The organism is Campylobacter gracilis (assembly GCF_018374135.1).
GTDB classification, from domain to species: domain Bacteria; phylum Campylobacterota; class Campylobacteria; order Campylobacterales; family Campylobacteraceae; genus Campylobacter_B; species Campylobacter_B gracilis_A.
This window is the reverse complement of sequence record NZ_JAHAFS010000013.1, coordinates 1-84,947: the sequence shown is the minus strand read 5'-3', so window position 1 is coordinate 84,947 and position 84,947 is coordinate 1. Positions and strand designations below refer to the sequence as shown.

The following is an 84,947-nucleotide window of genomic DNA, read 5'->3' as shown; positions in this document are numbered from 1 at the left end:
TGAAGCCCAAGATCATGCTTTTTGACGAGGTTACCGCGGCGCTTGATCCCGAAATCGTGCGCGAGGTGCTCGACGTAATGCTAAATCTCGCCAAAGAGGGACAGACGATGCTAATCGTAACGCATGAGATGGGCTTTGCGCGCGCCGTAGCCGATCGCATAGTTTTTATGGACGAGGGAAACATCGTCGAAATTAACGAACCGGGGGCGTTCTTTACCGCTCCAAATAGCGAGCGCGCGAAGAAATTTCTAAATATGTTCGAATTTAAAAAATAAATTTTAATAAAGGAGAGGCTATGAAAAAGGTATTGGCTCTATTTCTCGCGCTGGGCGCGCTGTTTTTTGCAGGTTGCAACGACGAGGGCAAAGGCTCCTCAAATTCCGCGCAAGGTTCCGCCGCGCCGCAAAGTTATATCGACGGGATTAAAAAGCGCGGCGTAGTAAGGATCGCAGTTTTCGGCGATAAGCCGCCGTTTGGTTACATAGATGAAACGGGCAAAAACGCGGGATATGACGTATATTTTGCAAAACGTATCGCAAAGGAGCTTTTGGGCGATGAGAGCAAGGTTCAGTTCGTGCTCGTAGAGGCCGCCAATCGCGCGGAATTTTTGGCGTCGGATAAGGTCGATATCACGCTTGCAAATTTTACCGTCACGCCGGAGCGCAAAGAGGTCGTGGATTTCGCACTGCCGTATATGAAGGTAGCCCTCGGCGTCGCGAGCAAGGGCGGCGATATCACCGACGTTTCGCAGCTTAAAGACAAAACGCTTTTAATCAACAAAGGCACGACCGCGGATCTGTATTTTACGAAAAACCATCCCGAGATCAAGCTTTTAAAATTTGACCAAAATACCGAGACTTTCGGTGCGATGCTGGACGGCAGGGGCGATGCGATCGCGCATGATAATACGCTTTTGTTCGCATGGACGAAGTCAAACCCGGGCTTTAAGGTGGGTATCCGCTCGCTGGGCGATCAGGACGTCATCGCGCCTGCGGTCAAAAAGGGTAACGACGAGCTTCGCAAATGGCTTGACGATCTAATCGTAAAGCTCGCGGGCGAAAACTTTTTCCATGCCGACTACGACGCGACGCTAGCGCCGGTATACGGCGACGACATCAAGGCTGACGACGTCGTAATCGAGGGCGGGAAGCTATAAATTTAGATTCGCCGTCTAGTTTAGCGGGGCGATCTTACTAAGCCCCGCAAGCTCGCAGCGACGCTGGCGCCGTAGCTTTGCCGAAACGGCGTCCATAAACGCCCATAGGCGGCGAGTGCTTTATAAGCTAGCTAAATTTATCGATCTAGCAGCAAAGTTTTGCTTCCGCACGACAAAATTTAGCCGAGCCAAAATGCAAGCTTAGCGCGGGTCGTCGCGGCAAAATTTAAGTCGCGCACGGCGGCGTAAAATTTCAAGCGATAGTAGAATTCTAATGCAAACTGCTCGTGCGGTAAAAATTTTGCCGTGCGAGCAATGATAAATAGCAAGCGCTCGCTCGTTAAACGGATCGGGAATTTATAAAATTTATCGGTTCATGCAGCTTGCAAAGTCTTATACGAACGCCTCCCGCGTGCGTTTAATCTTTCGATTGACTCGTGCGAAGGAGCGATCGCACATCCGCCCAAACGCACGATCCGCGGAATGCATTCATTTCCACGCCCAGCTACACAGCCCATCTGTGCCGCTAAGCATACGATCCCGCGCGCTTTGTCTGCATATCTGTGTGTCGCCAGAGCTGTATGCAGCCCGCCGTCTTAGCCATACTCCACAGCGCCGCCGCTTGCCTCATTCGCTCCAAATTTTACGGTTCAAATTTAGCTCGCTCACGATACCCACAAGCGCGCCGATCTCATCTACGTAAAGCGCTATCGTAGCGTCCTGCTTTAGCGAGCAGTCGATTCTAGGCTCGAAATTATCGCGCCAGGTCTCGATCGCCACGTAAATTTTATCCTCCCTTAGCACCGCGTTTATCTGAGAGCCCAGTCTTAGATAAACCTCCGTCAGTCGCTGCATCAAAAGCGGCGTCAGAGCGTATCTAGCGCCCACTTGATCGGTCGTATAGACGTCGAAAAACTCCTCAAATTTCACGTCGTCCATATTCGCTCGCTGCCCGTATCTGCGCAGATTTCGTGAGTTTTTGTGACACACCCGCACCTCGCAGTTAAGCCTTTTGTGAAAATCCGCGACGAAAAGCACTCCGTGGAATTTTACGTCGGTGCGAGTGCCGTTTTTGGTGCGCACCTTTTCAGCGGCATAAAAGTCGCTAAATCTAACGCGCACGCCCTGCACCTCCCCGCTCATCATATCCTCGCTCGATTGCTCGTTTATGTAGCAGTCGTAAATTTCAAAAAACTCATCTGCTGTGAGCCCGCCGCTTTCATCGTAGCTAAGCCCAAAGCTTTTTGCGATGCTCGCGATGACCCTATTTTTAAAATTTGATCTGAAATTTCGTCTTTTGCTCGCCGTCAAAAGAGCGCTCACGACGCCGTAAACAGCCACGCCGAAAAATGCTCCGACCGCCACTTCGTCCCAAAAGAGCGTCACCAGCGCGCCCACACTGGTTCCTACGGCAGCAGCGACGAGACCGGCCTTTTTCACCGCTTTTTGCAGCGCCGCGCGCTCATCCTCTAGGCCCTGTAGATCGGCTAGAAAGTTAAATTTTGATCCGGCTGCTCCGTCTTTTTCGCTCCCGCCCTCTTCTTCGGCGGCTTTAGGCTCAAACCTTCCGTAAGTAGCGCTCATACGGCTATCGCCGTCTTTAAAGCCGCTACCCTCGCCCGCTTCAGCTTTTAATACCTGCCCCTCTTTCGCATCGAAGCTAAAAATTTGCCCTTTTTGCGCCGCGCCCTGCCCTAATGCGTCCGTATCTTGCGCCGTATCAAAGCCGCTAAATTTATCAAAATTTGCGCGCTGCGCGCCCTCATTTTTGCCAAAGCTTAAGCCGCAAAATAGACGGTAAAGCAGTCCATTTAAGACTGGAAAGACGATGAAAAGCGCGACTATGAGCCAGTTTGTATCAAACGGGACGGGCTCCGCCCTCGTATTTAAAAGCACGTAAAGTCCGACTAGCAGCAGGGTTATTAAAAATGAGATAAGCTTGCTAATGCGCGCGAGCTTTTCGCGCCGTTTTTCAAGTAGGTAAAGCTCCTCCAGATCGCCGTTTCTATCCATAATCCGCCTTTTGTAACGCATTTAAGCGCCGGTTTATTTGTCGCGCGCTAAATTAAACATTCGCGTGCCGCCGCCTGATAGCCGCTAAATTTAGCGTAAAGCTTGCGCCCTGCCGCAAAATTTTAAAATTTGCTCCGCCGCTTTAAATTTGGCCGTTATAAAATTTTAAATTTAGTCCTTGCCGCGCCGCAGTTCGTTTAATGCGGGCAAATCTTTAGCGCCTCTTTCAGCCGTCCTAGCCCGTCTTTTAGCAGCGCCCTAGAGGTCGCGATATTTAGGCGCAAAAATCTCTCGCCGCCCTTGCCGTATTGCGCGCCGCAGGAGAGATACAGCCCTGTTTTTTCGCGGATGAAGCGCGCAAGCTCCGCGCTATCCTGCGTGTAAGCGCCCGCATCAAGCCACATAAGATAGGTCGCGTCTTGCGGCACGACGCGCACCTGCGGAAGCTCGCGGGCGATAAATTCCGCCGCGAATTTACGATTTTCGCTGAGGTATTCTCGCAGAGCATCCAGCCACGCGGCACCCTTCGTAAATGCGACGATCGCGCCCTGGACGCCGAAAAAATTCGGCTCGGCGATGTCGTCGGAATTTAGCGCTTTTGAAATTTTATGACGCAAGCGCTTATCCGCGGCAAAAACCGCCGCGCTTTGCAGCCCTGCGATATTAAACGCCTTCGTGGGCGCGATTATGCTGGCTGAGATCCTCTCGCAGCTCTTACTTGCCGCAGCAAATGGCGTGTAACGCACGCCCGGCTCGGTCAGATCACAATGCACCTCATCGCTAAGCACGATCACGCCGTGCTTCTCGCACAGCTCGCCGATACGGGCGAGATCGTCCCTGCTAAAGGTGCGACCGACCGGATTGTGCGGGTTGCAAAGGATAAAAAGCGTCGTCTGCGGATCGGCGAGCTTAGCCTCTAGATCCTCCAAATCGATGCTATAATCGCCGCTAGCGTAGGTAAGCTCATTTTCCACAGGCACGCGGGCGGCGTTTTTGATGCAGTAGTAAAAGCAGTTATAAACGGGGCTCATCAGCAGCACGTTTTCGGCGGGCGAGGTGAGCTTGCGGATGATCGAATCGATCGCAGGCAGCGTACCGCCGGCATAGATCAGCCACTCCTTTTGGATTTCATAATCGTGGCGCGCGAGCCACCAGCCTTGATACGCGCTGCGCCACTCATCATCGATAATCGAATAGCCCAAAACCCGCTCATTTAGCCGCTTTTGCAGAGCCTCGATGATCTCGGGCGCTACGGCAAAGTCCATATCCGCGACCCACATCGGAAGCTCATTCTCACCTACGTCCCATTTAAGCGACTTCGTGCCACGGCGGTTCGGTAGAGTGTCGAAATCATATTTCTCCTTGCCGCTTATAAAATCAAAAAGTCCCATCTTACGCCCTTAATTCAGTAATGATTTCAGTTTTAGACGCATCCGTTGCGCCGTCTAGGATCAGCTCGCTGATACTTGCCGCGCGGATCAGCCCGCTGCTTGGATTTTTGACGCTATCGATCGCGCCTTTTACCTCGGCACGGACGTCGCTGTATTCAAACGCTAGCGTCGTATTTATCAGCTCGCAGTCTTGCAAGCGCAAATTTTGCATATAGCAAAAGCCCTGTAGGCTCTCGATCTTACAGTTTCGCAGCGTTACATTTTTGGAATTCCAGCCGAAGTATTCGCCCGCGATGAAGCAGTTCTCGACCACGATATTTTCGCAGTTCCAAAACGCGTCCTTGGATAGGAGTTTGGAGTTTTTGATCGTTACGTTTCTGCAGCCGTCGAAGCAGTAATCCCCGAAGAGCGATAGATTTTCGATGCTTAAGTTTTCGCAATCAAGCCCGAAATACGCGCCCTTTGCGGTGACGTTTTTTAGCGTGACGTCGCTGCAGTGCCACAAGGTCTCTTGCGCATCATGAAATTCTACGTTTTGCAGTGCGGCATCTTTTACGCGGCGAAGTCCTTTAGGCGCGCCGTAGAGGCAGTCTTTTAGCACCACGCCGCGGCTATACCAGATCCCTGCGCGCGCGACCTCGTCGAATAAACAATCCTGCGCGCGGATATTTTCGGCATACCAAAACGGATATTTCCACTCAAATTTACAGTTTTGCGCGACGATATTTGCGCTGTGTTTTAGCGGCGACTCGCCCTCGCCAAAGACGGAATTTTCGATCCGCAGATCTTTTGCACCGAACAGCGCGCGCTCGCCGCTAAAGTACTTTTGTCTTAATATTTGCATGGCTTTCCTTAGATTTTAAAATTTGCTTCAGATTATACAAGGAATTTCAAAATTCCGCATAGATTAGGCGTATGAAACGCAAGCGAATTTTAAAAATTTTAAAATTTAAAGGCGGCGAGGGGCTAAATTTGATGTGCTGCGGTAGCGGTTACGAAACACATGCGGCGAATGCGCGGCAAATAGCCGCGCGTTTATAAAGGCGTTTTTGTAAACGCCCTAATGAAGCGCGCCTAGATCACTACGGCTATTCGTGTATTCGTTTAGGCACCCGTATCTGCCCACGATAGGCACCACTTGAAAGCCGAATAAAAATTTATCGCGAGCGGCGCCTTATAAAATTTGTAAAATTTTCTACAATCAACGTGCAAGTTCCCCTAAAGCGTCGTGTCTGAAAAAGCGCAAATTTTACCCCGCGCACAAACGGGGTGCGTCTAATGCTCGTGGTGATGCAAGTGCGCGTCTTCGCCGCGGTCTCGATCCGTAGCACGCTTTCGCAGATCAAAATACACGGAAAGCCCGCTGGGCTCGCCATCCTCGTAAATTTCAAGCTTGTAGCGCATTACGGCGTGCGTGCACACCGCAACGTCAAGCGTCGCTTCATAGCCGTCTGCGCTGCGCTTTAGCGGAAATTCCGCATTGCCCATATTCATACTCACGCCCGAAATTTTAACGCTCGGATTTTTCAGCTCACGCGAAATTCCGCTTATTTTTAGCTCGTTTGCTCCCGCTTCGATCGGATGACGCGCCACGCTAAAGAGCGCCTTCTGCCCGCCCGCGTTAGTCTCGCAGTCCTGTGCGGCTAGATTGCAACCCAGACGCGTCCTTATATCCTTAAATAATGCATCGCTTTCATCAGCGCCAAATCCCAAAGCAGCGGCGAAAATCAAGCTAAAACGTAGAGTCTTTATCATTATGATCCTTTGTAAATGAAATTTGTGCGCAATTTTAGCAGAAAATTCCGCGCCTATTAAAAATATTTATTAAAATTTTAGCTAAAATAACAATATCTTCTACGAAAGGATGAAAAATGGCTGAGTTTTTAATCAAAGACGCCAAGGACGGCTGCAAATTCGATCTACTTTATGACGGACACGTGCTATGTACCTCCGAGGTTTATACGAGCAAGGCCGCTTGCAAAAACGGCATCGAAAGCGTCGTAAAAAACGCCGCGCTAAATAAGATCGAGGATCAAATCGCAGGCGGAGAAAAGCTAAATAATCCGAAATTTGAGCTTTACACCGATAAAGCAGGCAAGATTCGCTTCCGCCTAACGGCCAGCAACGGACAGATCATCGCGGTTAGCAAAGATTTTGAAGCCAAAGCGGACGCTCTAAAAGTAATAGAGCTTATCGTAAAACAGGCTCCGAAAGCCAAGATCAAGGAGGCGTAAATGGACATAAACGGACTTGTAAATATGGTCTCTGCGCTCAAAAGCGACGATAAAAATTTAAGAGAATTTCAAAGCGGTCCGGTCGCTTTTATCGAAAAATTTCTAGGCGTGGACCTGCCTGACGACCAGATAAATGCGATAATTGCGGGCATCAGCTCAAATTTTTTAAGCAAAAACGAAAGCGGAGGATCTAGCTCGCTAGGCTCGATGCTGGGCGGACTTTTGGGCGGCGGCGAGGACGTGCAATCAAACGCCGTCGATAGCAAAGGGGTGGATTTCAGCGCGCTGATCGGCAAAATCGCAAGCGCCAAGCTTGACCTCAACGGCGATGGCAAAATCGATATCAACGACGCAAGTAGCTTTTTGGGCGATCTTTTAGGAGGCGGCGCAAACGGCGAAGATAAGGGGCTAAGCTTAGGCAACCTGCTAAAAACATTTAAAATTTAAACGAGGCTAAATTTAAAATGCAGGCAGGATTTTGCGCGGCGATGTTTAAATTTGCACGCGCTATTTTAATCCGCGCCTGCGTCGCTATGACGCTCGCGTGAAGGGTTTAAATTTACGCTACGTTGCGCGCGAGGCATTAAATTTAAGCCGCTTCTTTGCGGTGTTTTGTTTATGGCAGCTTGGCAGAGCGCCCTGCTCCGTTCTTTTGATCGTCCATATTGAGCTAAAATAACCGCGAACTGCTTTAAATTTTATCTTTGCTCTTTAACATCCGCTTTAAATTTAGTCGCTTTTTGGCTCCGTTTTATTTCTCTACCCATTCAAATTCCCACGTAGCGCGCCAAAGCGTATCGTCAAATTTCATCAAAATTTTAAAAACGGCTATAAATTAAGCGCGAAAGAGTTCGCCTAAAAAGGATATATTTTATTTATATTTACTGTTTAGGTAGTATAATCGTTCTCGTCCGACAAGATAAAACCTCCTTTTTGTATGAAGCCCGAGTTTAAAAGCTCGGGCTTTTTTTATGCCCGAAATTCTGCTATAATCCCGCCAAAAACTGCAAGGAAATTTATGCTCACACATATCGACGAAAATAATATGCCGCGCATGGTAGATGTCGGCGCCAAGGATGAGAGCGAGCGCGTAGCCACCGCTAGCGGCATCATACGAATGAGTGCGGAGGCGTTTGCCGCCGTTAAGCAAAACACGGCCAAAAAAGGTCCCGTACTTCAAACCGCCGTCGTTGCCGCGATAATGGGCGCTAAAAAGACGAGCGAGCTAATACCAATGACTCATCCGCTTACGATTACTTCGATTAAAACCGATATTGAGGAGCTTGCGAGCGAGTGCGCGTTTAAGCTTTTTGTAACTGTAAAAATCACGGGCAAAACGGGCGTCGAGATGGAGGCGCTAACGGGCGTGAGTGTGGGGCTACTGACGATTTATGATATGCTAAAAGCGATAGATAAATCGATGCAGATCACAGGCATCGTGCTGCAGCGCAAAGAGGGGGGCAAGAGTGGCGTGTATACTAGGAGCTGAAAAGCCAAAAATCGACTATCCGCTCTTTTGGGAATACAAAGTAGTCCTAGACGCGGCTACCCAAAAGCGTGAGCAGATCGATGAAATTTTAAAGGGCGAAGATTACAAAATAGACTTTTCGCGCTTTTCAAACGGCGGCAAATATATGAGCTTCAACGTAAGCGTTTTCGTCAAGGACGACTTACATCGAAACGAAATTTTCGAGCGCTTAAAAGCCCACTTTAAATATGTATTGTGACAGGAGATGAAATGAAAGAAGCAATAATCAAAAAATTCGGCGCCGATCTCGCGCAAATTAGCGACGAGGAGCTAGCGGTCTGCGTGCGAAATTTAGCTTTTGAACAAAGCCTTCAGGCTCTACGCGGACTTGGCGAAGATGTTAAAAGCGCTAAAAGCGCCAAGCTCATCTTAAGCTTTGCCGCCGAGCTTAACGAAATAGGGGCTCTAAAGGACGCCTCCTCCGAAGCGCTAATCGAAGGGGTGAAAAAGGCGTTGTGCGACGAGGACGAGCAGGGGCTTTACAAGCTCATCTACGACTACGACGATCTGCGCAAAAAGATCGCTTGTAAACAAAAGGCGATTAAAAGCCTTGTTTTGCGCAGCTATGATGATCTGGATACCGCGCTGCAAAACGCAAGCGAAGCAGAGCTAAAAGAGCGCATAGGCTCGGCACTACAGCGAGCTATCGCGAGCAAACTTCCGCTTGCGGACGTACTGAAAGAAGCGAGCGAACTGGCCTTCATAAGCGTGCTAGAAAGCGGCACCGACATCGAGGACACCGCGCACGAGACGGCGAAAAACATCGCATTTTCGGCTATCGGCGACGGAGAATTTACGAAATTCCGCACTAAAGAAATTTCAAAAATCATCATAAATCGCGCGATTTTCGTCGCAAACGAGAGCAAAAATACCGCCTCTGCGCTGATTAGAGGCGCGATTTTAGGCTGCTACGACGGCATAAACAAAGCCGCCGAAAGATACCGCGACGAGCTAAGTTTCTCGCCGGCAAGCGACGCACAGAGCCTAGAGAACGAAAGGCTTCAAATTTCGCAGATGAGCGAGCTATTTAGCGCCGTGCTAAGCGACGCGGTCGCAAGCTCGGAGGAGCCTGCTAAAAGCGAGATCGCCAAGATCGCCGATGAAGAATTCGACGGCTACCTGGCTAAATTTAGAAAAATTTCAAGCGATCTTGCCGAGCAGCTAAGCGCCAAAATTGGCGAAATCGAGCTTGGCGAGCGCGCGAAAAAGGCAAGCGCCAAGGCGCGCGAAATCACTCAAGAACTAAGCCAAAAAAGCGCCAAAATCATCGAAAACCTCGATCTGGACGAGAAACTGGACGCAATCAAAAAAGAGCTTAGCGAGTTTGAAAAGAAGATGAGCCAAAAATTTGCCGAGCTAAAAAGCTCCGAGGTCGCCAAAAACGTAAGCGAAAGAGCGCGCGAGATGAGCGCTAAGGCTTACGAGGCTGCAAAAGAAACGATCGCCAAACTAAAGTCCAAAAAGGACTAAATGGGCGCCGCGGGCGCGAAATCCCTAGCGGTAAACACTCAGCGCTCACTGCTTTGCGCTGCAAAATTTACTAGCATGCCTTAAAGCTCGCGTGCCCTAAAAGAAAGGAGCTTTCGTTAGAGTTTGCGAGGCCTGCGCAGAATTCTTTATGCGCTTTAAAGGCGATATAAAATTCCATGCTGATAAAGAATTTTATGAATTTTGCGTAGCTGAGTTTAGATACGCGCTGCAAAATTCCGTGCCGCCAAAAATCCTACGGCGATGTGAGACCCCGGTCCAACCGAATCTTGCCGCAGTGATAAAATTCTAAGTGTAAAATTTTAAGCTGCCAGAGCATATATAAAATTCGAAAAAACGGCGCGGATTTTTAAGCTTGAAATTTCATCGCGTAGATTTGCGTAGCAGAATTTTAAAATTCTAAACGCGTAAAATTTTAAAATTCCATCCAAAATGATACGGTGCGACTTGTAGTTTGAAATTTTATCCCGACGCGCGCAAATGAAATTTCGCGAGATAAATTCTACGAGAAGACGTCTGTGGCGTTTGACATTTCTGTGATCATTTCAATTCCCACAACAAAATTTCATTGTAGCGCAAGATGCAATGTGAAGGGCTACTGCTAAGCTAACAATTAGAATTTTGCATTGCAAAGATTAACGCGACTCATCTCAAATCATAGCGACATCCGAGTCCATTTTATCGCGCGATTTGATTGTGCGAATTTCAAATTGCTCCTATCCGCCCAAACTGAGCGCTTAGTGCAAATAAAATTCCGCCGGATTTATCGCAATAACCTACGCAGCATAAATTTAAAACCGCGCCCCTGCTCTATTTAGGCGCAGAGGCGCCGTGTTTATACAGCGCCGCGCTTAGATAAAATCACTACTTTCACACAGCAATGCCTCGTTTACGCCGCGATAAAATTCTGCAAAATCACCGCTAAATTTTATCGCTAAATTACAAAGCCCAATCCTATTTTAAAGGCGACGGGCGTCCTTAAATTTTACGGCAAATTCCAAATAGATCGCGCCTACAAAATCCAGCAATCCAAAATAAAATTCTAAAAATTTAATCAAATTTCGCTAAAATCGCCGCAAAATTTTAAGGAGAAAAGATGAAAAAAATAGCTCTTTTAATATCCTTTGCTACGATGATGATTTTTACCGGCTGTGCGAGCACCACGCAAGGCGGCGCCGTCGGCATCGACCGCTCGCAATTCATCACCGTAAGCGAGGCTGAAATGGATCAAAGTGCCGCGCTTGCCTACAGGCAGATTACCGCCCAGGCAAACGCCAAACACGTCCTAAATACCGATAAAAAGCTAACTGATCGCGTTAGAGGCATCTCGAGGCGCCTAATCGCTCAAGTCGGCGCATTTCGCAAAGACGCACTGAAATGGAACTGGCAGGTAAACGTCATCAACGACCCTACGATCAATGCTTGGTGTATGCCTGGCGGCCGCATCGTCGTATATACGGGCATCATCGAAAAGCTTAAGCTTACCGATGCCGAGCTGGCTGCTATTTTGGGGCACGAGATGTCGCACGCACTGCGCGAACACAGCCGCGAGCGAGCTTCGACCGAACAGATGAAAGATGTCGGTATCGCCGTAGCAAGCTCCGCAGCGGGGCTTGGAGATCTGGGCTCAGCAGCTTTGAACATGGCGGCGCAGTACACATTCACGCTGCCGTTTTCGCGCACGCATGAGACAGAGGCCGATCTGATGGGCGTCGAGCTGATGGCGCGCGCAGGATACGATCCAAGGGCGGCGATAAATGTCTGGGAGAAGATGAATAAGCTAAACGAGAGCCATCCACTTAAATTTATGTCCACGCACCCTTCAAACGACGATCGCATCGCCGATCTAAAAGAGGTGATGCCGAAAGTCTTGCCGCTTTACGAGGCTGCCACAAGAAATAGATAGTCTTGCGATTTAAAATTTCGCAAGAGTTTGCGCGCTGAGGTTTTTAAGTAGCAGGTTTTATCGTCGCATTTAAATTTCTTAATGGGCTTGCGTGCGGCGCTAGGATTATCCGCCACTGCGCCAAAGCTCTATCGCGATAAAATCTCGCTGAGACAAAGGTCTGCCGCAGCGCGAAATTTTAAATTACCGCGGAATTCTACGAGGCGGGCGCGAGGCATTTTCCATATCTTTTGGATTTTAAAGCGTTTTTAGATATAATCATAAATATTTATTTTTAAATTTCAAAGGATAAGAAATTTGGACACGGACAGTTCGATTTTAATGTTAGTTTTAGCTTTTGTATTCATCTTTATGAATGCTTTTTTTGTTCTTTCGGAATTCTCAATCGTCAAAGTCAGAAAGTCTCGCCTCGAAGAGCTTATCAAGGATAAAATTCCAAACGCAAAGCTCGCTTTTAAAATTTCAAACTCCCTTGACACCTACCTCAGCGCCACTCAGCTAGGCATTACGATAAGCTCGCTCGCCCTCGGCTGGATCGGTGAGCCAGCAGTATCGAGACTGATCGAGCTGCCGCTAAGATCCATCGGCATAGGCAGCGGGGCAGCGGCACATACGATCGCCTTCGTCATATCTTTTACGCTCGTTACGCTATTTCACGTCGTGCTCGGCGAGCTGGTGCCAAAATCCATCGCTATTGCTAAAACCGAGAAGATCGTGCTTTTTATCTCCAGACCGCTTCATATTTTTTGGATTATGTTTTTTCCGATCATCAAGGCGTTTGACTTCATCGCCGCCGTCTCGCTTAAAATCATAGGTGTAAAGCCCGCCAAAGAGAGCGAGCTTGCGCTTTCGGACGAGGAGATCAAAATCATCGCAAGCGAGAGCCTAAAAGGCGGCATGCTCGATAGCCTAGAGACCGAGATCATCAAAAACGCCGTCGATTTCAGCGACACGGTCGCTAAAGAGATAATGACGCCGAGGCGCGATCTCATATGCCTAAATAAGCAAAAAAGCTACGACGAAAACTATGCAACCGTACTGCAGTCGAAATTTACGCGCTTTCCGTATATCGACGGCAGCAAAGATAACGTCCTAGGCCTCATCCACATCCGCGACATCATCCAACAAAAGGGAGATAAAAGCTTCGATAAGATCGTGCGCAAACTCATCATCGTGCCTGAAAACAGCCCAATCTCTAAAATTTTACCGATGATGAATAAGCAGCGCATTTTTGCCGCGCTCGTCATCGACGAATACGGCGGCACTGCGGGATTTTTGACGATGGAAGACATCATAGAAGAAATTTTTGGCGACATCAACGACGAGCACGACGCGAATGCGCAAAATTTCAAACGTATCGACGAGAATACCTTTGAGTTTAGAGGGCGTTTCGAGATCGAAGGCGTCGAGGAGGTGATGGGCATCGACTTTGATGAGGAGACCGAACAGCTAACGATCGGCGGCTACGTCTTTAATCTATTCGGCAGCCTACCTGAAATCGGCGATAAAATAAGCGATGAAAACTGCGACTATGAAGTGCTGCGAATGGATGGCACAAGAGTTTCGCTCGTAAAAGCGATCAAAAAAGCAGTCGCGCAGCCGCAAGAAAATGAAGAAGCGGAGAAAAATAACTAAGCCAAAGTGTGAGTTAATAAAATTCGCTCTGTGATGCTGCGTGCCGGAAATTTCAAGCGCGCTGCCGCTTGCGACGCTCTCAATCCCCATATATGGCAAAAATTTATTCGCCGCTCCCGCATAGATACCGTAATAGCGAGCGCAGGAATTCCCACCGCCCTTCAGAGCGTCATAAAAGTGCTATTTATAAGCGCGCTGCAAACGAAAGGCGAAATTCTACCGCGAAAATTCTGCCAGAGCGGCGCCAGATAAAATTTCTTGATAAGCCTGTTTTCAAATTTTGCGAGATCGTAGATTTTAAAAATTTCAAAATTTCGCGGAATTTTAAAATTTCAATTGATCTAAATTTCTCGGCTAACTTAAATATCAAGCCCTGCTACAAGCCTGGGCTAAGCGGATTTTAAAGCCAAAGTCTAAGCGTAAAATTCTAAAATTATTAAAGATAAAATTTTGCCGCGTAGTATCGCAGAATTAACTCTATCGATTTTAATCGTAAAATTCCGCCAATCTTGCTTTAAAACTTCGCAATTTTAAATTCTAAAAATTCCTAAGTAATCAAATCGGCATGCCTTAAAATTCCGCATAAATAAATCTTAAATTCCTTTTTGCTACCATAACGAAAATTTTTCGCACGGATGGCTTTATGACAAAACACAAATTCTCATCGCGTTGGGCTTTTATCATCGCTTGCGTGGGCTCTGCTGTAGGTATGGCAAATGTCTGGGGCTTCCCTTATAAACTCGGCACGAACGGCGGTGGCGCATTTTTGCTAATTTACGTTTTTTTCGTAGCGCTGTTTTCATACGTGGGTCTAAGCGCCGAATACGCGATCGGTCGCCGCGCCAAAACAGGCACGCTGGGCTCATACGAATACGCGTGGAAAAGCCGCGGACTGGGCGCTATCGGTAAGGTTATCGGCTGGTTGCCACTTGCCGGTTCGATGTGTATCGCAGTGGGCTATGCCGTCATCATCGCCTACGTTCTAAAAGCGCTAATCCAAGCCATAGACGGCTCGCTAATGAGCGAAAATACCGATACGTGGTTCAACTCTTTTGCCCTGACGCCCTACTCCGTGGTGCCTTATCACTGCATAATCGTCGCAGGCACGTTGCTGACGCTGTTTTTCGGCGCCAAAAGCATCGAAAAAACGAATAAAATTATGATGCCGCTATTTTTCCTGCTATTTGCAATTTTGGCGGTTAGGGTTGCGACACTGCAAGGCGCTGCGGGCGGATATGCCTTTCTTTTTGGCGCCGATTTTACTAAGCTAGCAGATCCGATGGTTTGGATTTCTGCGATGGGACAGGCATTTTTCTCGCTATCGATTACGGGCTCAGGTATGATCGTCTATGGCGCGTATCTATCCAAGGATGAAGACGTCGTATCTGCGGCGAAAAATACTGCGCTATTTGACACGCTAGCCGCTATGGTAGCTGCGCTAGTGATGATCCCTGCAGTATTTGCTTATGGAATGGATCCTGCGGCGGGGCCTAAGCTACTTTTCGTAACTCTGCCTAAAATTTTGCAAGATATGGCAGGTGGTAGAATTTTTGCGGTAATTTTATTTACCGCCGTGATTTTTGGTGGAATTTCATCGCTTCAAAATATGTTCGAAGTAGTCGCCGAATCGCTAATGCATAAGTTTCCAAGGCTAAGCCGCGCCTTCACGCTTGCGTTATTGTGCGCGATCTGCCTGGGTGCGGGCCTTGGTATGGAAGCGATAAGCTCATGGGGGCCGTGGATGGATTTCGTATCAATTTATATCATTCCGATCGGAGCGGTAATCGGCGCGATATCGTGGTTTTGGATAATTAAGCGGAATGAAATTTTAGATGAGATCAATCTAGGCGCAGAGAGGGCTCGCGGCAAGCTCTGGTATGACATCGGACGCTTTGTCTATGTCCCGCTGGCGCTACTTTTATGCATAATCGCGCTTAGTATGCATATTTCGTTTTGAATTAAAATCTTGCTAGATTTAGAATTAATAGTGTTCTCTCATAATGGAATTTTAGCAAAGCACATTTATAAATCATTGCATTATCCATATAAATAATGTATAATGCAATCAAAAAGGAGACAATATGACGCGATCTATAAACGTAAATTTTAGAATGGATGCCGAACTTAAAAAAGGGTTGGAGGAAGTATGCTCTGAAATGGGGCTAAATTTAACTACTGCTTTTACAATATTTGCTAAAAAAGTATTGCAAGAACGCAAAATTCCTTTCGAGCTGACGGCAGATCCCTTTTACGGCCACGAAAATTTATCTCATCTTAAGCGCTCTTTTGACGAATTAAAGGAAAATAGCGGGATTGAGCACGATTTGTTAGAAGCGGATCAATGAAAAAAATCTGGTCGCAAGAAGCTTGGAAGGATTATCTGTATTGGCAGGAAAATGATAAAAATATCCTAAAGCGCATAAATAAGTTTCCTAGATATAGAGCGTAACGGCTACGATTGTATAGGCAAACCCGAAGCGCTAAAGGGCAATTTATCGGGGCTTTATAGTGTTAGAATAGATGGAAAAAATCGGCTCGTATTTAGAATATCTAATGGCGCCATAGAAATAGCTCAGTGTAAAACTCACTATGGAGATAAGTAAAATACACACAAAAGCATCAATATCAAAGCGGTAGTATTTGTCCCAAAATAAAAACTTTCACACCAAAAAAAGGCGTAGAATTTTAAAATTTTATCTTATTTTATGGCTTAAAATTTTGAAATTCAGTGCAGATTTAAAGCAGTAAATTTCAAAATTTTACCTTGGCTGCTAAAAAGAAATTTCGTCGTTAAATTTAACAATAGAAATTACTTTTTAATAAATGCCGTATCTGCAAAAAAGTATTATGAGCTGCTGCAATATTTCAAGGCGCTAAACGTAAAAATAGAAGATCGGACCGACTTTATACCGCAGGCTCAAAATAGCGGCTATTTCACCGATAAAAACGAAATTTGGAGCCACGATTTTAGTGATACACAAATTCCGAAGAAAAATTTTAAATGGAAGCTTAGGCGGTTTTTTAGTTTGGATTGAAATTATAGCCCAAACGGCAAGTTCTTAAATTTAGCGAGAATTTAACAAGCAAATAGAGAGTAGGGCGGCGAGGCAAATATTGCTTGCTGTTATCTCCAGCCTGCCACAGCTCAAAGTTATGATAAATCAAATCAACTCAGTCAACACTGCAAGCGCAAGGCTATAAAATTTAAATCAGCTCCGCGACCTATCGTTGCAGTCGCGAGGCTGTAGCAAGCAAATTGGTCCCGATACACAGCCGCGACTATATAAAGCCGCGGCAAGTCGAAATCGATATGCCTCGCCGTAGCAAAACCACGGCGAGTTTGGCTAAAGCCTGTAGAGGATCGGCGTATCTAGTCCAAGCCAGCAATGAGCCAGTCTTAAAACCCAGACCGCCCCTAATCCCTACTTCGCCCCTTTAGGCGGCATAAACGCGGTTAGTTTGATATCCTCGCCCGCCTTGTGTTTATAAAGCTCAATATCTACCAGCGCCGTGTGGGAGATATTGCCGTTGGCAAGCTCGCTCGTAGGAAGATCGATCGTAAGTACGTTCGGATTTCCGTTTTTGCAAAGCCCCTCGGCGTTAGGATCGTACCACGCGCCTTCGAATATCTGCACCACGCCGCGCATTATGTCGTCGCTTACGTTGGCTCCCGCCAAAATTTCGCCGCGAGCGTTATACACGCGCACCAGATCGCCCTGCTTGATACCGAGCTCCTTAGCGTCCTCGGTATTTATTAGCACCGGCTCGCGATCCGCAATGGCATATCTTTTGCGATTTGAGGTATTGCTCTGCTGCGAATGTAAGCGGTCATACGGATGCAGGCTAAGCAGATGAAATTTCGCAGGTTTATCCTTCATCCCGAGCCACTCGACGGGCTCGAACCACATCGGATGCGCGCCGCAGTCTTTGTAGTTCATAGCGGCGATCGTATCGGAGTAAATTTCAATCAGCCCGCTAGGCGTTCCCAAAGCCTCCAAAACGGGATCATTTCTAAAATCTTCAAACGTCACGTACGCAGCACTCTCTGGCGTTTCGTAAAATTCCGTCGGCTCGTTTTTCTCCCACCACTGCTCAAAGCTCGGCATCTGTATGCCCAAAGCGGTGTTTGCATTCACGGCGCTAGCTGCCCCTTCGTAAAATTCTTTGATCCAATCCATCTCCGTTTTGCCGCCGTCCGTATAAGCCTCGGCAAGCCCGTCTGCGTAGGCTTTACAAAGGTCGGTAAAAATTTGATAATCGTCCTTCGCGCCGTATTGCTTGGCGACGACCTGCTTCATAGGAATTATATGCATATTGGAGTAGTCCCCGCTCATCGTGATGTCGTTACGCTCATACTCCGTCGTGGTCGGAAACACGATGTCCGCCATCTTCGCAGTCGGCGTCCAGTAAATTTCATTCACTACGATGGTGCGCGGTTTGCGCCAAGCCTTAATATTGGTGTTGGTGTCTTGATGATGCACGATCGGATTTCCGCCGACCCAGTAGATGAAGTCAATCTTCGGATAGGTAATCTTTGCGCCGTTCGCGTCGATCGTCTTGCCCGGATTTAGTAGCACGTCCGCGATACGAGCTAGAGGGAAGGCGACCTTCGCCGTATTTACCAGCCACGCTTGAGTAGCTTCGTCGCCTTGCCTCTGATCCTGCGCAAGCCCTAAAAATTTGCCGTCCTTAACGATGCCGACGCTTGCCGCGTTCATTCCGCCGATCACGCCGCCCGCGCAGGTAGGCGCGCCGCCGTTAGCGTAATGGTAGCTAAAGCCGAAGCCTCCTCCTGCAAGTCCGATCTGTCCTAGCATCGCGCACAAAGTTACGATCATCCAGTGCGCCTGCTCGCCGTGATGAGCGCGCTGGATACCCCAGCCCGCCATTATCATCGTGCGATTTTCGTAAAATTTTACCGCAAGCTCTTTTATCACGTCCGCGCTAATGCCGCAAATTTCGCTTGCCCACTCGGGCGTCTTAGCCACGCCGTCGCTCTGTCCCGTGAGGTACGGCACGAATTTTTCAAAGCCCACGGTGTAGTTTTGCAAAAATTCCTTATCGTACTTGCCCTGCGAGTAGAGGTGCTGCGCCATACCTAGCATCATCGCTACGTCGGTGTTCGGGCGAGGGGTGATCCATCGCGCCTTACCCTCGAAATACTTGCCGCTTACGGTTTTGATCGGATCGATGATGATGATCTCTTTGTCGCTGTTTTTTAGCTGCTCGAAATACTTAAATCCCTGCTCGTCCGAGCTCGTCCACGCCACGCGAAGCGTAGAGATCGGATTTAGCCCCCAAAAGACCACGACTTTGGAATTTTCAAGTACCACGGGCCACGAAGTTTGCTGCTCATAGACCTGATTTGAGCCCGTTACGTGCGGCATTATGACCTGCGCCGCACCCGTGGAGTAATCGCCCGTGACGCCCGTAAAGCCGCCGGTTAAGTTCATAAATCTATGAAGCAGCGTCCTTGAGACATGCACGTTGCCCGTGCTCTGCCAGCCGTAGCTGCCCGCGAATACCGAGTCTGCGCCCTTTTGCTCGCGCGTCTTTTTAAGCTCGCGCGCGACGAGCTTGATCGCGTCTTCATATTTTACCTCGACCCATTCGTCAAGTCCGCGAAGCTCGGGTTTTGGATTATCGGGATCGGCGAGGTAGGATTTTCGCACCATCGGCGCCTTAACGCGCGTATTATAAACGAGATCCGCCATCGTATTTTGAAGAGTATTGGGAATTTTAGAGGTGATCTTCCACGGAGCGGATTTTACGATCTTGCCGTTTTTGACGCTCGCTTTTAAAATTCCCCACCGCGCCGCGGTTAAAATTTCGCCGTTTTTCTTAAGCGCGGTGAGTTTATCCGCCGCTAGCATCGAGCTTGGGATGAGCGGAAGCGCCGAGACCGCCGCGCCGAGCTTTAAAAAATTTCGTCTTTTCATTTCATATCCTTTAAATTTACGTCCTTGGAGTGCTTTTGCAGATACTGTACCACCGTCCAGCTCTCGTCTTTGCTAATAGGCGTGCGCGAAAGCATCGATTTGATGTAGCCCGGCCATCTGTTTGCTTCGTAGCTAGCCGGCTGGTGCAGAGCGTGACAGACGCTACACGAGGCTTCAAATTTCTCCTTAGCGCCCGCGAAAATTTTATCCACGTCGCCGCTTAGCGCGCCCTCGTCGGTGTAGGCGGTTATTTTAACCTTATTAAAGCCGTCCTCTTCGCCCAAGCTCTCGCTTTGAAATTTAGCCTGCTTCGAAAACGCCACCGCGATTATGCGCGCTTTAGGCGTGAAATAAATAACATTGGGCGCCTTTGGATTTTGATAGCCTGTGAGCGAAAATTTCACTACTCCGTCCTTCACCTCCAAGACCTCTATGGCATTTGTGGGCAGCAGCCTGCCGTCCTTATGCGACAAATCGCCGCTTACGCTTACCTGCTTTAGCACCGTGCCGTAAAGCGTCTCGCCCGCCTTAACCTCGGCGCCAGCGTAGCTTGCGATCGCAGCCGCGAGAGCCGCCGCAGCCGCAATAGAATTTAAAAACTTCATGCTTATCCTTTCTTAAAATTTTAAAAACTTCTCGTAAATCTGCCGTATAAAAAGCCCGCAAACATCACGGCTAAAATCGCCGCGAATGCCGCAAACGCTATCTGCGCGCACTGTGCCGCGTCTGCAAATTTAATGCTCGGCACCAGATAAAATCCCTCGCCGTAAAATCCGCTAAAAAAACTCTGTACTTCGCTAAGCGCGGTGCCTGCGGAAAAGGACGGGGTGCCCGTGCAGCTTGCGGGGCGAAATAGCTCCGGCAGCAGGCTATCAAGCGGCGCCGCAAAAGGAAATGCGGGCGCTGCGAGACAATTTGCGGTATCCGCGGCGGGATGCGACGCGGAGCTTTGTAAATAACCGTATATCGCGCCCGCAAATCCGAGCGCGTAGGCAACGAGCCTTGTTATGAAGCCAAACGGCAGCAGCAAGCCGATAAGCGCGCCCGCGCCCGCTACGGCAAAGCCCAGACGCACGAGGGCGCTCGTCTGCGTAGGCGACATAAAAAGGCAGCGCTGAAAGAAAAAATGCGATACAGCAAGATACCCTGTGCTTATCACAAAGAGCCAAAACCATGGCGTAGCGGTATTTTGCCACGCATAAATCTTCAAAATCAATCTATTCAAGATCTCCTCCGTCTTATAAAATTCTTAAGAATACTTTTTAATCTTAAGATTTAAATTTATGAGAGAATTATAGCAGTAAAAGATAAAAATTCAGGTCTGCATTGTCCTAAATATCGGAGTTTTGTAGGCTTTAAGCTTAACGTATAAAATTTCAATTTTAAAATTTGTCGCTCTTTGCGTGGCGGCGGAAAGTTTTTGAGATATGAAATTAAAATGATAGATTTTATAAAATTTTATCTTTATTCGAGTCTGCTTTGAGGAAAAATAAAATTTTGATCCGAAGTAGGGCGGTTTTATCTAGGTCGCACGCCGCTTTTTAAAAAACGAACGGGGCGCGAAGCGGGACGTCACAAGCGGAGCAAGACGAGATGCGGCAGAAGATAGGCGCGGTAGAACGGAACCCGGCGTGATAAGATAGAATAAAGCTAGCGGCGCGGCGCAGCAAATTTAAAATTTAAAATTTGAGGCCGTTAAAAACGCCGCTGCACAAATCCTCCGACTAAATTTTATCCGTTTAATTCGCCCTGCCGCAAGCCCGTTTAAATTCAAACTCTTTGCGCCCAAGATACTGCGCGCGCTTGGGATGAAATGAAGAAAAGGACGATCCTGCGTCAAATTCGAAAAACAATTCCCGCGCGCTAAAGTCGGTTTGGTAAATTAAACCGACAAGATCGATTTTAAATGAAGGCGGCGAGAAAAGGAGGCGATTCTACGCCGCAGATCAAAACCATAAATGCGCACAGGCGGGAGATAAATAAGGCGGCGGCGCGGATCGATTTTGCGCGCAAACCCGCAAGAGTGCGCGCAGTGTTATTTCGCAGTAGAATTTTACGGATTTGATCTCGCGCGCAAAAGGCGAGATCAAGCCTAAATACCCGACAAGAGCAAATTTTACGCAAACCGCGCAAGACGAGTTTTGTGTGAGCGCTAAATCGCGGCTTTTAGCGCTTCAAATTTCGCATCTTGCTCGGCTAGAAGCTGTCCTTTCTCATCGCGCGAGACGTAAATTTTAAAGATATTCTCGCCCGCTTTGTCGTAAAAGCCCACGAATTTCGAGAGCATCCCCATGAAAGTCTGCGTCACGAGGATGATCTTATCGATCTCATCCGTCTTTAGATGACCCCCCAAAATGCCCAGCCCATACGCCTCATCGCCGTTTGCGCCCATGCCGAAATTATAATATCCGCGCGCGCTCTTGCCGCTTGGGATCTTGGTTTTAAACTCGATGATGAAGCTCGGCGTATTTTTTACGAAAAGCACCTCGCCCCAGCCCTCAAGCTCCTTGATGACTTCGCAGAATTTATCGCCGTTCGCGCTCTTTCCGAAGCGCTCGGGCAGGTTTAGCAGCACGTCGATCTCCTTCGCGCCTAGCTCCTTGCAGATCTGCGCGATCGAAATTTTAGGATTTTGCGCGAACAGCGCCTCGATTCTCTCTTTCATTTTCATCCTTTCTAAAATAAAATTTTGAAAGCCATTATAATATAAAAATTCTAAGTTACAGATAACGGCAATCAATTAAAGAGGATTTGAAAAGCTTATTTGAAGAAAAATTTACCGCTACAAAGTGCTTATGCGTAGAATTTTGCGTGGTGATACAAAGAATTTTATCTGCACGGAATTTTAGAATTCTAAAATTCCGCAAAGCTTTAGAGCTTTGTCATAGCGGATCGTATCCGAAGCGATTGGACCCGCTATCGCCGCGCTGCACGAAAAATACAAGCAGCACTATCCAACCCACAAATGATACCAAAAGCCCGATATCGCCGAAAAAAGCACCCACGATCGGCGTTAAAATAAGCAGAAAAAACCAGCCGCTTCTATCCGTGTCATGTAGTCGCCTGACTGATACGGCGATGGCTGGCACTAGCATAGCCAGCTGAAAAAGCGCATCTATAATGCCGATTTCTTGATGGACGATTTTGCCGGCTATTATTTGATTGTACCCTATCGTAGTGCCTAAGACGCCATCTATCAAGCTCAAAACAATCCCGCCAAGCACGGTAAATAGAAAAAACCACCAGTACTCCGACCTCGATGCTCGCCCGCTAAATGCGGCGTATTTTTGCTTTATGCAAGTTTGCACAGACTCCATAAAAGTCATTTTAAACTCCTTTTTTAAATAATGTAGGATTATACTAATCGCCCCTTAAATTTAAGTACCTAAAACTCCCGTCTGTTCATCTGCCTTACGTGATACGCCAGATGCGCTAGATCGTAGCCACCTTTTGAAGCAGCAACCTCCCTAGTGCCATAAACCGCTGAAACATTTAGAACTGCTGCGACAACCTGACCTATGGTGGATACTAGAACTAAAAGCTGCGAGCCAAGTATCGCAAGAACTAGAGTTATCATCTCCGTAGCTGCGATAACATAAAACGCTCTCAAATAGTCTTTCTCGCCACTACAATCATAAAGCTCCTTGCTAATTAATAACCGATAAATCAAATATACCAACATGCACACGCAAGAAATACACAGTGCAAAGACAGAAGGCTTAAAAAGCCCAAAGCCTATAAATACGATGATTAACGCACTTATAGTCGAAAAAACTCCAGCAATCGCAGCATTTGATAGCAAATCCGTGCTGCGTATTGCGCGCGCTAAAAAATATAGCCCTACAGCTAAACATATTACCAAAATAATCCCGATACCTTGTAGTGCACCAGCCTTGTCCGCATTTTTAATATATCCACTCACTGCACTTAGTACCTCAAGTCCAAATGCTACATAAAGAGCGGTTTCGGCATTAGATAGACTCTCGCCACATTCCATAACATCGTCCGCATAAAGATAGGTAATATCTCCCACACCCACGGATACATTTAGCTTTCGCACCATATCAGGCAACCTAAAAAAGTCGCTAATAAGCCAGATTAAAAACAAAACATTAGGCACCGAGAAAATAACCATAAAATGAAAAAAGCCCTGCTCTATATCCTTTAGGTCTGATGCTTGCACGCCCAAATCCGGACGAGACGAGTTTATAAGTGCTAACAGCTCGTTACCTTCTATACTCGTCCACATGACGGTAACCACTACTAAAAAAAGCCAGATGAGAAATGGTAAGCCGCCTAAAAGCTGAAAAATCGCGGAAATTATACGCCCAAGATAAAATCTATGCGCGCCGAAAGGCCCGAGGAACATATAAAATACGTAGGCTTTATTTAGATCGTAAGCCTTAGCTGAGCTTTGCGTAGAGCTAATTCTATCGGAATTTGAGGAAGCTGAATTTTGCCAAGTGGAATTCTGCGAGTTCGCAGCATTTTCAGTAGAATTCGAGCTTTTAGCCTTAGAATCTTGTTCGCCAGAGCCTGTCGCAATGGAATCTCGCAAAATAGAATTTTCTTCATCCGAGTCTTGAGCTTCAAAAGCTAAATTTTGCTCCGCAGAATTTTGTGGTGTGAAATTCTGTTTTGTAAAAGTAGAATTTTGCTCTATAGAATTCTGAGTCGCAGAATTTTGCTCGCTAGTATCATCCGCCGCAAGTTCTTCTTGCGCTAAATCCAAATTCTCAGGTTGCTCCTGTGGCTTCTCATCCAGGGGCTTTTTCTCTTCGTCACTTTTACGTCTTATACTGGCTAGCGATGCAGGATTGCTGCTGCCGCCCCAAATATCTTCGCCCATCTGCTCTCCTTGATTTTTAAAGCAATTTTACCTGAAATTTAAGGAATTTTTGTATATTCGCCGCTACAAATTCAAAACAAAGGACAAAAATGCCAAAAGTAACATTCCAAGGAAAGCCTGTAGAGCTAAGCGGGCAAGAGATAAATCTAGGCGATCGCGCGCCACAAGTGCGCTTAGTAGCTCAAGATTTAAGCGAAATCGAGATCGCTAGCGGCAAGCACGTGCAAATCATCGCCGCCGTGCCGTCGCTAGATACGCCCGTCTGCGCGACGGAGGCACGCAAGTTCAACGAGCGCGCCGCATCGCTTCCTAACACCGAAGTAATCGTCGTTTCAATGGATTTACCGTTTGCGATGGGGAGGTTTTGCACGACTGAAGGGATAAAAAATCTACGCGTTGCAAGCGATTTCCGCGATAAGGAATTTTGCCGCCGCTACGGCACCCTCATCGCCAGCGGCGCATTAGCAGGTCTCAGCGCCAGAGCAATCTTCGTCATAGATACCGCAGGCGTTGTGGTTTATAAAGAGCTCGTAAGCGACATAGCCTCTGAGCCCGACTACGACGCAGCGCTAGATTTTGCGGAGCTCGTCGCTCGTAACAGCTGCTCTAACTGAGCAAGATAATAGATCCAAGGTGTGGATAATTTTCGTCTAGCTTTAGTTCACTACTTTAAGCAAATTCGCCCTACTGCAAGTAAAAAACGAAGTAGGGCGCTTAAAATTCTACTTCAATTTTACATTTTGATTTTACGCTTTAATTTGCACTTCGGCGTACGCAAAGCTTGTTAGCGCACCGCGATAGCAAGCGAACGAGCATGAAATTTATTAGGATCGCCTGCTGCTAAGTTTTAAATTTAGCCATAGCGGGAGTTAAAATTTTAAATTTGCCTGCTTAGCCACTCCGCACGATAAATTCGTCATACGAAAGAGGTAAATTTGCGCTCAAATTTGACAGATTACAAAATTTTAACGCAAAAAGATGGGCGGAAGTATTTTAAGATGAATTTGAATGTTGCGACGAAAATTTCGCCCCAAGACTAGGCAATTAGTCTGTCGCGGGGCGAAATTTTCTAGCTCATTCAAAGACGCTTAAAAGACGACGCGCTAAATTTTATAGCGACTGCAAAATTTTAGGTTTACCAAACGCCGTAATCGGCTTAATCTCCCCCTTAAATTTCTCGATTTGAGCAAGCACGGTGTGAGCTGAGTTGCTTTGCGCGAGACTTGACGTGCCCTTGTCAAACGTAAGCACGTTTACGCAGCCGTGTTGGCAGAGACTTTTTTCGCCCCAAACCTCGGGATCGTACCACGCGCCTTCGCAGATCGCTGCGACGCGCTCGGGCACGATGTCGGTGACGAGCACGCCCGCTAAAATTTCGCCGCGGTCGTTGAAAACGCGTACGATGTCGCCGTTCGCAAGCCCGCGCGCCTCGGCGTCTTTTGGATTGATGAGCACGGGCTCTCTGCCGCTAACCTCGGCAAAATTTCTAATGATCGAGTTATTTAGCTGGCTGTGCAAGCGGTAGCGAGAGTGCGGGCTTACGATGTGAATCGGGTACTTCACCGTCTTTTTCGCATCCCCTAGCCACTCTTTCGGTTCAATCCAAGTAGGCATCGGCGGGCAGTCGGCATAGCCCATCTTAGCGATTACGGGCGAGTAAAGCTCAATCTTTCCTGACGGCGTGCCTAGGCGGTTTTTGGCGGGATTTTCGCGGAATGCCGCAAGGCGCGTATATAGCGCGCTACTCTCGTCGTCCTTTTCAAAGCGCACGAAGCCTTTATCGTAAAATTCCTCAAAGCTAGGCATCGTTATATTTAGACCTTTAGCTTGCTCTACGGCATCGGCGTAGAATTCCTTCATCCATCCTAGCTCATCCTTGCCCTCGCTAAAGACCTCGCCGTATCCCCAGCGCTTGCAGATCTGCTCGCAGATCCAAAAGTCGCTCTTGCTCTCGCCCATCGGCTCGATTGCGGGCCTGTAAGCGACTATATATTCGCCCGTAGCGCCGGTTTGGTTGATGTCGTTGCGCTCGACCTCGACGGCGACGGGAAGCACGATATCGCTAAGCTTCGCCGTGCTCGTCCAGTAAGGCTCGGCGGTGATAACGGTATCAAATTTACGCCACTGCTTGACGATATTATTCACGTCTTGATGGCGCGTAAACATCGATCCGCACGCCATATAAGCGACCCTCATATGCGGTAGCTTGATTTTAGTGCCGTCGTAGTCGATCTGCTTGCCCGGATGCTCCAGCGCCTCGATGCTGCGAGAGGATGGGATGGTAATGTTTTTCGCACTTTTCCAAGGCGCAGAGCCCGTGTTTTCGTATTTTTCATCTATACGAGTGCTAAGTCCCTTTAAAATCGGAGCCACTTTATTCGTAGCGCCCGCAGAGCCGTAGCCTAGGCTAAATTCAAAGCCGAGACCCTCCTTGCCGATATGCCCTAGCATCGCATTAAGCGCCACGAGCGCCCAGAAAGGCTGCTCGCCGTGATCGGCGCGTTGCAAACCGCGACCGATTAAAATCGTGCTCGGCTCCTTTGCAAGCGCCGTAGCAAATTTCGCAATAGCCTCCTCGCTAAGCCCGCAAATTTTGCTCGCCCAAGCTGCGTCCTTTACGATTTTATCGCTCTCGCCTAGAAAATACGCTTTAAATTTATTAAATCCGACGGTATATTTTTTGATAAATTCCTCGTCGTAGAGGTTGTTCGTAAACAGATAATGGCACATACCGATGATGAGTGCGGTGTCGGTGTTAGGGCGCACAATGATATCTTCGCTGCCAAAGTAGCGCGCGGTGTCGTTTCTCATCACGTTTACGCTGTAGATTTTGATGCCTGATTTCTTAAGCTCTTGCATGCCGATATAGCCGTCGTGCGTAGGCGGAATGGATGAAATTTGATTGGTTACCACAGGATCGGTGCCCCAAAATACGACGTTTTTGGCGTTTTTGACGATCGCTTTCCACGTAGTAGGCGCGTCATAAACGGCGCTTGAGCCAAGCACGTGAGGCATAATGACGAGCCCCGCGCCGGTGGAGTAATCGCCGCTTTCCTCTACGTAGCCGCCTAAAATTTTAAGCATTCGGTGCGCTACAGTGCGTCCCCAGCCGATCTTGCCGCTACCGCCCCACCAGTAGCACTCGCCGTAGATCGCCTCGGCGCCGTATTTGTCGAAATTCTCTTTCAAAGCCTTCGCCGCTAGATCAAGCGCGACGTCCCAGCTAACGCGCACGAACTCCTCTTTGCCGCGTAGTTCGCTCTTTGCCGCGCCTTTTGCCTTTAGATAGCTTTTGCGCACCATCGGATAGAGCACGCGGTTTTCGTTTTGGATATTATCGGGCAAGCTGTAATTCATAGTGTTTGGAAATTTATCGCCCTCGAATTCGCTTACCGAAACGATCTGCGACGAGTTTAAATTTAGCCAAAAAGTACCGAATCTGTTCGCGCCGAATACCTTTTTGTTATCAAAAATCGTCTGTGTTACCCCCTCAATCCTGCTAGCGCTTGCTGCGCTTGCGCCTAAAATCCCTGCCTTTAAAAAGTCTCGCCTTTTCATCTGATCTCCTTTATCATTCAGGTTTTTTCGCGTTGTGTTGTAGGTATTTTATGATCAAATTTAGCTCGTCGCCCTCGAGCGCTACGTAGTTTGCATTGATCATCTCTTGTAAATTTGCAGGCCACTGATTTGCCGTGAAACTCTTTGGCTCATGCAGGCGGTGGCAGGCCGAGCAGATCTGCTCGTAGTTTGTCTTTGCCTCCGCATAAAGAGCCTTAGCGTCCTTAGCTACGGCATCCGAACTGATCTCGTAAATCCCCTCCGCCTCATACCAGATCTCGCCGTAATCGTCCTCGAGCTTTTTGCCCTTTTTAAAATTTGCTTCGGCTTCATTCGTAAAAATCGCGTAAATTTCGGCCTCTTTCATATTTTTTTGGATCTGAAGCTGATAGTTTTCGCTCACGACGCCTTTAATTTTAATCTTGGTAATGCCGCCTTCGCTGGATATCACCTCGATCGGTGTTAAAATTTCAGCCTCGCCGATTGCTTTGCCGTCTTGCGAGATCGTAGCGGTTTTAGAGATTACCTCGCCGCCGAAAAGCGAACACGCACAGATAAATGAGATAAAAATTTTCCTCATAAAGTATCCTTTCTAGGTTGTCTTTAACGCGAATTATAAATCAAAGATAAATTTAAATTTGTCGCGATTGCGACGAATTTATCCTTTTTATGTAAAATTTACGTGAAATTTTATGCAAAGAGCTGCTATGATAGATAGATTAAATAACGATTACAGCGAGAAATTCGACTTTTTAAGTAAAGAGCGGATTGCTAAATTTAGGCGCGAAAGCTACGCTCGCGGCGATGTGATCTACGCTCAGAAGTTTAAATTTATCATTCTGCTGCACGGCAGGGCGAAGCTAAACTGCTACGAAAACGGCAAGGAATTTATCTTTAGCTTCGTAAGAAGCGGCGCCTACGTCTGCTTGGATAAAAACACGAGCCTTGAAATTTTAAGCGACTGCGAGACGCTGCAGATCAATATCTCGGAGCTTTTCGGGTTGCTTGGAGACGAGTTTACAAGCTCGATCATAAACGCGCTTATTAAAAATATCTACTCGCAGCGGATTTTAATTAAAGAGATCGTCTTTGCGAAAATCCAGACGCGGATTTTAAATTTCTTAAATCGCATCGCAAACGCAGATAAGATCGTGGAGCTCCCCTTTAATATAATGACGCTGGCAAGCCTGCTCGGAGCACCCAGACAAAACGTCTCCCAGGCGATTACGAAGCTCGTAAATGACAAAAAAATAGTGAAATTAAAGGGCAATAGAATTAAAATTTTGTAGTTTGAATTCGCGTGGCAGATGTAAATTTAATGCAAGACTATTTGAAAAGCTCGCGTCTTACAAGCTATTTGATTGTGTCTGAACACAATATATAGTGCGCTTTTGCGGCACACTAAAGCTGAAAGCAACCTTGAAATTTTAGTAGCGAGCGGCTAAATTTTAAAATTTACCTCCGCCGCCGCGCTATTTGGCAAATACATTAAAATTTATCTCGAATGAACTTAATAGCGAGCTGTTTGATAAGCGGAGGAGGGTAGGTTAGGCGGAACAAATTTTGCTTTTTCGCTCGCGTTAAATGACAAAGTAGGGCGGCTGCGACTGGCGCAATTATAATAGCGATTTTATCCGCTTGCCATGCCGTAGCTGTTCAAATTTTAAAATTTACTTCTCTTTGCGGCTTAAAATTTTAGAAATTTTTGCAGCGTCGTAAGTTTTTACCTGCGCTTTTAGAAATTCGCAAAGCTCCTTCTGTTCGCACAAGCCGCGAGAGAGCAAAAACTCCGCCGTCATCTCGTCATCCAGCACCACAGCTACTTTGATAAGCGTTTCGATCTCCTTTTTATCGATGCTCGCAAAGCCTTGGAATTTTAAAATTTCCTCCAAATAGCGTAATCTCTCGTCGCGGAATTCTTTAAATTTGGCTCCCGCGGCAAACTCCCTCGCAGCAAGCGGCAGCACCTCCTTATATCCGAAAATAGAAACGTTGTTGTCGCTTAGAAATATTAATTCGCTGCCCGCAACCGAGCCGACCACGTCTTTCGTATCTCGCGCGCCGTTTGCGATCAAAAACTTAAATGCCTCGAAATTATCGTTTGCCGCGGCATCTCGCAGCAGCCCGCTAGCCTTGACATCCGCGCCGTTTCGCACCAAAAGCTCTAAAAGCCGCATCGCATCGGCTTTATCAAAATAGTAAAGCTTTGCTATCTCGCTGCTAAATTTCGAGCCGAAAAAAATCGCGAGCTTTAGCGGCGAGAAATAACCGCCATCTCCGCCGTAATTGAGATTTGGTTTAAATTTAAGGATTTTTTCTATCCGCTCAAAGTCGAATTTTGAATTTCGCAACACCTTCGGATTAAAAATGAAAGCGGTGAAAATTCTATCTTTAAACTCCCCGAAATCCTCGTCGATCCTGCCCCTGTTTTGCGCCGCGAAGGCTAAAAGCGCATCCAAGCCTGCATCTATCTGCGCATCGCTAGCATTTTCATCGTAAAAAATTTCAAAATTTGGCTGTGATAAATTTGACTCTGCTTGCTGTGAAGCAGAAACTCTCGCGTCATCCTTAGCGGCGCCGAAAGCGCAGCCCGCAAACAAAAGCCACAAAAAGATAAAATTTTTCATATCGCCCTCGCTTAAATTTTGCGCGATTATATCAAATCTAAGGCTAAATTTAACGCTGCTTTGAAATTTCATAAAAAGCAAACAGAAAATAAATTTAGCCTAAAAAAGCGCCTTTTGATTTTAATTTCGCTAGAATTAGCCGTAAATAACCTAAACAAAGGAGCAGCAAATGAAACTACTTTTTACTTTGATCTTGCTTTGTGCGGGGCTTTTTGCAAACACGCTGCAAGAGATCAGAAATAGCGGCATCATCAGAGTAGGCGTCAGAGACGGCAGACCGCCTTTTAGCGAGATTAGCGGCGGTAAATTTGAAGGCTTTGAGATCGAGCTTGCCAATGCAATCGCAAAGGCGATTTTCGGTGCTAAACAAGGCGAAGTGCAGTTTGTCTCTCTAAGCGCCGCCGATCGCGTCTCATATCTAGTCAATAATAAAGTCGATATGGTCGCAGCTACCTTCGTTATCGATTCGGCGCGTAAAAATCACGTAGACTTCTCGATGCCGTATTTTTCGACCAATCTCGGCGTACTAACTCGCAAAGCAGACGCCATCAAAGATATATCACGCTTGCGTGATATGAGGCTCATAACCGAAGAGGGCACGACCGTAGATAATTACCTCAAAAAAGAGAAATTTAGCAACGTAAGCTACTGCAAAAGTACAAGCGAATGCTACGCGATGATCCGAGACGGCAAAGCTGACGGATACGTCAATCTAAATATCACGGTGCTAGCCTACGCCGTCGTGGACGATACGCTCGAAGTGCCGTTTCAAAACTTCGGCAAGCCCGATTTCATCGGTATTGGCGTGCAAAAAGGAAATAAGGAGTTACTTGATTTCATCAACGCAGAGCTTGTCAAACTAAGCAAAAAGGGCTTTTTCAAAAAGGCTTATCAGGATACCTTTGAGCCTTTTTACCGCGGCACAGCGGATAAAAAATACTTCCTGCTAGATGGAATTTATGACTTGCTATAAAAGCGTAGAGCTAGGAATTAAAATATAAAATTTATCGCAGGCATCTTGCATAACGAATAAATCTTGGGATTTAAAATTTAGCGAATTTGCGAAATTTTAAATCCCCACTTCGCCCCTAAATTTCAAACTTGCATACGCGCGGTGATTGAATTTTAAAGCGCTTGAATTTATTTTCTCTAAAATATATAGTGCTATAATTATTTCAAAACTAAAAAGTAGGGGGCTTTTTATGAGATTACTTTTTATTTTAGCCTTATTTTGCGCTAGCATTTTTGCAAATACACTAGATGAAATCAGGCAGGCAGGGGTTATCAGAGTAGGCGTGCGCGAAGGTCGTCCGCCGTTAAGCGAGTCTAATAACGGCAAGTTTGAGGGCTTTGAAATCGAGCTTGCTAGCTCAATCGCCAAAGACATTTTCGGCGATAAAAAGGGCGAAGTGCAGTTCGTAGCCGTAACCGCAGGCGAGAGAATCCCATTTTTGAAAAATAATAAGGTCGATATGGTTATCGGCACCTTTATGATTACGCAAGAGCGTAAGAAGCAGGTGGATTTCTCGCTGCCGTATCTATCGGTAAATTTTGGCATCGTAACGCGTAAAGAGGATCAAGTGAAGGACTTTGCGCAGGTTCGCGATATGAGAATTTCGATTGAAAAGAACCCAAACGGCTCGATGACCGAGCGCTATTTGCGCAAAGAAAAATTTAGCAATTTAGTTTACTGCAAAAATACCTCCGAGTGCTATGCGATGATGAAGGACGGCAGAGCCGACGGCTACGCCAATGACAACATCATCGTCCTAGCCTATGCCGTCGTGGACGATACGCTCGAAGTGCCGTTTAAAAACCTAGGCGCGGCGGAATTCTTAGGCGTAGGCGTGCAAAAAGGCAATCAAAGCCTGCTTGATTTCATCAATGCCGATCTGATCAAGCTAAGCAAAGAGGGCTTTTTCAAAAAGGCTTATGAGGACACTTTCGAGCCGTTTTACCGCGGCACTGCGGATAAAAAATACTTCCTTTTAGACGGAATTTACAACATGCTTTAGACCTTAAAATTCTAAGGCGCGGAATTTTGAAATTTCAAAATTCCGCTTCGCACGCGGCGAGTAGATATTCTGAAACCTGCAAATTTTGAAATTTTGGTAACCAATAAATTCCGTAAATTCTAAAATTCCAAATTTTATCTCGCGCTCGATTTCAAAATATCTATTCCATTCGGAGCAAAATTCCACGCTACGATAAAATTTTAAAATTTTATGCACGACGGAATTTCAGAATTTTATCTGCACCAAAAATTTTAAAATCCCATTCTGCAACAAAATTTCGTAGTTCAGGGCTTTTGCGCTGCGATAAAATATGAAAATTTATCGTACGGTGTAGAATCCCACAGATAAGTGCGATAAATTTAAAAGGATAAAATTTTGCGTAAGGTGAAATCTGACTCACGGCAAAAGCGCAGTCGCCGCAGATGCTATCATTTAAGCTTTGTGGCCGCAGAAATTTACTCAAACGCCTTGTAGTGCGCCTCATCGGCGAACTCGAGCATCTCGCGATCGCCCCTGCTGTCGCCGTAAGCGATAACGCGATCGAAAGCCTGCACGTCGTATGCTGCGCGCACGCGAGCGACCTTTTGCGCGCCGTAGCAGTTCTGCCCCTCGATCTCGCCCGTGATGATGCCGCCTTTGCGCCGTATTTTAGTGCCTAAAAGCTCCAAGCCCTGCGCGTCGCACCACGGACGCAGCCAATCTTCGAGCGAGGCGGTGACGATGACGATCTTATCGCCTGCGGCTTTGTAGCTTGCGATCTTGTCCATAGCGCTTTGTTTTAGGATATCTTCGATGTGGGTGGTGGAGTATTTTTTGCAAATTTTATCGAATTTATCGGCGCTCATGCCCGCAAAAAAGTAGCCCAAGAGCTTTCTGCGCGTAAAATTATTGCTCGCAAGACCCAGCTTGTACGCCGCTAAAATGGGAGATAGCACCAAAATCCCGCGAAAAAATTTCTTAAATCCGACTACGTAGGCGACGAACTCAAGTAGCGAATCATCGCGCGTGATCGTGCCGTCAAAGTCGAATAAAACAAGATTCATTGCCTCTCCTAGCAAAATTTTAGCAGCGCAAATTTTAAAATTTGACTATAAAAAAGGCGTGAAATTTAAAAGCTAAATTTCACGCCAAATTTTAAAATTTCATCCAAAAATTCTATTTTTTCGCCATTCGTCTGCGCGTCGTAGGGTCCAGGTATCGCTTGCGCACGCGGATATTTACGGGCGTGACCTCCACAAGCTCGTCCTCCTCGATCCACTCCAGCGCGCGCTCTAAATTTAATGCGCGCGGCGGCACGAGTTTGATCGCATCATCGCTACCGCTGGCGCGGACGTTGGTTAAATTTTTACCCTTGATCGGATTGACGTCCAGATCGTTCGGACGGCTATGCTCGCCGATAATCATGCCCAGATAGACCTTCGCCTGCGGAGCAATAAAAAGCACGCCGCGATCTTGCAGGTTCCACAGGCTGTATCCTAGCGCCACTCCGTTTTCCATGCTCACGAGCGCGCCGTTTTGTCGTTTCTCGACCGCACCGATGAAGGGGCGAAATTCCAAAAAGCTATGATTCATCACCCCTTCGCCGCGAGTATCGGTCAAAAACTGCGAGCGAAAGCCAATAAGACCGCGCGCGGGGATCTCAAACTCCATGCGCGTCTGCCCGTCGCCGGTCGGATTCATCACCTTCATCTCGGCCTTTTTGCGACCGAGCTTTTCGATGACGGTACCGGTGCAATCATCGGGCGCGTCGATGACTAGATGCTCGAAAGGCTCGCATTTGATGCCGTCGATCTCTTTGATGATGACTTCCGGGCGCCCGAGGCAAAACTCAAAGCCCTCGCGGCGCATATTTTCAGCCAAAATCGTGATCTGCAGCTCGCCGCGGCCGCTTACTTTAAATTTTCCCTCACCCGCGTTTTCATAGCGCATCGCGATGTTGGTTTTCATCTCCGCTTCCAGGCGCTCATCGATCTTGTTTGAGGTTACGAATTTGCCCTCCGTGCCGGCTAGCGGTCCGTCATTTACACTAAAAATTACGCTAAGGGTCGGCTCTTCGATATGCAGCGCATCAAGCGGGATCGGATTATTGGGATCTACGATGCTATCGCCTACGTCAAGCGCGTCAAAGCCAGCAATCGCCACGATGTCGCCCGTGCCCGCCGCGTCAATATCGGTGCGCTCAAGCCCGTTAAAACCGATCAGTTTTGAAATTCTACCATTTATATGCGTACCGTCGGCTTTAGCTAGCATAACGCTTTGGTTTTTGTTTATCGTGCCATTAAAAATTCTAGCGATGCCGATCTTACCAACGTAGTTATCATAATCGAGCGTGAAAACCTGCAGTTGCAAAGGATTATCGTCGCTGCCGCTAGGGGTCGGAACGTGAGAGATAATCGTCTCAAAAAGCGGCTTCATGTCGGTGCTTTCGTCGCTCAGATCGTATTTTGCATAGCCGTTTTTAGCCGCGGCATAGATAACTGGAAACTCAAGCTGCTCGTCGTTTGCGTCAAGCGCTACGAAAAGATCGAAAATTTCATTTACCACGCGATCCGGATCGGCTGCAGGCTTGTCGATTTTATTTACGACTACGATAGGTCTGAGTCCTAAAGATAGCGCCTTTTTCACGACAAATTTAGTCTGCGGCATAACGCCTTCTTGCGCATCGACGAGCAAAAGCACGCCGTCGACCATCTTTAGTACGCGCTCGACCTCACCACCGAAATCAGCGTGACCCGGAGTGTCAATGATGTTGATTTTAACGCCGCCGTAGTGGATGGCGGTATTTTTGGATAATATCGTAATGCCGCGCTCGCGCTCGATGTCGTTGCTGTCCATCACGCGCTCGCCGACTTCTTGGTGATTACCAAAGGTGCCGGACTGTTTTAAAAGCTCGTCTACGATAGTGGTCTTTCCGTGATCGACGTGTGCGATAACCGCGATATTTCTGATATTTTCCAAATTTTTCTCCGTTTATAATTTCAAAAACTGATGATTATACTAAAAAAATTCTTAAGATAAAAATTTACGAATACTCTTTGACTTCGCAGACAAAAAACTCATAAACCCGCTGTTGGATCAGTGCATCGTCATCATCATCTCCGATTAAACGGCGTAGATGCGAAAAATCAATCTTTTTGATATATTTTTTGTTATTTTTTATATCTCTGTCGATCTCTTTTAAAAGCGAATCTAAATTTAAACTTTTATAGGTCTTTGCCTTTAAGATATATTCTTTTACGATGGAGACCAGCACGCCGATGCGCTGTTCGTCGCCCGGATAAATTTCGCCCGCTATATCTTTGATCGCGTCGTAATCCTCGTCGGTCTGCTTTTTTTTAGCAAGCAGCATTGCGGCAAAAATTTTGGCTCTAAACTCAATAGAGCGATGGTGAGGAATAAAAACCTCGCGAAATACGGATAAAAGATGATTTTTGAAATTCATTTATAACCTTACTTTAAGAAACATTTCCATATAATCCCGATTGCCCTTTCTTAGACCTGTGCAATGCTTTTTTTAGGCACCGCTTCAGGGTAGGAATACAGCAGAGCACTTAGATCTCGCATGTGCCGCAGCCATCTGGGAAGGGGTTTTATAAATCGATCCTATTAAGCCCGAAATGCTCTTTGAAATCCTCGCAAACACTCTGAAAATCGACGCCTTCAATTTTTGGCTTTGATTTGAAAAATTCCAGCATCGAATTATACCCGCTAAGCAGCTCCTTGCTTTTAACGCCGTAGCTGATCGAAATTCCAGCCTCGAAAAACGCCGCTAGTTTATCACAATACTTAAGCGCTTTGCCGTCGATTGCGCGAAATTTATCTTCGTTAAACATCTTTAGGCTGCCCTCTGCAAATTTAGGCTCCTTGCCTAGCTCGAAAGTGCGGTTTTCAAACTCGTCTTTTATAAATTTACCGCCCTCTTTGCGGATACCCAAAATATAACTGAAATCATCTCGCATATGTTCCGGCACGAAAGGTAAAATTTTATCGTCTATTAGCCGCATCTCATATTCGCCTATGATGTCGCTAAGGCCTTTAACGCCGTATTTTACGGGACTAATAATGTCGCGAGTTAGACTTTCTGGTAGATCGTGAAATAACGCGCAGAAAAAATTATATGCCGTGCGCGAGCGGCACGCACCCACTTCAAGCGAGAAAAAGTAGCTTAAAATCGCGACTACCAGCATATGTCCTAACACTGATGTTTCAGGGATGCGCGGCGTCTGCGCCCAGCGCTTTTGAAAACGAAGTCTGCCGCTAAGATCGACTATGCGGGCAAGCTTTTTGTTCATCACGATCTTTCGCACGCCGATAAGCTCGTAATAATCCTCGAGCTCCTCCTCGACCTTGGCTTTTAGCTCCTCGATGTCGTTTAGAAACTGGCTCGTTTGATAGACGATGTTAAATTCCCAGCGCGTAGAAAGGTAGCTCGCCGCCTTTAAGATTACGGCTTCTTTCTTATGATCTTTGGAATTTAGATATTTTTTAAATCGCTCTAAAAACTCGCCGTTTTGAATAGGCAAAAGATCGCTTTCTAGGACGCTTAAAACCCATTCGTTGATCTTTTTTTTCTTGGTTTTTTGTATCTGATGAAAGACGTCCGGACGGATGTCGGTCACGACGATGCGCGCTAAAAACTCAAATATCCCCGCTTCTATCACGTAGTTGATATCCACATCGCGCTCAAAGCTAGCGATGAAATAAGCGATTATAAATTTATGCGCCTGCTTGTCGAGCTCGACTAAACTCACCATCTTTGGGTAATCGTTCCAACGGCTAATGCTTGCGGATTTAAAAATTTGTTCGACTAAATTTGAGCTTATCATCAGTAAATTTGATCCGAGTTTATTTCAATTACCGTGTGGACGTTGCCGCGCGGATTAAAATCGCCCGTGATTTTCATAAATTTAGGCTTTAGCTTGCTTTGCAGCGCGCCGTAAATTTCATTTATACTATCCTCGTGGCTGATGTAGCGATCCATAAAGGAATTTATGTAAATTTTAATCGCTTTAAGCTCGACTACGAGCTTATCCGGGATATATTCCAAATAGATCGTCGCAAAGTCCGGATAGCCCGAGCGCGGGCAGCGGCAGCAAAACTCGGGCAGGGTTATTTTTATCAAATAATCACGCTCCTGTTTATTTGGCCAAACTTCTAAATTTTCGATGTCAAATTTTTCAATTTCCTCTTCACCGTATCTCACTATGATCTCCTTAAATTCGATATATCGTTCGGCTTTTCGACGCAAAATCCCTGAATATAATCGATACCCATTTTATAAAGCTGCATTTGAAATTCCTCTTTATCAACGAAACGCATTACGGTTTTGATACCTGATTTAGCGCAGGCTTCGTTGATGCCGATAAATATATTTTTAATCTTTTCGTCGTTCAAATTTTTGTTAAATTCTATGTCATAAACGATAAAATCCACTTCTAAAAATTTTAAATACTCAAAGCTCGCGTTTGAGCCGCCGAACTGCGACAGCGCGAAGCTAAATCCAAGTTCACGGAATTTAATCAAAATTTCATCAAAACGCTTGATCTCCGAATAGATAAGCTTTTCGTTAAACTCAAACACGATCTTTTTTGGATCGATCAGATTATTATCAATGAGCTTTAAAATTTCATTGCGAAACTCGTTATTTCGCAGGGTCTGAGGCATGATCTCGATAAAAATTTTAGCGTCAATATCTTTAAAATAGATGATCCTAGAAATCTGCCTCATCATCGAAATATCGTATTTAATATCGTAATGATTTAGAAGCAAAATATCTAAAATTCTACTTTTTGTGATCTTTTCGCCGCTTCTTAGATCGAGTTTCGGGATTAAATTTATATGCGATTTTACGCCGTTTTTATCTGCAACACGCTGATATTTAAAGCTGAAATTTTCGCTATCGATTGCTTCCATTACGTCGGCGGAAAATACGTCAATTAATACCTTTTCTACGTCGATCGCTTTCTCGCCGTGCTCTTCGTCGTCCAGGTGATTTATCTTATAAAATAGCGCATTTACGATATTATTTAGATTGCGATCATAGGAGCTTGGAAGCATCGTAAATTCGCTTTTTATCTCTACATTTTTAATCGTTTGACTTGAAATTTTATGTTCAAACATCCGCAAAATATGGCTTAAATTCGTAGCTTTTGATTCTACGCCGAATACAAAGTAACCGTTTATAAAGCGCCCGATCGGAAGGTCCTTAAAACCCTGCTCCGCCATAAAATTTGAAAGTTCTTTACAATACTCGTATAAAATTTCATCGCCGTTTTTATAGCCGTATCGATCGTTTATGTCGATGATATTTTTAATTCGCAAAAGAACGATATTTATTTGACGATTTTTAGCTAGATCGTTGCTTAAAATTTTTTCGATCTCCTCTCGCACAAATACGTGAGTAACGGGATCTATCAGCGTTTTTTGAAAGCCAAAATAAATTTGATAGATGACATAATAAACATAGCAGATCAAAAGTATCAAAAACAAAATTATATCATCAAATTTAAACTCACCATTTCGGAATAAAATAATTCCAAAAACAATCAAAACACAGGTGAACGGCACCGAAATTTTAAGCGCCGTTATGAAGCGGTTTTCGCGCTCTTTGGTCTCACTAAATAGAACAGACATTATATATCCAAGTGTTTAACGTCTTTAGCATGATCTTGGATGTAGTTTCGACGCGGCTCGACCTCGTCGCCCATGAAAAGATTAAAGGTATCGCTAGCGCTCTGCGCATTGGCGATATTTATTTTTAAAAGCCTTCGATTTTCAGGGCTCATAGTTGTTTCCCAAAGCTGCTCCGGATTCATCTCTCCAAGACCTTTATAGCGCTGAATATAAGCGCCTTTTTTCGAGCTTTTTTCGATTTCATCTAAAATTTCAATAAAATCTTTACCAAAGCTTACATCCCGTTCTTTGATCTTCGAATAAACTCTGATCGCCTCTTCAAAGATATAATTGCCAAATAAATTCTCATCTATCACGAGCTGTTCTAAGCCGCTCGGAGTTTGGACATAAATTCTAATGCCTTCATCATTTACGTAGGAATTTAAGATATTAAATCCTTCGCTTTCTAGGCGCGGTTTTAAAATTTTAAATAGCTCCTCATAGCCGAGGCTTCGCGCTTCGTCGTTTTCTATCAAAAATCTGATCGCGCTAAGCACGCTGAAGCGCTTTTTAAGCTCATTCAGAAGCGAGCGGTAGTTTGAGACGATTTTTAGATAATCGATCAGATCCTCGTTGCCGATGCCTTCAAACTCGCCCATATCGATGCCCGTTTCGATCAAAAACTCGCTCAGCGCCTTTTCGTCTTTCAGATAAATCTCTTTTTTGCCCTTTTTATATCTAAAAAGCGGCGGCTGTGCCAGATAAACATAGCCGTTTTCCACGATAGGGCGCAAAAATCTAAAGAAAAATGTTAGAAGCAGCGTCTGGATGTGACTACCGTCGACGTCCGCATCGGTCATAATGATGATTTTGTGATATCGGAGCTTCTCTTCGTTAAATTCCTCGCCGATGCCGCAGCCAAAGGCCGTAATCATATTTTTAATCTCTTCGGATTGTAAAATTCTATCCAGGCGCGCCTTTTCTACGTTTAAAATTTTACCTCTAAGCGGCAGTATCGCTTGAAACACGCGGTCTCTTCCCTGCTTCGCCGAACCGCCCGCACTATCGCCCTCGACTAGATAAATTTCGCTAATGCTTGCATCTTTGCTCTGGCAATCGGCTAACTTTCCCGGAAGGGTGCCGACGGAATTTATATTGTCTTTTTTGCGCGTTAGATCGCGCGCTTTTTTTGCCGCTTCGCGACCGCGCGCAGCTAAAAGGGCCTTATTCATAATGGCGCGCGCTTCAATCGGATTTTCTTCAAAATACTTGCTAAGCACCTCAAACGCCATCTTTTGCACGATCGGCTTAACATAGCTAGAGCCCAGCTTACCTTTAGTTTGTCCCTCAAACTGCGGTTCGGGAACCTTGACGCTAATTACCGCGATAAGCCCCTCGCGAACGTCGTCGCCGGTAATCTTTGTATCCTTTTCGCGCGCAGCCGCATTTGCCGCGACGTAATTTGTTATCGCGCGAGTAAGACCCGCTCTAAATCCCGCCTCATGCGTACCGCCGTCCGGAGTTTTGATATTATTTACGAAGCTTAGTAAATTTTCGTTATACGTTTCGTTATACATAAGCGCAAAATCCACCATAACATCATCCGCGCTGTCACTAAACGATACGGCTTTGGATATGGCAGGCGCTTTATTCATATCGTTTACAAAGCTCTCCAAGCCGCCTTCGAAGTGAAAGTGCTCGTCCCTGCCAGTGCGGTTATCTTTAAAATTTATCGTAATTTTTGGATTTAGATACGCTAGCTCGCGAAATCTTTTTGATAAAATTTCATCATCAAATTCTAAAATTTCAAAAATTTCGCCGTCGGGCCAAAACTCGATCGTAGTGCCCGTGCGGTTGGTAGTTTTTATCTTTTCAAGCTCTGTAGTAGGAATTCCTTTGGCAAATTCTTGTCTATAAATATTTCCGTCACGTTTGATCGTAGCGACTAGCTTTTTTGAGAGCGCATTTACGACGCTAACGCCTACGCCGTGTAGACCGCCGGAGACTTTATAAGTGTCTTTGTCAAATTTACCGCCTGCGTGAAGCACGGTTAAAACTACCGTCGCGGCAGGAATTTTTTCAGTCGGATGTATATCCACTGGGATTCCACGACCGTTATCACTAACGATACAACTTCCCTCGTTTGTAATTTCGATATCGATCGTGTCGCAGTAACCTGCCATCGCCTCGTCGATCGAGTTATCCACTACCTCGTAGATCATATGGTGAAGTCCGCCGATATTGGTGTCTCCGATATACATACCGGGGCGCTTCCTAACGGCTTCAAGACCTTTTAAAACTTTAATATTACTAGCGCCGTAATTTTGCTTCATAATTTTCCTTTAAATATTATTTATCGGCATGACGACCGTTTTTAAACCATCCGCGCTAAGCACGAATGCCGTATCGGAGCTGTTAAAATCAAGCTCAAAAATTTCGCTCTCGATATTACTTAAAAAATCTAGCAAAAAGCGATTTTTAACACCAAAAACTATCTCGCCGTTTATCTCGATCGCCGCTTCAATTTCGGTCTTTGCCTCGGAATTATCCTCGTTTATGCTTTCAAAAACCATTCCGTCCTTTTTAATGGTAACTTTCATCTCCTCGCACATAGCGTTTATCGCTCGTACGCCACTTACCATCTTATCGCGCGGAATTAAAATTTTATATGCCGTATCGTTTGGGATAACGCGCTCGTAGTTTGGAAATTTGCCGTTAATAAGCTTTGTAAAAAACTCAAAATTTTCGCTCACTGCTAGTAGCACGTTTTCGTCGTAGTAAATTTTAATTTTATCCGAAAATAATTTTTGAATTTCGCCTATCGCCTTTTTAGGAATTAAAATTTTAGTATCTAGCTCGCTCGCTTTTGATTGAGTGATCAGCTTATAAACGCTAAGTCGCTTTGTATCGGTTCCGACTAAATTTAAAAAGCCCTCTTTTACGTCGATTAAGGCTCCATTTAGCTCATATTTTGGATTGTTCGTATCGATCGACGGATAGATTTTTTTAAGACTTCTGCCTAAAATTCCAGCATTTACGTCAAAACTGTTTTTACCATCTATTGTAGGGAAGCTTGGAAAATCCCTCGTCTCAAACATCGGAAGCTTGTACTTGGATTTTTTTTGCTTTACGAATAGCACTCCGTTGACAGTTTCTAAAGTAACGTTATCGTCGCTTAGACCTTTAATTACGCTAAGGAGCTTGCCTCCATTTGCTGTAGCTTCTCCCTCTGTTTCTATTGAGACGTTTTGAAGATTATAGCTTAGACCGATTTCGTGATCGGTAGCTTTTATACTAAAAATTCCATTTTTTGCACTCATTAAAAGATGCGAAGTTATCGAGCTTAGATCTTTTTTATCAAGATAGGAGCTCGTATTTGAAACTATCTCTTCTAGAAGTTTTTTAGTGATTAACACTTTCATATTTTTATCCTTTTAAATTTTTATCGTTGTAGTAGTTGGTAAGTGGTTTTTGTGAAAAACTTATTCTAAAACTTGTCTTTAGGTAGTTTATCCAGTGAGTAAGTAGCTTTGTTTTATTCACTTTCATTCACCTTTTTTGCTTTATTTTTATAAAGTTTAAATTTCATTCTTGTCCTTTTTGGTTATTTTGTTTTTTAGCTCTTCGATTTTTATCTTTAACATCTCGTCGGTTTGTATGAGCTCGTTGATTTTTTTGATATTTTTGCTGATGGCGCTGTGATCTTTTAGATTAAAAAATGCGGCGATTTTAGGCATTGAGTTTTGAGTTAACTGTTTGGTTAGATATATGCAAATTTGACGCGCTTCGACGACGTTTTTAGCTCGCGTTTTGCTCTTTAGTTCACTAGGTTTTACGTTCAGTTCTTTTGAGATCACCTCGATGACGTGTTCGAGATTCACGCTTGAATATTTTTGGTGAATTTGATCTTGTAGTGTACTTTTGGTAAATTCCAGCGTAATCTTTGTGCGAAGTATTGAGGAATAGGCATTTAGTTTATTAATCGCGCCTTCGATCTCGCGGATATTGTCGCCCATATTTGCAGCGATATATTCTACGACGTCGTGTGGAATTCTAACGCGATTTTCTTCGCTTTTTTTATTGATAATAGCGATTTTAGTTTCTAGATCCGGCGGGGTTATGTTTGCTATTATGCCGCTTTCAAATCGCGTTGTGAGGCGACTTTCAAAGCCTTTTAGGAATTTTGGTGGTAGGTCGTTGGTTAGCACGATTTGGCAGTTTTTGTCTTTTAACTCGTTAAACGTATAAAAAAGCTCTTCCTGAGCCTTATCGCGCCCGATTAAAAACTGAATGTCGTCGATGAGCAAAACGTCGCAGTTGCGGTATTTTTGTTTAAATTTATCGATCGAGTTGTTTTTAAGGTTAAAGACGAAATCATTAGCAAACTGCTCGCTGGTGACACAAATGACGGTCTTTCCCTTTTTGATGCAGTAATTTCCGATCGATTGAAGCAGGTGAGTTTTTCCAAGCCCACTAGGTCCGTAGATAAAGAGCGGATTAAAGCGAATTCCAGGCTCTTTCGCGACGGATACCGAACACTCGAAGGCAAATTTATTTGAGTCACCGATGATAAAATTTTCAAAATTATAATTTTCGCTTAGAATCGTGCTCTTTGGCTTTTCCGAGATGATTTTTACCTTTTCCTTCGGTGAAATTTTAGCCTTTGAGGTAATTTTGACGATCACGTCGTTTAGTCCAAATTGTTTTTTGATAAGTTCTTTTATTTTAGTGCCGTATTTTGTCTGAGCGTATTTAGCGATAAACTCGTTAGTTGCGTTGTAGATGAAAAATTGGGGTGTAGAGCTTTTATCGTTAAATTTCAAATTTTTAATGTATCTAGAGTATTCGATAGGTAAAATTTCCTTCTCTAGGTTTGATAAAATTTCTTGTGCTTGTGACGTCGCCATTAAATTCCCTTATAAATTAAGCCGCTATTTTAGCTAAATTTCACTAAATTTGCGGTAAATTTCAGTTTATTCACCGGTGATTAAGCCGTGAATAAGCGTGAAAGGTGGCTATGAAAATTTTAGGAATTGATCCAGGAACTAGAAATTTAGGCTATGCGATTCTGGAAAAAGATGTGAATAAGATAAAACTCATCGAGGCTGGACTAGTAAAAATGAAGGCTGAAAACGTGCAATTTCAAATGACGCAGATGAGCGAGGCGATCGATCAAATTTTTAGCGCTCATAAAATTGATGAGGTCGCGGTAGAATCGATGTTTTATGCCTACAACCCGCAGTCTGTTTTAAAGCTCGCTCAGTTTCGCGGTGCGCTGGCTCTTAAAATTTTACAAATTTTTGGAAATTTTGCCGAATATACGCCACTTCAGGTAAAAAAATCGGTCACGGGCAAAGCAAAGGCGGCGAAGGAGCAGGTTGCGTTCATGGTGAAGCGGATCTTGGGGATTAATAAGGAGATTAAGCCGCTTGACATCACCGATGCCATAGCTATCGCGCTTACGCATGCAAATGTTATGCGCTTAGCGCCTAAATAGGAGGTTTTATGAAAATCGCTATTTTGCAAATGGATGTGAAAGTAGCTCAAAATTTTGCAGATTGCGAGCAAAATTTTATTCGCGCGCGCGAGCTGATAAACCGCGCGTTAAAACGCGGTGCGGACGTAGCGGTGCTGCCCGAGGCATTTAATACGAGTTTTAATACGGCTAAATTTAAAGAGCTCGCCGATACGAACGCTGCTCATACGAAAAAATTTTTAAGCGAAATTTCGCAAAAAAACGGCGCCGTTTTGATTGGCGGAGCGATAAATTCTAGGCAAGATAAAATTTACAATTCCGCTTTCGTCTATCAAAACGGAGCCAAAATTTTACGCTACGACAAGATCCATGCCTTTTCGCTCGCTCGCGAAAACGAGATCGTAAGCGGCGGCGATAAGCTAGGCATTTGCGAGATAAAATTTCAAAATCGCGCGGTCAAAATCGGCGTCGTGATCTGCTATGATCTGCGCTTTTGTGAAATTTTTCGTGCCTTAGCGCTTTGCGGCGCGCAGATAGTTTTTGTGATCGCGCAGTTTGCGCAAAGCCGCATAGAGCATTTTATCACGCTCGCTAAGGCCCGCTCGATCGAAAATCAAATTTTTATCTGCGCAGTAAACGGCTGCGGCGATACGGGGCAGGGCGAGAGTTTCGGCGGAAATTCCATGCTGATCGGTCCGGGCGGTGAGATCGTCGCGCGCCTAGGCAAAAAAGAGGCCGTGAAGATTGCTCGAGCGGATTTAGACGAAATTTTAAAATTTCGCGCTAAAATGGATCTTTTAAAAGATATGAAACCTGAAATTTATAAGGAGTTTTGATGAAAACTTTGGTATTTGTGATCGATATGGTAAACGGCTTCGTAAAATTCGGCGCGATGGCCGATCCCAGCATAGCAAAGATCGCTCCTGCGGTGCTTAAACAGATTGAGGCGGCGAAAAATGTGCATTTCATCTGTGACGCTCACGCCGAGCGGGATTTGGAGATGAAGCGCTACCCGATCCACTGTCTAGTTGGCTCGCCCGAAGCGGAGGTGATCGAGGAGCTCGCGCCCTACGTAAGCGAGCAAAACGTCACTTTTAAGCGCAGCACGAACGGCTTTCATAATTTGGATAAGAAAATTCTGGACGGCTTCGATCGCTTTGTGATTACGGGCTGTTGCACCGACATCTGCGTGATGCAGTTCACGCTTAGCCTGCGCACCTATCTCAACGAAACTGGCGAGGATAAGGACGTCATCGTTCCGCGCGATGCGGTAGCTACCTACGATGCGCCGAACCATGAGCGCGGATACTACGACGAATGCGCGCTAAGCTTAATGCAAAATGCGGGGATTTTGGTGATTTAAGCTGCGCTTGGATCAAACAGAATTTTAAGCTAAAATTTTAAGCTAAATTTTGTAGCGTATAAATTTTTAAAATTTAGAGTCGCTCTTAAATTTTTAAAATTTTTGAGCGGTAGAATTTTAAGATTTTAATCTTTTTACGGATTTTAGCTTTGTTTTACCGCGACTGCTTTTGCGACGAAAAATCCCACTACCCCGGAAATTATCGAGCCTAAAAATACCGCGAGCTTGTCCGTGTAATGATACATATCGCTGCCGCCGTATGCGAGGCCATCGACGAAAAGCGCCATCGTAAAGCCAATACCACAGATGATTGCTACTGCGTAAAGCTGTGGCCAGCCTGCATTTTCGGGCATGTAGGCGATTTTGGCTTTGATTAAGATCCAGCTGAAGGCAAAAATTCCGATCTGTTTACCAAAAAATAGTCCGAGCATAATGCCCATAGGCACCGGACCGAAAAGGAAGCTAGGACTGATGCCCGCTAGCGAAACGCCTGCGTTTGTAAAGGCAAAGATCGGCAAGATGAAGAAATTTACTGGGTAGGCTAGTCCGTGCTCCATATCCTTTAGCATAGAGCCCGAGCGGGTCTTAAGCGGGATGCAAAAGCCCGCCAGTACTCCTGCGATGGTCGCGTGGATGCCGGAGTTTAGTACCATTACCCACAGCACAACGGCTACGATGATAAACGGAAGCTTTTTATCAACGCCAAGTCTGCTCATCGCTAGCATTATTGCGACACAGGCAGCCGCGCCGCCTAGATAGATTGCGTTTATGGTAGAGGAATAAAACAAAGCGATGATTAAAATTGCACACAGATCGTCCATTATCGCAAGTGTCAAAACGAAAATTTTAAGGCTAGCCGGGATTTTTTTGCCTAAAAGCGCCATAACGCCCACGGCAAAAGCGATATCGGTCGCCGTAGGGATTGCCCAGCCCTTCATCGCGACGGCATCGCCCCAGTTGATGATCGAAAATATGATTGCGGGCATCATTACTCCGCCCAAAGCCGCGAAGCTAGGAAGTAAAATTTGAGAGAAATGGCGCAACTGCCCTTCGATCTTTTCGCGCTTGAGCTCAAGTCCGATGGCAAAGAAGAATATCGCCATAAGCACGTCGTTTACTAAAAAATGCATCGATTCGTCGAGCTTCGCAGAACCCACGCCTATTGTAAAACTTAGATGCAAAAACGCTTCATAATACTTTGATAAAAATTCTACGTTTTGAGCTACGATCGCAAAAACCGCGGATAGAAGTAATATAACGCCGGCACTACTTTCACTTGATAAAATTTTCTTAATGATATGTTGCACATGCTTCCTTTAAAATTTTGCTCTAATTTTATGCAAATTTTAATTAAATTTTTATCAAAACGGGCTAGTTGCTCGGTAAATTCGGCATTATTAGCATTGCATAAAGTATTATAAACATTATGATCGTAGGGCCTTCGTTGATCGCACGGAAGTATTTTCCGCTCCTGTGACACTCGTTTTTTTCAAATTTATACATATAATAATACAGCCACAAATGATAACAGATTAACAAAACTCCGGCTAGTAATTTTATATGAAAATACCCCATTTTCATAAGCCCCGGATTTAAAATGATAAGCATCACGCCGCTAAAAACCGTCACTGCCATTGCTATCCAGCCAATCGCGTGATACAGCATCCGCTCCATCTTTTTAACGACCTTTACGAAATCCGGCTTGTCTAAATTTTCAGCATGATAAACATACAGGCGCGGCATGTAAAACAGCATCGCCATCCATGAAATAAAGCCCGCAAAATGGACAAATTTAAACCAATAGTAACTCATTTTTTCTCCTTAATCTCTTATTAAAATTTCTTTTCGCGCCTCGAATTCTTCTTTAGAAATCGCGCCTTTTTGATACAGCTCAAAGAGCGCATCGACTTTTTTTAGACGTCCTTCGTAGTCGTCTTCCTCAGTCTCGCTTGCAAAAGCATTTAAATCTTCTACCCAAATTCCTACGAAAAATATATCTAGCAAAATCCAAATTCCCCAAATCGCCCAAAACAAAAAGCCCACTAAAAACCACAGCGTAAAACTTCCCAGCCAAAATAGCGCGATTTGAGCAAATCCGCTGATAAATTTGCCGCAATAAATTCTATGCAGTCCGCCACCGATTGGCATAGCTGCGATCCACGAAAACGCGCCTAAAAACCAAAGCGCGTAAGCGATGTAATTATTTCTCTTCATTTTTCTCCTTTTTTGCGGTGCGTAAGCCCTGAAAAATAAAAATCACCACGGCTAGATCGATCATCACGTCGGCAAAATTAAACACCGCAAACTCAAACCACTTATGCCATGCGACATAATCGACCACGCCGCCGCGAATGAAGCGATCGAGCAGGTTCGAGCAGCCTCCCGCGAGCATCAGCGCAAACGGCATCCAGTGCTCACAAAAGAGCTTTTTATGGCAAAATACATACGCTGCAAGCGCTGAGATCAGCGCGATCTGGATAAATTTTAAATTTTCGCCCAAAAACGCAAACATCGAAAACGCAACGCCGCGATTAAGTGTAAGCTCTAGCGAAAAAAACTCCCCCTGCCACGAAAAGCCGTTTAAAAACGCGAGCTTGATCGTTTGATCGATCGCAAAGATCACCGCGAAAAGCAGGATAAATTTAATACAGGTCTTAGCCATCTTGCAATCCAAATTTAAATATATAAAGCCTGCGTTTTTTGCCTGTGCTTTTCATGTGGAGCTGGTAGCTTGTCGCGCCGTAAAATTTTATAAAATCGCTACTCATTTAGGGCTTTAGTAAAAAATTTTTCGACCTCGTCCATTCGCTTTTGTAGCAATTTTTCGTTTTTGCCCTCGATTAAGAGGCGGATAACGTTTTCGGTGCCGGAGTAGCGAAAGAGCGAGCGGATCTTGTCCGTTTTAAGGCTTGCTTCAAGCTCCTTTAGCCCTTTTAATTTTTCAAGCGGCTTTTTATCCGAAATTTTTAAATTCTTTAAAATTTGTGGATAGGGCTTAATCATCCCCGAAAATTCGCTTGCCTTCTTTTTCATATCCAACATGCAAGCGGCAAATTGCAGCGCGCTTGCGATGCCGTCGCCCGTTTTGGCGTAATCGCCGAAAATCACGTGCCCGCTCTGCTCGCCGCCAAAATTTGCGCCTAGTTCGTGCATCGTCTCAAGTACAAATTTATCGCCTACATTGCAGCGATGAAGCGCGATGTCGTGTTTAGCTAAAAAATCCTCCAGCGCAGAATTACTCATTACTGTGGCTACCATTTTATTGCCTGCTAAGTGATTTTTTCCTTTCAAATAGACTGCTAAAATTCCAAGTAGCGCGTCGCCGTGGATGATCTCTCCGTTTTCGTCCACGACCACGAGTCTGTCGGCGTCGCCGTCAAAGGCAAAGCCCACGTCGGCGCGTAATCTTTTGACCTCCGAGGCTAAATTTTGCGGGCTTAGCGCACCGCAAGCGTCGTTTATATTTTTGCCGTTGGGTTCGTCGCCGATGACGATCGTTTCGGCCCCCAGCTCGTTAAATACCGTAGGCGCGACCCTGTAGCTTGCTCCGTTTGCGCAATCAAGCACGACGCGAAGCCCGTGCAGCGTCTTTTGCTTCGGGAAGGAATTTTTAATATGCACGATATATCTGCCGATGACGTCGTCCACGCGCTTTGCGGCGCCGATTTGCATCATTTTGGTGCGCGCCTCGGCAATGAGTTCGTCGCTGAAATAAATTTTTTCGATCTGCGCTTCCTCTTTTTCGTCGAGTTTGAAGCCCTCGCTGTTGAAAAATTTAATGCCGTTGTCGTAGTATGGATTGTGGCTTGCGCTTATCATGATGCCCGCGTCGCAGCGCATATCTTCCGTAAGAAAAGCAATCGCAGGAGTAGGCATCGGTCCGATCTGGCGGACGTTGTAGCCCACCGAGGTAAGGCCTGCAACGATCGCTGTTTCTATCATATAGCCGCTTCTGCGGGTATCTTTGCCGACTAAAATCATATTCGTAACGGAATTTTTCCTAAAATAAATTCCCGCTGCCATCGCTACGCGCATTGCAAGCTCGGCGGTCAAAAATTCTCCCGCTTTGCCTCGTACGCCGTCCGTTCCGAAAAGTTTCATTATCAAATCCTTGTATAAAAATCGGGAAATTCTACCAGAAAAAGTTTAATCTTAATAAATTTAAACTATATTTAAATTTTACTTAAATTAAGCGTCGATTAAATATTTTTTACGTATAATCGCAGGTTCAAATTCAACCGAAAGGGACGTTATGGCAAATCACAAATCCGCCGAAAAACGCGCGAGACAAACCATAAAAAGAACGGAGCGAAATAGATTTTATCGCACCAGAGTAAAAAATATCACAAAAGCCGTAAGAGAGGCGGTCGAGAGCAAGGATCTAGACGCAGCCGCCGAGGCTTTAAAAACGGCTAATGAAAGCTTTCACAGCTTCGTAAGCAGGGGCTTTTTGAAAAAACAGACCGCGAGCAGAAAAGTAAGCCGCCTAGCCAAACTTGTAAATTCTTTAAAAACCGCCGCGTAAGCGCCCCTTACGCATAAAATTTAAATGCTAGCCGATAAACTAAAGCCTTTTTTGGATCGCTACGACGAGCTTTCGCGCATGCTTAGCGATCCCGCAGTTACTGCAGATATCGCTAATATGACGGCGCTATCTAAGGAGCAGCGCAATATCGAGCCGATCAAAGAGGCGGCTAGCGAGTATCTTAAAATTTTAAATCAGATCGAAGAAAACAAAGCCCTGCTAAGCGATGCCGATCTGGGCGAGCTAGCCAAAGAGGAGCTTAAAAACTTAGAGACGCAAAAGCCGCAGCTTGAAGAAAAGATCAAAATTTTACTGCTTCCGAAAGACCCCAACGACGATAAAAATATCTTCCTTGAGATTCGCGCCGGTACAGGCGGCGACGAAGCGGCGCTGTTTGCGGGCGATCTGCTCGGCGCATATCTGCGCTACGCCGATCTTCGCGGTTATAAATGCGAGATCGTAAGCACCAGCGAAGGTAGCGTCGGCGGTTATAAAGAAGCTATCTTGCTCGTAAAAGGCGCGGGAGCGTATTCGCGGCTGAAATTTGAAGGCGGCACCCACCGCGTGCAGCGCGTCCCTGAAACGGAGAGCCAGGGCAGGGTGCATACCTCCGCAATCACCGTTGCCGTCATGCCGGAGATCGAGGATAGCGAGATACAGATCAATCCGAACGACCTTCGCATCGACGTTATGCGCAGCTCCGGCCACGGCGGGCAGTCCGTAAATACTACCGATAGCGCCGTTCGCATCACTCATATCCCGACCGGTTTAGTCGTTACCAACCAAGATGGCAAGGATCAGCACAAAAACAAAGAGGCGGCGATGAAGGTGCTAAAGGCGCGCCTTTACGATATGCAGGAGCAGGAGCGCTTAGAGAAAGAGCGCAAAGATCGCAAGGATCAGGTGGGCACCGGCGACCGCTCGGGGCGGATCCGCACCTACAACTATCCGCAAAACCGCATCAGCGACCACCGCATAAATTTAACGCTCTACCGCCTGGACGCGATCATGGCGGGCGGCTTGTTCGACGAGATCATCGATCCGCTCATCGCGCACTCTCAAGCCGAAGCGATCGCAAACGCGGGCTATTAAGCCTTTTAAAATTTAATCCTCATATTTTCAAAATTTTGCTGCGATTATGCTGCAAAATTTTACTTAAATTTAGCCGCGAGCCTTCAGAGCAATGTATTTAATGGCTTTCGCCTCGGCAAATTCACTTAAATTTCGTCGCGGTCGCCGCTAAATTTAGCCTTTTTAAATTTAAATATCGCCGCGCCGCCTAGCGTTTTAAATTTCGCCGTTTTTTAAAATGCGCGCCTTAAACGCCGCTTTAAAATTTACGCAGACACGAGCAGCTAGAAATCTTTGCGATAAATTTTTAAAGGCAAATCCCACTCTTTGCCATCTTTTAATTCGTTTCTTATTTTTAATATATTAAAATCCCGCTCCGTTTCATTTGCAAATTTGAAACGTATTTCTAAAAAGGAAAATCAATGAGCGAAAGAAATTTACAAATTTTAGGTTGGGCGGGCACATGCCTGTCGGTCATCATGTACGTATCTTACGTGCCAAACATAATGGCGAATTTAGACGGCAACAAAGTCCCGTTTCTCCAGCCGCTTGCAGCCGCGATAAACTGCACGATATGGGTTAGTTACGGTCTGCTAAAGCCTAAAAAGAGGACTATCCGCTCGCCGCGGCGAATTTCCCGGGGATCATCTTTGGGCTATTAACCGCAATAACGGCGCTTTAACCGCGCCTTTAGCGGCTTAATAAATTTCAAAATCGTCCGCGCCGTACCTTGCCTACCGCATCCGCAACGCTTTTTGGCCGCCTACTACGTACTGTAACTGCTAGCTCGCTGTCACGCCGAGCCTGAGCTAGCTTACCACAAGCGCGCCCACGCCTCACAAACTCATTACGACGCGGCTTTAGAATTTTACAAAATCACCCGCGCTGCATTCAAATCTGCCGAATTTAAATAACTTTTATACAAAATTTGATAAGCTTATTTTGATTAAAATTTTATCTTATAAAAGGACGAAAAATGAAAAAGGTCATCACTTGCGTCGATCAAAATGCGCTTGCCCCGGCAGTTAGAGATTATGGAATTTATGTCGCTAAAACCTTGGGTGCCGAGCTCGTGTTTATTCACGTGGTTGAAATTCCGGAGCTTGGCGAGAATTTTTATGGGCTAGCCGCAGGCGGGATCGTCCTAGGAGAGAATGATATCCTTGCAAATAGCTACGGAAGTCCCACATTAGGCGGCGTGGATGCGGAAAAGGACCACGAAGAAGCCGAAGCGATGCTGGATGAATATATCTGCGCTGCGACTGCTGCGGGCGTGAAGGCGAGTAAGATCATTAAAGATGGCGATTTTATCGACGTTATCGCCGAGTATAAGGACGAAGCTGAAATTTTTGTACTCGGTATCAAGGGCTCAAATAACGAGGACGTAGGCTTTAACGCAAGCGTGCTAATAAAGGAGCTTCACGTGCCGTCGCTGCTCGTAAATAAAGAATTTTCGCCGATTAACTCCGTGCTCATCGCGTTTGACGGCACCGATGCGGCGAAGCGCACGCTTGAGTTTATAAAGAACTCAAAGCTTCTTGCGAGCGCACATAAGCATGTCTTGCACATCAATCTCGATGCCACAGAGGGCGAGCGGATGCTGGATCTGGCGCGCGAAATTTTAGGCACTCAAAACGCCACTTTCAAATACATCCAAGCGGAAGTTCCCGCCGATGAGATCATCAAATATCGCCGCGCCAATAATCTCGATCTGATCGCTACCGGTGCCTTTACGAAAGGGTTTTTCAAAAAGCTCTTTTTAGGCAGCGTCTCCGAGGATATCTTACACAATGCGCTTGTACCGGTGCTAGTGCTATCGTAATCGCAAGACCAAACGCCGATAAACGCTAAATTCCGTCGCTTACGTTATTTTAAAGTGGCGGAATTTTAAAATTTTAAATTTTTAAATCCTTTGTTTTTCAAATTCATATACTTTTTAAAATTTATATAAATTTTGCTTAAAAATTCGTCAATATATCTTATTAAATTCCGTTAAATTAGTAATTGCATATAAAATTTTATGATTTAGTTTATTAAAAATTTTATTATTATTTAAGAAGAATTGTAAGATAATCTCGCCAGTAAATTGATATAGATTATAAAATCTAAAAAGGATTTTTATGAAAAAGGGTAAAATTTTGCTCTCTTTTGCGCTACTTTGCTCGCCGTTTTGGCTTACTGCGACGCAAAATAGCGACGCTTCTCAAAACTCGTCTGCCGCAAGCTCTGCCTCTAAAATTTCGTCATCGCAAAGCTCTGCGCAAAAACCTGGAAACCGCCCTACCGCTGCAAATTCCGCGCCGCAGGGCAACGCCGTCGTAAGCCCCGCTACTAAAGGCGTTGCACAAAATTCCATGCCGCAAAGCGGTAGCGCGGCAAATTCTACGCTGCAGGGTTTGGACGACGATAATCTCGGCACCATAAACGTCACGGGCAAGGCCGATCTGTCCACTACCGAGGGTACGGGCTCTTATACGACGGGCAATATGAGCACCGCGACGGGGCTAAATTTAAGCATAAGAGAAACGCCGCAGTCTATAAGCGTCATCTCCAATCAGCTTTTAAAAGATCTGAACTTACACAACGCCGAAGAGGCTCTTTCAAAATACGCCACCGGCATTTCGCTAAATAACGACGCAGGCGGCAATCGCATCGTCTCGCGTGGCTTTTATGTCGATAATATCCAAGAAGACGGCATCGCAAGCTCGGTTTCCAGCTCCGTGTTCGGGCCGCTGGGCTCATCGAAGGAATTTACCGATTTGGAATTCTACGATCGCGTTGAGGTTCTGCGCGGCGTAGCGGGCCTTACGCAAAGCAATGGCGAGCCCGGCGGCACGATAAATTTAATCCGAAAGCACCCGAGCGATCAGTTCGGCTTTAACGCAAGTCTAAGCAGCGGTAGCTGGGATAATTATCGCGGTATGATCGACGTAACGGACGCGGTAAATCAAAGCGGTACGGCACGCGCGCGGTTGATCGGAATTTTAAGTAAAACGGGCTCGTTTAAGGACTATCCGCGCAACGGCTATCGCGAAGGCGTCGGCGTTTCGACGGAATTTGACGTGGCCGATAAGACGCTTCTTAGCGCGGGATTTTTGTGGCAAAAAACCGTCGGCGTCTATGATATTTACGGCGTGCCCGTCTTGGATAATCAAAAAAATTTATTAAATTTACCGCGCAGAAGCTATTTCGGCTCAAACTGGGATGAGAGCGAATATAAAAAATTTAACGTCTACAGCGAGCTCTCGCACGAATTTAGCGATGATATAAAAGCCTATGCGAGGCTCAATTATACCGATAGCGACAGCATGTTAAAATTCGGAGCGCTCGGCGGGGCAAATCCTTACAACGGCACCACGTCGCATACGGTGCGATATAGGATTTACGATAACGACTCCAAAGAGATCGGGTTTCAAACGGGGCTAGACGGTAAATTCGAAGCATTCGGGCAGAAGCACGACTTTTTCTTAAACGGCTCGCTTAGCAACGAAAAGCTTAATTGGCGCGAGACTAGGACGAGAGATTCGTCTCTGGCGTCGCTGGGGATGAATATTTATAACTGGGACCGCTCAAGGATTGCCCAGCCCGATTGGAGCAGTGCCGCTAGCTTTAAAGACCGAAGCTCCACTACCATAAAGCAGCGCGCGATCTCGCTCGGGACTAGATTAAACTTAACCGACGATTTTCACTTTTTGCTTGGCGGGCGCTTTTCGAAGGTAACCTACAGCAGGTATTATTATAATATTTTGCGCGGCACGGCTTCGCATAGCGCGAGCCCGAGCAAATCGGATTTCACGCCGTATGCGGGAGTGGTCTGGGACTTTGCGGATAATTTTTCGTGGTACGCAAGCTATGCCGAAATTTTTAAGCCGCAAGCCGCGCGCGACAAGGACGGTAAAATTTTAGATCCCGTCGTCGGCTATAATTTAGAAACCGGCGTGAAGGGAGAATTTTTTGACGGTGCACTTAATACGAATGTTGCGCTGTTTCAGATCATTCAGAAAAATAGGGCGATGAGTGATCCTCTTAATACGAACTACTCCATCGCCGAGGGCAAGGTGCGAAGCCGCGGCGTGGATGCCGAGCTACAAGGCTCGCTTACTGAGAATTGGAAATTATTCGCAGGATATACTTTCAACCGCAGCGTCTATTTAAAGACGGAAAGAACCTCCGCAGCGGTCGATTATAGCAAGGGCGCAAACGCCAAGCGCTACATTCCGAAGCATCTGTTTAAGCTCTATACGAACTATGAAATTCCGCTCGGCGAAAATCGTAAGATCACCCTGGGTACGGGCGTGCGCTATCAGAGCAAAACCGCTTCGATATATCGCGAAAACGTTGCGTATTACGCCGCGCCGCAGAAGGCTTACGCGCTGTGGGACGCGAACGTCGGCTATCATTTCGACAAGCACTTTAGCGTAAATTTTGCGGTCAAAAACATCACGGATAAGAAGTATTTTCAAAATACGCAAAATCGCGTCGCGGGCCATAACAACTACTACGGCGAGCCGCGGAATTTTATGTTGACGCTTAATTATACGTATTGAGCGCGGATGAAATTTGCGCTTATGCGAACTCGGATAAACTTCTCGCACGCGGCCTTGGATAAATTCCGCGCTTCATAAGGGCGCGGATGAGGCGGGCGCAGAGGCGAGAGACTAGGCTTTGCCGCAAGTAGCACGTAGCGAGGCGGGTAAAATTTGAACGAAGCTGCGGGATTAAAATTTAGCTCGCGATTTGGTTGATTAACGATTGATTAGCGCGAGCGATTGCAAGCGATGCGGGCGAGGGCGATAAATTTAATCTCGCGAAATTCCAAGCAAATTAAACGCGCAGGCTTGCGAGCATAAATCCGCTCGCGAGCCTGCGGGATCAAATTTAATCCCGCGATCTCGCTGTAACCGGCGCTAAATTTTAAAATTTAAAGAGAAAATTTGAAAACGCTAAAGCAATTTTTTGAAATTCTACGTCCGCACTGGTTCGGCAAGGGCGCGGCGAAGCTGTGGGCGCTGCTGCTGCTCGCGCTTGGTTTTAGCCTCGCTATCATCAAAATCAGTGTGCTGATGAACGCGTGGGACAAGCGCTTTTACGACGCGCTAAGCGAGCTTAAAGGCGAGCTCATTCCCGCGCTCGTGGGCGAGTTTTTACTCTACACGGCGCTCATCGTGCTTTTCATCGTCTGCGGCAGCTGGCTTCGCAAACTGCTCGTAATCGTCTGGCGCGAGCGGCTGAGCGCGATGATGGAGCGCAAATGGCTACATAACGCAAACTTCTACCGCACGAGCCTTGATGGAAATTTTAGCGCCAGGGGCGGATCAAATTTAGAAAAACCCGGCGACGCGAATTTAGATGAAAATTTAAACGAGCGCGCGGAGTATTCCGCAGTGGAGGCGGACAGCACCGCTTTACATAGAGACGCAAAGGGGTTTGAAATTTTACCGAGCACGGCGGAGCAAAATGCAGCAGAGCAAAGCGGCGCAGGCGAGAATAAAATTTCATCCAAAACTTGCGCAGATCGTGAAATTTCAAAAACGATCGCAAAGCTAGACAACCCCGATCAGCGTATCGCCGAGGACAGCCTGCTGCTCGTGCAAAAAAGCGTCGATCTCGTAAAATCGCTCGTCTATAATCTCGCCAAGCTCATCGCCTTCGTTACGATCTTGTGGCAGGTCTCGAAGGTGCTGAAATTTGAAATTTTCGGCATGCGCTTTGAGATCGAAGGCTTTTTGCTATACGTAGCGCTCCTTTATACGCTGCTTTGCTCGCTGATCACGCATCTCATCGGGCGCAGGCTTAGGAGGCTAAATTTTGCCAAGCAGCGCGCCGAAGCCGACTACCGCTCGGATCTACTGCTCGTGCGCGAAAACGCAGAAGCCGTAGCCTTTATGCGCGGAGAGGGTGCCGAGCGCGGCCGCTTCCGCGCGAGCTTCGGCGAGATCATGAGAAACTGGCGCAGCATCATGAATACGGAATTTCGCCTCGAATGCTTTTCGGCAAGCTACCTAAAAATCACGAATTTAATCCCGATCTTTGCCTGCTTGCCGCTGTATTTGTCGCGCGCGATGAGCTTTGGCGACATGATGCAGGCGCGTTCGGCGTTTTACAGCGTGCAAGACGGATTTGCGTGGTTTATGGACTATTACAAACAGATCATGGAGTGGGCGGCGAGCGTGCAGAGGATTTATGAGTTCATCTCGCGCATGGACGGCGAGAGCGCAAATCTGCGTGCTTGCGTCAAACAAAGCGACGAAAATTCCGCTCGTTGCGAGGGCTTGTCGGTCTTCACGCCTGCGGGCGAGCCGCTGATCGAGGATCTACGCTTCGAGCTTGCGCCCGCGCAGTTTATAATGCTGCGAGGCAAGAGCGGCGCGGGCAAAAGCACGGCTCTGCGCTACGTCGCGGGTCTTTGGAGATACGGCCGCGGCGAGATCAGTTTGCCGCGCACGGGAGTGATGTTTATCCCGCAAAAGCCCTATCTAGCGCCGCTTAGCCTAAAGGAGCTTATCGCTTATCCGCAGCCGCCGCGCAAAGACGATGCGGAATTTTTAGAAATTTTACGCAGCGTAGGACTTAAGAAATTTGCCCGCATGCTAAACTCGCGCGCCGATTACGTTAAAATTTTAAGCGGCGGAGAGGCGCAGCGGCTTAGTTTCGCACGCATTCATTACCACAAGCCGAGCTTTGTTTTCGCAGACGAGATCACGTCCGCGCTCGACCCTGCCTCGGCGCGCGAGCTGCTACTGGGTCTGCGTGCGGATCTGTCTAGCCTCGGCATGCTAGCGATCGTGCATCAAACGGGGCTTGAGGACATATTCGAGCGGACGATAGAGCTTTAAATTTTATCGTTTAAATTTCTCGTCGGGGATTTCGCCTTTAAATTCATATCTTTTTAAATCCAGATTTATTAAAATTACTCATTTATATTAAGCGGCGATAAAATTTAGCCGAAGCGCTCGGTGTTCGCATACATGGGCATCGGCATCCGCGTGGCTAGGTGCTCGCACGCAGTCGGTGGCATAGCACCGCCGTAGGTAAGTATTTGCGGCGCAACGAGTAGCTCGGAAGTTGGTCAGCAGTGCGCGATCGCGATTTTGCGCGAAATTAAGTCGATAAAATTTAAACGCAAGATAGTCTGCTCAATGCGGGGCGTCTCGATAAAATTTTAACCTACGTGGCGAGCGGTTTGGAAGTCGGTAAACGGCGCGCTAATGAGTGGGCTGTGTAAGCGGTGCGATAGCATGATGGTGTAGCGCGCGGTACCGCAACAACGCCACGGAGATACGATAGCGGCGATCGGCGAGGCGCACCGGTGCAGAGCTTAGCGCTTGCAGGCACTCCGCGTGAAGTCGCTAAATTTTAAAAACAAAGCAAGGAGATTTGATGCTTAAGGCGGGGATTGTTTATAAATTTGCGCTCATCGTGTTGCTAGGCTGCGCGCTTTGCATTCTGGGCTTTTCGGGCGCTTGCTTTGTGCGCGGCGAGTACGGCGAGACGTGGATGAGCCTGCATAAGATCGCGGGATTCGGCCTGCTTTGCGTCGCGATCTTGCATCTAATCACGAGGCGAAAGAAGCTCACAAAGCTATGGGGCGAGTTTTTGGACGTGGTTTTGAGCCGCAAAAATCCCGGCTTTTGTAATATGGATCGCATCATAGGCGCGATCGAGTCCTATAATATTAGAGAGATCGCTAGTAAAATGGGCTTTAGTGCGGACGAGCTCGCTACGATTTTGAAATCAAACGGCATCAAGCTCATAAGCGTAGATCAGAACCTACGTGAGCTTACGAAGCTTAACGACGAAAAAATTTTCTTCATCTTGGTGCTTTTAATCGAGGCAAAATTCGGCAAAGCGGGCAGCTGCAAGGTCTAAATTTTAAAATTCCGATCCGAATTCGCTCCATAAACTCGCCGCTTTAAGAAATAAAAACCGCCAAATAATATAAATTTAAAACCGAAATTTTACCGCGCTACGTAAAACGCTCAAAATTAAAATTTCATCCAAATTCCGCTTAAATTTTAAAAAATCTATCTTTAATCTTTGAAATTTATTATTATTTAATCAAGAGAAATTATAATATAGCATTTGCAAATCATTCGCAAAATTCTAATTTTGAATAGGGGAGAGTGATGTTTAAGAAATTTTATCTTTCAAATGCCGCGGTCGCGCTAAGTTTGTGCGCCGCCTTGCAACTAAACGGGGCCGAAAATAACGCTACATCCGCAAATATCGCGCCTAGCGCGCAAGCGGTAAATTCCGCAGCTTCTAAAAACGCTTCCGGCGCGAACGCCACGAAGCTCGGTACCATAGTAGTTACCGCGACGGGCTTTGAGGATATGCTTAAAAACGAGGTTCGCAACGTCTCGGTCATCACCGCGGAGGATATGGAAAACCGCGGTTACCGTGATCTGCGCGAAATTTTAGAAAAGGCGCCTGGGGTTAGCTTTAACGGCAGGTCGGTTGATTTGCGTGGGCAAGGCGCGAAGGCCAATACCTCCGTCAAGGTCCTTCTTAACGGAGTCGCTCTCAATATGATCGACACCACGCCTACGACCATCCCGATTGATCTCGTTCCGATTGAAGATATCGAGCGCGTGGAGATCATCCCCGGCGGCGGTAGCGTGCTTTACGGCAGCGGCACCAGCGGCGGCGTGATAAATATCATCACAAAAAAAGGCGCAAAATATCCATACGCCAATGTCTCTACCAAGATCGCGTCGTATAATTATAAAGATCTAAATTTCGGCGCAGGCGGGAATGTGAGCGAAAATCTATTTCTAAAGACCGCAATAAAGGGCTTTGATCAGCATGGATACCGCAAGGGCGAAAGAGAGCGAGGCTACTATACATCGTTCGGACTAAATTATAAAATTTCAGATGATCAAAGCCTCTCTTTTAATCCGAGCTTTTATCGCGCTAGGACGCATGATGTACCGGGTTTAGGGCTTGTTGAGCTCAAGAAGGATCGCCGCCAACAGGGAGGTGAGAGGACCTTTACCAAAAGTACGCGACTAAATTTTGACCTGGATTATGCGGTGAAATTCGGCGATAGATTTGAAGCAAATTTACAGCCTTATTACCAAGATATTAGAATTTTGCAGAAGGGCTTTGTGATGAAAGATCGCAAAGAGGGGGCAAATTTAAAGGGCAAGTTTACCTATGATAACGACGAGCTCATAGCGGGATATGATTATCTTAAAAATAAGGGTTTCCGCAGGATCGACTTTACCACTTCGATGAATCCTATGATGAGCCTTTCGCAGCTTACGATCTTTGATATGCAAAAACAGACGCACTCGGTTTATGCCTTAGAAAAGCACGACTTCACGGAGCTGTTTTCACTTAGTGCGGGCGGGCGTTTTGAGCGCGCCGAATACAAAGTAGATCGCGAAGTCTCTACGACGATGCGTAGGATGGGGCGCATATTTCATACTCAAGAAAGCACGCACGTAACGGATCATAAAAACAACTACGCTTTTGAGATCACGCCGAATTTTAATTATTCCAAAGACGGCAATCTGTATTTTAAATTTGAGCGCGGCTATATCTCGCCGGGCCCTAATCAACTCATCGATAAGCTCGGCCGCAACGGCCCCTATGTGCTTAATAACCTCAAATCCGAAACCTTTAAAACCTACGAGATCGGCCTTAAAGACCTGATCTACGGGCAATACGTAAGCGCTACGATCTTTTGGACCGATACGAAAAACGAGATCGTAAACGAAACCTTGGGCAGCTCGATCACCGACGGTTGGCATTTTATAAATATCGACGAGACGCGCCGCAAGGGCGTGGAGCTGTATGCGGAGCAAAGTCTGCTTTCAAATTTAAAGCTCAGCGAGACCTTTTCATACGTGGACGCCAAGATCCAATCCGGCGCGAATAAAGGCAAGCAGGTTCCGCTAGTGGAGCGCTCGAAGTTCGTTTTGGGTGTCGATTATGAGCCGATTAGAAATTTAACGCTTATGAGCGATTTTAAATATTTCTCATCATCACACGACGCCAACCACGATAGGATCGATTCGCGCACGATCGTGGATCTAGGCGCTGCGTACCGCTTCGCAAGCGGGTTTTTGATAAGCGCCGGAGTCAAAAACGTCTTTGACGAGGAATATAATTACAACCAAAATTTACGCGCAGACGTCTATACACCAGCTCCCGGGCGCAACTACTACGCTGAGTTTAAATACACCTATTAGCGTGCGTTTAAATTTAGGCGGGGTTTTGAGCTGCGGACTTTAAAATTTACGGGCGAAATTTAAAATTTTGCCGCAGCCAGCTTTTCTGCCGCGAGATTAAATTTAATAAAAGGAGCGAAGATGAAACCGGACTATAAAAACTGGGTGCCTAAGGGCATGATCGCGTCATTTGCCGCGGGTGCGGGCGTAGCGTTAGTTTTATTTTTGATTTTCGGCGTTTGCGGTTTGGGTGTTAGTGGTGCGCTAAGAGGCGTGCTAGCTGGGCTTTCCGGCGCAGCGGCGCTGGTTTTGATCGGCTTTACGATCTACTGCGTCGTGTGGTACCGCGCGTTTGATTACGGCGGCAAGCGTCAGCTCTCTCGTGCGATCGTAGAGGGCACGGCAAAATACGTAGATCTGCCTGAGGGCGGGCGCGGGCTAGACGTAGGCTGCGGCAGCGGCGCGCTAACGATCGCCGTTGCTAAGCGCAACCCGCACGCATCGGTGCTAGGCGTCGATCGCTGGGGCTTTGAGTACGCGTCTTTTAACAAGCAGCTGTGCGAATCCAACGCGCGCGCCGAAGGGGTGCAAAACACTAGCTTCGAGCAGGCCGACGCCACGCAGCTGCCCTTTGAGGACGGCAGCTTTGATGCGGTTACAAGCAATTACGTCTATCACAACATCATGCGCAAGGACCGCCAGGCGCTGCTTTTAGAGACGCTCCGCGTGCTTAAAAAGGGCGGCAGCTTCGCGATCCACGATCTTTTCTCGCGCGGAAACTACGGCGACATGGATGCTTTCATCGCGCGACTCAAGGAGCAGGGCTATGAGCAGCTCGAGCTCATAGACACGACGCAGGGGCTTTTTATGGGTCCGCGCGAAGCCAAATGGCTGATGCTGGGCAGTTCAAAGCTTCTGGCGGGTAGAAAATAAAAAGCCTCTCCGATTTAAAACCGCTGGCTGACGCGAATAAAATTTTAAAATTATTAAAAATCTTGAAATTCTAAGATTATGAAATTTTAGAATTTTGCAAAATTCTAAAAAAGCACAATGCGGCGGAATTTTAGAATTCTGCCTAATTTTAAATTTTGAAATTCCGCCTGACGACTACTGCATTAGTATCGCGACAAATACCTTGATCTGCGCTTTAGATATATTTGCCGTATTGAAGCGGCGCATTTTCGTTCCCGCCGCGCACCCAATCGGATTTAAATCCCACCGCTTAGAAAATCCGCGAAATTTTTTATAATTCTATAAATCTAAAATTTTATAAATTTTAAAATTACGTATCGTTATGCCACTATCGCGGCAGAGTACTTTAACCGCGCCTACCTCACCTGCCCGCTGAATATCTGCACGGCTAAATATCGATAACGCCGAGGTGCGAGAGTAAAATTTTAACCCCAATCAGAATTAAAATTACGCCGCCTAAGACGAGCGCCTTGGCTTGCAGAAATCTGCCCGTTAGCTTGCCTGCGTAGCACGCCGCGACGCATAGCGCGAAGCAGACGAGCCCGATTACGCAACAGGCGTAGAGGATGTTTATCTCGCCAAAGGCAAAGGTCACGCCCACGGCCATCGCATCGATGCTGGTGGCGATCGCACCCAGCACCAGCTCCTTCGTGCTTAGGCGAAGATCTGGCTCATCCTGCTCGCGGCGGGATTCAATGATCATCTTAACGCCTAAAAACGATAAAATTCCAAACGCGACGAAGTGATCGATCTGCGCGATAAATTTTACGAAATTTATCCCCAAAGCGTAGCCTGCAAGTGGCATTATGAACTGAGCCGCCGCATAGAAAAACGCGACGCGCGCGATCTGTGCAAATTTGAAATTCGGATATTTCGCACCGTTTGAGATACTAAGCGCGACGCTGTCCATAGCAAGCGCAAAAGCGATGAGTAAAAGCTCCATATCTAGCCCTTTTGGTATTATAAAAGCGTTGATTATACATTAAAATTTTCGAAATAAAATAATCAATCTTTAATTAGGGAAAAACTTTGCTTAAAAAATTAATCTTTTGTTTATTGCCGATATTTGCGACTGCTAGCTGGGAGGAGGTCGCCGTAAAGGGACTTGACGTGATGCTTAGTGCGGGCGCGGGCGATAGCGAAAATTTTAAAAACTCACTAAGCACTTTGATAGAGCGTGCCGCAAATGAATACGAACGCACTGGCGTGCAGGATTACGAGCTCGATCTGCCTAGCTACATTACCGAGCGCGCGGGCAAAAAGAGCATCGCCGTGCAGAATATGCAAAGGCTGGCGAGCAAGAAGCTAAGTCTTGCCGTAGAGCCGATCAAAAAGCTCGTACTCGCTAAAATAAAAGATATGTCCGAAGCCGATACTAAGGCGGTAATGAGCGGCGAGGTGTTATTCAGCCACTATCTGCGCACCAACGCCTTTGATGAAATTTACGAAATCATTCGCCCTTTGGCACGCGAACTAGGAGCCGACGCGAGCTTTGCTAAAAGCTTTAAAAGTGCCGTCGGACGCGAGCCTGGAGACGATTTTAGTAGTGAATTCAGTAGCGCCTTTATCAACGAAAGCTTTGATTTTTTAAGCAAAAACGAAAGGGAGTTTCGCAAAAACTCGGGCGCGATTTTAAACGCCATAAAGACGATCAGATAGGCGCGATCGCACTAAAATCTCGGCGAAATTTTACTTTAAATTTATGAAAAATTCTATCTTGGAACTCGCGGAAAATTTTAATTCAAAATCCGCTTTAAATTTTATCTCAAATCAGGCATGCGAGCGCGCAAAAAACACAGCGTCCGGCGGTGCGATAAATTTTGCTCCCGCTCCCTGCCTCAAAAGAAATTTCAAATTTCAAGATACGACCGCCGAGTTAAATTTCATCCGCGAAAGAAATTTAAAATTTTATCCCGCTTCGGCCGGTTTTGCCGCACGCAATCGTACCTCGGCCGGTTTTGCCGTGCACAGTCTAGTCGCGTTCTATTCCGCCCCGCGCGTCAAAAATCTTGAAAGAAAATCCGCTTTAAATTCCGCGGCTCTTGCGCTAAATTTAAAGTCCGCGCAGATTCCAAGCTGCGTCGAAAATAAAGCTTTAAATTCCGCAAAAGTCTCCGCAATAAATCCTTGCGAAAATTCCGCAAGAAATTTCAGACGAAATTTTATATTAAATTTTGCGGAAAATTTCATTCGCAACGGCGCAAATAGCGCGAGTTCGCTAAGCCGTGTGAGCGCCGTAAACGATCCAAATTTAAGTCCCGCAAAAAGCCTCGCTGCCGCCCATACGCGACGCTCAAAGAAAAATTTTACCGAGACCCTTGTAAACGATCCGGCCTCCGCTAGTGCGCCGCAGAGCTTTGGATTGAAAAATTTTAAGGCGCAGAATTTTGCGAAGAAATCTAATTCGGCAGAGAATTCTAGCTCCGCTCGAAGCTTAAATTCCGCGCAGAATTTCGATTTCGCGCAAAGCTCTAATTCTACGCAGAGCCCTGCTGCCGCGCAAAATTCTGCCTCTACGCAAAACTGCACGCAAAGCTCGAATTCCGTGCAGAGTTTCGGGCAAAATTCTAGTTCCGCGCAAAGCCGCGCGCAAAATCCCGCTCCGCCTAGCAGACTGTGGGATCTGGGGCTGCTTTTTGTAGCGATCGTTTGGGGATGCACTTTCGTGCCGGTTCAGCGCGCGCTGCATAGCGGCGACGTTTTTAGCTTTTTATTTTGGCGCTTTTTGGCGGCGAGCATTTTTACCTACCTCGCCTGCCTGCGCTTCGGCGTCAAATTTGACCGCGGCACGATAGGGCAGGGCGTGTTTTGCGGGCTGATGCTGTTTTGCGATTTTTCGTGCCAGACTATAGCGCTTGATTATGCGCTATCATCGACGGTGGCGTTTATTTTGGGGCTCAACGTCGTCATCGTGCCCTTTTTAATGCTTGCGTTTTTCGGCAAAAAGGTTGGTGCGAGTGCCTTTGGCGGCGCGGTCGTGGCGCTTTTGGGGCTGTATTTTTTAAGTGGAGCAAGCGGCGCGGTGGGATTTGGCATAGGCGAGCGACTGACGCTGATTTCGGCGTTTGCATACGCGCTTCATATCGTATTTACCGGCGTCTGCGCGCGCAAAAGCAATCTCTACGGCTTTGTGATCGTGCAGTTTATCTGCGTCTGCGTCTGTGCGCTAATCGCGGCAGTTTTCGTCCCGCACGCGGAATTTGAAGGCGAGATAAAGGTACTTGGGAATTTGATCTTTTCGCCGAACTTCGATTTTGTTTTCGCGCTGGTTTTAACCTCGATCTTTGCCACTGTCGCGGCGTTTGTGATCCAAACAATGGCGCAAAATCGCGGCGTAAGCGAGATAAAAACGGTGCTTATTTTCGCGCTGGAGCCCGTAAGCGCGGGTATTATGGGGTATGCTTTTGGCGAGAAGCTAAGCGCGCTTCAAATTTTAGGCGCGGCGCTGATACTCGCAGGCATCCTGCTTAGCGAGCTGGGCGGGCTTTTAGGCGCGAAGTTTGCTAAAGATCGAGCTTGCGAAAAAGCAGACCGAGGCGACTAGGATTATCGAAGCGCCGCTGGTTAGATTGAGCTTGAAGCTCAAAACAAGCCCCGCCGCGCAGAAAAGCGCCGATAGCGCGCAGCTTATCGCCATCATCGAGCCTAGGCTTTTTGAAATTTTTTCGGCGATGAAGGGCGGAATCGTCATCAGCGAGATTACTAAGATTAGTCCTACGATCTGAATCGACGCGACTACCGCGAGGCTCGCCATCACTACGAGGACGTAGTAAAAGACGCTCGTATTCACTCCGCGCAACAGGGCAAATTCCTTATCGAAGCTGATCGCTAAAAACTGCCTGTAAAAGCACGCCGTAAGCGCCGCAAATGCCGCGCCGCAAATGCCGATGAAGATTAAATTTTCGTGATTTATCGCTAAGATCGAGCCGAATAAAAAGCTCATCAAATCGGATTTGTACCCAGGTGTGAGATCGGCGAAGATTATCCCCAGCGCCATTCCAAACGCCCATATCGCGCCGATTACGGCGTCAAAGCGCTCGGTGTTTCGCAGCGTGACGTAGGCGATGAGTAGCCCCAAAAACAGCGCAAATACGCTAGCTCCCAGCACGGGCGAGATTCCTAAAAATAGCGCGATGCCGATGCCGCCGTATGCGCCGTGTGCGATGCCGCCTGCTATGAAGCTCATGCGATTTATCACGACTAGCGAGCCCACGACGCCGCAGACTATACTGACTAAAAGTCCGCCGAGTAGGGCGTTTTGCATGAAATCATAAGATAAAATTTCAGCCATTTTCGCCCTCCTTGCAGCAGCATTCGTTAAGCGCGAGATCGACGGCGCAAAAGTGCCCGTGCTCGCGTCGCAGGTGATCTAAAAATTCCGCTCTGCCTCCCGGATTGATCTCGTGGGTATGCGCCGAGCCGTTTGCGACGTAAAGAGCGCGGTTTGCATAGTTTAGCGCAAGCTGCACGTCGTGGCTGATTAGAATTATGCCGCAACCGCTCTCGTTTAGGGATTTTAAAAGTTCGTAGATTTGAACCTGCCCCATCGTGTCGATGCTCGCTAGCGGCTCATCGAGAAGTAAAATTTTAGCCTTCGCGCACAGCGCCCGCGCGATGTAAACGCGCTGTCTTTGTCCGCCGCTAAGCTCGCTGATACGGCAGTCTGCAAGGTCTTGCATCCCTACGCGCCCCAGGGCTTGCATGGCTTGCTCGCGCTCGGATTTGCTATAAAAGCCAAAAATTTTCTTATCTATCAGCCCCATTAAAACGACTTCGAGCACGCTGATGGGAAAGCTTTTGTTTATCGCGATGAACTGCGGCACGTAGCCCATTTGCGCTCTGGCAAGCGCTGGCGATCTGCCTAAAATTTCGATCATGCCCGAGCTTGGTCGTAGCAGCCCCAAAAGAAGCTTCAAAAGGGTGCTTTTGCCGCCGCCATTGGGCCCAAAAATCGCCAAAAAATCGCGCAGCTCATAGTTTAAGTTTATATCTTTTAAAATTTCGCGTTTTTCGTAAGCAAAGTTTAAATTTCTTATCGTCACGTCCGCCATGAACGCCCTTTCGCCTAGATTTTGAAAGCATTTATTATAGCCCAAATTCGGAAAAATTGCCAAATTTTGCTATTATTACAAAAAATTTAAAGGCTAGCGGTGGAGAAAATCGGCGAAAAATCAGATGAAAATAGCTGGGATAAAAAGTCCGAAAGTTACGCTAAATTTAGCGGCGAGCCGGGCGATTTCGGCAAGCGGGTGTTTGAGATACTGCGCGGTTGGGGCGTGAGCTTTGCGGGCAAAAGCGTGCTCGACGTGGGCGCCGGCACGGGGGTTTATTCGCTGTATCTCGCGTCGCTGGGCGCAAAGGTCACGGCGATCGATAGCTCGGAGGGGATGCTGCGCGAGCTAAGGCGCAGCGCGCAGGAGTTTGGCATCCCTTTGCAAAACGTATTAAATTTAAGCTTTGCGGAGTTTTACGAGCGGCTGAGCCGCAATGGTTTTGCAGACGCGGCGGGCGAAAATTTTAAAATTTATCCGCACCCGCAGAGCGAAATTTCAAACGCGCAAGCTCAAGAAGCGCAGGCTTTAAATTTAAAAGACGCTGCGAGCAAAAGCCGCGAGAGCGAAAATTTTAAAATTCCCGCAGCTTTTGACATCGCGTTTCTTACGATGAGTCCCGCGCTAAAAAGCACGGAGGATTTTGAGGCATTTTTGGCTTTGGGCGAGCGCAAAATTTATCTAAACTGGGCGAGCGAGCGCAATTCGTCGATGCTGGCGCCGCTGTTTGAGCGCTTTGGCACAGGAGCTAAAAGACTTGCTACCGCCGCCGAAAAGTTTGAGGCGCTGCTCGGAGCGCGCGACATCAAGTTTAAAAGCGAAATTTTAACCGAGAGGCGCGAGCAAAAACGCAGCCTGCAAGAAGCTGTGCAAAACGCTACGTGGCACCTACATATGGACGGCGCGAAGGCTAGCGAACGCGAGATCGAGGAGATTTTGAAAAAGCGGGCTAAAGGCGGGATGATAAGCGATGAGATCGAAGCGAGCTTTAAGCTGTTTTATATTTAGCCTGGCGCCGCTTTTGGGGCTTTGCGGCAATCTTTTTACGCCGCTTGAGATGCCTAAATATGATCCACAAAAGGCGCGGCTGGGTGCAAAAATTTTTACCGATGTAAGATTTAGCAGCAAAGGCCGCTCCTGCGAGAGCTGCCACAACTTCTATCTAAACGACTCAGGCGCTTCGGTGCGCGACGGGCGCGTGCCTACACTAATAAATTCTTATTACTTTGATCGTTACTTGGGCGATTATAATTTCGCGGGCTTTGAAGCGCGGATCGCGGCGTCTGTTTTTGGCAAGAACGAGCTTGATGCGAGCGAAGATAGAATTTTAGAGCTTATCAGGAAGAATTTAGCCTACAAGCAGGCTTTTGAAAGTGCTTACGGCGAGGCGAATACGGCGAACTTCATTGATGCGCTAAAGGAATTTTTAAAGTCCAAAACGGCGATAAATTCCAAATTTGACCGATTTTTGCGCGGCGAGGTTAAGCTAAATGATGCCGAATATAACGGATATGTGCTTTTTGTGCGGCTGTGTTCGGCATGTCATAACGGTGTTAGCCTTGGCACCGGCAGCTTTACTAAAATTCGTCCAAGCGCGGAAGAGGAGGATGCGCCTAGGCATAGGCTCACTTCCGACGGATTTGAGTTGCGCCGCGTGCCTAGCTTGCGCAATATCACGCAAACCGCGCCTTACGTAAACGGGCAGATGGATTTGCGCCTTGCGGTGCGGCAGATCGCAAAGGATCTGCTAAAATACGATCTTAGCGATGGGGAGCTTGATGCTTTGATGAGCTTTTTAGCTACACTTAAGGGCGAGACGACGGAGGCGCAGGATGAAAGATAAGATAATGTGGGCTTTGATGGTGGGGATTATGATATTAGGCATAATCATCGCCGGGAATTATTTCTCGTCGCTAAGAGATGTAGCGAGATTTAGCACGATTTCGCGCGAGCTAGCTTTGATCGATAACGCCGATAACCGCTTAAATATATTATTTGATGCAAAGATCGCAAGAAGGGACTTTTCGATTGCAAATGCCGATATGCGCGGCATCTATCAGGTGCTACAAGCTCTGCAAAAAGATAAAATCATTGATAAAATCGGACTTAGCGGCGATGTGCGCGCGATCGGAAGCGCTTTTAGCGATAAAATTTCACTTTTGGACGAGCTTGGGGCTTTAAATTCGCAGAATTTAATCCTTTTTCAAAGTCTTCAGCAAAAATTTTTATCCAGTGGTGCAAATGCGCAAAGAGCAAATCTCTACTCTCAAATTTTAGGGCTTAACTATAAAAATCGCTCCGAGATCTCTGCTTTAAAAAGCGCGCTAGAAAGCGCAGATGCGTCAAGCCCCGACGAAGCTGCGTTTATAGGAATCGCGCGGCAAATTTTAAGGAATTTCGAGCGTCAAAATATCATCGTAAGTGATAATCTCTCGTTACTAAACGAGCGCTTCGCAAGCCTGCGCGAGCGATTTTCTTACGCTAGCGAGGAATTCTACAGCTCGTTTATGCAAATGACGATGCTTTACACGGCGGTGTTTTTATCGTTTTTACTGCTTACTTACATCATAAATTCCGATGCTTTGCGTAGCAAACGCGCCCTCGCGCCCTATCGCGCGCTATGCAAGGAGGCAGGCGAAGCGATAGTTTTAGCAGATCAGAGCTTTAAAATTTTATACGCTAATAAAAGCGCGCTTAGCTTAAGCGGCTACGAACAAAGCGAGCTGGAAGGGAGTGATCTTGGAGTTTTGATGCCCAAAGATAAAGGGATCGAACTTCCTGCGATGGTAAATAAAAGCGCCAAAGATACGCGCCTGCTTCGTAAAAACGGCGAGCTAGTCGATGTGAGCCTAAGGCTATCAAATATCGCTGCTACGTCTAAGCCGCCACTATATGCGCTTTACGCTCATGACATCGGCGAGCGCGAGATTATGAAACTAGCTCTTGCGAGCGCAAAAGAGAGCTTAAACAATCAAGTCTATATCGATCATCTTACGGGCCAGGGCAACGAAGCGGCGCTATATGAGCTAATAAACGCCGAAAAAACGGGCGTAGCGATTTACATCACTATCGTAAATTTTGCAAATTTACGGCTTTTTTACAAGGCGGAGACGACGAATGAAATTCTGCGCTCATTTGCGCGCACGCTTGCGATGTGTATAGAATCGCACGAGATCAAAGCTAGTATCTTTCGCATCCAATCGGATGAGTTTTGCCTATTTTACGAGGGGCTAAATGTCACGCGCGACGTGGAGATTATAAATAAATATTTCACCGACAAAGTTTTTAATCTTCATACCACCGAGGGCTTTGCCTCCGCGCCTTTAAATATCACGATGGGCGTGAGCGAACGCGCAGACGTAGCGGGTGGCGCAAATAGGGTCTTTCAAGCGGTTATGGCGATGTATGAGGCGCAGAGCAAAAACGAGCATGTGGGCTTTTACTCGCGCCCAAATACGATTGAGGAAAAATATCTGCAAAATCAGATTATGATCAACACCATTCAAAACGCGATCAAGAAAAATCAAGTCTTTGTGCTTGTTCAGCCCATATTTGATATCACCCACCGCGATCCTAGTGGTAACACATACGGCACCGAGGGTGGTGATTATGTCCCATTAGTATATGAAATTCTAATCCGCCTAATCGACCGCTCAGGCAAGACGCGCTGCCCGGGTGAGTTTATCGACATCGCAAAGCAGACCTCGCTTTACATCCCACTAACTCAGGTCGTAATAAACGAAGCTTTTCGCTTGCTAGACCGCTTCGCAGGGACTTGCTTTAGCATAAATCTTTCATATTTTGACATCGCAAACGAAGGCATCAAGGAGCTCTTAGAGCGCAAGCTCGCATCCAGTCCAAACGCTTCAAATCTATTCATCGAAATTTTAGAAAGCGAGGAATTCGACGATTACGAGAGCCTACGCAGCTTCATCGCCGTAGCCAAAAACTACGGCTGCAAGGTCGCGATAGACGATTTTGGCAGCGGATACTCCAACTACTATAGAATTTTAACGCTTGACGTGGATTACATAAAGATCGACGGAGCGCTCATCAAAAACATCGCAAACGATAAAAACTCGCGCGCTATCGTCGAAACTATCGCTAACTTCGCGCGCAAGCAGGGCTACGAGCTCATCGCCGAATACGTAGAAAACCACGAAATTTCAATCATCTTAGAAGAGATGGGGATTAAATATATGCAAGGCTACTTCTACAGCAAACCAATGGAGCCCTCGAGGATAAAATTCTAATCTCATCTCGCCGCGGTCTATAGCCCGCCTTTTTAAATTTACGAGCCAAAGATCGCCTCCGTAAGGCGAGAAATTCTGATTTAGCAAGCCGCCGCTTTAATTTATACAGAATTCATCTTGGCAGATACTGCGCGGTTTTATCGCAAACTTATGGCGCGCCTTATAGCTAAATTGCCAAAAAAGCTTACGCGTGGCAAATGAAGTGAGAGCTAAATTTAAAATTTAATAGCGGATTTATGGATGAAATTTTACGAAGTTTAAAATTTTAAAATTCCAAGCCGTAAAATTTTAAAATTTGAAATGCGTTAGCTGCAAATTTAGGGCTAAATTTTAAAATTTAGTAGCGATAAAATTTTAAATTCCGCGCCTTAAATCCGCCTGCAAATTTTAAAATTTTATGGCGTAAATTTCGATCCATTCGTTTTATAACATTTCGCGCGAGCTTTGCAAAATAAAAATTTTAACGAGCTTTACTCTAAGTAGCGATAGAGCTTTCAAATGCAGGCGGAATTTTTAAGTGCAAACTTCCCACTTCAGCGAGAATGAGCTTAAATTCTAGGCTTTAGCGCATTAGCTCAAGCAAATTCGCTCTAAGCCTTCATACTCCCCGTATCCTTAAATCTTTGATGCCACGACAGCGCCTCGCTTAGGATGTGTGGAGTATGCCCCGCACAGGGCTGCGCACATGCCCGCTCGAAATAATCTCTCAGCGCGTCTTGGTAAGTGGGATGCGCGATGCTTATCATCGCGAGAGCACGCTCACGAGGGCATTTGCCGCGCAGATCGGCGATGCCGTATTCGGTGATGATGACTTGAGTGTCGTGCTCGGTATGATCAACGTGACTCACGAACGGCACGATAGCGCTGATCGCGCCGCCTTTAGCTAGCGACGGGCTAAGAAATAGCGACAAATATCCGTTGCGAGCGAAGTCACCGCTACCGCCGATGCCATTTTTCATCTGCGAGCCCATGACGTTAGTGGAGTTTACATTGCCGTAGATGTCTGCCTCTAGCATGCCATTCATCGATACGACGCCAAGCCTTCTGATGAGTGCTGGCGAGTTGGAGACATCTTGTGAACGTAGTATGATGTGCTTGCGGTAGAAATCGATATTTTTTTGAAATTCCTCGACACCTGCAGGGCTAAGCGATAGCGCTGTGGCACTTGCAGTGCCTACGACGCCTCTTTTGATGAGATCTAGCATGCCGTCTTGGATCACCTCGGAGTAGCACTGCAGCCCTTGATAGCCGGCGCCTTGTAGCGAGCTAAGCACGGCGTTAGCGACGTTGCCGATGCCCGATTGTAGCGGCAGTAGCTTCTTTGCGGGAAGTCTGCCACAAGCTTCCTCGTTTTTTAAGAATTTTACGACGTTGCGCCCGATCGCACTTGAAATTTCATCCACGGCGGTAAAATTATTGACGCGATCATGCGTCCTAGCCTCTATTACAGCGACTACTTTGGCAGGATCTACATGCATGTAAGGGCTGCCTACACGATCGCCTACGTGCTTGATCGGCAGATCCTCGGCATGCGGCGGTAGGCGCAGATCCGTAACGTCGTGAATGCCCTCCAGCTCAAGCGGCTGATAGTAATTCACTTCTAAAATCACGCGATCGGCGATATCGAGCCAGGCCTGGTTGTTGCCTAGCGATGTGGACGGCACGAGCTCACCGCTTTCTTTAATTGCCACTACTTCGATCACAGCAAAGTTTAGATGCGGAAAAAAGCCCGCCTTAAGCTGCGCGGCAAGGCTTGATAGATGCACGTCCGCGTATCGCACGGCGCCGCTATTTATCGCACGGCGCATATCAGCATCCGTAAAAAACGGCGCGCGAAAGCTCACGGCACCTGCTTTTGCCAAAACTCCGTCTAAAAGCGGATCGGTCGATGCGCCTGTAAAAATTTCAATTTGATAGGGCTCGCCTTTTTCGTGCAGCGCCGTCGCTCGTTGTGCCAGAGCTTGTGGTAGCGCTAGTGCGCAGCCCGCCCCAACAAAGCCGCTAAAGCCCACCGATGCGCCATTTGGGATCAGTTCGCAGGCTTTCTCGGCGCTCATAATTTTTGATTTTAGATATTTGTTTTGCACGCGTGAGTTCATTTTCCGTCCTAGCCGTGATTTGGGCGAAATTATAATATTTTTGCGCTAAATTTCAAAATCTAAAATTTCGTTCGCGAGCTAGGCTATAGAGCAAAATATGAGGCGCGGTAGGTTGAGATATACGCCACAAACGCTTTCGATCAGGCTTTTTTTGCTTCGGCGGTTTGCAATACCCGCTTGCGCGAGCGCTCGGTAAATAGGGCTTTAGCGTGATTGGAGCTTAGTTGATAGTCTCGCTGCGATACTGCAAATACTTATCGCACACCCAATCTTGCGAAATTTAGACGCAAAATTTCATCGCATAATTTGTGAACTGCGATATTTAAATTTAAGCTTCTTTTTGCAATTTAATCGCTCACCGCACTTAAATTTAAATTTCCGCTTCGCAATTTTAAAATGGGTGTTTTGAAATTTATCGCTCGTGGCGTTTAAATTCCGCGTCTAGCGAGCCTTGAACTCATATTTGAAATTCCATCGCTTGCGGTGCACGCATTTGCCCACCGCACCTATATTTTAATCCGCATTAATTGAAATTCTTACCGCTTAAACTTCTCGCTGTCCGAAATTCTCGCCGCTGCACACAAGACGGCAGTTTAAAATTCAAATTTCGCGCTTTTTTGGGAGCGGCTCGACGTAGATACGCAAAATTTTGATAAATTTTACGCTTGCGAAATTCTAAAAAATTATATCATCATCACGGCTAGATTGTAGATTTTGTTTAAATTCTAGTTCTTAAAATTGTAGCTCCAGCCGTTACGCGAAATTTTTGATTTTAAAGTTTTAGCGCGCAAATTTCGATTTTTGCCGAGCTAAAACTAACGCCGCTTACGACGCAAATTTAAACGCGTTTTAGAATTTAAAATTTAGTCCGCCTTGTTACCATTTTCGGTCGAGCTTTACTAAAATTTCGGCAAATTTTATTTTGCTAAAATTCCAAAAATTCTATCGCTGCAAAATAGGGTGAAATTTCATCTCTGCGGCTTGCCGTCGCCGAATTTTGCGACTATCTCCTCGCTGCAGCTCTCCTTAGGCGCCCAGCCTTCGCGCTTCATTCGCGCCAGATTGTCGCACGCCTCCTGCGATCCTCCCTCGCAAAGCTCGTCGTATATCACGAGGCTGCGGCACTGCCCGCTCGCGAAACTCTCCAGCGCCGCGGCGTTGCCTAAGCAAGCTCGCTCGCGCAGATCGCTCATCGCGCGTTTGCCTGTGCCGCCCATTTTATCTCCCTGCTTCCGCTCAGCGAGGGTGGCGAGCTCGCAGGCGTCTGCGAAAAAGCCCTGCGCTTTGAGGCGGTTTCGCACGACGCCGCGACCGCCCAGCTCGTATCTCATCGCCGCTTCGTAGCATGCGGCGGCGTCCTTTTTGCTGCATTTTGCTAAAAGCGCGCTGGTTTTTGCGCTGCTAAATTTAAACTCTTTGGCTTTGTCGTCCGCGTTTGCCAAACTAAGCGCCAGCGCCGCCGCCAGCACAAGCTTTAAAGCTTTCATCTCTGCTCCTTTTATTTCGTTTATCTGCCGCTCGCCCCTATTTACTGCTTCATCGCGCCGCACTCGCTAAAATTTAAAAGGCTCGCGCGCACTATTTACGATTGAAGCCAGAAATTTTATCGCCTCTGCTATGCTAATTTTTCGGCAGTAGATCGAGCACCGCGCAGGCGCGCTTGTTGTGCATTTTGCACGCTCTGTCTAGCGCCTGCCCCGAGAGCTCAAAGCTTTGAGAGGTACCGATTCCTTGTAGATATTTGACCGACAGCTCGTAGCATGCCTCGCTGCTGCCGGCATCGCACTGCTCGCGAAAAAGCTCAAACGACGCCACGGCGTCCTTCTCTACGCCCAAGCCGCGCCCTAGCGCATCTGCGTAGAAAAAGCACGACAGCTGATCTTTGCGCTCGCAGCCGCTTTTAAGACCGCGCGCGACGCGCTCGCAGGAGCCTTCGTCGCTTTTTACGATGCAGCTTTGCAGATCCGCCCGCGAAATTCCGTCCGTTTGGATGACCGCATCGGCGCTGCTTTGCGAGCCGGCGCTTGCTTCGCCGCTCTTTATAAAGCACGCGCTTGCGGTCTCGCCGATACTCGTTGTTTTGCCCGTTTTGCCCGTCGCAGAAATTTTATCTGTCCGCCCGCTCTCGTCGCAGTTTGCCGCAAGGGTGCAGAATAGCGCCAAAAATAGAAATTTTTTCATACCCGCCTCCGTTAAATCTAGCGCCATTTTAATTAAAAATGCTGAATTTAAGGAAAACTACTTATTTTTTATTCGGTCAAATTCTGACCACGACCGCGAGTATAATTCGGCTAAATTTTTGCCAAGGAGTAAAAAATGGCTTCAAGTTCAATCGACAGCAGGGTCTTTGGGGTGCTTTTTGCAAGCGAGGAGATGAAGAAAATTTTCAGTGATGAAAATCGCGTACAAAAGTGGCTTGATACCGAGGCTGCGCTTGCTAGAGCACAAGCAAAGCTCGGTATAATTGAACCGCGTAGAGCGGAGCAGATCACGAAATTTGCTCGCGCAGAGCTCTTGGATCTAGATGCGATCGGCGAGAATTACAAAAGCTCGATCACCATCGTGCCGCTTTTGAAGGAGTTTAAAAAGGTCTTTGACGACGATAGCGGCGAGTTTGTGCATTGGGGCGCTACGAGCCAGGACATAATGGACAACGGCATGATTTTGCAGATCCGCGAGGCGCACGCGCTGCTTACAAGGCTACTAGATAAAACATATCGCGAGTGCCTAAAAATTGCAGAAAAATATAAAAATACCGTAATGGCGGGCCGCACGCACGTGATCCACGCGCTGCCGATCACGTTTGGTTTCAAAGTCGCGATGTGGGCGCAGGAGATCAAGCGCAGCTTGCAGCGCTTGGAGGAGATTAAGCCGCGATTATTCGTAGGGCAACTTAGTGGCGCCGTGGGTACGCTAGCAAGCCAGGAAGGCAAGGGTTTTGAGATGCAAAAGCTGATGTTTGAAGATCTTGGCTTAAACGTACCCGTCATATCCTGGCATCCAAGCCGCGATCATATCGCGGAATTCGTAGCTTTGCAGGCGCTCATCGCAGGCACGATCGGACGTATCGCGCATGAAATTTTAAGTCTTCAGCGAACCGAAATTTGCGAGGTCGAAGAGCCGTTTTTTATGGGTAAAGTGGGTAGCTCTACGATGCCTCATAAGCGTAACCCACAGGTTTGCGAGAGCGTCATTGCACTTACTAAGATCGTGCGTGCTCAAGCGCCTCTTGCGGTCGAGGCGATGGAGTGCGAAAATGAGCGAGATTGGGGTTGTGAAGCCGTCGAATGGGACTGCATACCGCATGCTAGCGTATGCCTGGCCGCGGCGCTTGAGAAGCAAAACGATATTTTGGAAAATTTGATCGTCTATCCGCAGCATATGCGCCGCAACCTAGACGCGCTAAAGGGTGCTATGTTAAGCGAAGCCGTGATGCTGCACCTTGGCGAAAAGCTCGGCAGGATGAGCGCTCACGAGATCGTCTATGAGGTCTGCATGAAGGCTTTCACCGACGGTAAGCCGGTTATCGACGATCTGCTCGAGCGCGAAGAGGTTGCCAAATACTTTAGTCGCGCCGATTTGGAAAAGATCATGAATCCGGAACTTTATACGGGCGAGAGTGCGGCGTTTGTGGATAGGGTTTTAGCAGACAGCAAGAGGTAGGCGGGGCTTTTGCTCTGCTTCACATTGCAAAGGGCGGGTCGTCGCGACGCGTAAAAGCGCGCCCGCTCTGCTCGTTCATTTTGCGTAGCGGAAACGGCTCGCGATCGCGGCGTAAAATCGGCTTTAAATTCGCACGACCTTACGCGGCACGGCTACTGCGGTTGCAGGTAAAATTCATAAAATTTTACCGAAGCTCGCGCAGCGCGTGAAATTTAAAGCGACTTTGAATCGCGGTGGAATTTTACGCCGCACGCCGCGAAATAGAGAATTTAAAATTCTCCAAATTTGCTGCGCGCCGCAGGTAGCAAGCTGCACGGCGGAGAATTTAAAATTTCGTCTAGTTTGCCGTTAGCTTGAAGCGATTAAATTTAAAGCCTCGCCGCCGTTTAGGCTAAATTTACGGCGGGACAAATGAGGCAAAATAAAATCAGGGGGTCATTATGAATCCGAAATTTATAAAATTCTTAGCGCTTATAGCAGTCGGCGCGGCGATCTGGTTTTGCCCGCACCCGCAAGCAGTAAGCGCGCAGGCCTGGCATCTATTTGCTATCGTGGTGGCGACGATTTTAGGGCTCATACTTCAGCCTATTCCGATCGGCGCGATTGCCTTCATCGGCGTTACGGTTGCGGTTTTGACAAAAGTTTTAAAACCTGCCGATGCCCTGGGCGGCTTCGGCAATACGACGATCTGGCTTATCTTTTGCGCTTTTATTCTAGCGAGAGGTTTTATAAAGACGGGGCTTGGACGCAGGATCGCATATAAAATCATCTCTCTAATCGGCGACAGCACCCTTAAGATCGGCTATTCTATCGTGATTAGCGAGTTTATCATTTCGCCCGCGATGCCTTCTGCGGGAGCGAGAGCGGGCGGCGTACTCTTTCCGATCGTAAAAGGGCTAAGCAGCGCGCTGGGTTCTGAACCGGGCGATTCCAGGCGCAGAGCGGGTGCGTATTTGATGCAGACGCTTTGGCAAAGCAATGGCATCACGAACGCAATGTTTCTAACCTCGATGGCGGGTAATCCTTTCATCGCAAAGCTCGCCGCCGATACGCTAGGTATTCAAATTTCATGGTCTTTGTGGGCGATGGGCGCTATCGTGCCGGGGCTTGTATCGCTTGCTTTGATGCCGAGCTTGCTTTATAAAATTTATGCGCCCGAGCTTAAAAAATATCCGCAGGCAAAGCAGATCGCAAGTCAAGAGTTAGCCGCTATGGGCGCGATGAGCTACGGCGAAAAAGTGGTCGTAGGCGTGTTTGTTTGCGCGCTCGCACTTTGAGCTACGGGCGGGCTAACGGGCATCGGCGCTACGACGGTGGGAATGCTTGCCGTTTGCGCGCTGGTGCTAAGCGATGTGTTGTCGTGGCAGGATGTGCTCGGTGAAAAAGGCGGCTGGGATACGCTCATCTGGATGGGCTCGCTTATCACGCTTGCGGGCGGTCTTAGTAAGCTAGGTCTGGTTAAGTGGTTTGCAGACTTCGTAGCTGCGGGCGTCAGCGGAATCCCATGGATCGCCGCACTTGGAATTTTGCTTTTGGTATATGTCTATTCGCACTATCTTTTTGCTAGTCTCACGGCACACATCGCCGCGATGTATGCGACCTTTGCTGCGGTTGCGGTAGCTGCGGGAGCGCCTGCGTATCTGGTCGCTTTAGTGTTTGCGTATGCGTCGAATTTAATGATGCCGGTTACTCACTACGGCGGCGCACCTGCTCCGATAATTTTTGGCGCAGGATACGTCACGCAAAACGAATGGTGGCGGCTGGGATTTATAATGACTACGCTAAATTTAGTGATATGGACTTTTATCGGCGGGGCTTGGTGGAAAGTGCTTGGGCTATGGTAGAATTTCATTGGCGCGATAGTCTTTAAATTTGCCGTGCTAAATTTAACCTGAGCACAGGAGCGTAGATGGGTAATAAAAAAATATTCGAGTTTTTAAATTTGCTTAGCGTACTCGTGCATACCGGCGAGATAAACCTTAAATCTTACGCCGCGACCACGGGCCTTAGCGAGCGTACGCTGAGACGGTATTTTGCCGATCTACGCGAGTTTTTCGGTGCCGAAAATTTCATTCTTACCGAACGCGGCAACGTAGGCATCACCGATAAAAATTTACTCAGCTCACTAACGCTTCCAAGTGAAAAGGAAAAGCTTGAGTTTCAAAAGCTCGCCGATCTGCTTCATGTTATCAATCCAGGCTTTACCGAGGTTTTGCCGCCTGCGTATAAACGCGTGGACGAAAAGCTCGCCAAGGAGCTTGCGGATATATTTTTGATCAAGGGTAGTCCGCACGAAAGGCCACCTAAGATCGGGGTTTTGATCAAGCTCCGCAAGGCGATCGGCTTTAAAAAATATTGCGATATCACGTATGAAGATGAGACGATAAAAAGCGCCAAAGCGTTAAAAATAATCTATTCTAAAGGAAACTGGCAGCTTGCGATCATCGATGCGCAAAATCCCGTAAATAATGGCTTTCGCATCATTCGGATTAAATTTATAAAAGAGGTCGTGCTGCACGCAAATACCTTCAATCTCAGCGAGCATACGCGGAAATTCCTGCTGAATATGGAGAGCTTTTACGACGGATACGACGTCGAGACTTATATGTGCGAAGTCGCTTTATCGCCCAAAATTTTAAAATTTTTCGAAGCAAAGAAGTTTTTTCGCTCGCAAAAGATCGAAGGTAAATTTAAAAACGGCTGGAGCCGCGTAAGCTACGAGATCAGCAGTGACGATATGATTTTGATGCTCGCGCAAAGATTTTTTCCGCATTTCGTGATCCTCTCTCCGCACACCGCCCGCAAAAAATTCGACGCTCAAATCCGCGAGTATCTGCAAAATGAGAAGTTAGAATTTGAGTAAATTTAAAACGTTCGGGCCGTTAGCACGGATCATTAAGTACGCCTAATAGCGGCACCGCAAGTTGCTCGCGCTTTAAAATTTATAGATTTCTTAGCGCCGCAAGTATGTTTTGCGCGTCTTGCTCGGGCTCCGCGATTCGGCTAAAGCGCTTTATCTCCTTGCCGTCTCTAAAAATCAGGGTTTGGCGGTGGTAAAATTTCTTCCCGTCGCCGGTGGTGAAGGTTTCGAGCCACAGCGGCGCTTCAAGCTCGAATTTTTCGTCGTTTATGAACTCAAACGTAGCGCCCGTAGCGCGCTTAAACTCGCTCGTGCCCGCCTCGCCCATGCTGCCTACGGCGATAAGCTCGAAGCCGAGGGCTTTTATCTGCGCAAACGCGCTCTCGTAGGCCTTGCACTGAAGCGTGCAGCCAGTAAGCCCCGCCGCGCCGCGCAACTCTGCGGGCAAAAATTTGCCGCTGTCGCCCATTTTCGGATAGGTAAAAACCACGCAATTTTTCGGTAAATTTATCATCTCTCGCCTTTTGATCGAAATAGGTCGCAAAAATAGCATAAAAAATCTTAAACCCGCTTAACGGATGAAATTTTAATAAAATTTAGCGTAAAATAAGGGGCAAAATTTCGGCAAAATCAAATTTGGAGTTAAATTTGGATATTGACAGAGCGATAGAGGAGCTGGCAAAAAAGCAACAGCAGTGTAAGATAAAATTTCTAAAACCGCTGATTTTATTGCTATGCATCGCGGTTTTTTCCGTCGGCTGGTTTATCCACGGCTTGATCCAAAACGAATACTCTTCCGCCGTGCTGATGTCCGCGATGATCCCGATAATTGCAGTAAGCTGCGTATGGGGGATTTATGATGATTCCATCGCCAAGTGGGAGTACAACGCCTTTTACAAAGACGCCTTCGTCCGCGCTATTATTTCAGATATCGATCCCGCCTTTAGATATGAGCCGCAAAGCGGCATAGACGAAGAAGAAATCCGCAAAACGGGCATCTATCCGAATAATGAATTCGTAGCCGAGGATCAGATAGACGGCGTTTATAAAGGGGTGAAATTTAGCCTAAGCGAGGCGATAAAAATCTATGAAACGCGAGAATCTATGAGGCTTGTAGAGTTATCCCAAAGATCCAAGAGCGATCTTTCCGCGGCTTTTTTGCTGTCGGCGATCGCGCTTTGGAACGCTTGGAGGCTCGGCGAATACGTGCAGGCCTTTAGCGGCTCGGTTTTGGTGTGCGAGTTTTATAAGAAATTTAAAGGACGGACTATCATCGCGGACCGCTCGCCAGGCACAAAATTTTTAGGCGATCAGGAGCTGATGGACGATGTGATTTTCGGCGAGGAATTTCGCGTGTTCGCAAGCGATAAGATCGAGGCGCGGTATCTTTTGACGCCTAGCTTTATGGAGCGTCTCGGGGCTTTGAAGCTTAAGCTTGCGCCCAAGATCGCTCTTAGCGCGGCGTTTATGGACGGAAAATTTTATCTATTTTTAAACGGCGCGAAAAACCGCTTCGAAGCCGCGCTGTTTTCGCCGCGCACTACGTCAAGAGACGCCGAGCGGATAAAGGCCGAGGTTTTGCAGCTTCTTGGTATCATTGACGAGCTGCGTTTGAATGAGGAGCTTTTTGGCGGCGCAACCGAGAATGGCAAGCCCGCGAATAGCCCGCCACCCGGCGGCGAGGAGCTACAGAGATTGCGCGATAAAGGCTTGAGCTCGCGCGATCGCTGATTTGAATTTTAAAATGCCATCTCGCGTCTTAAAATTTAACGCTTTTCGTAAAATTTTAATCTCATCGTTCGCGTCTTTAAATTTAGCAGCTTTTAGAATTTAGCGTCTCTTGAAATTTAACGCGGTGCAACCGATTAAATTTTACCGCTTGCGGCGGTAGCTTGAAATTTTAAAATTTAGCCTGCGCGCCGCAAAGCTCGCTATGAAATTTCACTCGTTGTTTCCCGCGATCGTTTCGATCAGTTTGCGTTTGTTGCGGCGGTTGTAAAGCACCGACGAAAGGAGCGATAGCGCGATAAATAAGATCCCCACGGTGCCGGTTATGATCTCGCTTACTTCAAATTTCAACTTGGCAAACATTATAAACGCCAAACATGCGATAGCGTAGTGCGCGCCGTGCTCCAGATACGCGAAGTGCGACAGCGTGCCGCGAGCGATGAGATACAGCGTGATGGAGCGCACGAACATCGCGCCGGCACCTAGCCCCAGCATAATGATGAAGATATTGTCGCTTAGCGCAAACGCGCCGATCACGCCGTCGAAGCTAAAGCTCGCGTCCAGGGTTTCTAAATACAAAAAGCCCGCGAGGCCGTTTTTTACGCCGTCCGTGCCGAAAAGGCGGTCAAAGCAGGAGATGAGCAGATAGAGCAGGATCGCGCCGAAATACGCCGCGCCGAGCGTAGCCGAGCCCGTTTTAGCAAGCAGCGCGAGCCCCGCGGCTAGAGCGATCAGCGTGGGCGCATTTGGAATGCGCTTTAAAAATCGCACGAGCCCGTTATTTTCGATTATGCCTAGCCAGTGTAGCTCGCGCTGCGCATCGAAGAAAAAATCGCAAAAGACCATCAACAAAAACGCGCCGCCGAAAACGTAAATTTGCGCTTCGTTCTCGCTTAAAATTTCATGGTAGCGCTGCGGCTGCTTAAGCGCTAGCACGAGGGTTTCCCAAAGACCCAGATGCGCGCTAGCGGCGACGATTAGTACGGGGAATAAAAACCTCATGCCAAAAACCGCGATCGGAATGCCCCAGAGTATAAATCTGCTCTGCCACACCGGCGCCATATCTTTTAGTACCTTGGCATTAACTACGGCGTTGTCGAAGCTGAGGCTGATTTCGAGTGCGCATAAAAGCGCGCAGATGTATGCAGCACCCGCACCGCCGATATAAAACGCGATAGCAAGCGCAATTAGGCTTACTACAAAAGAGGAGTAAAAATATTTCATCATCGTCCTAGCCGATTTTTTGCGCGATTTTAGCAAAATTTAGCCCTAAATTCTATATAATTGCAAAAATTCCAAAAAAGGCAAAAGATGCTTACCAATCCCGTATTTATCAGTATCTGTGTGATGTGCGCGTTATGCTTGCTGAGGTGCAATGTAATGCTCGCGATCCTAATCGGCACCATATGCGCCGTGCTCTCAAGCAATATCCCGCTGGGCGATGCCATAAATTTATTCATAAACGGCAACCCCGAAAACGCCGGCAGCCTCGGCATGGGCGGAAATTTAGAAACCGCACTTTCATATCTGCTGCTAGGCGTCATCGCAAGTGCGATCTCAAAGACCAACTTAACGGCGATCTTGGTGCGCGCGGTAGCAAATTTAATCAGCGACAAAAAATACGTCTTTATCTTTTCGATCGCCTTTTTTGCGTGCTTCTCACAAAATTTAATCCCCGTGCATATCGCTTTTATCCCGATTTTGATCCCGCCGCTAGTCAAGATCATGAACTCGCTAAAGATCGACCGCCGCGCCGTAGCGTGCGCGCTGACGTTCGGCTTGCAGACGCCGTATATGGCGCTGCCGCTGGGATTTGGACTTATTTTTATGGGGCTAATCGAAAAAAATATGAACGCAAACGGCATCGCGGTAAGCCTTGGCGACATATCGAGCGTGATGTGGCTAAGCGCCGTGCCGATGCTCGTGGGGCTAGTGCTAGCCGTGATCTACTACCGCAAGCCGAGGGAGTATGCCGAAACCAAACAGAGCCTGGATGCGCATTTTAGCGAACTTAAGATGGGTATGCGCGAATGGGGCGCTCTAGCGGGCATCGCGGTGTGCTTCGCGGTGCAAATTTGGATCAAATCCCTTCCGTTTGCCGCGCTTAGCGGAATTTTAGTGATGCTTGCTAGCAAGGGCATCGAGTGGAAGAAGCTCGATAACGTATTTGACGAGGGCGTGCATATGATGGGCTACATCGCGTTTTTGATGCTGATCGCCGCAGGATACGGCACGATCTTAAAAGAAACCGGCGGCGTGAACGAGCTGGTGCACGTAGCGAGCACTTTAAGCGGCGGCAAGCTAGGCGGTGCGCTGCTGATGATCGGCATCGGACTGCTGGTGACGATGGGTATCGGCTCGAGCTTCGGCACGATCCCTATCATCGCTACGATATACTGCCCGCTAGCCGCGCAGCTGGGCTTTAGTACGGCGGCGACGATCTTTATCATCGGCGTGGCTGCGGGTATCGGCGATGCGGGCTCGCCTGCGAGCGATAGCACGCTCGGGCCTACCGTGGGGCTGAATATCGACGGCGAGCATAGCCATATGTGGGATACCTGCGTGCCGACCTTTATTTTCTTTAATATCCCGCTAATCATATTCGGCATAATCTTTTCGATGATGTTATAGATTGCGGAATTTGCGCGGGTTTTCGCGGGCAGAATTTTAGAATTTTAGAATTTTAGAATTTTAGAATTTTAGAATTTTAGAATTTTAGAATTTTAGAATTTTAGAATTTTAGAATTTTAGAATTTTAGA

The 84,947-nt window shown here is 46.9% G+C and carries 71 protein-coding genes, 1 other RNA gene and 3 pseudogenes; 39 read left to right on the top strand and 36 right to left on the bottom strand.

Annotated elements, in window-relative coordinates; translation table 11 throughout:
- Both KH703_RS07390 and KH703_RS07385 read left to right on the top strand, forming a co-directional pair.
- Window positions 1-275: pseudogene (locus tag KH703_RS07390) on the top strand (amino acid ABC transporter ATP-binding protein); the annotation flags it as partial.
- 20 nt (window positions 276-295) lie between these two features.
- On the top strand, window positions 296-1,156 hold the full coding sequence (locus KH703_RS07385) for a cysteine ABC transporter substrate-binding protein (RefSeq protein ID WP_304295262.1): 861 nt from the start codon (window positions 296-298) through the stop codon (window positions 1,154-1,156).
- Window positions 1,157-1,783: 627 nt separating this feature from the next.
- On the opposite strand, the gene KH703_RS07380 is transcribed toward KH703_RS07385, so the two are convergent.
- From KH703_RS07380 to KH703_RS07365, 4 genes are all read right to left on the bottom strand, one after another.
- Window positions 1,784-3,169: a DUF3137 domain-containing protein gene (locus KH703_RS07380; protein ID WP_304295261.1), complete on the bottom strand. Its 1,386-nt coding sequence runs from the start codon at window positions 3,167-3,169 to the stop codon at window positions 1,784-1,786.
- Between the two features lie 197 nt (window positions 3,170-3,366).
- Window positions 3,367-4,560, bottom strand: coding sequence for a MalY/PatB family protein (locus KH703_RS07375; protein WP_304295260.1), 1,194 nt, complete (start codon window positions 4,558-4,560; stop codon window positions 3,367-3,369).
- Window position 4,561: 1 nt separating this feature from the next.
- A complete protein-coding gene (locus tag KH703_RS07370) occupies window positions 4,562-5,404 on the bottom strand; it encodes a DUF3737 family protein (protein ID WP_304295259.1) in 843 nt (280 codons plus the stop codon).
- 431 nt (window positions 5,405-5,835) lie between these two features.
- Window positions 5,836-6,315 carry a hypothetical protein gene (locus KH703_RS07365; RefSeq protein WP_304295258.1) on the bottom strand — a complete coding sequence of 160 codons (480 nt, stop codon included), beginning with the start codon at window positions 6,313-6,315 and terminating at the stop codon, window positions 5,836-5,838.
- Between the two features lie 116 nt (window positions 6,316-6,431).
- On the opposite strand from KH703_RS07365, the gene KH703_RS07360 reads away from it, so the two are divergent.
- The 10 genes and pseudogenes from KH703_RS07360 (at window position 6,432) to KH703_RS07315 (ending at window position 15,954) form a co-directional block, all read left to right on the top strand.
- On the top strand, window positions 6,432-6,794 hold the full coding sequence (locus KH703_RS07360; protein WP_304295257.1) for a YegP family protein: 363 nt from the start codon (window positions 6,432-6,434) through the stop codon (window positions 6,792-6,794).
- A complete protein-coding gene (locus KH703_RS07355) occupies window positions 6,795-7,241 on the top strand; it encodes a hypothetical protein (RefSeq protein WP_304295256.1) in 447 nt (148 codons plus the stop codon).
- Window positions 7,242-7,812: 571 nt separating this feature from the next.
- Window positions 7,813-8,283 carry a cyclic pyranopterin monophosphate synthase MoaC gene (gene moaC, locus KH703_RS07350; protein ID WP_297882536.1) on the top strand — a complete coding sequence of 157 codons (471 nt, stop codon included), beginning with the start codon at window positions 7,813-7,815 and terminating at the stop codon, window positions 8,281-8,283.
- Complete coding sequence (locus tag KH703_RS07345; RefSeq protein WP_177386659.1) at window positions 8,261-8,521, top strand: DUF493 domain-containing protein; 261 nt, start codon at window positions 8,261-8,263, stop codon at window positions 8,519-8,521. The genes moaC and KH703_RS07345 overlap by 23 nt, the downstream gene beginning before the upstream one ends.
- An 11-nt stretch (window positions 8,522-8,532) precedes the next feature.
- Complete coding sequence (locus KH703_RS07340) at window positions 8,533-9,792, top strand: hypothetical protein (RefSeq protein ID WP_304295255.1); 1,260 nt, start codon at window positions 8,533-8,535, stop codon at window positions 9,790-9,792.
- A gap of 1,114 nt (window positions 9,793-10,906) precedes the next feature.
- Window positions 10,907-11,716 (top strand): M48 family metallopeptidase, encoded by an 810-nt coding sequence (locus KH703_RS07335; protein WP_304295254.1) that lies wholly within the window; start codon window positions 10,907-10,909, stop codon window positions 11,714-11,716.
- A 321-nt stretch (window positions 11,717-12,037) separates the two neighbouring features.
- On the top strand, window positions 12,038-13,351 hold the full coding sequence (locus tag KH703_RS07330; RefSeq protein ID WP_304295253.1) for a hemolysin family protein: 1,314 nt from the start codon (window positions 12,038-12,040) through the stop codon (window positions 13,349-13,351).
- A 643-nt stretch (window positions 13,352-13,994) separates the two neighbouring features.
- A complete protein-coding gene (locus KH703_RS07325; protein WP_304295252.1) occupies window positions 13,995-15,308 on the top strand; it encodes a sodium-dependent transporter in 1,314 nt (437 codons plus the stop codon).
- A 124-nt stretch (window positions 15,309-15,432) separates the two neighbouring features.
- Window positions 15,433-15,696, top strand: coding sequence for a type II toxin-antitoxin system RelB/DinJ family antitoxin (locus KH703_RS07320; protein ID WP_304295251.1), 264 nt, complete (start codon window positions 15,433-15,435; stop codon window positions 15,694-15,696).
- Window positions 15,693-15,954, top strand: a pseudogene (locus tag KH703_RS07315) (Txe/YoeB family addiction module toxin). The gene KH703_RS07320 and the pseudogene KH703_RS07315 overlap by 4 nt, the downstream one beginning before the upstream one ends.
- A gap of 819 nt (window positions 15,955-16,773) precedes the next feature.
- Here the strand turns inward: KH703_RS07315 and KH703_RS07310 are convergent.
- The 6 genes from KH703_RS07310 to KH703_RS07285 form a co-directional block, all read right to left on the bottom strand.
- The gene (locus tag KH703_RS07310) at window positions 16,774-19,290 is read right to left on the bottom strand and encodes a molybdopterin guanine dinucleotide-containing S/N-oxide reductase (RefSeq protein ID WP_304295250.1); all 2,517 of its coding nucleotides are present in this window, start codon (window positions 19,288-19,290) and stop codon (window positions 16,774-16,776) included.
- Window positions 19,287-19,895, bottom strand: a complete 609-nt coding sequence (locus KH703_RS07305; RefSeq protein ID WP_304295249.1) for a cytochrome C — start codon at window positions 19,893-19,895, stop codon at window positions 19,287-19,289. The genes KH703_RS07310 and KH703_RS07305 overlap by 4 nt, the downstream gene beginning before the upstream one ends.
- Before the next feature lie 20 nt (window positions 19,896-19,915).
- The gene (locus KH703_RS07300; RefSeq protein ID WP_304295248.1) at window positions 19,916-20,515 is read right to left on the bottom strand and encodes a disulfide bond formation protein B; all 600 of its coding nucleotides are present in this window, start codon (window positions 20,513-20,515) and stop codon (window positions 19,916-19,918) included.
- 927 nt (window positions 20,516-21,442) lie between these two features.
- Complete coding sequence (hutX, locus tag KH703_RS07295; protein WP_304295247.1) at window positions 21,443-21,955, bottom strand: heme utilization cystosolic carrier protein HutX; 513 nt, start codon at window positions 21,953-21,955, stop codon at window positions 21,443-21,445.
- A gap of 217 nt (window positions 21,956-22,172) precedes the next feature.
- Entirely contained in the window at window positions 22,173-22,616 is a 444-nt protein-coding gene (locus KH703_RS07290; RefSeq protein ID WP_304295246.1) for a DUF805 domain-containing protein, read from the bottom strand.
- A gap of 59 nt (window positions 22,617-22,675) precedes the next feature.
- Window positions 22,676-24,139, bottom strand: coding sequence for an NINE protein (locus KH703_RS07285; RefSeq protein WP_304295245.1), 1,464 nt, complete (start codon window positions 24,137-24,139; stop codon window positions 22,676-22,678).
- A gap of 89 nt (window positions 24,140-24,228) precedes the next feature.
- Here KH703_RS07285 and tpx point away from each other — a divergent pair, with 89 nt between their 5' ends.
- Window positions 24,229-24,753: a thiol peroxidase gene (gene tpx / locus KH703_RS07280; protein WP_304295244.1), complete on the top strand. Its 525-nt coding sequence runs from the start codon at window positions 24,229-24,231 to the stop codon at window positions 24,751-24,753.
- Window positions 24,754-25,249: 496 nt separating this feature from the next.
- Here the strand turns inward: tpx and KH703_RS07275 are convergent, their stop codons facing one another.
- A complete protein-coding gene (locus KH703_RS07275) occupies window positions 25,250-27,697 on the bottom strand; it encodes a molybdopterin-dependent oxidoreductase (protein WP_304295243.1) in 2,448 nt (815 codons plus the stop codon).
- Between the two features lie 13 nt (window positions 27,698-27,710).
- Window positions 27,711-28,277, bottom strand: a complete 567-nt coding sequence (locus KH703_RS07270) for a hypothetical protein (protein ID WP_304295242.1) — start codon at window positions 28,275-28,277, stop codon at window positions 27,711-27,713.
- A gap of 127 nt (window positions 28,278-28,404) precedes the next feature.
- Here KH703_RS07270 and KH703_RS07265 point away from each other — a divergent pair, with 127 nt between their 5' ends.
- Window positions 28,405-28,986, top strand: a complete 582-nt coding sequence (locus KH703_RS07265; protein WP_304295241.1) for a Crp/Fnr family transcriptional regulator — start codon at window positions 28,405-28,407, stop codon at window positions 28,984-28,986.
- Window positions 28,987-29,367: 381 nt separating this feature from the next.
- Here KH703_RS07265 and KH703_RS07260 read toward each other — a convergent pair whose 3' ends face one another.
- The gene (locus tag KH703_RS07260) at window positions 29,368-30,396 is read right to left on the bottom strand and encodes a hypothetical protein (protein ID WP_304295240.1); all 1,029 of its coding nucleotides are present in this window, start codon (window positions 30,394-30,396) and stop codon (window positions 29,368-29,370) included.
- A 97-nt stretch (window positions 30,397-30,493) separates the two neighbouring features.
- Between KH703_RS07260 and KH703_RS07255 the strand changes: the two genes are divergently transcribed.
- Both KH703_RS07255 and KH703_RS07250 read left to right on the top strand, forming a co-directional pair.
- Window positions 30,494-31,297, top strand: coding sequence for a transporter substrate-binding domain-containing protein (locus tag KH703_RS07255; protein WP_304295239.1), 804 nt, complete (start codon window positions 30,494-30,496; stop codon window positions 31,295-31,297).
- Between the two features lie 229 nt (window positions 31,298-31,526).
- Window positions 31,527-32,339, top strand: coding sequence for a transporter substrate-binding domain-containing protein (locus KH703_RS07250; RefSeq protein ID WP_297987633.1), 813 nt, complete (start codon window positions 31,527-31,529; stop codon window positions 32,337-32,339).
- Window positions 32,340-32,547: 208 nt separating this feature from the next.
- On the opposite strand, the gene KH703_RS07245 is transcribed toward KH703_RS07250, so the two are convergent.
- From KH703_RS07245 to KH703_RS07230, 4 genes are all read right to left on the bottom strand, one after another.
- A complete protein-coding gene (locus tag KH703_RS07245; RefSeq protein ID WP_304295238.1) occupies window positions 32,548-32,802 on the bottom strand; it encodes a hypothetical protein in 255 nt (84 codons plus the stop codon).
- A complete protein-coding gene (locus KH703_RS07240; protein WP_291938868.1) occupies window positions 32,795-33,382 on the bottom strand; it encodes an HAD-IB family hydrolase in 588 nt (195 codons plus the stop codon). Before KH703_RS07240 ends, KH703_RS07245 begins: the two co-directional genes overlap by 8 nt.
- A gap of 112 nt (window positions 33,383-33,494) precedes the next feature.
- Window positions 33,495-35,297 (bottom strand): translational GTPase TypA, encoded by a 1,803-nt coding sequence (gene typA / locus KH703_RS07235; protein ID WP_304295237.1) that lies wholly within the window; start codon window positions 35,295-35,297, stop codon window positions 33,495-33,497.
- 64 nt (window positions 35,298-35,361) lie between these two features.
- Window positions 35,362-35,781: a hypothetical protein gene (locus tag KH703_RS07230; protein WP_299225752.1), complete on the bottom strand. Its 420-nt coding sequence runs from the start codon at window positions 35,779-35,781 to the stop codon at window positions 35,362-35,364.
- A 47-nt stretch (window positions 35,782-35,828) separates the two neighbouring features.
- Here KH703_RS07230 and ffs point away from each other — a divergent pair.
- Window positions 35,829-35,926: signal recognition particle sRNA small type (ffs, locus tag KH703_RS07225), an RNA gene on the top strand.
- A gap of 3 nt (window positions 35,927-35,929) precedes the next feature.
- Here ffs and KH703_RS07220 read toward each other — a convergent pair.
- The 6 genes from KH703_RS07220 to dnaA form a co-directional block, all read right to left on the bottom strand.
- Entirely contained in the window at window positions 35,930-37,165 is a 1,236-nt protein-coding gene (locus KH703_RS07220) for an HD domain-containing protein (protein ID WP_304295236.1), read from the bottom strand.
- Window positions 37,165-37,542 (bottom strand): preQ(1) synthase, encoded by a 378-nt coding sequence (queF, locus tag KH703_RS07215; protein ID WP_304295235.1) that lies wholly within the window; start codon window positions 37,540-37,542, stop codon window positions 37,165-37,167. The genes KH703_RS07220 and queF overlap by 1 nt, the downstream gene beginning before the upstream one ends.
- Window positions 37,542-38,972 (bottom strand): EAL domain-containing protein, encoded by a 1,431-nt coding sequence (locus KH703_RS07210; protein WP_304295234.1) that lies wholly within the window; start codon window positions 38,970-38,972, stop codon window positions 37,542-37,544. Before KH703_RS07210 ends, queF begins: the two co-directional genes overlap by 1 nt.
- Complete coding sequence (gene gyrB / locus KH703_RS07205; RefSeq protein WP_304295233.1) at window positions 38,972-41,284, bottom strand: DNA topoisomerase (ATP-hydrolyzing) subunit B; 2,313 nt, start codon at window positions 41,282-41,284, stop codon at window positions 38,972-38,974. Before gyrB ends, KH703_RS07210 begins: the two co-directional genes overlap by 1 nt.
- A gap of 9 nt (window positions 41,285-41,293) precedes the next feature.
- Window positions 41,294-42,373 (bottom strand): DNA polymerase III subunit beta, encoded by a 1,080-nt coding sequence (gene dnaN / locus KH703_RS07200; RefSeq protein ID WP_304295232.1) that lies wholly within the window; start codon window positions 42,371-42,373, stop codon window positions 41,294-41,296.
- A 156-nt stretch (window positions 42,374-42,529) separates the two neighbouring features.
- A complete protein-coding gene (gene dnaA / locus KH703_RS07195; protein WP_304295231.1) occupies window positions 42,530-43,858 on the bottom strand; it encodes a chromosomal replication initiator protein DnaA in 1,329 nt (442 codons plus the stop codon).
- Window positions 43,859-43,968: 110 nt separating this feature from the next.
- On the opposite strand from dnaA, the gene ruvC reads away from it, so the two are divergent.
- From ruvC to KH703_RS07180, 3 genes are read left to right on the top strand one after another with little or no spacing between them, the layout of a single operon-like run.
- Entirely contained in the window at window positions 43,969-44,448 is a 480-nt protein-coding gene (gene ruvC, locus KH703_RS07190; RefSeq protein ID WP_304295230.1) for a crossover junction endodeoxyribonuclease RuvC, read from the top strand.
- A gap of 8 nt (window positions 44,449-44,456) precedes the next feature.
- Entirely contained in the window at window positions 44,457-45,263 is an 807-nt protein-coding gene (locus KH703_RS07185; protein ID WP_304295229.1) for a nitrilase-related carbon-nitrogen hydrolase, read from the top strand.
- Window positions 45,263-45,790, top strand: coding sequence for a cysteine hydrolase family protein (locus KH703_RS07180; protein ID WP_005872935.1), 528 nt, complete (start codon window positions 45,263-45,265; stop codon window positions 45,788-45,790). The genes KH703_RS07185 and KH703_RS07180 overlap by 1 nt, the downstream gene beginning before the upstream one ends.
- Before the next feature lie 143 nt (window positions 45,791-45,933).
- Here the strand turns inward: KH703_RS07180 and nhaA are convergent, their stop codons facing one another.
- The 5 genes from nhaA to glmM form a co-directional block, all read right to left on the bottom strand.
- Window positions 45,934-47,097, bottom strand: coding sequence for a Na+/H+ antiporter NhaA (gene nhaA / locus KH703_RS07175; protein ID WP_005872933.1), 1,164 nt, complete (start codon window positions 47,095-47,097; stop codon window positions 45,934-45,936).
- Window positions 47,098-47,161: 64 nt separating this feature from the next.
- A complete protein-coding gene (locus KH703_RS07170; protein ID WP_177386933.1) occupies window positions 47,162-47,602 on the bottom strand; it encodes a CopD family protein in 441 nt (146 codons plus the stop codon).
- A gap of 9 nt (window positions 47,603-47,611) precedes the next feature.
- Window positions 47,612-48,004, bottom strand: coding sequence for an NINE protein (locus tag KH703_RS07165; RefSeq protein WP_005872930.1), 393 nt, complete (start codon window positions 48,002-48,004; stop codon window positions 47,612-47,614).
- A complete protein-coding gene (gene lspA / locus KH703_RS07160) occupies window positions 47,991-48,452 on the bottom strand; it encodes a signal peptidase II (RefSeq protein WP_304295228.1) in 462 nt (153 codons plus the stop codon). Before lspA ends, KH703_RS07165 begins: the two co-directional genes overlap by 14 nt.
- Window positions 48,453-48,550: 98 nt before the next feature.
- Complete coding sequence (gene glmM, locus KH703_RS07155) at window positions 48,551-49,891, bottom strand: phosphoglucosamine mutase (protein ID WP_304295227.1); 1,341 nt, start codon at window positions 49,889-49,891, stop codon at window positions 48,551-48,553.
- A 151-nt stretch (window positions 49,892-50,042) separates the two neighbouring features.
- Between glmM and rpsT the strand changes: the two genes are divergently transcribed.
- The 9 genes from rpsT to KH703_RS07110 all read left to right on the top strand — a co-directional run bounded on the left by rpsT (window position 50,043) and on the right by KH703_RS07110 (window position 62,494).
- Window positions 50,043-50,315, top strand: coding sequence for a 30S ribosomal protein S20 (gene rpsT / locus KH703_RS07150; RefSeq protein WP_304295226.1), 273 nt, complete (start codon window positions 50,043-50,045; stop codon window positions 50,313-50,315).
- 24 nt (window positions 50,316-50,339) lie between these two features.
- Window positions 50,340-51,407: a peptide chain release factor 1 gene (gene prfA / locus KH703_RS07145; protein WP_297997269.1), complete on the top strand. Its 1,068-nt coding sequence runs from the start codon at window positions 50,340-50,342 to the stop codon at window positions 51,405-51,407.
- A 401-nt stretch (window positions 51,408-51,808) separates the two neighbouring features.
- Window positions 51,809-52,048, top strand: a complete 240-nt coding sequence (locus KH703_RS07140) for a SemiSWEET family transporter (protein WP_304295225.1) — start codon at window positions 51,809-51,811, stop codon at window positions 52,046-52,048.
- 314 nt (window positions 52,049-52,362) lie between these two features.
- Window positions 52,363-53,208 (top strand): universal stress protein, encoded by an 846-nt coding sequence (locus KH703_RS07135; RefSeq protein WP_304295224.1) that lies wholly within the window; start codon window positions 52,363-52,365, stop codon window positions 53,206-53,208.
- A gap of 298 nt (window positions 53,209-53,506) precedes the next feature.
- Entirely contained in the window at window positions 53,507-55,933 is a 2,427-nt protein-coding gene (locus tag KH703_RS07130) for a TonB-dependent siderophore receptor (protein WP_304295223.1), read from the top strand.
- Between the two features lie 387 nt (window positions 55,934-56,320).
- A complete protein-coding gene (locus KH703_RS07125) occupies window positions 56,321-58,222 on the top strand; it encodes an ABC transporter ATP-binding protein/permease (RefSeq protein WP_304295222.1) in 1,902 nt (633 codons plus the stop codon).
- Between the two features lie 544 nt (window positions 58,223-58,766).
- Window positions 58,767-59,255 (top strand): chemotaxis protein, encoded by a 489-nt coding sequence (locus tag KH703_RS07120; protein WP_304295221.1) that lies wholly within the window; start codon window positions 58,767-58,769, stop codon window positions 59,253-59,255.
- Window positions 59,256-59,512: 257 nt separating this feature from the next.
- Window positions 59,513-61,582, top strand: a complete 2,070-nt coding sequence (locus KH703_RS07115) for a TonB-dependent receptor (RefSeq protein ID WP_304295220.1) — start codon at window positions 59,513-59,515, stop codon at window positions 61,580-61,582.
- A 120-nt stretch (window positions 61,583-61,702) separates the two neighbouring features.
- Complete coding sequence (locus KH703_RS07110; protein ID WP_304295219.1) at window positions 61,703-62,494, top strand: class I SAM-dependent methyltransferase; 792 nt, start codon at window positions 61,703-61,705, stop codon at window positions 62,492-62,494.
- Window positions 62,495-62,921: 427 nt separating this feature from the next.
- Here the strand turns inward: KH703_RS07110 and KH703_RS07105 are convergent, their stop codons facing one another.
- Entirely contained in the window at window positions 62,922-63,476 is a 555-nt protein-coding gene (locus KH703_RS07105; RefSeq protein WP_304295218.1) for a manganese efflux pump MntP family protein, read from the bottom strand.
- Window positions 63,477-63,562: 86 nt separating this feature from the next.
- Between KH703_RS07105 and KH703_RS07100 the strand changes: the two genes are divergently transcribed.
- Window positions 63,563-64,192, top strand: a complete 630-nt coding sequence (locus KH703_RS07100; protein WP_304295217.1) for a hypothetical protein — start codon at window positions 63,563-63,565, stop codon at window positions 64,190-64,192.
- A gap of 304 nt (window positions 64,193-64,496) precedes the next feature.
- The gene (locus KH703_RS07095) at window positions 64,497-66,077 is read left to right on the top strand and encodes a DMT family transporter (RefSeq protein WP_304295216.1); all 1,581 of its coding nucleotides are present in this window, start codon (window positions 64,497-64,499) and stop codon (window positions 66,075-66,077) included.
- Here the strand turns inward: KH703_RS07095 and KH703_RS07090 are convergent.
- Window positions 66,021-66,824, bottom strand: a complete 804-nt coding sequence (locus tag KH703_RS07090; RefSeq protein WP_298082731.1) for a metal ABC transporter permease — start codon at window positions 66,822-66,824, stop codon at window positions 66,021-66,023. The two genes, KH703_RS07095 and KH703_RS07090, sit on opposite strands and share 57 nt — an antisense overlap.
- The gene (locus tag KH703_RS07085; RefSeq protein ID WP_304295215.1) at window positions 66,817-67,584 is read right to left on the bottom strand and encodes a metal ABC transporter ATP-binding protein; all 768 of its coding nucleotides are present in this window, start codon (window positions 67,582-67,584) and stop codon (window positions 66,817-66,819) included. The genes KH703_RS07090 and KH703_RS07085 overlap by 8 nt, the downstream gene beginning before the upstream one ends.
- Before the next feature lie 99 nt (window positions 67,585-67,683).
- Here KH703_RS07085 and KH703_RS07080 point away from each other — a divergent pair, with 99 nt between their 5' ends.
- From KH703_RS07080 to KH703_RS07070, 3 genes are read left to right on the top strand one after another with little or no spacing between them, the layout of a single operon-like run.
- Window positions 67,684-68,592, top strand: a complete 909-nt coding sequence (locus tag KH703_RS07080; protein ID WP_304295214.1) for a bifunctional 2-polyprenyl-6-hydroxyphenol methylase/3-demethylubiquinol 3-O-methyltransferase UbiG — start codon at window positions 67,684-67,686, stop codon at window positions 68,590-68,592.
- The gene (locus tag KH703_RS07075; RefSeq protein WP_304295213.1) at window positions 68,555-69,427 is read left to right on the top strand and encodes a cytochrome-c peroxidase; all 873 of its coding nucleotides are present in this window, start codon (window positions 68,555-68,557) and stop codon (window positions 69,425-69,427) included. The genes KH703_RS07080 and KH703_RS07075 overlap by 38 nt, the downstream gene beginning before the upstream one ends.
- Entirely contained in the window at window positions 69,417-71,837 is a 2,421-nt protein-coding gene (locus tag KH703_RS07070) for an EAL domain-containing protein (RefSeq protein WP_304295212.1), read from the top strand. Before KH703_RS07075 ends, KH703_RS07070 begins: the two co-directional genes overlap by 11 nt.
- A gap of 590 nt (window positions 71,838-72,427) precedes the next feature.
- Here the strand turns inward: KH703_RS07070 and KH703_RS07065 are convergent.
- The 3 genes from KH703_RS07065 to KH703_RS07055 form a co-directional block, all read right to left on the bottom strand.
- Window positions 72,428-73,936, bottom strand: coding sequence for a succinate CoA transferase (locus KH703_RS07065; RefSeq protein WP_304295211.1), 1,509 nt, complete (start codon window positions 73,934-73,936; stop codon window positions 72,428-72,430).
- 968 nt (window positions 73,937-74,904) lie between these two features.
- Window positions 74,905-75,423: a hypothetical protein gene (locus KH703_RS07060; protein WP_304295210.1), complete on the bottom strand. Its 519-nt coding sequence runs from the start codon at window positions 75,421-75,423 to the stop codon at window positions 74,905-74,907.
- A gap of 133 nt (window positions 75,424-75,556) precedes the next feature.
- Window positions 75,557-76,117, bottom strand: a complete 561-nt coding sequence (locus KH703_RS07055) for a tetratricopeptide repeat protein (RefSeq protein WP_304295209.1) — start codon at window positions 76,115-76,117, stop codon at window positions 75,557-75,559.
- 135 nt (window positions 76,118-76,252) lie between these two features.
- Between KH703_RS07055 and purB the strand changes: the two genes are divergently transcribed.
- The 3 genes and pseudogenes from purB (at window position 76,253) to KH703_RS07040 (ending at window position 80,462) form a co-directional block, all read left to right on the top strand.
- Window positions 76,253-77,599 carry an adenylosuccinate lyase gene (purB, locus tag KH703_RS07050; protein ID WP_304295208.1) on the top strand — a complete coding sequence of 449 codons (1,347 nt, stop codon included), beginning with the start codon at window positions 76,253-76,255 and terminating at the stop codon, window positions 77,597-77,599.
- Window positions 77,600-78,039: 440 nt separating this feature from the next.
- Window positions 78,040-79,443 (top strand): annotated as a pseudogene (locus tag KH703_RS07045) (anion permease).
- Between the two features lie 65 nt (window positions 79,444-79,508).
- A complete protein-coding gene (locus KH703_RS07040; RefSeq protein WP_304295207.1) occupies window positions 79,509-80,462 on the top strand; it encodes a YafY family protein in 954 nt (317 codons plus the stop codon).
- Between the two features lie 79 nt (window positions 80,463-80,541).
- On the opposite strand, the gene KH703_RS07035 is transcribed toward KH703_RS07040, so the two are convergent.
- Entirely contained in the window at window positions 80,542-80,973 is a 432-nt protein-coding gene (locus KH703_RS07035; protein WP_304295206.1) for a redoxin, read from the bottom strand.
- Between the two features lie 134 nt (window positions 80,974-81,107).
- Here KH703_RS07035 and KH703_RS07030 point away from each other — a divergent pair, with 134 nt between their 5' ends.
- Window positions 81,108-82,190, top strand: coding sequence for a DUF3137 domain-containing protein (locus KH703_RS07030; RefSeq protein ID WP_304295205.1), 1,083 nt, complete (start codon window positions 81,108-81,110; stop codon window positions 82,188-82,190).
- Window positions 82,191-82,400: 210 nt separating this feature from the next.
- On the opposite strand, the gene KH703_RS07025 is transcribed toward KH703_RS07030, so the two are convergent.
- Window positions 82,401-83,411, bottom strand: coding sequence for a DUF475 domain-containing protein (locus KH703_RS07025; RefSeq protein ID WP_177388797.1), 1,011 nt, complete (start codon window positions 83,409-83,411; stop codon window positions 82,401-82,403).
- Between the two features lie 87 nt (window positions 83,412-83,498).
- On the opposite strand from KH703_RS07025, the gene KH703_RS07020 reads away from it, so the two are divergent.
- Window positions 83,499-84,818, top strand: coding sequence for a Na+/H+ antiporter family protein (locus KH703_RS07020; protein ID WP_304295204.1), 1,320 nt, complete (start codon window positions 83,499-83,501; stop codon window positions 84,816-84,818).
- Window positions 84,819-84,947: the final 129 nt, after the last annotated feature.

Bases quoted from the DNA above. Each gene is read 5' to 3' on its own strand.
- KH703_RS07385 (WP_304295262.1), top strand. From the start codon at position 296: ATGAAAAAGGTATTGGCTCTATTTCTCGCGCTGGGCGCGCTGTTTTTT.
- KH703_RS07380 (WP_304295261.1), bottom strand. From the start codon at position 3,169: ATGGATAGAAACGGCGATCTGGAGGAGCTTTACCTACTTGAAAAACGG.
- KH703_RS07375 (WP_304295260.1), bottom strand. From the start codon at position 4,560: ATGGGACTTTTTGATTTTATAAGCGGCAAGGAGAAATATGATTTCGAC.
- KH703_RS07370 (WP_304295259.1), bottom strand. From the start codon at position 5,404: ATGCAAATATTAAGACAAAAGTACTTTAGCGGCGAGCGCGCGCTGTTC.
- KH703_RS07365 (WP_304295258.1), bottom strand. From the start codon at position 6,315: ATGATAAAGACTCTACGTTTTAGCTTGATTTTCGCCGCTGCTTTGGGA.
- KH703_RS07360 (WP_304295257.1), top strand. From the start codon at position 6,432: ATGGCTGAGTTTTTAATCAAAGACGCCAAGGACGGCTGCAAATTCGAT.
- KH703_RS07355 (WP_304295256.1), top strand. From the start codon at position 6,795: ATGGACATAAACGGACTTGTAAATATGGTCTCTGCGCTCAAAAGCGAC.
- moaC (WP_297882536.1), top strand. From the start codon at position 7,813: ATGCTCACACATATCGACGAAAATAATATGCCGCGCATGGTAGATGTC.
- KH703_RS07340 (WP_304295255.1), top strand. From the start codon at position 8,533: ATGAAAGAAGCAATAATCAAAAAATTCGGCGCCGATCTCGCGCAAATT.
- KH703_RS07335 (WP_304295254.1), top strand. From the start codon at position 10,907: ATGAAAAAAATAGCTCTTTTAATATCCTTTGCTACGATGATGATTTTT.
- KH703_RS07330 (WP_304295253.1), top strand. From the start codon at position 12,038: ATGTTAGTTTTAGCTTTTGTATTCATCTTTATGAATGCTTTTTTTGTT.
- KH703_RS07325 (WP_304295252.1), top strand. From the start codon at position 13,995: ATGACAAAACACAAATTCTCATCGCGTTGGGCTTTTATCATCGCTTGC.
- KH703_RS07320 (WP_304295251.1), top strand. From the start codon at position 15,433: ATGACGCGATCTATAAACGTAAATTTTAGAATGGATGCCGAACTTAAA.
- KH703_RS07310 (WP_304295250.1), bottom strand. From the start codon at position 19,290: ATGAAAAGACGAAATTTTTTAAAGCTCGGCGCGGCGGTCTCGGCGCTT.
- KH703_RS07305 (WP_304295249.1), bottom strand. From the start codon at position 19,895: ATGAAGTTTTTAAATTCTATTGCGGCTGCGGCGGCTCTCGCGGCTGCG.
- hutX (WP_304295247.1), bottom strand. From the start codon at position 21,955: ATGAAAGAGAGAATCGAGGCGCTGTTCGCGCAAAATCCTAAAATTTCG.
- KH703_RS07290 (WP_304295246.1), bottom strand. From the start codon at position 22,616: ATGACTTTTATGGAGTCTGTGCAAACTTGCATAAAGCAAAAATACGCC.
- KH703_RS07285 (WP_304295245.1), bottom strand. From the start codon at position 24,139: ATGGGCGAAGATATTTGGGGCGGCAGCAGCAATCCTGCATCGCTAGCC.
- tpx (WP_304295244.1), top strand. From the start codon at position 24,229: ATGCCAAAAGTAACATTCCAAGGAAAGCCTGTAGAGCTAAGCGGGCAA.
- KH703_RS07275 (WP_304295243.1), bottom strand. From the start codon at position 27,697: ATGAAAAGGCGAGACTTTTTAAAGGCAGGGATTTTAGGCGCAAGCGCA.
- KH703_RS07270 (WP_304295242.1), bottom strand. From the start codon at position 28,277: ATGAGGAAAATTTTTATCTCATTTATCTGTGCGTGTTCGCTTTTCGGC.
- KH703_RS07265 (WP_304295241.1), top strand. From the start codon at position 28,405: ATGATAGATAGATTAAATAACGATTACAGCGAGAAATTCGACTTTTTA.
- KH703_RS07260 (WP_304295240.1), bottom strand. From the start codon at position 30,396: ATGAAATTTCAAAGCAGCGTTAAATTTAGCCTTAGATTTGATATAATC.
- KH703_RS07255 (WP_304295239.1), top strand. From the start codon at position 30,494: ATGAAACTACTTTTTACTTTGATCTTGCTTTGTGCGGGGCTTTTTGCA.
- KH703_RS07250 (WP_297987633.1), top strand. From the start codon at position 31,527: ATGAGATTACTTTTTATTTTAGCCTTATTTTGCGCTAGCATTTTTGCA.
- KH703_RS07240 (WP_291938868.1), bottom strand. From the start codon at position 33,382: ATGAATCTTGTTTTATTCGACTTTGACGGCACGATCACGCGCGATGAT.
- KH703_RS07230 (WP_299225752.1), bottom strand. From the start codon at position 35,781: ATGAATTTCAAAAATCATCTTTTATCCGTATTTCGCGAGGTTTTTATT.
- KH703_RS07220 (WP_304295236.1), bottom strand. From the start codon at position 37,165: ATGATAAGCTCAAATTTAGTCGAACAAATTTTTAAATCCGCAAGCATT.
- KH703_RS07210 (WP_304295234.1), bottom strand. From the start codon at position 38,972: ATGTCTGTTCTATTTAGTGAGACCAAAGAGCGCGAAAACCGCTTCATA.
- gyrB (WP_304295233.1), bottom strand. From the start codon at position 41,284: ATGAAGCAAAATTACGGCGCTAGTAATATTAAAGTTTTAAAAGGTCTT.
- dnaN (WP_304295232.1), bottom strand. From the start codon at position 42,373: ATGAAAGTGTTAATCACTAAAAAACTTCTAGAAGAGATAGTTTCAAAT.
- dnaA (WP_304295231.1), bottom strand. From the start codon at position 43,858: ATGGCGACGTCACAAGCACAAGAAATTTTATCAAACCTAGAGAAGGAA.
- ruvC (WP_304295230.1), top strand. From the start codon at position 43,969: ATGAAAATTTTAGGAATTGATCCAGGAACTAGAAATTTAGGCTATGCG.
- KH703_RS07185 (WP_304295229.1), top strand. From the start codon at position 44,457: ATGAAAATCGCTATTTTGCAAATGGATGTGAAAGTAGCTCAAAATTTT.
- KH703_RS07180 (WP_005872935.1), top strand. From the start codon at position 45,263: ATGAAAACTTTGGTATTTGTGATCGATATGGTAAACGGCTTCGTAAAA.
- KH703_RS07170 (WP_177386933.1), bottom strand. From the start codon at position 47,602: ATGAGTTACTATTGGTTTAAATTTGTCCATTTTGCGGGCTTTATTTCA.
- KH703_RS07165 (WP_005872930.1), bottom strand. From the start codon at position 48,004: ATGAAGAGAAATAATTACATCGCTTACGCGCTTTGGTTTTTAGGCGCG.
- lspA (WP_304295228.1), bottom strand. From the start codon at position 48,452: ATGGCTAAGACCTGTATTAAATTTATCCTGCTTTTCGCGGTGATCTTT.
- glmM (WP_304295227.1), bottom strand. From the start codon at position 49,891: ATGAAACTTTTCGGAACGGACGGCGTACGAGGCAAAGCGGGAGAATTT.
- rpsT (WP_304295226.1), top strand. From the start codon at position 50,043: ATGGCAAATCACAAATCCGCCGAAAAACGCGCGAGACAAACCATAAAA.
- prfA (WP_297997269.1), top strand. From the start codon at position 50,340: ATGCTAGCCGATAAACTAAAGCCTTTTTTGGATCGCTACGACGAGCTT.
- KH703_RS07140 (WP_304295225.1), top strand. From the start codon at position 51,809: ATGAGCGAAAGAAATTTACAAATTTTAGGTTGGGCGGGCACATGCCTG.
- KH703_RS07135 (WP_304295224.1), top strand. From the start codon at position 52,363: ATGAAAAAGGTCATCACTTGCGTCGATCAAAATGCGCTTGCCCCGGCA.
- KH703_RS07130 (WP_304295223.1), top strand. From the start codon at position 53,507: ATGAAAAAGGGTAAAATTTTGCTCTCTTTTGCGCTACTTTGCTCGCCG.
- KH703_RS07120 (WP_304295221.1), top strand. From the start codon at position 58,767: ATGCTTAAGGCGGGGATTGTTTATAAATTTGCGCTCATCGTGTTGCTA.
- KH703_RS07115 (WP_304295220.1), top strand. From the start codon at position 59,513: ATGTTTAAGAAATTTTATCTTTCAAATGCCGCGGTCGCGCTAAGTTTG.
- KH703_RS07110 (WP_304295219.1), top strand. From the start codon at position 61,703: ATGAAACCGGACTATAAAAACTGGGTGCCTAAGGGCATGATCGCGTCA.
- KH703_RS07105 (WP_304295218.1), bottom strand. From the start codon at position 63,476: ATGGAGCTTTTACTCATCGCTTTTGCGCTTGCTATGGACAGCGTCGCG.
- KH703_RS07090 (WP_298082731.1), bottom strand. From the start codon at position 66,824: ATGGCTGAAATTTTATCTTATGATTTCATGCAAAACGCCCTACTCGGC.
- KH703_RS07085 (WP_304295215.1), bottom strand. From the start codon at position 67,584: ATGGCGGACGTGACGATAAGAAATTTAAACTTTGCTTACGAAAAACGC.
- KH703_RS07075 (WP_304295213.1), top strand. From the start codon at position 68,555: ATGAGATCGAAGCGAGCTTTAAGCTGTTTTATATTTAGCCTGGCGCCG.
- KH703_RS07070 (WP_304295212.1), top strand. From the start codon at position 69,417: ATGAAAGATAAGATAATGTGGGCTTTGATGGTGGGGATTATGATATTA.
- KH703_RS07065 (WP_304295211.1), bottom strand. From the start codon at position 73,936: ATGAACTCACGCGTGCAAAACAAATATCTAAAATCAAAAATTATGAGC.
- KH703_RS07060 (WP_304295210.1), bottom strand. From the start codon at position 75,423: ATGAAAGCTTTAAAGCTTGTGCTGGCGGCGGCGCTGGCGCTTAGTTTG.
- KH703_RS07055 (WP_304295209.1), bottom strand. From the start codon at position 76,117: ATGAAAAAATTTCTATTTTTGGCGCTATTCTGCACCCTTGCGGCAAAC.
- purB (WP_304295208.1), top strand. From the start codon at position 76,253: ATGGCTTCAAGTTCAATCGACAGCAGGGTCTTTGGGGTGCTTTTTGCA.
- KH703_RS07040 (WP_304295207.1), top strand. From the start codon at position 79,509: ATGGGTAATAAAAAAATATTCGAGTTTTTAAATTTGCTTAGCGTACTC.
- KH703_RS07035 (WP_304295206.1), bottom strand. From the start codon at position 80,973: ATGATAAATTTACCGAAAAATTGCGTGGTTTTTACCTATCCGAAAATG.
- KH703_RS07025 (WP_177388797.1), bottom strand. From the start codon at position 83,411: ATGAAATATTTTTACTCCTCTTTTGTAGTAAGCCTAATTGCGCTTGCT.
- KH703_RS07020 (WP_304295204.1), top strand. From the start codon at position 83,499: ATGCTTACCAATCCCGTATTTATCAGTATCTGTGTGATGTGCGCGTTA.